General features: G+C 42.9%; 130 protein-coding genes, 1 riboswitch and 1 other annotated feature (1 of these 132 only partly in view). Of the genes, 16 read left to right on the forward strand and 114 right to left on the reverse strand.

Annotation, left to right across the window (positions count from 1 at the left end; all coding sequences use genetic code 11):
- From ACSBOP_RS13770 to ACSBOP_RS13920, 31 genes are all read right to left on the reverse strand, one after another.
- Positions 1-529 carry the 5' portion of a UbiX family flavin prenyltransferase gene (locus ACSBOP_RS13770; protein ID WP_442601105.1) on the reverse strand. It extends 104 nt beyond the left edge of the window, so only the first 529 of its 633 coding nucleotides appear in the window; it begins with the start codon at positions 527-529; its stop codon lies off the left edge, out of view.
- Position 530: 1 nt separating this feature from the next.
- Positions 531-1,400, reverse strand: coding sequence for a UbiA-like polyprenyltransferase (locus ACSBOP_RS13775; protein WP_442601106.1), 870 nt, complete (start codon positions 1,398-1,400; stop codon positions 531-533).
- A gap of 7 nt (positions 1,401-1,407) precedes the next feature.
- Complete coding sequence (locus tag ACSBOP_RS13780) at positions 1,408-2,130, reverse strand: demethylmenaquinone methyltransferase (RefSeq protein ID WP_442601107.1); 723 nt, start codon at positions 2,128-2,130, stop codon at positions 1,408-1,410.
- A 10-nt stretch (positions 2,131-2,140) separates the two neighbouring features.
- Entirely contained in the window at positions 2,141-3,004 is an 864-nt protein-coding gene (locus tag ACSBOP_RS13785) for a heptaprenyl diphosphate synthase component 1 (protein ID WP_442601108.1), read from the reverse strand.
- 83 nt (positions 3,005-3,087) lie between these two features.
- Positions 3,088-3,594, reverse strand: coding sequence for a hypothetical protein (locus tag ACSBOP_RS13790; protein ID WP_442601109.1), 507 nt, complete (start codon positions 3,592-3,594; stop codon positions 3,088-3,090).
- Positions 3,595-3,673: 79 nt separating this feature from the next.
- The gene (gene mtrB / locus ACSBOP_RS13795; protein ID WP_442601110.1) at positions 3,674-3,892 is read right to left on the reverse strand and encodes a trp RNA-binding attenuation protein MtrB; all 219 of its coding nucleotides are present in this window, start codon (positions 3,890-3,892) and stop codon (positions 3,674-3,676) included.
- 92 nt (positions 3,893-3,984) lie between these two features.
- Complete coding sequence (locus ACSBOP_RS13800; protein WP_442604476.1) at positions 3,985-5,526, reverse strand: flotillin family protein; 1,542 nt, start codon at positions 5,524-5,526, stop codon at positions 3,985-3,987.
- A 27-nt stretch (positions 5,527-5,553) separates the two neighbouring features.
- Positions 5,554-6,081 carry a protease gene (locus ACSBOP_RS13805; RefSeq protein ID WP_442601111.1) on the reverse strand — a complete coding sequence of 176 codons (528 nt, stop codon included), beginning with the start codon at positions 6,079-6,081 and terminating at the stop codon, positions 5,554-5,556.
- Positions 6,082-6,211: 130 nt separating this feature from the next.
- Positions 6,212-6,484 carry an HU family DNA-binding protein gene (locus ACSBOP_RS13810; RefSeq protein ID WP_258206473.1) on the reverse strand — a complete coding sequence of 91 codons (273 nt, stop codon included), beginning with the start codon at positions 6,482-6,484 and terminating at the stop codon, positions 6,212-6,214.
- Positions 6,485-6,760: 276 nt separating this feature from the next.
- Positions 6,761-8,239, reverse strand: a complete 1,479-nt coding sequence (spoIVA, locus tag ACSBOP_RS13815) for a stage IV sporulation protein A (RefSeq protein ID WP_442601112.1) — start codon at positions 8,237-8,239, stop codon at positions 6,761-6,763.
- Between the two features lie 320 nt (positions 8,240-8,559).
- On the reverse strand, positions 8,560-9,309 hold the full coding sequence (locus ACSBOP_RS13820; RefSeq protein WP_442601113.1) for a hypothetical protein: 750 nt from the start codon (positions 9,307-9,309) through the stop codon (positions 8,560-8,562).
- A 25-nt stretch (positions 9,310-9,334) separates the two neighbouring features.
- The gene (locus ACSBOP_RS13825) at positions 9,335-9,688 is read right to left on the reverse strand and encodes a 2Fe-2S iron-sulfur cluster-binding protein (protein ID WP_442601114.1); all 354 of its coding nucleotides are present in this window, start codon (positions 9,686-9,688) and stop codon (positions 9,335-9,337) included.
- 12 nt (positions 9,689-9,700) lie between these two features.
- Positions 9,701-10,336, reverse strand: a complete 636-nt coding sequence (locus tag ACSBOP_RS13830; RefSeq protein ID WP_442601115.1) for a hypothetical protein — start codon at positions 10,334-10,336, stop codon at positions 9,701-9,703.
- Positions 10,336-10,629 (reverse strand): 2Fe-2S iron-sulfur cluster-binding protein, encoded by a 294-nt coding sequence (locus ACSBOP_RS13835; RefSeq protein WP_442601116.1) that lies wholly within the window; start codon positions 10,627-10,629, stop codon positions 10,336-10,338. The genes ACSBOP_RS13830 and ACSBOP_RS13835 overlap by 1 nt, the downstream gene beginning before the upstream one ends.
- A 128-nt stretch (positions 10,630-10,757) precedes the next feature.
- On the reverse strand, positions 10,758-11,042 hold the full coding sequence (locus ACSBOP_RS13840; protein ID WP_442601117.1) for a stage VI sporulation protein F: 285 nt from the start codon (positions 11,040-11,042) through the stop codon (positions 10,758-10,760).
- A gap of 79 nt (positions 11,043-11,121) precedes the next feature.
- Complete coding sequence (locus tag ACSBOP_RS13845; protein WP_442601118.1) at positions 11,122-12,162, reverse strand: NAD(P)H-dependent glycerol-3-phosphate dehydrogenase; 1,041 nt, start codon at positions 12,160-12,162, stop codon at positions 11,122-11,124.
- 23 nt (positions 12,163-12,185) lie between these two features.
- Complete coding sequence (gene plsY / locus ACSBOP_RS13850; protein WP_442601119.1) at positions 12,186-12,779, reverse strand: glycerol-3-phosphate 1-O-acyltransferase PlsY; 594 nt, start codon at positions 12,777-12,779, stop codon at positions 12,186-12,188.
- A 12-nt stretch (positions 12,780-12,791) separates the two neighbouring features.
- Positions 12,792-14,114, reverse strand: coding sequence for a ribosome biogenesis GTPase Der (gene der, locus ACSBOP_RS13855; protein WP_442601120.1), 1,323 nt, complete (start codon positions 14,112-14,114; stop codon positions 12,792-12,794).
- Between the two features lie 223 nt (positions 14,115-14,337).
- The gene (locus ACSBOP_RS13860; RefSeq protein WP_442601121.1) at positions 14,338-14,517 is read right to left on the reverse strand and encodes a capping complex subunit for YIEGIA; all 180 of its coding nucleotides are present in this window, start codon (positions 14,515-14,517) and stop codon (positions 14,338-14,340) included.
- A complete protein-coding gene (locus ACSBOP_RS13865) occupies positions 14,518-15,420 on the reverse strand; it encodes a YIEGIA family protein (RefSeq protein ID WP_442601122.1) in 903 nt (300 codons plus the stop codon).
- Positions 15,417-16,043, reverse strand: a complete 627-nt coding sequence (locus ACSBOP_RS13870; protein ID WP_442601123.1) for a YphA family membrane protein — start codon at positions 16,041-16,043, stop codon at positions 15,417-15,419. The genes ACSBOP_RS13865 and ACSBOP_RS13870 overlap by 4 nt, the downstream gene beginning before the upstream one ends.
- 79 nt (positions 16,044-16,122) lie before the next feature.
- Entirely contained in the window at positions 16,123-17,172 is a 1,050-nt protein-coding gene (gene fni, locus ACSBOP_RS13875; RefSeq protein WP_442601124.1) for a type 2 isopentenyl-diphosphate Delta-isomerase, read from the reverse strand.
- 24 nt (positions 17,173-17,196) lie between these two features.
- Positions 17,197-18,441 (reverse strand): 30S ribosomal protein S1, encoded by a 1,245-nt coding sequence (gene rpsA / locus ACSBOP_RS13880; RefSeq protein WP_442601125.1) that lies wholly within the window; start codon positions 18,439-18,441, stop codon positions 17,197-17,199.
- A 118-nt stretch (positions 18,442-18,559) separates the two neighbouring features.
- Positions 18,560-19,129, reverse strand: a complete 570-nt coding sequence (locus tag ACSBOP_RS13885) for a lysophospholipid acyltransferase family protein (RefSeq protein WP_442601126.1) — start codon at positions 19,127-19,129, stop codon at positions 18,560-18,562.
- Positions 19,130-19,813 carry a (d)CMP kinase gene (cmk, locus tag ACSBOP_RS13890; RefSeq protein ID WP_442601127.1) on the reverse strand — a complete coding sequence of 228 codons (684 nt, stop codon included), beginning with the start codon at positions 19,811-19,813 and terminating at the stop codon, positions 19,130-19,132.
- Between the two features lie 164 nt (positions 19,814-19,977).
- Positions 19,978-20,184, reverse strand: coding sequence for a hypothetical protein (locus tag ACSBOP_RS13895; protein ID WP_442601128.1), 207 nt, complete (start codon positions 20,182-20,184; stop codon positions 19,978-19,980).
- 89 nt (positions 20,185-20,273) lie between these two features.
- Entirely contained in the window at positions 20,274-21,644 is a 1,371-nt protein-coding gene (ypeB, locus tag ACSBOP_RS13900) for a germination protein YpeB (protein WP_442601129.1), read from the reverse strand.
- A gap of 101 nt (positions 21,645-21,745) precedes the next feature.
- Positions 21,746-21,901, reverse strand: a complete 156-nt coding sequence (locus ACSBOP_RS13905; protein WP_442601130.1) for a hypothetical protein — start codon at positions 21,899-21,901, stop codon at positions 21,746-21,748.
- 45 nt (positions 21,902-21,946) lie between these two features.
- The gene (gene prsW / locus ACSBOP_RS13910) at positions 21,947-22,645 is read right to left on the reverse strand and encodes a glutamic-type intramembrane protease PrsW (protein WP_442601131.1); all 699 of its coding nucleotides are present in this window, start codon (positions 22,643-22,645) and stop codon (positions 21,947-21,949) included.
- 98 nt (positions 22,646-22,743) lie between these two features.
- On the reverse strand, positions 22,744-23,361 hold the full coding sequence (locus ACSBOP_RS13915; protein WP_442601132.1) for a genetic competence negative regulator: 618 nt from the start codon (positions 23,359-23,361) through the stop codon (positions 22,744-22,746).
- Positions 23,362-23,572: 211 nt separating this feature from the next.
- Positions 23,573-23,920, reverse strand: coding sequence for a hypothetical protein (locus ACSBOP_RS13920; RefSeq protein WP_442601133.1), 348 nt, complete (start codon positions 23,918-23,920; stop codon positions 23,573-23,575).
- A 171-nt stretch (positions 23,921-24,091) separates the two neighbouring features.
- Between ACSBOP_RS13920 and ACSBOP_RS13925 the strand changes: the two genes are divergently transcribed.
- Positions 24,092-24,934 (forward strand): polysaccharide deacetylase family protein, encoded by an 843-nt coding sequence (locus ACSBOP_RS13925; protein WP_442601134.1) that lies wholly within the window; start codon positions 24,092-24,094, stop codon positions 24,932-24,934.
- A 2-nt stretch (positions 24,935-24,936) separates the two neighbouring features.
- Here the strand turns inward: ACSBOP_RS13925 and ACSBOP_RS13930 are convergent, their stop codons facing one another.
- Positions 24,937-25,134 carry a hypothetical protein gene (locus ACSBOP_RS13930; protein WP_442601135.1) on the reverse strand — a complete coding sequence of 66 codons (198 nt, stop codon included), beginning with the start codon at positions 25,132-25,134 and terminating at the stop codon, positions 24,937-24,939.
- 2 nt (positions 25,135-25,136) lie between these two features.
- Positions 25,137-25,730, reverse strand: a complete 594-nt coding sequence (locus tag ACSBOP_RS13935) for a CPBP family intramembrane glutamic endopeptidase (protein WP_442601136.1) — start codon at positions 25,728-25,730, stop codon at positions 25,137-25,139.
- An 84-nt stretch (positions 25,731-25,814) separates the two neighbouring features.
- Here ACSBOP_RS13935 and ACSBOP_RS13940 point away from each other — a divergent pair, with 84 nt between their 5' ends.
- Positions 25,815-26,726: a hypothetical protein gene (locus ACSBOP_RS13940; RefSeq protein WP_442601137.1), complete on the forward strand. Its 912-nt coding sequence runs from the start codon at positions 25,815-25,817 to the stop codon at positions 26,724-26,726.
- A 131-nt stretch (positions 26,727-26,857) separates the two neighbouring features.
- Positions 26,858-27,076 (forward strand) — a binding site (T-box leader).
- Positions 27,077-27,153: 77 nt separating this feature from the next.
- Positions 27,154-28,734, forward strand: a complete 1,581-nt coding sequence (gene serA / locus ACSBOP_RS13945) for a phosphoglycerate dehydrogenase (RefSeq protein ID WP_442601138.1) — start codon at positions 27,154-27,156, stop codon at positions 28,732-28,734.
- 102 nt (positions 28,735-28,836) lie between these two features.
- On the opposite strand, the gene ACSBOP_RS13950 is transcribed toward serA, so the two are convergent.
- From ACSBOP_RS13950 to ACSBOP_RS13995, 10 genes are all read right to left on the reverse strand, one after another.
- The gene (locus ACSBOP_RS13950; RefSeq protein ID WP_442601139.1) at positions 28,837-30,687 is read right to left on the reverse strand and encodes an ATP-binding protein; all 1,851 of its coding nucleotides are present in this window, start codon (positions 30,685-30,687) and stop codon (positions 28,837-28,839) included.
- Position 30,688: 1 nt separating this feature from the next.
- Positions 30,689-31,402, reverse strand: a complete 714-nt coding sequence (locus ACSBOP_RS13955; RefSeq protein ID WP_442601140.1) for a response regulator transcription factor — start codon at positions 31,400-31,402, stop codon at positions 30,689-30,691.
- A 30-nt stretch (positions 31,403-31,432) separates the two neighbouring features.
- Positions 31,433-32,689 (reverse strand): c-type cytochrome biogenesis protein CcsB, encoded by a 1,257-nt coding sequence (ccsB, locus tag ACSBOP_RS13960; protein ID WP_442601141.1) that lies wholly within the window; start codon positions 32,687-32,689, stop codon positions 31,433-31,435.
- Entirely contained in the window at positions 32,686-34,368 is a 1,683-nt protein-coding gene (resB, locus tag ACSBOP_RS13965; RefSeq protein WP_442601142.1) for a cytochrome c biogenesis protein ResB, read from the reverse strand. Before resB ends, ccsB begins: the two co-directional genes overlap by 4 nt.
- Before the next feature lie 5 nt (positions 34,369-34,373).
- Positions 34,374-34,907 carry a redoxin domain-containing protein gene (locus ACSBOP_RS13970; protein WP_442601143.1) on the reverse strand — a complete coding sequence of 178 codons (534 nt, stop codon included), beginning with the start codon at positions 34,905-34,907 and terminating at the stop codon, positions 34,374-34,376.
- Positions 34,908-34,997: 90 nt separating this feature from the next.
- A complete protein-coding gene (locus tag ACSBOP_RS13975; protein ID WP_442601144.1) occupies positions 34,998-35,729 on the reverse strand; it encodes a pseudouridine synthase in 732 nt (243 codons plus the stop codon).
- An 18-nt stretch (positions 35,730-35,747) separates the two neighbouring features.
- Positions 35,748-36,086: a hypothetical protein gene (locus tag ACSBOP_RS13980; protein ID WP_442601145.1), complete on the reverse strand. Its 339-nt coding sequence runs from the start codon at positions 36,084-36,086 to the stop codon at positions 35,748-35,750.
- A 90-nt stretch (positions 36,087-36,176) separates the two neighbouring features.
- Entirely contained in the window at positions 36,177-36,713 is a 537-nt protein-coding gene (locus ACSBOP_RS13985; protein ID WP_442601146.1) for a spore maturation protein, read from the reverse strand.
- Positions 36,714-36,720: 7 nt separating this feature from the next.
- Positions 36,721-37,320 carry a nucleoside recognition domain-containing protein gene (locus ACSBOP_RS13990; protein WP_442601147.1) on the reverse strand — a complete coding sequence of 200 codons (600 nt, stop codon included), beginning with the start codon at positions 37,318-37,320 and terminating at the stop codon, positions 36,721-36,723.
- Positions 37,321-37,348: 28 nt separating this feature from the next.
- Entirely contained in the window at positions 37,349-38,530 is a 1,182-nt protein-coding gene (locus tag ACSBOP_RS13995; RefSeq protein WP_442601148.1) for a D-alanyl-D-alanine carboxypeptidase family protein, read from the reverse strand.
- A gap of 238 nt (positions 38,531-38,768) precedes the next feature.
- Between ACSBOP_RS13995 and ACSBOP_RS14000 the strand changes: the two genes are divergently transcribed.
- Positions 38,769-40,079, forward strand: a complete 1,311-nt coding sequence (locus ACSBOP_RS14000) for an ArsB/NhaD family transporter (RefSeq protein WP_442601149.1) — start codon at positions 38,769-38,771, stop codon at positions 40,077-40,079.
- Between the two features lie 67 nt (positions 40,080-40,146).
- Here the strand turns inward: ACSBOP_RS14000 and ytfJ are convergent, their stop codons facing one another.
- The 28 genes from ytfJ to ACSBOP_RS14140 form a co-directional block, all read right to left on the reverse strand.
- Positions 40,147-40,599, reverse strand: a complete 453-nt coding sequence (gene ytfJ, locus ACSBOP_RS14005) for a GerW family sporulation protein (protein WP_442601150.1) — start codon at positions 40,597-40,599, stop codon at positions 40,147-40,149.
- A 97-nt stretch (positions 40,600-40,696) separates the two neighbouring features.
- A complete protein-coding gene (locus ACSBOP_RS14010) occupies positions 40,697-41,398 on the reverse strand; it encodes a DUF2953 domain-containing protein (RefSeq protein WP_442601151.1) in 702 nt (233 codons plus the stop codon).
- Between the two features lie 83 nt (positions 41,399-41,481).
- Positions 41,482-42,099 carry an SMC-Scp complex subunit ScpB gene (scpB, locus tag ACSBOP_RS14015; RefSeq protein ID WP_442601152.1) on the reverse strand — a complete coding sequence of 206 codons (618 nt, stop codon included), beginning with the start codon at positions 42,097-42,099 and terminating at the stop codon, positions 41,482-41,484.
- Positions 42,068-42,850 (reverse strand): segregation and condensation protein A, encoded by a 783-nt coding sequence (locus tag ACSBOP_RS14020; protein WP_442601153.1) that lies wholly within the window; start codon positions 42,848-42,850, stop codon positions 42,068-42,070. Before ACSBOP_RS14020 ends, scpB begins: the two co-directional genes overlap by 32 nt.
- 30 nt (positions 42,851-42,880) lie before the next feature.
- On the reverse strand, positions 42,881-43,399 hold the full coding sequence (locus ACSBOP_RS14025; RefSeq protein ID WP_442601154.1) for a hypothetical protein: 519 nt from the start codon (positions 43,397-43,399) through the stop codon (positions 42,881-42,883).
- A 143-nt stretch (positions 43,400-43,542) separates the two neighbouring features.
- Positions 43,543-44,013, reverse strand: coding sequence for a 6,7-dimethyl-8-ribityllumazine synthase (gene ribH / locus ACSBOP_RS14030; protein WP_442601155.1), 471 nt, complete (start codon positions 44,011-44,013; stop codon positions 43,543-43,545).
- A 20-nt stretch (positions 44,014-44,033) separates the two neighbouring features.
- On the reverse strand, positions 44,034-45,248 hold the full coding sequence (locus ACSBOP_RS14035; RefSeq protein ID WP_442601156.1) for a bifunctional 3,4-dihydroxy-2-butanone-4-phosphate synthase/GTP cyclohydrolase II: 1,215 nt from the start codon (positions 45,246-45,248) through the stop codon (positions 44,034-44,036).
- 18 nt (positions 45,249-45,266) lie between these two features.
- Entirely contained in the window at positions 45,267-45,953 is a 687-nt protein-coding gene (gene ribE, locus ACSBOP_RS14040; RefSeq protein ID WP_442601157.1) for a riboflavin synthase, read from the reverse strand.
- Between the two features lie 3 nt (positions 45,954-45,956).
- Complete coding sequence (gene ribD / locus ACSBOP_RS14045) at positions 45,957-47,102, reverse strand: bifunctional diaminohydroxyphosphoribosylaminopyrimidine deaminase/5-amino-6-(5-phosphoribosylamino)uracil reductase RibD (protein WP_442601158.1); 1,146 nt, start codon at positions 47,100-47,102, stop codon at positions 45,957-45,959.
- A gap of 245 nt (positions 47,103-47,347) precedes the next feature.
- A riboswitch (FMN riboswitch) is annotated at positions 47,348-47,520 on the reverse strand.
- Between the two features lie 138 nt (positions 47,521-47,658).
- On the reverse strand, positions 47,659-48,090 hold the full coding sequence (locus ACSBOP_RS14050; protein ID WP_442601159.1) for a peptidylprolyl isomerase: 432 nt from the start codon (positions 48,088-48,090) through the stop codon (positions 47,659-47,661).
- Positions 48,091-48,144: 54 nt separating this feature from the next.
- The gene (locus ACSBOP_RS14055) at positions 48,145-49,026 is read right to left on the reverse strand and encodes a GNAT family N-acetyltransferase (protein WP_442601160.1); all 882 of its coding nucleotides are present in this window, start codon (positions 49,024-49,026) and stop codon (positions 48,145-48,147) included.
- A gap of 50 nt (positions 49,027-49,076) precedes the next feature.
- Positions 49,077-50,075, reverse strand: coding sequence for a lipoate--protein ligase (locus ACSBOP_RS14060; RefSeq protein WP_442601161.1), 999 nt, complete (start codon positions 50,073-50,075; stop codon positions 49,077-49,079).
- A 117-nt stretch (positions 50,076-50,192) separates the two neighbouring features.
- A complete protein-coding gene (lysA, locus tag ACSBOP_RS14065) occupies positions 50,193-51,524 on the reverse strand; it encodes a diaminopimelate decarboxylase (RefSeq protein ID WP_442601162.1) in 1,332 nt (443 codons plus the stop codon).
- A gap of 116 nt (positions 51,525-51,640) precedes the next feature.
- Positions 51,641-53,188, reverse strand: a complete 1,548-nt coding sequence (locus tag ACSBOP_RS14070) for a spore germination protein (RefSeq protein WP_442601163.1) — start codon at positions 53,186-53,188, stop codon at positions 51,641-51,643.
- Between the two features lie 11 nt (positions 53,189-53,199).
- On the reverse strand, positions 53,200-53,619 hold the full coding sequence (locus tag ACSBOP_RS14075; protein ID WP_442601164.1) for a stage V sporulation protein AB: 420 nt from the start codon (positions 53,617-53,619) through the stop codon (positions 53,200-53,202).
- Positions 53,616-54,248 carry a stage V sporulation protein AA gene (locus tag ACSBOP_RS14080; RefSeq protein ID WP_442601165.1) on the reverse strand — a complete coding sequence of 211 codons (633 nt, stop codon included), beginning with the start codon at positions 54,246-54,248 and terminating at the stop codon, positions 53,616-53,618. Before ACSBOP_RS14080 ends, ACSBOP_RS14075 begins: the two co-directional genes overlap by 4 nt.
- 101 nt (positions 54,249-54,349) lie before the next feature.
- The gene (sigF, locus tag ACSBOP_RS14085) at positions 54,350-55,105 is read right to left on the reverse strand and encodes an RNA polymerase sporulation sigma factor SigF (protein WP_442601166.1); all 756 of its coding nucleotides are present in this window, start codon (positions 55,103-55,105) and stop codon (positions 54,350-54,352) included.
- 11 nt (positions 55,106-55,116) lie between these two features.
- Positions 55,117-55,566: an anti-sigma F factor gene (gene spoIIAB, locus ACSBOP_RS14090; RefSeq protein ID WP_442601167.1), complete on the reverse strand. Its 450-nt coding sequence runs from the start codon at positions 55,564-55,566 to the stop codon at positions 55,117-55,119.
- The gene (spoIIAA, locus tag ACSBOP_RS14095) at positions 55,563-55,916 is read right to left on the reverse strand and encodes an anti-sigma F factor antagonist (protein WP_442601168.1); all 354 of its coding nucleotides are present in this window, start codon (positions 55,914-55,916) and stop codon (positions 55,563-55,565) included. The genes spoIIAB and spoIIAA overlap by 4 nt, the downstream gene beginning before the upstream one ends.
- A 132-nt stretch (positions 55,917-56,048) precedes the next feature.
- Positions 56,049-57,185, reverse strand: coding sequence for a D-alanyl-D-alanine carboxypeptidase family protein (locus ACSBOP_RS14100; protein ID WP_442604477.1), 1,137 nt, complete (start codon positions 57,183-57,185; stop codon positions 56,049-56,051).
- 245 nt (positions 57,186-57,430) lie between these two features.
- Complete coding sequence (locus tag ACSBOP_RS14105; RefSeq protein ID WP_442601169.1) at positions 57,431-58,765, reverse strand: pyrimidine-nucleoside phosphorylase; 1,335 nt, start codon at positions 58,763-58,765, stop codon at positions 57,431-57,433.
- 114 nt (positions 58,766-58,879) lie between these two features.
- Positions 58,880-59,263, reverse strand: a complete 384-nt coding sequence (locus ACSBOP_RS14110) for a cupredoxin domain-containing protein (RefSeq protein WP_442601170.1) — start codon at positions 59,261-59,263, stop codon at positions 58,880-58,882.
- Between the two features lie 137 nt (positions 59,264-59,400).
- Entirely contained in the window at positions 59,401-59,811 is a 411-nt protein-coding gene (locus tag ACSBOP_RS14115; protein WP_442601171.1) for a PaaI family thioesterase, read from the reverse strand.
- A gap of 100 nt (positions 59,812-59,911) precedes the next feature.
- On the reverse strand, positions 59,912-61,585 hold the full coding sequence (locus tag ACSBOP_RS14120; protein WP_442601172.1) for an AMP-binding protein: 1,674 nt from the start codon (positions 61,583-61,585) through the stop codon (positions 59,912-59,914).
- Positions 61,586-61,624: 39 nt separating this feature from the next.
- Complete coding sequence (locus tag ACSBOP_RS14125; protein WP_442601173.1) at positions 61,625-63,403, reverse strand: acyl-CoA dehydrogenase family protein; 1,779 nt, start codon at positions 63,401-63,403, stop codon at positions 61,625-61,627.
- Between the two features lie 58 nt (positions 63,404-63,461).
- Positions 63,462-64,646: an acetyl-CoA C-acyltransferase gene (locus ACSBOP_RS14130; RefSeq protein ID WP_442601174.1), complete on the reverse strand. Its 1,185-nt coding sequence runs from the start codon at positions 64,644-64,646 to the stop codon at positions 63,462-63,464.
- A 41-nt stretch (positions 64,647-64,687) separates the two neighbouring features.
- Positions 64,688-67,084 (reverse strand): 3-hydroxyacyl-CoA dehydrogenase NAD-binding domain-containing protein, encoded by a 2,397-nt coding sequence (locus ACSBOP_RS14135; RefSeq protein ID WP_442601175.1) that lies wholly within the window; start codon positions 67,082-67,084, stop codon positions 64,688-64,690.
- Positions 67,085-67,119: 35 nt separating this feature from the next.
- Positions 67,120-69,267 (reverse strand): (Fe-S)-binding protein, encoded by a 2,148-nt coding sequence (locus ACSBOP_RS14140; RefSeq protein WP_442601176.1) that lies wholly within the window; start codon positions 69,265-69,267, stop codon positions 67,120-67,122.
- 229 nt (positions 69,268-69,496) lie between these two features.
- Here ACSBOP_RS14140 and ACSBOP_RS14145 point away from each other — a divergent pair, with 229 nt between their 5' ends.
- From ACSBOP_RS14145 to ACSBOP_RS14155, 3 genes are read left to right on the forward strand one after another with little or no spacing between them, the layout of a single operon-like run.
- Complete coding sequence (locus ACSBOP_RS14145) at positions 69,497-70,087, forward strand: TetR/AcrR family transcriptional regulator (RefSeq protein ID WP_442601177.1); 591 nt, start codon at positions 69,497-69,499, stop codon at positions 70,085-70,087.
- A 29-nt stretch (positions 70,088-70,116) separates the two neighbouring features.
- Positions 70,117-70,878 carry an electron transfer flavoprotein subunit beta/FixA family protein gene (locus ACSBOP_RS14150; protein ID WP_442601178.1) on the forward strand — a complete coding sequence of 254 codons (762 nt, stop codon included), beginning with the start codon at positions 70,117-70,119 and terminating at the stop codon, positions 70,876-70,878.
- Positions 70,879-70,896: 18 nt separating this feature from the next.
- A complete protein-coding gene (locus tag ACSBOP_RS14155) occupies positions 70,897-71,868 on the forward strand; it encodes an electron transfer flavoprotein subunit alpha/FixB family protein (RefSeq protein ID WP_442601179.1) in 972 nt (323 codons plus the stop codon).
- 197 nt (positions 71,869-72,065) lie between these two features.
- Here the strand turns inward: ACSBOP_RS14155 and ACSBOP_RS14160 are convergent, their stop codons facing one another.
- From ACSBOP_RS14160 to ACSBOP_RS14200, 9 genes are all read right to left on the reverse strand, one after another.
- On the reverse strand, positions 72,066-72,902 hold the full coding sequence (locus tag ACSBOP_RS14160) for a purine-nucleoside phosphorylase (protein ID WP_442601180.1): 837 nt from the start codon (positions 72,900-72,902) through the stop codon (positions 72,066-72,068).
- A gap of 35 nt (positions 72,903-72,937) precedes the next feature.
- Positions 72,938-74,110 (reverse strand): phosphopentomutase, encoded by a 1,173-nt coding sequence (gene deoB / locus ACSBOP_RS14165; protein WP_442601181.1) that lies wholly within the window; start codon positions 74,108-74,110, stop codon positions 72,938-72,940.
- Between the two features lie 137 nt (positions 74,111-74,247).
- Positions 74,248-75,144 carry a site-specific tyrosine recombinase XerD gene (xerD, locus tag ACSBOP_RS14170; RefSeq protein WP_442601182.1) on the reverse strand — a complete coding sequence of 299 codons (897 nt, stop codon included), beginning with the start codon at positions 75,142-75,144 and terminating at the stop codon, positions 74,248-74,250.
- 49 nt (positions 75,145-75,193) lie between these two features.
- Complete coding sequence (locus ACSBOP_RS14175) at positions 75,194-75,427, reverse strand: DUF4227 family protein (protein ID WP_442601183.1); 234 nt, start codon at positions 75,425-75,427, stop codon at positions 75,194-75,196.
- 117 nt (positions 75,428-75,544) lie between these two features.
- Positions 75,545-76,666: an alanine dehydrogenase gene (gene ald / locus ACSBOP_RS14180; RefSeq protein WP_442601184.1), complete on the reverse strand. Its 1,122-nt coding sequence runs from the start codon at positions 76,664-76,666 to the stop codon at positions 75,545-75,547.
- Between the two features lie 102 nt (positions 76,667-76,768).
- Positions 76,769-77,263, reverse strand: a complete 495-nt coding sequence (fur, locus tag ACSBOP_RS14185; protein ID WP_442601185.1) for a ferric iron uptake transcriptional regulator — start codon at positions 77,261-77,263, stop codon at positions 76,769-76,771.
- A gap of 111 nt (positions 77,264-77,374) precedes the next feature.
- Complete coding sequence (gene spoIIM / locus ACSBOP_RS14190; RefSeq protein ID WP_442601186.1) at positions 77,375-78,010, reverse strand: stage II sporulation protein M; 636 nt, start codon at positions 78,008-78,010, stop codon at positions 77,375-77,377.
- A 72-nt stretch (positions 78,011-78,082) separates the two neighbouring features.
- Positions 78,083-79,270 carry an endonuclease Q family protein gene (locus ACSBOP_RS14195; protein WP_442601187.1) on the reverse strand — a complete coding sequence of 396 codons (1,188 nt, stop codon included), beginning with the start codon at positions 79,268-79,270 and terminating at the stop codon, positions 78,083-78,085.
- A 1-nt stretch (position 79,271) separates the two neighbouring features.
- On the reverse strand, positions 79,272-79,832 hold the full coding sequence (locus ACSBOP_RS14200) for an NUDIX hydrolase (protein WP_442601188.1): 561 nt from the start codon (positions 79,830-79,832) through the stop codon (positions 79,272-79,274).
- A gap of 97 nt (positions 79,833-79,929) precedes the next feature.
- On the opposite strand from ACSBOP_RS14200, the gene ACSBOP_RS14205 reads away from it, so the two are divergent.
- Positions 79,930-80,112, forward strand: a complete 183-nt coding sequence (locus ACSBOP_RS14205; protein WP_442601189.1) for a hypothetical protein — start codon at positions 79,930-79,932, stop codon at positions 80,110-80,112.
- Positions 80,113-80,191: 79 nt separating this feature from the next.
- Here ACSBOP_RS14205 and ACSBOP_RS14210 read toward each other — a convergent pair whose 3' ends face one another.
- Positions 80,192-81,328 carry a M20/M25/M40 family metallo-hydrolase gene (locus tag ACSBOP_RS14210; protein ID WP_442601190.1) on the reverse strand — a complete coding sequence of 379 codons (1,137 nt, stop codon included), beginning with the start codon at positions 81,326-81,328 and terminating at the stop codon, positions 80,192-80,194.
- 111 nt (positions 81,329-81,439) lie between these two features.
- Between ACSBOP_RS14210 and prli42 the strand changes: the two genes are divergently transcribed.
- Entirely contained in the window at positions 81,440-81,523 is an 84-nt protein-coding gene (gene prli42, locus ACSBOP_RS14215; protein ID WP_442604478.1) for a stressosome-associated protein Prli42, read from the forward strand.
- On the opposite strand, the gene ACSBOP_RS14220 is transcribed toward prli42, so the two are convergent.
- From ACSBOP_RS14220 to lpdA, 4 genes are all read right to left on the reverse strand, one after another.
- Complete coding sequence (locus ACSBOP_RS14220) at positions 81,520-82,884, reverse strand: dihydrolipoamide acetyltransferase family protein (RefSeq protein ID WP_442601191.1); 1,365 nt, start codon at positions 82,882-82,884, stop codon at positions 81,520-81,522. The two genes, prli42 and ACSBOP_RS14220, sit on opposite strands and share 4 nt — an antisense overlap.
- Before the next feature lie 78 nt (positions 82,885-82,962).
- On the reverse strand, positions 82,963-83,943 hold the full coding sequence (locus tag ACSBOP_RS14225) for an alpha-ketoacid dehydrogenase subunit beta (RefSeq protein ID WP_442601192.1): 981 nt from the start codon (positions 83,941-83,943) through the stop codon (positions 82,963-82,965).
- Between the two features lie 2 nt (positions 83,944-83,945).
- A complete protein-coding gene (locus ACSBOP_RS14230) occupies positions 83,946-84,956 on the reverse strand; it encodes a thiamine pyrophosphate-dependent dehydrogenase E1 component subunit alpha (protein ID WP_442601193.1) in 1,011 nt (336 codons plus the stop codon).
- A gap of 109 nt (positions 84,957-85,065) precedes the next feature.
- Positions 85,066-86,493, reverse strand: coding sequence for a dihydrolipoyl dehydrogenase (gene lpdA, locus ACSBOP_RS14235; protein ID WP_442601194.1), 1,428 nt, complete (start codon positions 86,491-86,493; stop codon positions 85,066-85,068).
- Positions 86,494-86,714: 221 nt separating this feature from the next.
- Between lpdA and ACSBOP_RS14240 the strand changes: the two genes are divergently transcribed.
- Positions 86,715-86,978, forward strand: coding sequence for a DUF2627 domain-containing protein (locus ACSBOP_RS14240; protein ID WP_442601195.1), 264 nt, complete (start codon positions 86,715-86,717; stop codon positions 86,976-86,978).
- Between the two features lie 173 nt (positions 86,979-87,151).
- Positions 87,152-87,421 (forward strand): hypothetical protein, encoded by a 270-nt coding sequence (locus tag ACSBOP_RS14245; RefSeq protein WP_442601196.1) that lies wholly within the window; start codon positions 87,152-87,154, stop codon positions 87,419-87,421.
- 77 nt (positions 87,422-87,498) lie between these two features.
- Here the strand turns inward: ACSBOP_RS14245 and ACSBOP_RS14250 are convergent, their stop codons facing one another.
- Positions 87,499-88,281 carry an ABC transporter ATP-binding protein gene (locus ACSBOP_RS14250; RefSeq protein WP_442601197.1) on the reverse strand — a complete coding sequence of 261 codons (783 nt, stop codon included), beginning with the start codon at positions 88,279-88,281 and terminating at the stop codon, positions 87,499-87,501.
- A gap of 341 nt (positions 88,282-88,622) precedes the next feature.
- On the opposite strand from ACSBOP_RS14250, the gene pgsA reads away from it, so the two are divergent.
- The 4 genes from pgsA (at position 88,623) to ACSBOP_RS14270 (ending at position 90,937) form a co-directional block, all read left to right on the forward strand.
- Complete coding sequence (gene pgsA, locus ACSBOP_RS14255; protein WP_442601198.1) at positions 88,623-89,159, forward strand: CDP-diacylglycerol--glycerol-3-phosphate 3-phosphatidyltransferase; 537 nt, start codon at positions 88,623-88,625, stop codon at positions 89,157-89,159.
- A 55-nt stretch (positions 89,160-89,214) separates the two neighbouring features.
- Positions 89,215-89,841, forward strand: coding sequence for an NUDIX hydrolase (locus ACSBOP_RS14260; RefSeq protein ID WP_442601199.1), 627 nt, complete (start codon positions 89,215-89,217; stop codon positions 89,839-89,841).
- A gap of 66 nt (positions 89,842-89,907) precedes the next feature.
- Positions 89,908-90,693 carry a methyltransferase domain-containing protein gene (locus tag ACSBOP_RS14265; protein ID WP_442604479.1) on the forward strand — a complete coding sequence of 262 codons (786 nt, stop codon included), beginning with the start codon at positions 89,908-89,910 and terminating at the stop codon, positions 90,691-90,693.
- 37 nt (positions 90,694-90,730) lie between these two features.
- Complete coding sequence (locus tag ACSBOP_RS14270) at positions 90,731-90,937, forward strand: hypothetical protein (protein ID WP_442601200.1); 207 nt, start codon at positions 90,731-90,733, stop codon at positions 90,935-90,937.
- 91 nt (positions 90,938-91,028) lie between these two features.
- On the opposite strand, the gene ACSBOP_RS14275 is transcribed toward ACSBOP_RS14270, so the two are convergent.
- Positions 91,029-91,436 (reverse strand): hypothetical protein, encoded by a 408-nt coding sequence (locus ACSBOP_RS14275; RefSeq protein ID WP_442601201.1) that lies wholly within the window; start codon positions 91,434-91,436, stop codon positions 91,029-91,031.
- Positions 91,437-91,911: 475 nt separating this feature from the next.
- On the reverse strand, positions 91,912-92,646 hold the full coding sequence (locus ACSBOP_RS14280; RefSeq protein WP_442601202.1) for an NERD domain-containing protein: 735 nt from the start codon (positions 92,644-92,646) through the stop codon (positions 91,912-91,914).
- A 159-nt stretch (positions 92,647-92,805) separates the two neighbouring features.
- Between ACSBOP_RS14280 and ACSBOP_RS14285 the strand changes: the two genes are divergently transcribed.
- Positions 92,806-93,393, forward strand: a complete 588-nt coding sequence (locus ACSBOP_RS14285; RefSeq protein WP_442601203.1) for a hypothetical protein — start codon at positions 92,806-92,808, stop codon at positions 93,391-93,393.
- A gap of 246 nt (positions 93,394-93,639) precedes the next feature.
- On the opposite strand, the gene spo0A is transcribed toward ACSBOP_RS14285, so the two are convergent.
- The 26 genes from spo0A to ACSBOP_RS14415 form a co-directional block, all read right to left on the reverse strand.
- On the reverse strand, positions 93,640-94,437 hold the full coding sequence (spo0A, locus tag ACSBOP_RS14290) for a sporulation transcription factor Spo0A (protein ID WP_442601204.1): 798 nt from the start codon (positions 94,435-94,437) through the stop codon (positions 93,640-93,642).
- 193 nt (positions 94,438-94,630) lie between these two features.
- Complete coding sequence (gene spoIVB, locus ACSBOP_RS14295; protein ID WP_442601205.1) at positions 94,631-95,959, reverse strand: SpoIVB peptidase; 1,329 nt, start codon at positions 95,957-95,959, stop codon at positions 94,631-94,633.
- Positions 95,960-96,088: 129 nt separating this feature from the next.
- Complete coding sequence (gene recN / locus ACSBOP_RS14300) at positions 96,089-97,816, reverse strand: DNA repair protein RecN (protein WP_442601206.1); 1,728 nt, start codon at positions 97,814-97,816, stop codon at positions 96,089-96,091.
- 59 nt (positions 97,817-97,875) lie between these two features.
- Complete coding sequence (ahrC, locus tag ACSBOP_RS14305; protein ID WP_442601207.1) at positions 97,876-98,325, reverse strand: transcriptional regulator AhrC/ArgR; 450 nt, start codon at positions 98,323-98,325, stop codon at positions 97,876-97,878.
- Positions 98,322-98,786: a hypothetical protein gene (locus ACSBOP_RS14310; RefSeq protein ID WP_442601208.1), complete on the reverse strand. Its 465-nt coding sequence runs from the start codon at positions 98,784-98,786 to the stop codon at positions 98,322-98,324. The genes ahrC and ACSBOP_RS14310 overlap by 4 nt, the downstream gene beginning before the upstream one ends.
- 66 nt (positions 98,787-98,852) lie before the next feature.
- Entirely contained in the window at positions 98,853-99,677 is an 825-nt protein-coding gene (locus ACSBOP_RS14315; RefSeq protein ID WP_442601209.1) for a TlyA family RNA methyltransferase, read from the reverse strand.
- Positions 99,674-101,584 carry a 1-deoxy-D-xylulose-5-phosphate synthase gene (gene dxs, locus ACSBOP_RS14320; protein WP_442601210.1) on the reverse strand — a complete coding sequence of 637 codons (1,911 nt, stop codon included), beginning with the start codon at positions 101,582-101,584 and terminating at the stop codon, positions 99,674-99,676. Before dxs ends, ACSBOP_RS14315 begins: the two co-directional genes overlap by 4 nt.
- 106 nt (positions 101,585-101,690) lie before the next feature.
- The gene (locus tag ACSBOP_RS14325) at positions 101,691-102,587 is read right to left on the reverse strand and encodes a polyprenyl synthetase family protein (protein ID WP_442604480.1); all 897 of its coding nucleotides are present in this window, start codon (positions 102,585-102,587) and stop codon (positions 101,691-101,693) included.
- Between the two features lie 23 nt (positions 102,588-102,610).
- On the reverse strand, positions 102,611-102,859 hold the full coding sequence (gene xseB / locus ACSBOP_RS14330; RefSeq protein ID WP_442601211.1) for an exodeoxyribonuclease VII small subunit: 249 nt from the start codon (positions 102,857-102,859) through the stop codon (positions 102,611-102,613).
- Positions 102,852-104,210 (reverse strand): exodeoxyribonuclease VII large subunit, encoded by a 1,359-nt coding sequence (gene xseA / locus ACSBOP_RS14335; protein WP_442601212.1) that lies wholly within the window; start codon positions 104,208-104,210, stop codon positions 102,852-102,854. Before xseA ends, xseB begins: the two co-directional genes overlap by 8 nt.
- A gap of 12 nt (positions 104,211-104,222) precedes the next feature.
- Entirely contained in the window at positions 104,223-105,080 is an 858-nt protein-coding gene (gene folD, locus ACSBOP_RS14340) for a bifunctional methylenetetrahydrofolate dehydrogenase/methenyltetrahydrofolate cyclohydrolase FolD (RefSeq protein WP_442601213.1), read from the reverse strand.
- Positions 105,081-105,116: 36 nt separating this feature from the next.
- Positions 105,117-105,572, reverse strand: coding sequence for a transcription antitermination factor NusB (gene nusB, locus ACSBOP_RS14345; protein ID WP_442601214.1), 456 nt, complete (start codon positions 105,570-105,572; stop codon positions 105,117-105,119).
- 124 nt (positions 105,573-105,696) lie between these two features.
- On the reverse strand, positions 105,697-105,921 hold the full coding sequence (locus ACSBOP_RS14350; protein WP_442601215.1) for a DUF2273 domain-containing protein: 225 nt from the start codon (positions 105,919-105,921) through the stop codon (positions 105,697-105,699).
- An 11-nt stretch (positions 105,922-105,932) separates the two neighbouring features.
- Positions 105,933-106,490, reverse strand: a complete 558-nt coding sequence (gene amaP / locus ACSBOP_RS14355) for an alkaline shock response membrane anchor protein AmaP (RefSeq protein ID WP_442601216.1) — start codon at positions 106,488-106,490, stop codon at positions 105,933-105,935.
- Positions 106,491-106,573: 83 nt separating this feature from the next.
- The gene (locus ACSBOP_RS14360) at positions 106,574-106,984 is read right to left on the reverse strand and encodes an Asp23/Gls24 family envelope stress response protein (protein WP_442601217.1); all 411 of its coding nucleotides are present in this window, start codon (positions 106,982-106,984) and stop codon (positions 106,574-106,576) included.
- A 98-nt stretch (positions 106,985-107,082) separates the two neighbouring features.
- Positions 107,083-108,441, reverse strand: coding sequence for an acetyl-CoA carboxylase biotin carboxylase subunit (gene accC, locus ACSBOP_RS14365; protein WP_442601218.1), 1,359 nt, complete (start codon positions 108,439-108,441; stop codon positions 107,083-107,085).
- Between the two features lie 14 nt (positions 108,442-108,455).
- Positions 108,456-108,941 (reverse strand): acetyl-CoA carboxylase biotin carboxyl carrier protein, encoded by a 486-nt coding sequence (accB, locus tag ACSBOP_RS14370; RefSeq protein WP_442601219.1) that lies wholly within the window; start codon positions 108,939-108,941, stop codon positions 108,456-108,458.
- A gap of 162 nt (positions 108,942-109,103) precedes the next feature.
- Positions 109,104-110,015, reverse strand: a complete 912-nt coding sequence (locus ACSBOP_RS14375; protein WP_442601220.1) for a SpoIIIAH-like family protein — start codon at positions 110,013-110,015, stop codon at positions 109,104-109,106.
- Positions 110,016-110,043: 28 nt separating this feature from the next.
- Positions 110,044-110,682, reverse strand: a complete 639-nt coding sequence (spoIIIAG, locus tag ACSBOP_RS14380; RefSeq protein ID WP_442601221.1) for a stage III sporulation protein AG — start codon at positions 110,680-110,682, stop codon at positions 110,044-110,046.
- Positions 110,683-110,730: 48 nt separating this feature from the next.
- Positions 110,731-111,447: a stage III sporulation protein AF gene (gene spoIIIAF, locus ACSBOP_RS14385; RefSeq protein WP_442601222.1), complete on the reverse strand. Its 717-nt coding sequence runs from the start codon at positions 111,445-111,447 to the stop codon at positions 110,731-110,733.
- 15 nt (positions 111,448-111,462) lie between these two features.
- A complete protein-coding gene (spoIIIAE, locus tag ACSBOP_RS14390) occupies positions 111,463-112,662 on the reverse strand; it encodes a stage III sporulation protein AE (RefSeq protein WP_442601223.1) in 1,200 nt (399 codons plus the stop codon).
- A 49-nt stretch (positions 112,663-112,711) separates the two neighbouring features.
- Positions 112,712-113,101 carry a stage III sporulation protein AD gene (spoIIIAD, locus tag ACSBOP_RS14395; protein WP_442601224.1) on the reverse strand — a complete coding sequence of 130 codons (390 nt, stop codon included), beginning with the start codon at positions 113,099-113,101 and terminating at the stop codon, positions 112,712-112,714.
- Positions 113,102-113,114: 13 nt separating this feature from the next.
- Positions 113,115-113,318, reverse strand: coding sequence for a stage III sporulation protein AC (gene spoIIIAC, locus ACSBOP_RS14400; protein ID WP_258206587.1), 204 nt, complete (start codon positions 113,316-113,318; stop codon positions 113,115-113,117).
- 13 nt (positions 113,319-113,331) lie between these two features.
- Entirely contained in the window at positions 113,332-113,850 is a 519-nt protein-coding gene (gene spoIIIAB, locus ACSBOP_RS14405) for a stage III sporulation protein SpoIIIAB (protein WP_442604481.1), read from the reverse strand.
- Entirely contained in the window at positions 113,850-114,860 is a 1,011-nt protein-coding gene (gene spoIIIAA / locus ACSBOP_RS14410) for a stage III sporulation protein AA (protein ID WP_442601225.1), read from the reverse strand. Before spoIIIAA ends, spoIIIAB begins: the two co-directional genes overlap by 1 nt.
- A gap of 70 nt (positions 114,861-114,930) precedes the next feature.
- Complete coding sequence (locus ACSBOP_RS14415) at positions 114,931-115,197, reverse strand: YqhV family protein (protein ID WP_442601226.1); 267 nt, start codon at positions 115,195-115,197, stop codon at positions 114,931-114,933.
- Between the last annotated feature and the right edge of the window lie 146 nt (positions 115,198-115,343).

Here is a 115,343-nt window from a genome sequence, read left to right on the forward strand (position 1 = left end):
CTACTAGAAAATCAACAATATCATCCAGACTCCTCGGCATATGATAAAATGCTGGCATCGCCGGAATGATGCTAACTCCCATTTTAGCAAGCGTCAACATGTTTTCCAGATGAATGGCATGAAGCGGCGTCTCTCTCGGTACCAAAATAAGACGACGGCCTTCCTTCAGCATGACATCCGCTGTTCGCTCCAATAAATTATCTGATGCACCCCGTGAAATACCTGACAATGTCCCCATCGAACAAGGCATGACAACAAGCCCTTCTGTACGAAAAGAACCTGACGCAATGCTAGCACCAATATCAGCAATAGGATGATATTCATACGAGTTGCCATACCTCAAAAAGTGCGCATCTAGTGCTTCTTTACGCTGCGAAGTCATCCAACCCAGTTCTTCTCGTAATACGCGCCAACCTGCTTCTGTAATCACAATGTGAACGGGGATATCACGTTTTAAGAGTTCTTCACAAAGTCGAATTCCGTATACAGACCCACTTGCACCTGTAATTCCAACTACCCATCCTCGCATATTATCCCACCCATAAGATATCAATAAATGTAAACACGAATACAACACAACTAAGAACACCATTCATTGTAAAAAATGCTGTATTCAGCTTTGACAAATCATTTGGTGAAACAAGACGATGTTCATAGAATAAAATCAAGTATGAAATAACAAGACCGACCAAGTACCAAATACTCAGTGATGTCATAAAGAATAAACATAATAATCCAACAGCGGTTAAAGCATGAAATACTCGTGCAATCATTAACGATGTGGCAATCCCAAAACGGCTCGGAATGGAATGAAGTCCTGCCTTACGATCGTAGTCGATATCTTGACAAGCATAGATAATATCGAAACCTGCTGTCCAAAGGGCAATTGAAAAATAAAAAATGAGTGATGTTCCGGTAATGTGCCCTGTAATTGCAACCCATCCCCCCATTGGGGCCATTGCAATCGTAAGACCGAGAATGATGTGGCACAACCATGTAAAGCGCTTCGTATAGGAATAAAACACTAAGAAAAACACAGCAATTGGCAAAAGCTTCATCGACAAAGCGTTTAAGTGCGATGTTGCCCAGAAAAGCAATACAAATGAAATGACAATAAAAAACAGAGCTTCCTTGGAGGAAATAAGTCCTGCTGGAATCGCTCTGCCCGCTGTCCGCGGATTCTTTTTGTCGATCACACGGTCAACCACCCGATTGACTCCCATTGCTGCTGTGCGGGCACCTACCATAGCAAGTGTTACCCAACCGATTTGTGCCCAACTAGGCAAATGTCCATTTAATACAACTGAACCCAAAATGGCCCCCATAAAAGCAAAAGGTAGGGCAAAAACCGTGTGTTCAAATTTAATCATTTCTAAAAACACTTTTATTTTGTTCCACATATGGACATTACACTCCTGAACCTGTTTTCCGTTTCGTGCCGATATGCAGGGCTGCGATACCACCTGTAAGCGGATAAGCTTGTACTTCCTGCAAACCAATTTCACGATAAATCGTTGCTAGCTGCTGGTGGTCTGGGAAGCTCACTAAGGATTCGGGTAACCAGCTGTATTGTTTATAACTCTTCGCAATTAACTTACCTAGCAGCGGTAGTATTTTACGGAAATAAAAATAATAAATCCCTTTAAACGGCTGCCAAGTAGGTTTTGATAACTCTAAACATACAACTTGACCACCTGGCTTAACAACACGCTTCATCTCACGAAGCACTTGCTCTAAATCTGGTACATTGCGAAGCCCAAACCCAATCGTCGCATAATCAAATGAATTGTCTTCGAAAGGAAGGCTCATCGCATTACCTTGAACAAGTTCAATTTGCCTGTCCAGCCCAGAAGTAAACACTTTCTGTCTACCAACCTCAAGCATTTTTTCTGAAAAATCAAGACCTACGATATTACCCGTTCCACTAGCATTCGCTAGAGCAAGTGTCCAATCGCAAGTTCCACAGCATAAATCAATCGCCGTATCTCCCGGTTGTACGTCCATCTTCTTCATCGTAAATTTACGCCAAGCTTTATGCCTTCTGAAACTTAGAATGTCATTCATTAGGTCGTATTTCGGCGCAATGGTTTCAAATACGGAATGAACAAATTTTTCTTTCTTAGTCGTCATCTTCTTCTCCTCATATCTCTTCACAAGCAAGTGGCTTCGTAACGATGCGCTGAAAAGGCTCACAGATGTGAATTAATTCACTTTTTAAAATCTCTGAATCAATTTCATTCACCCTGGATAATAAGGCTTGTAAAGTTGATTCGAGCATTTCACGAATGCGTGATAACAAATTATATTTGTGTACAATCACACGCAGCTTCGTGTAGTCAATTTCATCCATCTGTACGCACTTGCGCTCATCCCTTGAGCCATGCTGAATAATGTACCAAAAACCCCAACAATCGCGATAATCATCGATCGACTCTTGCTTATATAGCTCTTGAAGCAGCACTTCGCAACGAGTCACCAATTCTAAAATTTCTGACCACGAACGTCTGTACTTCTCATCAATCATTGCTTCAAAGCAATTGAAAAGATGCATTTTAAGCTGGACCAGTAATTCTATGTATTCCTCTGATTTCAGCTTTAAGCCTTTCATCTTCATATAGAGGCTTACTTTCAAACGATTAACTTCACAAATGGCAGCAGATAATTTGGCGATCATGTCAATCTGTCCGACATCAGATAAAATCTGATAAAATCTCGCTGAATACAGATCTCCTGCAAGCACTTTTAACTGCCTGTTACGTGCTGCTTTCTTTTCTTTATTGTCATTGGATACAGACACAAGATCATGCGTATCCATCCCCATTTGCAGAAGAGTAGCCACTAATGTGTATAGCTCTCCGCTTGTATTAGATGTTTCCGCCTTGGGAAGAAACGCATACAGCAGACGCGTCCGAAACTCTGGAAAATCGGGTAGGTCCATATGCTGCTGTATCATGTCATGTTCTGTATATTGTTTTGCTATCTCGGGTATCCGATAACCACTCATGGAAAGCCTCCGTACCTTTTTGCCTATTGTGCCAGTTTCAAGCATCTTCACGATTATATCACAACCTGACTTGCCTCGCACAATTATTGTTCAGGATTTCTTTGGAACCATTTATCTGTGTATTTTATTTGAAATTTTTTATCCATTATTTGCCTTATGGTGTTTCCATTTGCATTTTGCAATTGACTTGGCAAGCTTTTTCCCCCCTCTCGATCCATATCAATCGCAAGTAATAGCCCCCTTTCTTTTGCAGAATCAAGTACGCGAATAAACAATTCGTTCAAATTAGACGAATGTTGAATTGCACTTTGGTTTATTCGGGCTAAATCCCGAAAAACAATGGAAGGATCTGCCGTCCTTGGCAGCAGCAAATCAAGAGACAGACTCGAATGATGCAGCTCAACGGATGTAATTCGAGTTTGCAATGGCATAGATGCAATTAAATCTACGACATTGCTCTCATCAACTGCGCGAATAACTTGCCGATCCCCATCGCTACTTGCTTGCAGCATCCAAGCCAAGCTAAACACAAATAGATGTGTCGCTATTATAATCATAAGTATGGAATATAGCTTTGCTTTTTTATTCATTGAATTGGCACCCCTTCGAAAAGGCTTATACACCATTTTACAATGAAAAAAAGCAGGCTATGCCTGCTTTACAGAATTATTAATCCGTTTCGATCATGCCAAATTTGGTATATACCGTTGCTTTCCCTCTTACTTTAACAGCAGAAGTGTGCTCCGTAAATTGAGCGATCATCACTTCCCCTTTATCTAACTTCTCCGTATGATGAAAACGTGTATCATGTCCACGAGTCAAACCAATGACATGCACGCCGCCCTCTTTGGCTTTAATCACAAAATAATCACCTTGGTTGTTCTCCATTCAAAGAGCCTCCTAAATCTTATGTATCGTTGGATTGAGACATCGATGATTTAATGATGCTAGAAAGCGATTAGAAAGTCAACTGCGTACAATTATTCTTCTTCTATAACCTTGGCAGCAGCAATAGCGGGAACTGCAATGTCCGGTACGATTTTGGGTTCAGATGGTTTACTACGTCCTTGAGTGAAACCTTGGATTAATGCTTCAATATCTAATCCTGACACATTCTTCAACATATCTGGTGCTGTTGCCATTAACTCTGTCACATATTTGCTCACTTTTGTTGCACCGCCACCTGCACTACCTGTGTCCACAACAGTCAACTTCTCAATATTCGCCATTGGCGCAGCGATTTTACCCGCTAAATCTGGTAGCATTTTCACAACAATGTCCAAGATCGCAGCTTCACCAAACTTCGTGAAAGCTTCAGCAAGCTTCTCTTTTGCTTCTGCCTCAGCTAAACCGCGCAATCGAATAACATCTGCTTCTGCAGTTCCTTTTGCTCGCTCCGCATCCGCTACTGCTAAACCTTCTAAACGTTTTTGTGCAGCCAAAGCTTTCGCTTCTGCTTCAATTCGATATTGATCAGCATCTGCTTCTGCCATTTGTTTTGCCTTATCCGCTTCTGCTGCTTGAACCACAGAGTAACGATCCGCATCCGCTTTTTTCTTTACCTCTGCATCGTACTGCTTCTCACGTCTTAATATTTCTTTAGCTTCCAAATCAATTTCACGTTCTTTGCGAACGATTTCAACTTTCATCTGTTCTTCAACTACCGTCTGTTTAGCGCGAGCTTCTTGAATGTAATAGGCTTGATCCGCTTCAGCCTTTGCTGTATCTTGATCCTTTTTAAAAGCAGCAACCTTTAATTCTTTCTCCATCGCCGCTTCAGCAATGTTCGTATCACGCAATAACTCAGCTTTCTGACCTTGCTCTTCTGCACTTGCTTTTTGGATTCGCGCATCCCGCATCGCTTCTGCTTCTGCAATCTCGGCATCTCGTTTGACTGCTGCGATTCTTGGTTTACCTAAAGCATCTAAGTATCCGTTCTTATCACGTAAATCTTTGATCGTAAAAGATACAATTTGAAGTCCCATCTTACGCAAATCGATAGCAGATACTTCTTGAACTTTCTGTGCAAACACATCCCGATTTTTATAAATTTCCTCCACTGTCATGCTACCAAGAATCGCCCTCAAGTGTCCTTCCAATACTTCTTGTGCTTCACCACGCAGTTCATCATCACTTTTGCCTAAGAACTGTTCCGTTGCCGTAGCTACATCTTCAATGGAGCCCCCCACTTTAATAATGGCTACACCATTTGCTAGAACCGGAACACCTTGCTCGGTGTATACCTCTGGCGTTGCAATGTCAAGCTTGTGTGAAAGAAGTGAGATACGTTGAGATTGTTGAAAAACAGGCAGTAAGAAAGCACCGCCGCCGCGAACAATTTTGAGTCTGCGACCAGTTTCGTCTGTCATTACATTTTTCCTGCCTAAGAGCGAGCCTGTGATAATCATCGCTTGATCAGGACCCACTGTTTTATAGCGAGCCCAAAATGCGAGACCTAAAATGACAAATACGGCCACCACCAAAATCGGAATTGTTAAATAATTATCAATAATTTCAGTCAAGGACACTGTACTACCTCCTTATTATATTTATAGATTGATCTCGCTTACCGCGAAGTCGCGACCACGCATTTCAACGATCACAACCTTATTACCCTGCTTAATCAACTGCCCTTCAAAGCTTATGGCTGGATAGTTCGTATAACCTGAGATTGTTTTAACAATAATTTCACCGTAGCCTGTTGCTGGAATAGGAACTGATACTTCTGCTATTTTCCCAACCAAATCCAATGTCGAATGCCCAATCGAGTTCTCTGCCTTCGACATTTTCTTCACATAGCCAAAATAGACCAGTATAGAAATTAGAATCGCAAGTAAAATGGATAGAACTCCAACTAATGGTTCCTGTAACGCCGTATATTTGGTTATGATCACACCTGCAGCCCCCAAGCAAGTGAGTCCACCGATCGAGACGACTGGCTGCAAATAATCCAAGTGATCCACATGAAAAGTTTGAGACAAGCTATCCAACCAATGACCAATTATTTCTCCCAAAATTAAGGTTACTACAGCAAAAATGACACCGAGCAGGAGACAGTTCCAATAAACGAGTAACAAGTCGTTCACTCCCTTCTACTCTATTCTAATCCATATTGTGGGAATAAAGATAGACAAAAACAAAAATAGAAATAAAAAACCGTGCGGGATACCCGACACGGTTTTGTGTGCATACGTATGTAAGAGCGGATTATTGAATACCGTCTTTTAATGCTTTCCCTGGTTTGAAAGCTGGGATTTTGCTAGCTGGAATTTCAATTTCCTTACCTGTTTGAGGGTTACGGCCCTTACGTGCAGAGCGTTCGCGAACCTCAAAGTTTCCAAAACCAACAAGTTGAACCTTGTCACCGTTTTGTAGTGCTTCGGAAATTGCTTCAAACACAGCATCAACCGCTTTCGTCACGTCTTTCTTGGAGAGCTCAGAAATTTCGGCTACTTTTGTAATCAATTCGGATTTATTCATGCAATTCACCTCCCCCTAAGAGTTGTTATAGCTTTTACTCCCTGTTTTCACCGTTTCCATGAAAAATATACATCAGGATAAAAAGAATAAATTCATAGTAATACACCCATCCGCCAATTTCAAGGGCTTATGTTCGTATTTTATGAAAAAAAGGCAAGAAATAGTAAGAAAGTCATGCGTCTTTTGTAGGCTTGACTTACGCTATATAAGCATCTTTGCACAGAAAAAGACTGCCCTTCAGGTCATATTAGACCTTTAAGGCAGCCCTTTAGCACCTTATAGAATGATTGCGATCAATCCGCCCGACCCTTCGTTAATAATGCGTCCTAACGTCTCCTGGAGCTTGTAACGAGCGTTATCAGGCATCATAGCTAACTTGCCTTGAATGCCTTCACGCACAATCGAGTGCAGCGACCGGCCAAAAATATCAGACTCCCATATTTTAAGCGGATTATCTTCAAAGTCTTGCATCAAGTACCGAACAAGCTCTTCGCTCTGCTTCTCTGTTCCAATAATTGGAGAGAATTCTGACTCGACATCAACACGAATCATATGGATCGAAGGCGCAGTTGCCTTCAAGCGAACACCAAACCTCGCACCTTGCCGAATCAATTCCGGCTCATCAAGTGCCATCTCAGCAAGCGTTGGTGGAGCAATACCATAACCCGTCGTCTTCACCATCTCAAGTGCTTCAGCAAATTGATCATACTCACGCTTAGCATGTGTGAACTCTTGCATCAATTGCAGCAGATGATCTTTTCCACGTATCTCTACCCCGACGACTTCCATCAGGATTTTATCATACAATTCATCTGGCGCATAAAGATCAATTTCCGCAACACCCTGCCCCATGTTCATGCCAGCTAGAGCAGCTCTATCAATAAACTCATATTGATTAAAGTGTGCGACGACTCTGTCTACATCCCTCAGACGGCGAATATCCTGTACAGTTTCACGCACAGATTCTTCAAAGTGAGTGCGCAACCAGTGTCTATCATTAAGTACCATCACCCAGCTAGGTAAGTTCACATTAACTTCATGTACGGGGAATTCATAAAGCACTTCACGAAGTACACCGATCATTTCATCCTCACTTGCTGTGGCTACACTCATCGTGACAACTGGAATATCATATTTCGATTGCAACTCTGCACGGAGCTCCTGTGCATGTTCATTTTGCGGCTTAAGTGAGTTTACAATGACGATAAATGGCTTACCGACTTCTTTTAACTCCGCAATCACTCTTTCCTCAGCGAGCACATACGAAGAGCGTGGAATGTCCGAAATGGTTCCATCCGTCGTAACAACTACACCGAGTGTTGAATGTTCTTGAATGACTTTACGTGTACCAATTTCTGCAGCTTCTTGGAACGGAATTGGCTCATCGAACCAAGGTGTCGAGATCATACGAGGACCATTTTCATCCTCATAGCCTTTAGCTCCTTCCACTGCATAACCGACGCAATCAACCAATCTTACATTCACATTCAAGCCTTCTGCAACTGCAAGTTGAACCGCATTATTAGGCACAAATTTAGGTTCAGTTGTCATAATCGTGCGTCCTGCTGCGCTTTGTGGCAGTTCATCTGTCGCCCTTACACGTTCTGTTTCTGTCTGGATGTTCGGCAATACGACAGATTCCATGAAGCGTTTAATAAAGGTTGATTTCCCCGTCCGGACCGCTCCAACGACCCCCAGGTAAATATCCCCTCCCGTTCGCTCTGCAATGTCCTTAAAGATATCCACTTTTTCCAATTGAGATCCCCTCCTACAGGTTGTTAAATGAAGCAAGTGCCACATGACGTTTCAATCCATATTTTCCTTGTGATCCGTATGCGACAACCTCGTACATTCCTTGGACTAGTAGAATTATATGTATGATTGGTAGGAATATGATGATATTTTAAAAACTATTTTTTGGAGTTATGTAATTAGAACCCCTTTAGCAATATATGTGGCTTCTCCAAACTTATTCATGGAGAAACGACCCCATTATCCTCACATGAAGGCAACCAAAAAAACCTTTTTCGCACACATCATGTGCAAAAAAGGCTCTCTAATGGGCTTATTTTCAATCAAGGAATATTTTTCACACTTGGTGTTGGTTCGTTGTTGATCCAATAATAAGGCAATGATTGATTAGGTACAAAAGGAGAATGCATGACGAGCAGCTCTCTTAAATCAACATTCGGCTGAACACTCTTTTGTAAACCCTGTTTTTCAATCATTGTCATCAAGTCAAAAGCATAGTTAATTGACACCACGCCTGACTCTTCAATAACATAAGAAAGAGGCTGCTGACGGTTGTAAGTCGATTTGAGCTTAGGTTTATCACGTTCACCTAGCTTACTCCAATCAAGCTGATAAACGCCTGTTGTGATCGCTTCACCCTTTGGTAAAGCTCCACCATGCTTCGACTGATACGTCTGCACTTGCCGCTGAACATCAATTACACTTTGATAGGAAGCTAAATCAACCAACTTTACTTCAGGTTTGGTCTCTACATTCACAAGAACATACATGAAGTTTCCTCCACCCTCATACGAATTCGTCGGAGGTTTAGAAATTAAGCCTCTATCTTGCATTCTTTTAAAATCAATTTTGTATTTTTCATACAAAGGTGTATCCATCTCACTATTTTTAATAGGGAGCATTCCACCTGTCTTTTGACGGTACTGATCAATTCCGCCTTGCACAACACTGATATATTCGGTTGGATTTCCTTGATTCTCCATCCGTTTTTCTTGTGGATAAAAGCATCCTGTTAGCATGGAGGCAATGATGACCATCAATAGGGTCATAGCTCCGATTCGAATCTGTTTCATTCGTACGTTCACCTTCTATCTATGTTCAAAATAATTCGTCTTCTTCTCCCGCTCGTTCGAGTTGTCTGCGTACAGCCGCCTTAAGAGGATCTTCCGGCACACTTACAACAACAGAACCTCTCACCTTAGCTTGGCATGACAAACGATAGCCTTCTTGAATTGAACTACCGAGTTTCAGACGTTCATTTTGATTCGGCTCCATCACACCATTTGCTGTCTCTTCTTGTACATGAACCTTGCACATTAAGCACGCAGCCTTACCTCCACAACGGGTACGGATATGCACTTTGGCTTTTCGTGAAGCATCGAGCAGCGTCGTTCCTGGACGTACTTGAGCTCTCTTGTTATCCGGTAAAAATGTAACTTCATACGTAGTCATGGTTAATTACCTCTATCCTCGCTTTTGGTAAAACAATTCCAACCCTAATAAACGCTCAATATCAGCAATCACTTCTTCACTCCACGTCCCTCGCGCAAGAAGCTGCTCCAACATAGGTTTGTGAATCGCCAGGTTTTGAATCATACTACTCGCAATCACCTCAAACCGATCGGAGCGTCTACGTAACAGATTAAAGAGAAGCTCATGAGATAGTGGCATAAGATGGATCGTCCTACCCTCAAGTACACAACTAGAGGTTTCATTGTCTAATAATAATTGCACGTCTACTTGATATACCGAGTTCCGTGCGCGGACACAAAATCCACCAACAAGTTCAATGCTAACCCCACTCATTTCATAATGACTTAGCAACGAATAATAAATGTCAGTCTGACTTTCGCATAAGGAATCAATTGCATACGCTTGTAATGACCGACTAATCTCATGTGTATAAGGTAGATCGGTGTAATAGTCCAGATCCCTTGGAGAAGCCTGTAAAGGCACCCCTTGTAAAAGCAAGCCTGCACTACCTCCTAGAAGCAGCGGATACTGCGTAAAGGAAGCATGAACCTGAGCTATAGTTACAATCGCCCGCCGCATGGAATCAGATAACGAGATCAACTCTTGCACTTGGTTCATCTTATTCATTAAAAGTAGGGCTTATATTGTACAGAGGCACTCCCTGAGCCTTGTACAACTGCTTGGCAAGCCAAGCGATAACCCGCCTCCAATTCTTCCGGCTCAAGCCGATCGTACTCTGCATTTGTTATCGGCTCTAATTGATCCATGCCCTCAATTACCTGACAACGGCATTTCGCACAGGTACCTTTACGACAATTAAATTTCCAATCCATATTATGTTGTTGGGCTAATTCTAATAGTGTTCGTCCTACTTCTGGCTCCACTTCTTTTTGTACAGATCTTGTCATTAAAGTAATCATGTAAAAGTCCTCCAGTTGTTCAAGGCTACCCTTAATTATAGCATTCAGCTCTGCCCTTAGGAAACCAGCATACAAAACAAAAAGCATAGGCTAGACGCCTATGCCGATAGTAGTCATACAATATTCAATTATTTCTTATTGAGTAGTGCCCCCATCAACTGAGTCATACTCGTTCCATCCATGTTACTGGACTTTACGGCATGAATAATATCTTTCACAGTCGATTCCTCAACCTTCACATTCACAAGTGATGCAACCTGTTTAATTAACTCGCGCAGCTGCGCTTCACTCTGTGTTGTCGAGGCAGTTACACCGCTTGCTAGCTTCTGAATATCTTTTTCGGAAATGTTCTTCCCGGTTTTTTGATTAACTGTACTTAGAACATCCTTCGATGTATTATTTTTCTTAGGCATATCGCCGCCTCCTCTATCCAAATCCACAATGGGACCTTTATAAAGGTATTGTATGACGGAGAGATGTGACAAGTGTGGGCTAAGTCAGCAGACCATGATTATCTAAAGCTACTTCTTCAATCTCATGTGTCCGTACACGTCCCATTAAGGCTTCTACAGCAAGTTTAGGCGACTTTCCCTCGAATAGTACTTTATAGAGTTCTGCCGTTATTGGCATATTCACTCCATAGCGCTCCGCAATATCATGCGTAATTCGAGTCGTGCGTACGCCTTCAACAACCATGCCAATATTCACAAGTACATTTTCCAATGACATTCCTTGTGCAAGTAATGACCCTGCTCTCCAGTTACGGCTGTGTTGGCTTGTACAGGTTGCAATTAAGTCACCAACTCCTGCAAGACCTGCAAAAGTCAGTGGGTTAGCCCCCATAGCTACACCGAGTCGTGCGATTTCAGCAATTCCGCGTGTCATGAGTGCTGCCCTTGCATTATCACCAAACCCAAGGCCATCCGAAAGGCCCGCACCAAGACCAATAATATTCTTAAGTGCACCACCCAGTTCCACCCCTAACACATCAGGGTTCGTATAGACGCGGAACGATTTGTTGATAAATAAATCCTGCGCAGCTTCGGCAGCCGTCAAGTCTTTTGCAGCAACGACAACAGTCGTCGGACTACAGCGAATCACTTCTTCGGCATGACTAGGACCTGACAAAACAACAATCCGTTCTGGATCATATGCTGGAATTTCAGCTGCAATGACCTGCGTCATCGTATGTAAGGTTCCCGCTTCAAAACCTTTGGTAGCATGAATGATTAGGGCGTCTGATTTTAAGAATGGGCGAATCGCAGATGCGACCTCCCTCATTCCGCTCGAAGGCACAACCATGACGATCGCCTCAGCATCCGTTACGGCTTCCTCTAAAGAATTCGTTGCTACAATTCGATTAGATAGCGTTATACCTGGTAAAAATCTCGAATTCTGATGATTCTCATTTATTTCCTTCACTTGTGCTTCGTTTCTCGACCAAAGCATAACGGAGTTTTCATTCTCTGCTAGTACCGAAGCCAGAGCAGTACCCCATGAACCTGCAACAAGTACGCTTACTTTCCTCGACATATCTGATAATCCTCCTCCACAAGCTACTGTTTAGAGCCGATCTTGTGTTCCTTACCTTTTACCAGCTTTACAATGTTGCTGCGGTGTCGTACAAATGCAAATACACCAATGATAATGCTTCCCCAGAATATTTCAGGTGGCCTGCCCATTAACCAAATAACGAAAGGTAAAAGTGCTGTAAACACAAGCGAGCCAAGTGAAACATAACGAGTAACAACAATGGAAAGAATCGCAATAACACCAGAAATCAGCGCGGGTAAGAAACAGAGCGTGACCATGACTCCAATCGTAGTGGCAATGCCCTTACCGCCGCGAAAGCCGAAGAATATCGGCCAATTGTGCCCGATAATCGAAGCAAGTCCACATAATACAGCTACCCACATCACATCTGGGGATACCCATTTACCAATCGTAACAGCAATAACCGCCTTGACGACGTCAAGCACGAGTACGAGTATTGCAGGTCCTTTTCCAAGAACCCGCAATGTATTCGTTGCTCCGGCATTACCCGAACCATGCTTGCGAATGTCGATACCTTTAAACAGCTTGGCAATAATAAAGCTAAAGCTAACTGAACCTAGTAAATAACTGACGACAATCGCGATCACACTCTGCAAAGAAACACTCTCCTATTCATCAGAGGATTTTTTGCGCGTAAAGATACGCAGCGGTGTGCCTTCAAAACCGAAAGCTGCACGAATTTTATTTTCCAAATAACGTTCATACGAGAAATGCATCAACTCCGGATCGTTCACAAACAGCACGAATGCCGGCGGTCTAACCGCCACTTGTGTCGCATAGTTAATTCGCATTCTTCTTCCCTTATCTGTCGGCGGTGAGTTAAGTGCGACAGCATCCGAAATCACATCATTAAGAACATGCGTCTGGATACGAATTGCATGCTGTTCAGCTACTTGATTAACAAGTGGTAACAAGCGATTCAATCGCTGCGTTGTTTTCGCTGATACGAATAAGATCGGTGCATATGTCATGAACAAGAAGTGGTCACGAATTTTTTGTGTGAAATGCTGAAGAGTTTTTTCGTCCTTCTCCACCGCATCCCACTTATTCACTACAAATACTGCAGCTTTCCCTGCTTCGTGTGCATATCCTGCAATATGCTTATCCTGCTCGATGATGCCTTCCTCGCCATTAATGACAATTAGGATCACATCGGCACGCTCAATGGCTTTCATTGCGCGCATAACCGAATATTTCTCCATATTTTCATACACTTTGCCACGCTTACGCATACCAGCTGTATCGATGATTACATATTTTTGGTCATCTTTTTCAAAAGGCGTATCAATCGCATCTCGCGTAGTACCAGCTACATTCGAGACAATTACGCGCTCTTCTCCAAGAATCGCATTGACTAGTGAAGATTTACCCACATTCGGACGACCGATTAATGCAACTTTGATCACTTCGTCCCCATACTCATCCTCTACATCCTCTGGGAAGTGATTAGCGCATGCTTCCAATAAATCACCAATCCCGATTCCATGAGAACCTGAGATAGCAATCGGATCTCCAAAACCAAGCGCATAGAACTCAAAAATCTCATCTTGGCGCTTTAGGTTATCTACTTTGTTCACCGCTAGTACAACAGGTTTTCCTGAACGATAAAGGATTTGAGCTATTTCTTCATCAGATGAGGTTAATCCTGCTTTTGCATCCGCCATAAATACAATGACATCTGCTTCTTCAATTGCAAGTTCCGCCTGCATACGAACGGATCTTAATATTTCATTTTCACCTTCAATTTCAATTCCACCTGTATCGATAACGCTGTATTCACGGTTAAGCCATTCTCCGATTCCATACAAACGATCCCGAGTAACCCCGGGCATATCTTCAACAATGGCTAGCCGATCGCCGATCATCCGATTAAAAACCGTGGATTTTCCAACGTTCGGACGCCCTACGATTGCGATAATAGGTCTGGCCATTCGTTTTCAACTCCTTTATACTTTCTATCCATTATGTAAATTCCAAGGAGAAACGATTCCATCGTCCTGACAAGGCCGGATTCGTTTCTTCAGGTGCTCATAGAATTTATTAGCTAGATGATATAAATTCTATTCCACAAAAAAATTCACAATTATCATCATATCAAAAAAGAAGGCACTTGGCTAATTTTTTGCCGTAATCCGAGATAATAGGTGTAATTTACTAATGCCGCACTAATATCATCGTACCATTTTGTAAATCATGCGCCATCGCATCCATAATCTTTTCCAAATGAAAGGCTGTTTGCTGCAGTTGCTCTTCATCTGACACATGGAAGATCGGCGCACCACCAGCAACTTGATCACGATATAAAGTAACAACAGCCAGAATTATTCCCGTCATTTAACCCTTCCTCCTCGCAGCTGATTCCGTTGGCATTCGAACTGCACTTTCCAGCATTGGTACACGTAATGCAGCAGCAAGTGCCTTATCTGGAGCATAATCTTGCGGTAAGATGAGGACACCGAGCGTTCCATCATCCTTGTCCAACTTCGCAATCGGCACCAATGATGGGTCCCCGGAATCTCGGTATACGCCTAAAATCGTTGAAATATCAAACAAGATCGCTTGTCTTTGACCTAAATTAGCTAGAGTTGCCCGGCAATTAATATTTTTCGGCTTAAAGAGTAGACCAATTCCGTGCTTACGAATGATCTCCTGAGAATCTTTCAATCCCACATTCATCATAAAGATGGATCCTACATAAACATTAGGTCCCTCTACCCTAACCTCACCGATCGAAACTTCGGCTACATCCGAAAGGCTTCGCCCCTTTTTCAACCAATTTGAAATGATTAACGACAAGAGCCCTGCCCCTATTCCTGCATACCAGTGCCAGAGAATCGAGAAAAACGTAGTCACGAACGCTGTTAAAATAACAAGATAGTTCCGCCCTTCAAAAACCATCGCAATACCTTCAATGTAGGTTGTACCACGTGTAACTAACTCCATCTTATCCATCTGAAGTAAACTTTGTCGCTCCATATTGCGAACATCACGAAACTGCTGTGCAGCTAGAGATAGAAATGTAATCGCGGTGTAATCCTTATTGAGCAGAGATGGAACTGCAACTGCACCTAGACCTGCGGCAATAACGCCGAGGGCAATGTGAATGATTTTTCCATGTGGATATGTCGGATACTGCCGATAATCCGTGCGCAGCATCGTCAATCGTGAGGTGATGCCGAACATTACACCAAGCACGATACCCGATGTATAATTCTCTAAAAATAACCAATTCATCATTTAGTCCCTCGACTTTTTAGAGTTGAAATACGGTTCGTGACTGACTTTATCCCGAATAAAAGTGAATTCAACAGTATCGAAGCAAATCTTGCCGTTAACAACGCCAACCACCATGTATCTTGGAATATTGGAGAACCTAAAAAAATCGATATCTCATGACGATGCAAGTAGTGATGTCCCACATCTCCAAGCAGCATGCCAATTGCAACACTCACCATCTGGGTCATGTGACCTCTTCGCATTAACACAGCAAGAAGGGCTACGCCGATTGCCGCGTCCCATCTTGCATTGGAAATGATAAAGATAGGATCACTTGCAAATAGCTCTAGAAGTAGCGTATATACACTACCTAACAGCACACCAGACACGATGATATACGCTTGTTGCAACTTGGACTCACCTCGTAGACACGCATATAAACAGAGTGTCATGCCCACAATCATACTTCCATTGATTTCAACTTGTCTGATTTGAAAAGTAAACTGTGACCCAACAAACCATAAAATAAAAAAAAGAAGTATTTCTTTGTGCGATACATGACGCAGAAATACTTCTTTCCATCCACTCGCCAGCATGATAAGCGTAATGGAGATAAGAATGAGCGATAGGTATCCTGGATTCATTTAATACCACCTAATAAGACCATATTTCTGCTTCAAGCAGAGTTTGATCTTAGTATGACAATAAATCCAAGTTTTACTCCTATTCCCTTCTCATCGCATATTCAGTTATGGATATTCCTCGAGCACGGCACCACTCAGCCGTTTCCCCGCCAATAACAATGGGCACACGACCTAGCTGCTCAACTGTTGTAGCTCCCAGTGCTGTCATGAGCAATATAACTCCATCATGTAATTCGTCTATATAAGTATGTAAAGCATCTATTCCGCCATCTTGCAGCACGCGAAGAAAAGTCCCTGCTATACCGACTGCTGAAGCACCTGCAGTCAGTACCTTCACAAGCTCATGTGCCTCTGAAATACCACCAGATGCCATAACAGCCCCTCTCGGAAATACAGACAAACCTTCTAATAAAGCAATGCTCGTCTTGCTTCCCCAGTCATTGAGCCAATCTAGTGGAATCGCCCGGCGTGCGTTCTCAATCTTTGCAAAATTTGTACCACCCGTTCCCCCTACATCGATCGCCTTCACACCGATTTGTTTGAGTTTGAGTGCCCCTTCATGCATAATGCCAAAGCCTACTTCTTTTACAATGACCGGAACTCCTACATGCTCCACAATTTGTGCAATCCGATCTAACATGCCACTGAAGTCGCGATCACCTTCTGGCATAATGAGCTCCTGCATAACATTCAGATGAATTTGAAGCGCATTGGCTTCAATCATATCCACAGCCATGCGAGCTTGTTCAACCGTTGCTTCACTACCTAGATTTGCAATTACAATACCATCCGGATTCATTTTACGAACGACTTGGTAAGAAGAACGAACATCCTTATCTTTGATAGCTGCCATTTGGGAACCAACTGCCATTGCCAGTCCCTTCTCTTGTGCAACAATTGCTAATTCTCGGTTAATTTTTTCCGTTTCTTGTGAACCACCTGTCATCGCATTAATAACAATCGGCGAACTCAATTTGAGCTCGCCGATTGTTGTATGAAGCTCTATTTGCTTCATAGATGTATCAGGTAGACAGTTATGCACAAGACGGAAATCCGCTAATCCCTGCTGTCCAGATTGGCCCAGCCGCAGCGCATGAAGCACGTGCTCCATTTTCCTAGAAGCGCGCATAGACGGGTCTCCTTTTACCTTCTATTATTGTTTGAACTTGGAAAGTAAATCGCCAAAACGATCACCAAGCGTTGTAGTCATTGCTTGTTTGTTCAAGGAAACATTCTCGTTATTTTCGATATCTTTCAAGTTTGCATTATTCACTTTGTCGCCTCTAGGAGCACGTTCTGCTCTTTCTGGCTTCGCTTCTACTGCTGGAGCTTCTTCTGTTTCTTTAATGGACAAGGAAACACGCTTTTCAGCAACGTTTAGATCAAGAATTTTCACTTGAACTTCTTGACCTTCAGAAAGAACCTCATGTGGTGTACCGATATGACGGTGTGCGATTTGTGAAATGTGAACAAGACCTTCAACACCAGGAGCGATTTCAACGAAAGCGCCAAATGCAGCAAGACGTTTTACAGTACCTGTTACAACATCACCAATGTTAAATTGATTCTCAGCATTGTCCCAAGGACCTGCTTGAGTTGCTTTGATGGAAAGAGAAATTTTGTCTTTCTCTGGCTCAACTTTCAATACTTGTACTTTCACTTTGTCGCCTTCTTTAACAACTTCAGACGGGTGAGCAACGTGATTCCAAGCCATTTCGGAAATATGAACAAGTCCATCAATTCCACCGATATCAATAAATGCTCCGAATTGAGTCAAGCGTTGTACAGTACCTTCGAATACTTGACCAGCTTGAATGCTTTCAATGATTTCTTTTTTCTTCACTTCGTATTCTTCATCCAAAACATCTTTTTGGGAAAGAATCACTTTATTCTTCTCACGATCGATTTCTTTCACTCTTAGGCGAAGGGAACGACCTTTGTAATCGGAGAAATCTTCAACGAAGTGACGCTCAACCATTGAAGCTGGTACGAATCCACGTACACCGATATCAACCACTAAACCGCCTTTTACAACTTCAGCAACTTTAGCTTCGATAACTGTCTTCTCTTCTAATTGTGTATTTAATGTTTCCCAAGCTTTTTCACTGTCAATCGCACGCTTGGAAAGTGTTAATTCTTCTTTTGCATCGTTGATGCCGATCACTTTCACTTGTACTTCTTGACCGATTTCAACTGCTTGTGCAGCTGAATCGATACCTACGGAAGAAAGCTCTTTTAATGGAATAATACCGTCGTATTTGTAACCGACATCCACTAATGCTTGATTGTCCTCAACCTTTACGATTTTACCCGTAACGATATCACCCTTCTTAAGTACGGATGCCTGGGACATCGCCAATTCAGCTTCTGTTTGTTGTACATTCAATTCTTCTGACATTGATTAACCCTCCTAAGAGTTTCGCGGATTTGTTCCTAAATATTTATATCGTAAAACACGAGTTGAATCTGGTGGTTTTCATAGGATTGTCATGATAAGTATCATTCCCAATTCATTACTATTTAGCCGCCAACTCGCGAATCGAAACCATAATCTTCTCCGTCGCATTTTCCAAATCTTCGGATGTCGCTTCGGCAAATTCACTTAAATCAACAGGTTTTCCATATTTTACTCGCATAGGTCTAAAAAGCTTATACTCACCAATGATTGCAGCAGGAACAACAACCGCACCTGATTTAATCGCAAACATTGCAGCACCTTTCTTCCCCATGCCCCCTGTATTATTACGTGTTCCTTCGGGGAAAATCCCCATCACATTCCCTTCTTTAAGAAGGTTAATGGAATGACGAATGGATTCTTTACTTACCCCACCACGCTTAACTGGAAATGCACCTAAATTACGAATAATAAGACCTAATACAGGAACATCAAACAATTCAGCTTTCGCCATAAAATGAACTTTACGTTTAATCGGTACGCCGACAACAGGTGGATCAAGTAAAGAGATGTGGTTCGAGCATAACAGCACTGGGCCTTCACTTGGAACGTTATGTAGTCCCTCTGTTTTCATGCGATACATCACTGCGAATATCATGATAAGCAGCCTTCTAACGAAACGATAAAACATCTAACTAATCCCCCCTAGCACACGGCTGCGACACAAATCTAAAATGTGATCAACCACATGCGCTATCGTCATGTTCGTACTATCGAGCAGCACAGCATCTTGTGCACGAACAAGCGGCGAAATTTCTCGATTCTCGTCGATATGATCCCGTCTGGCGATGTCTTGTTCTAATTCCGCTAGTGTAAGTTCTGGGCGAGCTGTTTGAAGCTCAGCAAATCTGCGTTCAGCCCTTTTTTTCACAGAGGCAGTAAGGAAAACTTTCATTTCAGCGTCTGGCAGCACATGTGTACCAATATCTCGACCATCCATGACGATTCCCTTCTCGGCAGCCATTTGTTTCTGCTTCTCAACAAGAAGTTTTCTTACTTCACCAATACTTGCAATGTAAGAAACAAATTTCGTAACAGCGTCGCTGCGGATATCACTTGTGACGTCTTGTCCATCTACATAGACAAGTTGTCCATTTTCACCGGGCTTAAGCGAGATGTCCATACCTTGTGCAGTTTGGATGATTTCTTCAGTTTGTTCAATCTTAAACCCTTTCTGAAGTACCTTCCATGTAACTGCTCGATACATCGCTCCAGTGTCCACATAAATAAATCCAAGCTGATTGGCAACAAGTCTGGCAATTGTACTTTTACCAGCACCCGCAGGTCCGTCAATAGCGATATTAAAGCGTCTCAATTCTCGGCAACCTCCTACAACAACCTTACCTGCTGAAACAACATTGTTTTAGAACGAATGAGTTTCTTAAGCTTTCGAACAAAAAAGCAGGCTCAGCCTGCTAACGAACAAGATTATACCATACTTACCGCATCCATGCAAAAAGACTCCACGTTCATTTCTGCTTATTCCGTAAATTGTTGAGGCATTTTTTGTTCCCGTATATACGGCACACCTTCTAATGAATCCACAGTTGTTAGGAGAGATCTTAACCCTGGAAGCTGCAATAAACTTTGAGAAACGAGGAGCGCTATTCCCAGCCCAATTGCGATACGAATCAGTAAACGATCTATTCTTGAATTTAAAAGTTCATGCCGCTTCATCTGCCTCATTCCTGCCTTCTCTTCGTTAGTTTAAAAAGATCGTTCTTATAAAGCTGCTTGTGTGCAGCAAATATAAGAACGATCTCATGGGAAAATTATTACTTGCTTGCCCCTTGATCTTTTTCTTCTAATGACTCAACCTTCTCTTTATTACCGCTATTGGAGTTAATAAAGACCCGATACTGTGTTTTATTCATCGTGCCGGAGAACTCATAACAAAGCACTTCATCGCGAACGTCGTTTTGGATAACAGCTAAGCGCTCCCGATTGACCTTCATCTTTGGACTTAGACTCTTACGTGCTTGCTGTAAGCTGATTGTTGGTGATTTAATATCGCGTTTTTTATTGATGTTATATACATAGTCAGATGCTTGAAGCCCTGTAATATCGCCGTTATCCAGAGCAACTCGGATGACAAGCTTTTCAGGGTAGATAATAACATCATCTTGAACAGTAGCGAATGTTAGATTGACTACATTTTGATAATCATCATAAGAGACGTTCGTCATATTCTTGTAATCATGCTTATCTAGAAAGCCTTTCGCTACCTCGATCGCTTGATTGATGTTCATTTTAGCAGGACCTACTGCACGTGGATTTAAATAGAAAATGGGGTGTCCGCCTTTTTTTGTGAAATCCATTTGATTCGTACTCTTACCATCTGAACTTGTAATATTAGCGGAAAAAGATTGATATTCGGAGCCTTGCTTACCATTTTCCACAACTTTCACTGCAGATGGATCTACAGCCCAGAATTCTGCTGCCTTTTTACTTATATCTGCTGCTGTCACATCAGCATCCGTCAGTTTCGATTTATCATTTTTCATATGAATGTTTACAATGGAAGGGTCCCACTCGACATCTTTATACTCACTAACCTGTTTCTCCATCGTCTGAAAACCGTCTAAGATCAAGTTATCTTGCGGTCCTTTATCTTTGGACAAGGCCATTTCAACATCTGCCCAGCTTACGCCTTTAGCAATAACTTTATCCTGCATGCCACGAAGCATATCCGAAATTTCAGTGGAATGGTTGTATAAGGAGTGAAGCATTTCAGATTCTTTGTCCGTCAGCGGCTTCTCCGAAAAATTACGAACACCTGCGCGGTATGAAAAGTTCGCTAAATTTGCTAAGAATGCATCTGTTTTGTTAAACTCAAGTCCCATTAATGGCAGTTGTGTCACCTCGTTACGAGCTTCATTAGTAATCCCCCAAATGTTAACAAGCCCTTTACGATACGTATCTGTTGATGTGGAATTCAACGCAAGTGTATTCCCCAATTCCGTATGTAACCTGTCAACATGATAAGACAAGTTATGGAAGGAACGCTGGTAGTTATTTTCTGCCTTTACCATCACTTTATTCATCACTTTATTTCGCTTTTGAACTTCGTTATACCCCCATACTGCCGTGATGATAAGTGCAATCGTTACAATCGGAAACATAATCGAGCTAATTTTTCTGTACATGTTGCAAAATCTCCTTTCGCTTGACCCTCATTTATCGCTAGTCTCTGCTAAGGAATTAACAATTATGCACAAAAAAGAGGATTGCCTCTAAGCAACCCTCTTCATTCCATTTTTTCAATATCAAGCTCATGCTCATTTTCACAAATACATTGTTTAAATCCCGTTTCAATGCGTCCACGATCTTGTCTGCCTCTTAGAATAAATCTTTCGCCGCATTTTTTACAATGGATAGCCACTTTGACACGCCCTCTATACATCCGAATCCCCCTGCGCGCATATTTTTACACACAGTATAGACAGTTTCAACCTGTTTTAACCTCTTCATCACCTTTCAAAACACGAAGCGGCGAGTGGTCATTAGCCCGCTCCACCTTCCACATCGTGCGTACCCATAGGAAAATCATCAAAGGAATCATAAACCAGAGCCAATATGTCTTGGACATCATCATAATGTAATCAAACAATCCATGCCAAAATACTGGAAAGAGTAAGGACATAAACATATATCTGCGCTGTTTTTCCGGATTAAACTTCGCTTTACCCAGATAATAGCCCATAAATACGCCAAATAAAGCATGACCCGAAACAGGCAGCAAAGCCCTGATCAGGAGTGCAGAAAAGGTAAATGTATTGAGTAACGCATACATGATATTTTCTAACGTTGCAAAACCTAGGCTCACCGCTGTCGCGTACACAATGCCATCATACGGCTCATCGAATTGCCCATGTCGATAAATGACGTGATAGAGCAAGAACCATTTTAAAAACTCCTCAATCCCACCTGAGTAGCCAAAAGCAAATACAATGGCATTGTCACGTCCGAATTCATCCATAAAAACATTTTGAAGCATCATAGATGGGATGACGAGCAAGGCCCCTAGAATAAATACTTTCATCACGATGCGGATCGGTTCCGTCTCATATCGGTCTTTTAGATAAAAATACGCAAGTAAAGATAATCCAGGGGCAATTGCTGCCATTAATACGGCAAGAATATTCAATTCATGTAGCCCCCTTATTCATATCTATATAAAAAATAGAAACAAGCATATTCCATCTACAGGGATGCTTGTTTGATTGTCAGTATTCACTTATTCCCTTACGTTTTCTTAAAATGTTGAGTCAACACTTCTATAGCATGATCAGCAACAACCGTTGTACCATATTCTTGAACAACCGCCTGAGTAACTGAAGTAGCCTCGCCATATTCTGACAAGATGGCAATCAATGTGCTGTATTTCTCTTCATCCAGATTCACATCTTCAAATTGAAGCATCCATCTGTCCTTATACTTATAAAGTGAACCACCAGAACTTAGCATAGGTTCAATTAATTGGATAGCCCCAAGTACATCTTCAAAATCACGGAAAGCATACGAAATCAGGTCGCTTTGCTCCAGCATGACTTCCATTTCATAGACTTCATCAGCTTCTCCTTCATCATACACATCGTCATGCCGATCCTGATGAAAGTTTAACTTACCAGACGTAACAATAACGACCATTCCCTGCGCAGGTAACGAGAATACTTCAACAGCAAGTGGACCTGAGGGATCAAAACCAAGCTCCGTATATGCTTGATCCATCATTTCCATGAACAGGGCACGAAGTTTCATCGATTCTTTGAGCATATCGTCTTTAGGAATGCCTCGTTCTGATAAATCGTCAAACGTAAGGAAAATCCGAATCTTGTCCTGACTTAAACGCTCCATCTTCATGACAGGATTCCCCCCTTTGTAATGACACCCTTCTTTAGTATAAAATATGAAATCCGAATTCAAAAGGTGTGTACGTAGGATTCAGCTTGTACCCTCGTTTTCTTATCCAATATGTTACCACGATTTTGGGTTCAATGCACGTAAAAAAACATAGCTTGCCTAGGATCGGCAAGCTATGTTTCTTCGTACTTTCAAGTCTTCTTGACCCTTTTCAATGCTGAGTGGAAGACGAACTACTCTTCATGATTTCGCTGACAACTTTTTTCAGCTGCGGGTCTTTGGAGATCATATCCTTGACCTTACGAAACCCTTCCATCTCGGTTTGTGTCTGCGCACCTTGCGAATGCTCTTGTGACTGGGACTGTTGACCACCTGTTTGCTGGCTTTGACCTTCATGTGATGTATTAGTGTTCTTCCCTTGTCCTTGACCACCCATATCCTTGAGTGAGTCACTGACACCGCCCATTATCGATCTCAATTGATTTCGTGTTTTAGGCTTACAGCACATGACAATTGCAGCACCTACCATCGCACCGGCGATAAATGATCCTAATCGCATGTTCGATCCCTCCATTAAGCAAGATGTTGAGACAACTTTATTGTGCGTCAACTCCGCGTCCACCATGCACCTGAAGATCAGGGAAAACAGAGGATTTTTGGCATGTATATGTGCTACAATATGTAACGATAAAATAAATAAACTATTTAATAAAGACAGGAGATTCACTTAATGAACAAAGGGTTAGTAACAATCTTAACATTAACGCTTTTATTAACTGCTTGCGGTAAAAATGAAGCACAAACAGCTGCTTCGCCTAGTCCAGCTCCAACTGTAAATGTTGCAACACCAACTCCATCGGCGGCGCCCACCTCTCCTGCATCTTCACCAGCAGCAACAACAAAGCCGATAATTAATCAGGAGCAGTCAATTCCAAAAACTTATCACATGAACAAAAATTATGACATTGTGCCTAATGACCCGTCAGGCAATAAGAAAGTTGTCCTGCTTACCATTGATGATGGTCCGAAAGAAAAGGACATGATTGATAAAATGATTGATACTTTAGATAAACATAAAGCGAAAGCCATCTTTTTCATGAATGGTTATCGCATTAAACAGCATCCTGAGTTATTAAAGCTCATTTATGACCGCGGTCAAATAATTGGCAATCACTCGTGGGATCACATTGAACTTAACAAACAAACCAACGCCAAGATCGAGCAGCAAGTTGGTGATGTGCAAACCATTATGAAAGATACGATTGGTGTCTCGCCTCAATTTTTCCGCGCGCCATTTGGGGCAGGTAATGATTTCCTCAAAGAAACAGTGAAGAAAAATGGCATGCTGTACATGACGTGGTCAAATGGCTCCAAAGACTGGGAGATGACAAATAAGAAAAACAATCCAGAAGAAGTCATCACCAATGTCATGAACCAACTGCACGCTGGATCGAACATTTTGATGCATGAACTCCCTTGGACTGTAGAAGCATTCGATAAATTACTGACTACGCTAAAAGAAAAAGGATATGATTTCGTCGATCCTCGTTCCATCGAGCTTGAGATGAGATAGAGTTAGGTGTATTTGATCCCCCAAATGGTTAGACCAATGACTAAAAGCACGAACAAACCAACCAAAATACGATAGAAAATGACAGTCCATTTACCTTTCTCTGAAGGATGCACTTGCTTTCTTGGGGGTAAAAAGTGGCTGTCATTTTCGTTTTCATTTTCAATTACTAATTCTGTATCAAACTCTCTTTGTTGTTCCATATTTATTCCTCCTTGCTATAGCGGATGATGCATCCCATGATAAAATCGACTAAGAAGTGCGCTAAGATAGGAGTCCACAATGTTCCCGTAGTTTCATACATCCAACCCAGTCCATACGAAATACAAAATACCATGCCTGTCATGAGCCAATGTTGTAAATATCGTACATGAATAAAAGCAAAAATGATACTCGTCCAATACGGTCCAATCATACCGCCAATCGCACCTCGAAACAATATTTCCTCACAAATGGCAACTATGAGCGAAATAACGGCGATATGCCACAGCGGTCTTTTACCGAATAATCGTTTATTCATGCCCCCGTCATCCAATAGATCCTTGGGTGCAAATCGGGAAACCGTGAAATCAAATACTAGAACCGCCGCAGCAAATCCTACACCCCACAACCCTATTTTCCAACCCATCTGAAATGAAAACATGGCCTGCCAGTTTGGTTTTGAAAAAAGTAATAGAATGACGCCTATTAGGAGAACTATGAATTGTGTAACGTACAAATTAATCAACAATAGACGATCATCCAAGTCGCTTAATGAAGGTGATTTCACCCTCCATTTTTCAAAATCTAGCTTTTTCATACCCACTCTTCCCCCGCTTATTGTTCTCTTCCCATTTCCAACATTTTCACCTATACTTATGGCAATTACATAACAAGGAGAACGATGATGGAAAAACAATTAACCCGCACCGATTATTTAATCGCTACATTGACTATTTTTATGCTAGTTTGTGTGCTTGGTGCCTTTTTTATTGGTTTCAAAATAGGCAAAGAACGTACAGACAAACAATGGCAACATGCTGCCTCACAAGAAGTAAAAGCGAATGAGCAAACTGGTTCATACGATCAACAGAGTTTAGCAATTTTCTATCATTCTATTTATATACCTTATAAAAACTTTCAAATCAAATGGTTTCAAGCGCAAGATAATCTAGAAAGAAATTCTCAGACCGTAAATAGTGCGAGTGCCATTAAAGAATTAGCGAATCTAGCAGGAAGCTTGAGCAAGGAACTGCAAGCTAATACAATGCCAGAAAACTCTCCATTACTAGGTCAAGCGAGTAATAGCTATCTGACAAGCCTTCAAACGTTTAATAAAGGACTTCAATCCTTTATTTCAAAAGCAAATGCAATGCCGGGTAGTGAGCTCATTCATGCTATGGATGTAGATGCACAGCTTCAAGAAGCGAAGAAAAGCGCCTTATCTGCACAAAAAGATTACTATTCGTCCATCGTGAAATGGCAGCAAACGGAAAACTCGGCTATCAAGCCGCTTGATTCTAATAAAAAAATTAGCTTTGATGAATGGAACAATACTTCGATTCATGTTAAGAATGAATACGTTTCATCTTTGATGCTTCAAGCCGGCAGCTTCACTGAATACCTACCTCATGATGTAACCGCTCGTATCGATGAGTTATTGGCTAAGGGAGAAATGAAAAGCTTGGGCATATCAGATATACCAGCAGCCATTCAATTATTGAATGGAACGAGCGCTGTTCGCACAGACTATTTTGCGAAACAGAAAATGAGATATAAACAAGAAGAACTGCCTAACCTGCCCTTTTTTCAATAAGCTTAGGATACCTTTATTATTTCGTACGAGTCAAGATAAGGTCATTGAAGCAATTTTGTCATAATTGTGACTACACTTTTTGTCTATTGACACTTTTTAGCACCCCATGATACATTGTTAAAAATATTTATACAAAAGCGTTGATGGAGCCAAGCAAAAGAAACGTTCTCAGAGAGCCGATGGATGGTGTGAATCGGTAACAATCTTAGGCGGAGCACTCCGGAGCACTGCATTGAAAGCATTTGCTAGTAGATGTAGTCGGTTAGAACTCGTTATCGTTCTCTTAAGGCTCGCATAACCATGCACAGCGAATTAGGGTGGCACCACGGAGATAAACTCTCGTCCCTTTATACGGTATACGTATGAAGGTCGAGAGTTTTTTTTATTTTTGTAGACAAAAAAACAATTTTTTCGAGGGGGAAACCATATGTTTAAAGTGTTAGTATCCGATCCAATCAGTGACTTAGGTATCCAGAAGCTGTATGATGCAGAAGATGTAGAAGTTGTGAAACAATCTGGTTTATCTGAAGATGAGCTTGTAGCCATTATCGATCAATTCGATGCTTTGCTTGTTCGTTCACAAACGAAAGTAACCGAGAAAATCATGCAAGCCGGTACAAATCTTAAAGTCATTGGCCGTGCTGGTGTTGGTGTCGACAACATTGATCTAGATGCTGCGACTAGACGCGGTATCGTTGTCATTAATGCGCCAGATGGAAATACAATCGCTACATGTGAACATACTTTCGCCATGTTGATGGCTGTAGCCCGCTCGATCCCACAAGCTTATAAAAAGACAGTTGGCGGTGAATGGGATCGCAAATTCGTAGGTGTAGAGCTTCGCAATAAGGTGCTTGGTGTAGTCGGTATGGGACGCATTGGCTCTGAAGTGGCTAAACGTGCGAAAGCATTCGGCATGAACGTTCTCGGCTACGATCCATTCCTCACAGAAGAACGCGCTGACAAACTCGGTGTGAAGCTATGCACAGTCGATGAAATCGCTAGTCAAGCTGACTTTATTACGGTGCATACACCACTTACAAAAGAAACTCGCCATATTATTAGCACACCACAATTCGCTCTCATGAAGCAGGGTGTCCGCATTATTAACTGTGCCCGCGGTGGAATCATTGATGAAATCGCGCTAGTTGACGCAATTGATAAAGGTATTGTTGCTGGGGCTGCATTCGATGTTTTTGAACAAGAGCCTCCTGCAGCAGATCATCCTTTTCTAAGTAATCCAAAAATCATTGTAACCCCACACCTTGGTGCTTCGACAATTGAAGCGCAAGAAAATGTTGCGATTGACGTCTCTGAGGAAGTCCTGCACATTCTTCGGGAACAACCATTTAAGAATGCAGTCAATATGCCGCAAGTTCCAAGCAATGTGTTCAATAAATTACAGCCATACTTTAACCTAGGTGAAAAGATTGGCCGTATTCTGGGTCAAATTACAATTGGCGCAGTAAGTGAAATTGTTGTTAATTATGCTGGAGACCTCGTGGATGTAGACACAGCTCCATTAACGCGTAACATCGTAATGGGCGTATTTGCAAACAAACTTGAAGGTGTTAACATCGTCAATGCTATGCATCTAGCTAAAACCCGTGAAGTGAATATTATCGTGAATACATCGTATACGACTTCCACCTTCACAAACCTAGTAACGGTAACTCTTCGTACAAAGAAAGAGCAAAAAACATTAGCTGGTACACTGCTTAGCAGCTTTGGTCAACGTATTGTTCAAATTGATCAATACCCTGTTGATTTCACTCCAGAAGGTAACATCATGCTCATCTCGCACAACGATAAGCCAGGTATGATCGGACGCGTAGGTACACTTCTTGGGGACAACCAAATCAATATTGCGACCATGCAAGTAGGACGTCAAGAAATCGGCGGATCTGCGATCATGCTACTCACGATTGATAAGGCAGCAGGTAATGAAGTGATTAAAATTCTTGAAGAATTGCCGGAAATTGTAAATGTACGCGAAATGACCGTATAACTGTTTCACGAACAACAAGATTAATATCATTCATTCAACAAAAAAAGGCGTTTCCCGCTATAAACTCTCGGGAAACGCCTTTTCCTTGTTGTCGAAAAACTCCTAATTCATGTGCTTCTTAAAGGGAAGGAATATCGAAAAAGTTGTTCCATGACCCACTGTACTCGTAACACTCACGTCACCTTTATGTGCATCAATAATATTTTTTACTATTGCAAGCCCTAAGCCGGTCCCACCGACAGATGCACGAGTACGCGCTTTGTCTGCTTTGTAAAACCGTTCAAAGATAAATGGTAAGTCCGCGGCAGGAATTCCCTGACCTTGGTCTATGATGTGAATCATGAGTCCATCACGTCCTCCTTGATTCATTTCTTGACCTTGGATGATAATTTCTGCGTCCTTCGGTGTATAACGGATTGCATTGTCTAACAAATTCGTCAGCACTTGTTCCAAACGATCTTCATCTGCATGATCGAGCACTAGTGGCGACTCCGCTAATTCATAACGTAAATTAATACCTTTATCCTTAGCAAGCGCAGAGAACTTCCGATAAATCCGTCGTACAAGCATATGAAGATCTAATTCACGGAAGTTCATTTTGAGATGACCCGACTCCATGCCTGCTAAATCTAACAAATCATGAACCAATCTACCCATTCGAAGCGACTCATCATGAATGACCTGTGCCAATTCTCTTCGTTCTTCTGGTGTTCCCGCAATGTCATCAAGTAAAGCTTCACTATATCCTTGCAGCATCGAAAGTGGTGTCCGTAACTCATGAGAGACGTTCGCGACAAAATCTTTACGGAATCGATCCAATCGAAACTCTTCTGTTACATCACGGAGTACAGCTACCGCACCGCGCACCCCATCTTGAGCATACAGTGGGGTCATCACAATCGACCACACACCATTATGAACGTGGATTTTGCTTGTCGTCTCTTTTCCATTAGCGACTACATAATCAAATAAAGGCTGCAGTGGCTCAGGTATGACTTCGACTTGCTCCCCATCCGAGCCATCCTGCTCTTTCTGTAATTCGATATCCCAGTGTATACTGCTCCACTCTCGAATAATTTTGAATCCTTGTGGATTGGTCAGAATAATATTTCCATCCGCATTAAACGTAATGACGGAGTCTGTCATCGAACGTAGCACGGAGGCAAGGTGCTCTTTTTCATGACTATGCGCTTTAATCGTCTCTTCCAGTTCTTCGCCCATATGGTTGAACGTTTGCGCAAGCTCGCCAATTTCATCGGTGGATACAATCGGAACGCGAGTCGCGTACTGTCCCATCGTGATTTGATTTGCTGCTTTTTTGAGCTGAAGTAGAGGACGTGTAATCCGATAAAATAAAAAGAATGCGAACACAGTCGTTAACAAAAATCCAACAATCGATACGACTACAAACAGGCGAATCACATAAGTTTGAGTTGCATCCAGTCCTTGAATGGACTGATATAAGAGTGTGGCGCCAATGACAGTTGTCTTATCCTTTGCATACAGCGGTACAGCAACTGCTGCAAACTGATTATGCGGACTAACAGGAGTTCGACTATGGACAAATTTACTATTATCTACTCGATTACCTGCAAACACGGTCGCAAAATCTTGATTTGAAAAGAAATCACTTGGCCGATACTGTGTCTCTTGGTTATTCGTTCGATCAATCCAAAGGTTGTCCATATTCTTCGATACAATAAACATATGAGCGTCATGAAAACCTAAAATTTCATTTGCCATTTGATAATACGACGTATCACCCAAATGTTCCGACGTTTCTGCTGACATTTGATTGGCTAGTTTTGTTAAGGAATCCGTTTGATTCTTCATTTGTGAGAAGTAATTCTCAATGTATGGAATAAGAAACGAACCCAGAGTGATAAGGATGATAGCGACTAATCCAATAATTGTAAGCCATAGCTTACCTACAACACTTCTTAGTAAGAACACGTCACTTAGGAACCTCTAGCTTGTATCCAACGCCCCAAACTGTTGTAATCATGGATGCTGCTTCAGGTGACACTTTGTTAAGCTTCTCACGTAGGCGCTTTACATGCGTATCAACTGTACGAAGATCGCCAAAGAATTCATAATTCCATACATCCTTCAGTAATTCCTCACGCGAGAACACTTTATCTGGAGAAATCGCCAAATAGTGAAGAAGTTCATACTCCTTAGGCGTAAGCGCAACCTCTTGCCCTCCTGCTGTGACCCGATGAGCATCATGCTCGATCACAAGCTGTGAGAAAACAATATTGTTGCTCGAATACGTTTCTTTTGCTAAAAATGCTGTCGCCGATGAGCGACGTAAAATCGCTTTCACACGATAGATGACTTCACGAGGAGAAAATGGTTTCACAACATAGTCATCTGCGCCTACTTCAAACCCTTGAACTCGATTTGTCTCTTCACCTTTTGCTGTCAACATAATAACTGGTGTCGATTTCACTTGTCGTAGTCGGGAACATACTTCTATTCCATCAATACCTGGCATCATCACGTCAAGCATAATAAGATCATAGTCCGTTTGCGTCGCCATCTCTAGCGCGCTTTCTCCGTCCTCTGCCTCTTCGATCGTGTAGCCTTCTTTTTCTAAATACATGCGAAGCAAACGGCGGATTCTTTCTTCATCATCAACAACAAGGATACTTAATTTCATGTCCATGTGAGATCACATTCCTTTCCTTCCGTACGATTAAACCCCCGCATAGGAGTGCAAGCCAGCAATTACAAGATTAACTCCCACAAGTGTAAACATTACGACGATAAAACCTATTACCGCAAGCCATGAAGAGCGCTTACCAATCCAACCCTTCGATAGACGGAAATGAAGAACAACCGCATAAAATAGCCATGTGATGAGTGCCCATACTTCCTTCGGGTCCCAGCTCCAAAACTTACCCCATGCCTCTTGTGCCCAAATCATTGCAAAAATTAATGCCCCAAGTGTAAATATCGGGTACCCAATTGCGATCGCACGGTATGAAATCTCATCTAAATCTTCCGGATCCATACCCTGCAATAATGGGGATATCGCTTCACTAAGTGGCTTACGCACTAGTAATCGAAGAACCCCATACAGCAATAATCCCACAACAACTGACCAAATCATCGTATTGAACTTACGACCTGCGTTAGCGCCTTTCATCCAGCTTGGTGCTTCAATCAAAGGCTCATTCATGCCTAAGAATGGCTGCATTTCGATTATTTTACCGTCATGTGGACCAATAATTGGCGGCAATACGTATACGGTTTGCACCGTTTGCAGCTTATCTTGAATCGTTTCTTCTGCAGAGAATTTAGCTTTATAACCAGATGCATTAAACGTAAATGTGAGCGCAATAAACGCTATTAACATAATTATAACAAACAAGGTAAACTCAACGCCACGCTGCTCACGTTTTTCATTTTTCAACTTACCTTTGAAATTAATGGTACGTAGTAAATGCATAAGCCCTGCAGCAAATCCAACTGCGAAGAAAGCTTCTCCTGCCGCAGCGAATGTAACGTGAATGTTCAACCAATAACTTTTCAGTGAAGGAACTAATGGTTGTATTTCAGTTGGAAATACGGAAGCATATGCTATGATGATAAAACCAATTGGCATTGCAAAAATACCAAGGACAGGCGATCTGTATATCAAATAAACGATAAGGAATGCTAGGACGATCATCATGCCAAGGAAGGACATGAATTCAAATAAATTACTCGTCGGGATATGCCCTGCCTCCACCCAGCGGGCGAAGAAAAATACAAGATGTGCGATAAAACCGATAACAGAAATAATGTACCCTGCCCATCCCCAACGCTTCACATGCGCAGCAGCTTCCTCTTGCGTTCGATTACGAGTCCACTTTTTCCCAAGGATCGCGAGTACGAACACCGTAAAACCTGCTAAATAAACAAAGAATGCTATCAATAATGCCGTAGAACTGAGTGATGCCGTATTCAAGACTTATCCCCTCCCTGATCAAGTGACTTTGGATCCACTTGTATCCCTGCTTTATCTAAAACTGCAGCAATTTCTTTCCGAATGCCAAACCAATTCTTATTTGTATGTCCACCTAGTGCGAGTATTCCGTCATCAATTCGAATCCATATCCGGCGATGCTGCCAGTAGAAGCCCATAATTAAACCAAGCATTCCGATGATGGATCCAACCCAAATAAATGGAAGTCCACGATCCTCACGAACATTCAAAAATGAATTGTACTGTGCAATCTGCACATCTGCCATCGTTCCAACAGCAAGTTCAATTTTATTTGCTAGAGCACTGTTAATATCATTCTGCCGGAAAGTAGATTTATCAATTTGACGCGGGAAATACATATAAGGCTCACCACCAGCAGCAAGTCCCGGACCTTCAATCTGATAAATAAAAGCAGGTACTTTCGGTTCATTTGAAGCTGTCGCTGGCTGCCCCGTTGTTGGATCGAGAATAAATTCCGGATAATAATTACGCAGTTTCAGCGTATAATCTCCGATTTTTACAGTCTCTGGCGGATTTTTCATCGGTAGCTCGAAGGATCCAATTTCTTGACCTGTAACTTTATTAATCAGTTTTGGCTTAACCGAGATTAAAAGAGGCTCCGGCAAATCCCGATATCCATTCTGATAGATCATAATGCCGTCATAGATGAGCGGTTTATTCACTTCGATGTTATAATGATCAATTTGCTCCAAAATAGGTTCTTTACCGGGTTGATCACAATCTGCTGTGCAGCGATACAGAACGGCTTGAGTCTCGAATTTTTTAGGGACAAGCTTGTTACGTTCCTTAAATTCCTTCGACATCTCGTTTTCATCGTAAACTTCCATCGTAAATTTTTCATTTTTAATATAATAAGGCGTGCCTTCAATTTGCTTCGTTTGACCTTCCAACAAGTTCATATAAACGTCCATATGCCACCCAGGCAGCAGACGCATAAGCGCAGCAAGTAAAAAGATAATTAAACCAATATGTAGCACATATGGACCCCAACGTGAGAAACGATACTTTTCCGCTAAAAGAGCTGTACCATCACGATGGATGCGATAATTTTTCTTACGAAGAAGAACCGCTACCTGATTCACCCACTCTTCCTCATTTACCGATTCAGGTAGTTTACCTTCATAGGAAGCCTTTTGACGTAAAATAAAGCGCAAATGCTTTCGGATCTGTTGTTTGGATAGTGCCCGATAAAGAGGCAGCACCCGATCTAATGAGCAAATAATTAAAGAGAGCCCAATCATGAAAAGTAATGTAATGAACCACCATGTCTCATAGGTATGAGATAACCCAAGTGCATAGTAGATTTCTCCACCAAACCCATAGGTCTCTTTATAGTAAACCGAGGGATCAATGCCGAAAAATGTGTTTTCCTGCGGCAATATCGTACCGAGAATAGAGGATAACAATGTCGCAAGAATTAAGTAAATAGCAATTTTAACTGAGGAAAAGAAATTCCAAACCCGATCCAAAATGGTCGGGTTTTGTTTTTGAGAGCGGCGGGCAACGCCATCATATCTCATTTCCAAACTCTCTAAACTATCGGAATGTTCTTCTTCAAATAGCGGTTTTCCGCAGGACTCACACAATACGGTCCCCAGATGATTCTGGTGACCGCACTCACATTTCGTATTCTGTATCATGTTCTTTATCCTCCCTGCACAATCTGAGAGAGCATCCGATCGATATAAGGTTCATCCATTTCACCGACTCGAATCTCTTTGATTTTCCCATCTGATCCAATGAAAAATGTCGTCGGATAATCCTTGACCCCGTATTGTTTGCGGATCACGTCTTTCTCATCGTGCAAAGAAAATAAGTTTAAATTTAATTGGTCCAAAAACTGCTGCGCCGTAATACGGCTGTTATCCATATTGACGCCAACAACTAGGACACCCTTGTCTTTCCATTTGTCCTGTTGATGTTGAAGAGCAGGCATTTCTGCCCTACATGGCGGACAGAAAGTACCCCAGAAATTCATGATGATGACTTTCCCTTTTTGTATATCTGAAAACTGATAGTTCTTCCCATCAAGGCCCTGTAAATTAAAATCAATTGCCTTTTCGCCAACCTTAGGAGGTTTAACTGTCTCTGACTTTAGATTCGTAAAAACAGTGAACGCTCCAATCGTAAGCACAAGCCCAAAAATAAGCAACTGAACCCACTTTTTATTTTTTCCCATAGTTAAATCTCCTACGCTTAATAACTTTACCTTTTATTATAACGAAGAGCTTTGCGACATTAGTCGATCATTTTTGAATTTTATGTGTCCTTAACTAGGGCGTAAAGCCTCATCCAACAGCTCTTTCACTTCATCGGCACCTAGGTGACGATACTTGCCTCTAGGCAATCCTGAAAGTGTCATCGAGCCAAATTGAACACGCTTTAGTTTTACTAACGGGAACGATACCGCATCGAACATACGGCGCACTTGGCGATTACGTCCTTCAAAAATTGTAATGGAAATGACGCTTTCCTTCTTATCGGTATCTACGTCTGCATATTCCACGATTGCTGGAGCTGTCATTCCATCTTCAAGTTCCACTCCTGCTCTTAACTTGTCCAAAATAGATCCGTGAGGAACTCCTTTTACTGTAGCATGATAAGTCTTCGGCACGTGATGCTTGGGATGTGTAAGTAGATGTGCGAATTCCCCATCATTCGTAAGTAATAGTAAACCCTCCGTATCATAGTCAAGTCGACCTACTGGATATACTCGCTCCGTAATGCCTTTTAAATAATCCGTTACGACTCTACGACCACCAGGGTCATTTGCAGATGTAATAACGCCTTTTGGTTTATTGAGCATCACATATATTTTGTTCTCACCTGCTATTCGTTTACCATCAACCGTGATCAAATCTACAGCTGGGTCCACTTTAACTCCAAGCGTCGTGACGGTTTCCTCATTTACCTGAACACGACCTGCCAAAATAATTTCTTCACATTTTCTCCGCGAAGCAATACCTGCTGCTGCAAGTACCTTCTGTAATCTTTCTTCCATGTCGAAATTCACCTCATGCTAATGATAACCATCCTTTGCGGAAATCACAAGCTGACTCCATGGAAAATAACCCCCTGGGCATGTTTGACAGTGGGAATACACATTTTCTTCTGTTAATTGAAAAATAGAAAGCAGTCTTAACAGCAGTTTATGTGCCATAAAAAGCTGTTCTCGCTGCTGAGGGCTCTTTTCTTGAAAACCAGTAAAATCTCCTTCAATGCATAAATGAACATACTGCGAATCAGCTGCTTCTGGCAAAGAAATAATCACACCTGTACTCAGTACCATGTAATCATAGCCCTTGCCGTTAATGGAGGGACATGCGGAATGATGTATGATAATTCCTAAACACTGCAAGGAGAATCACCTCGAATGTAGTGGCTTCTAGTTGATGCCTCATGCAGTATATGATTCATTCCTCCATTAGGTTAAGAAAAACAATCGAGGTTAAGAACTGAAAACAAGTAGACATACAATAATTGACGCAATAAAACCTACCAAGTCTGAGATTAAACCCACTTTAAGGGCATAGCTTGTCCGCCGAATCCCAATTGCGCCAAAATAGACTGTAATCACATACAGTGTCGTGTCTGTACTCCCCTGAACCGTTGCAGCAATCCGCCCAATTAAGGAATCAGGTCCAAATTGTGCGATCAAATCTGTCGTAAAAGCGAGCGATCCCGCTCCTGTAATCGGTCGTAAGAACGCAAGTGGCAATACTTCGCTCGGTACGCCAAGAGTATCAAAAAGTGGCTTTATGAAACCTAAAATTAAATCCATGGCTCCAGAAGCACGAAACACAGAAATCGCAACCATCATGCCTACGAGATGAGGAATAATTTTGATCGCTGTATCAAAGCCATCTTTTGCACCTTCCACAAATGATTCATAAACAGGAACTTTGCGATAAGCTGCAAAAAGTGGAATAAACACGACCATTGCCGGAATAGCCCATGCAGAAATTAGTGATATAAATCCGAACATTTTGCAATCACCCTTTCGATGTCGGGTTTAAACGATGTCTATGTCGATACCAGCGATCAACAATGATAGCTGCAGCTGTAGAAACCAAAGTTGCTAGCAGTGTTGTCCCCACAATTTCAGCAGGATTCAGTGAATTGTAATTCATCCGAATCGCAATTAGTGTGGTTGGAATTAACGTGACTGACGAGGTGTTGAGAGCAAGTAAGGTGCACATCGCTGGAGAGGCTAGTTCTTTATCCCCGTTCAATTTCTGCAGCTCTTGCATGGCTTTAATTCCCATCGGTGTCGCTGCATTACCAAGCCCAAATATATTCGCACTCATGTTCGACATGATATAGCCAATAGCTGGATGATTACTCGGAACCGAAGGGAATAAGAACCGCACAAGGGGCTTAAGCCAGGCAGATAGCTTCCGCAAAATACCAGCATCCTCTGCGATTCGCATAATCCCTAACCAAAACACCAGAATCGAGATGAGCCCGAAACAAACCGTTACACCGCTTTTTGCCCCTTCAAATACTGCCTGAGTCGCCGCTTCTACATTTCCCTGCACCGCGGCTACCGCAAATCCAGCAACGATGAAAAATAACCAGATCCAATTGACCATTGTCTCACCACCATTTAGCTTGATCGATTTAGAATAAAGTAACTAACGCATGAATGACGGATTTCCACATCAGAATGAATCGCTGTAGTTTTGTAATATGTACTTCGGTTGGCTTAAATCCCATTGTTTCTTGTGCATCTATGGCGAGATAGGGAGAATTGGGCTCATATAAGAAGACATTTGCTCCGATTTCTTTTCCATTTAATTGGAACTGAAGTAACCCTTTGCGTCCAAGTTGTTCGTCCGTAGAACCAATTGGATACTTCACAATGGTTTGGGTTACTTTTGATCGCTCATTAGCATGTAGTGGATATAAGAATGATCGTCCTGCTACCCAACCTGTAGATTCAATCGCATCTCCTTTATGGATGAGTTCCACAAGCGAAAATTGTTTAAATCCATAGTTAAGCAGCTTCGTATGGTCCAACCAATCATCGGAGTCATTAAGTGTGACTACAGCTAGTTGCTGGCCACCTCGGGTCGCAGACGAGATTAAACAACGACGAGCAAGCTTTGTAAATCCCGTCTTCACTCCGTCTGCCCCTTCATAGAAAGATAACATCCTGTTCTTGTTTAGCCATAAGTAGTTCCCACCATCATTCGGGTTAGGAACTCGCGCTTCTTTTGTTTTCACAATTTCTTGAAATGTTGGATTGTGTAGGGCATAGGCTGTTAATTTAGCCATATCTGAAGCTGTGGCTTTATTGCCTCCAAATTCATCAAGACCCGTTGGGTTCGTGAAAATAGATTGACTCATACCCAGCATTTGCGCTTTCTCATTCATCATGTAGACAAAACCTTCCACACTGCCTCCAATATGTTCTGCGACCGCAGTCGCGGCATCATTGCCTGAACGCAGCATCATGCCTTGCAGCAACTGATGCAAGCTAATAACCTGTCCCACCTTTAAATAAAGAGCAGAACCTTCCTTACCGGCTGCTCTTGAACTGATCGTAACCGCACTGCTTAAATTCCCACTTTCTATCGCAATAATCGCTGTCATTATCTTGGTTAATGAGGCAATTAGCATTGGCTTGTCTGCATTATGTGCATATAAAATACGTCCTGAAGTCACATCAATAAGGGCTGCTCCTTTGGCATGATCAAGAATAACTGATTCTTCAGCCATCACCCATTTACCTGGAATAAGAGTAACAAGACAAATACACATAGCGAGCAACATCAACCACTTTATTTTGAATGAACGCACGCGGGTTTCCTCCTACCAATTCAGTCCTTTTGCATGTATATGCTTATCCCACAATGAAATATGTCCAGCATCTTGAACAAACTCTTTTTTAAAAAAATGTTCTACCTGTATTTACATCCGCTACAAAAATAGCTATAATTTTTAATTAAACGAATATGGGGAACATAATGGAGGAGCCAGTCACACAAGGCTCCTCTTTTCTTTATTTTCAAGTTCCCGTAAAAGGAGAGTGGTACATATGGATCAAACATGGATAGCACTAATTATTTTTCTAATATCCTATGCCATAATTATCTCAGAAAAAGTTAACCGCGCGGTCATCGCTCTTTGTGGAGCAGGATTGATGATCATTCTAGGCCTACTCGACATTCACAAAGTATTTACCCAATACATCGAGTGGAACACAATCGTACTCTTAATTGGCATGATGATTTTAGTCAGCATCGCCAACAAGACTGGTATTTTTCAATATGTGGCCATTAAAGCAGCCAAGTTTTGCAAAGGTAACCCGATTCAAATCTTAGTCATGATGTCTATCCTTACTGCAATCGGATCTGCTTTTCTCGATAATGTAACTACGGTTCTGCTTGTTGTGCCTGTCACGTTATCCATTACGCGCATTCTTGGCGTGAACCCGGTTCCATATCTGATTTCAGAAATTATTGCCTCTAATATTGGTGGCACAGCGACGCTCATTGGTGATCCTCCGAATATCATGATTGGATCTGCGAACACGCACTTAACTTTCAATTCATTCCTACTCAACCTTGGCCCTATTGCTGTCATTATTATGGGTGTGACGACAACGATGTTGTATTTCATCTATCGCAAGCAGCTTAAGCCGAATCCAGCCAAACAAGCGGATCTAATGAAATTGAATGAAAATGACAACATTAAGAACCGTCCATTAATGATCAAATCGCTAATCATTCTAGGGATTACGATGCTTGGATTCGTCCTGCATTCCGTCATTCATGTTGAAGCTTCTGTTGTCGCCTTATTTGGAGCTTCCTTGCTTATGCTCTTCGGACTTAAAACCGAACATGAGGTGGAAGAAGCACTTCATTCGGTCGAGTGGGTTACAATCTTCTTCTTTGGCGGACTATTCGTGCTCGTAGGCGGTTTGCAAGAGGTTGGTATTATTAGCAGTATGGCTGAGAAAATCTTAGCCATTACAAACGGCGATATTGGATCATCATCCCTGCTCATTCTATGGGTATCCGGAATCGCTTCTGCGACGATTGATAACATTCCATTTGTAGCAACAATGATCCCGCTCATCAAAGATATGGCCGTTAATTTAGGGTTAGACGCCGCGTCACAACAAATTAATGTGTTATGGTGGTCACTTGCACTTGGTGCTTGCCTTGGGGGGAATGGAACGATTATCGGGGCATCTGCGAACGTCATCGTCGCAGGTATGGCTTCCAAAGAAGGCAAAGGATTCTCCTACTTTGAATTTTTGAAAATAGGAGCACCCATCACAATCGTTTCGTTAATCCTTGCAAATGTGTACATTTACTTTAGATACATTATCTTCTTACCGTAATATCCATCATTAGAGCATAATAAAAAGCGCCTAATCGCATAGGCGCTTTTTAGCTTTAGTATTGTTTTTAAGAATTGGACGAACTGGAGGATGAATCACCGCTGTTTGACATCATTTGCTGAACTCTATCGATGATCATCGGTGTTGTGTCAATGATTCGCTCTAAGATATGCGTATTGCGTTCGAGTGATAATACATTGACGCCATTTTTTCCTACAACTAAAAAAGCAATCGGAGTGATCGATATACCGCCGCCGCTTCCGCCGCCAAACGGATACTCATTTCCGCTTCCACCTTGCTGTTTCTGATTCGAATTGCCTCCTGATCCTTGATCCTCTTCGGAATAAGGTACAAATTCAGAACCACCAGCAGCAAAACCAAATCCGATTTTGGAAATCGGCATAATGACGGAGCCATCCGGTGTTTCTACAGGATCGCCAACAATGGTATTCACGTCCACCATGGCTTTAATGTTCTCCATTGCGGTCTTCATCAGACCTTGAATTGGGTGTTCAGACATCCCTAATACCTCCTTAATGCGTATAGATTAACGTATTCGTTCAGTTATTAGCATGTCCTAACTTAACCTGACTATGTGTAAGCGATCCGAAATAAAGCTAAGCAACAGCCTTCTTCCGTTTTCTAAACATCCTTTGCCACGTTCGAAGCCCACCCTTACTTTGTTTAAGCCGTACCTTCAATCTCCTGCGTGCAAGAAATAAATAAAAGATTCGTGTCTTCAAAGTAACAAGGATCTCTGTTGAATACGTGGTCTGATTGTATTGTGGATTGACAGATAGCTTTGGCGGACTCTGCAATTGAATATAACGAAATACCCAACCTAACAACGAAGTTTTTACAGCCCATAATACACCGACCGCCATAGCCGTATTCGGCGCATCACCGATCCCAATTCGTGAATCCCATTGAAAATAACTACACTTAATTGTAGAAAGTGTTTGTATCAGCCATCTGTTCAAATCACGTGTTTGCTGTAAGATCATTCTCGTATTATGAATACTTCGTGATAGTCCTCTACGAGTGATAGACGTTTTTTTCTTACCAACAGTCTTATGCGAATTCGCATTCACTTCCTTACTTTTCACCTTTATACCTTGACTCATATTCATAAAATCTACAATCGGTACTTCAAACCGATGTCGGATAAGTCCAAAAAGAGCTTTAAACTCAAATGTGAAGGAGTCATTATTCTTCACTCTCCTTATATGCATCTTGCCTTCAACATAAGTGCAAGAAAGTACGAACAAGAGCAGGCAAAGCCCGATTAAAATTCCAATGATCCACAACAGCCATCCCATTATGGCATGATCCCCCTCTATACAAAAACTCCGACAATGAAGAGTTCTTCACTATCGGAGTTAGTATAGCTTGCAGGAACGATTTACATTCCTTTTCTTTCATTTTCCAATTGTTCAAAAGTAATCTGGTCCGATTCAAGCTTGTCGAACAACATTCTCGATTCTGCTTTCAAATCCAGTTCTCCTTGAAGGGCAGAGGTATCAGGCAATTCTTTTAATGAATTTATTCCAAAATATTCCAAAAACTGCTTCGAGGTCCCGTACAGAATCGGTCTCCCAATTGCATCCGCTCTTCCTACTTCACAAATTAAACCCTTACCTACAAGGGTATGTAAAGGCCGCTCTGATTTTACCCCACGAATCTCCTCCACATCGATTCGCGTAATAGGCTGCTTATAAGCGACAATTGCTAATGTTTCAAGTGCAGCTTGCGATAATGTAGACCGTGAAGGGCTTTGTGCTAAACGTTCAAAATAAGGTGCATGATCAGGCAATGTCGTCAATTGATAGGCACCTGCAACTTCCGCAATTCGAACACCCCTGCGTTCTCTCGTTAAATCCCGCTGTAAATCTTTAATCAGTTGTCCAGATAAGTGATTATCGATCTCAAGTACTTCTGCAATCGATTTGATATCCAATCCTTCATCTCCCGCTGCGAACAGCAGGCCTTCAATAATTGATTTCATCTCCCGTGAATTCAATTTTAACTTCCTCCTCTCGTGCTTCAATCACAATTTCCTCGAATAAGTTGTGCTGATAACAAGAGATTACTTTGCGCTTCATTAGCTCAAGCATAGCCAGAAAAGTAACAATAATCTCCTCGCGTGTCAATTCATAATCAAATAACTTGGAGAACAGCACCTTTCCTCGCTTGATTTGAAGCATTTGCATAATTTCCGCCATGCGATCCTTTACCGAAACTTCATCTCGACGAATTTTCGCAACAGTCGTACGCGAAACCAACTTACGAAGGGAGCGGCGAAAAGCTAGAAGCAAGTCATTAATGTCCAATCCTTCAACTGGATTCTCCTGTGTAGGGGTTAAAAAAGGCGTTAAATCTTCTGGCTCACGCGTAAATACTAAGCTTCGATCAACCTCTTTTTCACGCAATAAGTCAGCAATCGCCTTGTATTTACGATATTCTAGAAGCTTCTGAACAAGTTCTGCACGCGGGTCCCAATCTTCATCTTCATATGGCTCCATATCTAGCTCCACAACGGGTGGTTTCGGGAGCAGCATCTTACTCTTAATCGACAGCAAGGTTGCGGCCATAACAAGGAACTCGCTTGTCACTTCTAGCTCAAATTCCTCCATCGCCTTTACATATTCCAGATATTGATCTGTAATCTCTTTAATCGGGATATTATAAACATCCACCTCAGCCTTATCAATTAAATGCAATAGCAAATCAAGGGGACCTTCAAAAACGTCCAGCTTATACAGTACCTTCAATCGGGCTCCCCCTTACAAATAATATCGAATTTATAATAAAGTAGATATCCATCCATCAACAGCCAAGTATACACGGCTCCACAAGTTCTGTCCAAACGGAGTTACCAGAATCGCGATTGTTAAGAACAGTCCAAGCATCGTCCATGCATTTTTCTTCGGCGATGTAGATGCATCCGACTCCTGCATACTCAATTTTCCGAAAAATGCTTGCACAATATACCAACCATCAAGCGGATATAAAGGCAATAAATGAATAATAGCATATAAAATATTGACTATAACACTATACTGGAGAAATCCTAAAAGTAAAAGTGATAATGACGATTCTCCACTAAAACCTGCTAATACAACAAAATAAAGCCACCAACAGATCAGACCCAGCAACAAATTAGCTAAGGGTGCAGATAAGCTTGTGAGCACGACTCGCAGGCGTGAATGATTTGTAAAATTAGCCGCTCGAACTTGTACGGGCTTCGTCCAACCATATGGCCCGAATAGAACCATCAAGAGTCCAAGTGGCGCAATATGCGCGGCTGGATTCAGCGTCATTCTACCTTGCTCCCGTGCAGTTCGGTCGCCAAGTAAACTTGCTGTAAGCGCGTGCACAAAATCATGAAAGGAGGCTGCCACCAAAAAGGCGAGCAGCCGAAACAGTAGAGAATCTACTGCTAAATAAGAAAGAATCCCACTCATCATATCGTGAATTGTTTACTGAGGTTCGCCATTTCGATTGCAGCGGATGCTGCCTCCCAGCCCTTGTTGCCAGCTTTCGTTCCTGCACGTTCGATCGCTTGCTCAATAGAATCCGTTGTTAGTACACCGAAGATTGTGGGTACACCCGTCTGCATATTAATACTTGCCACACCTTTGGCTACTTCACTACATACATAGTCAAAATGCGGAGTTGAACCACGAATAACAGTACCTAGTGTAATCACCGCATCATATTTACCGCTTTGCGCCATTTTTTGAGCGATTAATGGAATCTCGAATGCACCTGGTACCCATGCAACTGAAATTTCATCTTCTTGAACACCGTGACGCTTCAGTGCATCTAATGCGCCGCCTAGTAACTTAGATGTAATAAACTCATTAAATCTGCCTACAACAATACCGTATTTTAACCCTTGGGATACTAAGTTTCCTTCATAAATTTTCGTCATGTGTAATCTCTCCTTTAGGATTAATCTTTAAATGAAAGCATATGACCAAGCTTCTGTTTCTTCGTCCGCAAATATTTACGGTTATCTTCATTCTCTTCCATCTGAATAGCAACACGCTCTGTTACTTCAAGACCGTGACCTTCCAGGCCTTTAATCTTGCGTGGATTATTAGTCATCAGACGCATTTTACGTACACCAAGATCTTTCAGAATTTGAGCACCGATACCATAATTACGAAGATCAGCAGGGAATCCCAGCTTATTATTCGCCTCAACCGTATCGAATCCCTGCTCTTGAAGCGCATAAGCTTTCAATTTGTTAATCAGACCAATACCGCGGCCTTCTTGACGCATATAGAGCAGCACGCCACAACCTGCATCATCAATTTGCTTCAATGCTGCTGCAAGCTGTGGACCACAGTCACATCGGTGAGAGTGGAACACGTCGCCTGTTAAACACTCCGAATGCACACGAACCAGCGTGGGTACATGACTGTCGATGTCCCCTTTGACGAGAGCAACATGCTCTTTATCATCAACCTGATTCGTATAAGCTACAGCTCGGAATGTTCCAAAGTCTGTTGGCAGTTGAATTTCAATCTCCCGATGAATCAAGTTCTCTTGCAGTTTGCGATACTCGATCATCGCTTGAATGGTGATGATTTTCAGATCATGCTTCTCACTAATCTTCATCAGATCAGGAACACGCGCCATTGTCCCGTCTTCTTTAATGACTTCACAAATGACTGCTGATGGATAAGAACCGCACATCCGAGCTAGATCAACAGCTGCCTCTGTGTGACCTGCGCGCTGCAAGACGCCGCCTTTCTTTGCCACTAACGGGAAAACATGACCTGGTCTGCGGAAATCACTACCTTGTGTCTGATCCGCTATTAACGCTTGAATCGTCTCTGAGCGCTCATGTGCAGAAATACCTGTCGTTGTGTTCATGTGATCAATTGAGACCGTGAAGGCGGTACCATGATTATCTGTGTTCTGTGCAACCATTGGCGGCAAATCTAATTCAAGCGCACGTTCTTCGGTGATTGGGACACAGACTAATCCGCGACCTTCTGTAATCATAAAATTAATGACTTCCGGTGTTGCTTTATCCGAAAGGGCAATAAAATCCCCCTCATTCTCTCGGTCCTCATCATCCACAACAATGATCACTTTCCCTAACTTTAAATCTGAGATCGCTTCTTCTATGGTGTTAAACTTATCCTGATTTGTCATTCGATACCCCACCCTTCGTTATTTAAACCCGTGTTCCGCTAAAAAGCTTTCCGTTAAGCTGCCTTGCGAACGAGATTGTCCAATAGCGGTTGAATTGGGATTATCGCCTTTAAAAAACAGTAAGCGCTCGACATATTTTCCGAGAATATCGCATTCCATGTTAATCGTGTCACCCGCTTGCTTGGTCTGCAAGGCGGTCTGAGCCAGTGTGTGCGGAATGATCGACACAGAAAAGGTGTTGTCTGTCGCATCCACTAGTGTCAGTGAAATACCGTCTACTGTGATCGAACCACCACGAAGCAAATATTTCATCACGTCCGTTCGTTCGGGTTGAAAACGAAATACGACAGCATTCTCTTCCGGTGTTCGTGAAATTAAACTTGCCGTACAATCCACATGACCTTGAACGATATGCCCACCGAAACGTCCAGTCGCTGCCATTGCGCGCTCCATGTTAACCTTCATTCCAGGACGCAGTAAGGACAAATTCGTCTTGCGGTACGTCTCTGGCATCACATCTACCATGAAAGAGGATGAATCGTAAGCGATGACAGTTAGACATACACCATTGACTGCAATGGAGTCCCCAAGTTTTATATCACCAAGTACACCCTGTATCGACGAACGAAGAGTCAGTACCATCGCTTGACCGCTTCGCTCGACGCGCAGCATCGTTCCTACTTCTTCCACAATCCCCGTAAACATCGACTATTTCACCTCCCCTGATTGAGAAAATGGAGCATGCGAGTTCTCCGTGTAACGAGGATAACCGGATAGGCAAAAATCCTCCCCGAACTGCTCCACTTTAAGGCGCTCCAAACGCAGCGCATCCTGCATCCGCTCATATCCACGGAAAGTGAAGTTTGCAGGCGCAGTATCGCCGCCAATGATGATGGGTGCATAGAACAGCACCATCTTATCAATGAGGCGCGCTTCCAGCATCGCGCCGTTCAGCCCTCCGCCTCCTTCCAAGAGGATGGAGGCGATGTCCCGCTTGCCCAGCTCACGCAGGGCAAGGGAGAGATCCACATGCGCGCCATCGCCGCATGTGATCACCTCTACGCCGAGCGCTTCCAGCTCGGCGCGACGCTCTGCTGACGCACCTGCGGTCGTCAGCACGAGGGTGCGCTGCATGGCTTGGCCCTGCAGCGCCTTTGCCGACGGCGGCGTGCTAAGCGCGCCGTCGACGAGCACGCGTACCGGCTGCAGCGCCGGTACGGACAATCTTGCGCTGAGCGACGGATCGTCAGCGCGAACCGTTCCCGCGCCAACCATGATCGCGCCATGCTGATGGCGCAGCATGTGCACGTAGGCGCGTGCAGCCTCGCCGGTGATCCACTTGGAATCACCGGTTTTAGAGGCGATCCGGCCGTCTAGTGTGGCGGCCGTCTTCAATGTCACCCATGGCATGCCAGTGACAATAAATTTGTTGAACACTTCATTAAGCTGCGCTGCTTCCTCTGCGAGCAAACCTGCTCTCACTTCAATACCCGCTTCACGCAAACGCTGAATACCAGTACCTGCTACGCGTGGGTTAGGATCAACACTCGCGACAACAACTCGCTTAATACCACGATCAATAAGTGCATGGCTGCATGGTGGCGTTTTTCCATAGTGTGAACAAGGCTCTAACGTCACATACGCTGTACTCCCAGCAGCCTCATTACCCGCCATCTGTAACGCATGAATCTCAGCATGAGCCTCACCCCTGCGAAGATGAGCGCCCATTCCGACAATACGTCCATCCTTAACAAGCACACAACCCACAACTGGATTAATTCCCGTCTGACCTTGTGCACTGCCTGCAAGCTGAAGCGCCAGACGCATATAATACTCATCACTTAGAATGTCCATGTTAGCACCTCCATTCACATGAAAAATAGCAGGGGAACGATTTCACCTTTACAAAACGGAGGCGTTTCTGGAAGTCACGCTTGCAAAGCAACACAAAAAGCCCCGTTAAGCGAACGGGGCGGATTCACTGTTAATATTTTTAAAAACGGCAAACAAAGGCAGACATCCACTAGGGATTACGCCTTACATGTGAAAAAAAGCGCATAGAAATGCCATTGCTTTTTCACCGCTTTGTTACCGTATTTATTCCCCTTCTCCCATCCAGACTATACTGTCGGTTCCGGAATTTCACCGGATCAACCGCTTGATCTTTAGAAAATAATTATCTAGTGATCAGCGGGTCACGGACTTTGCTTGTAAATAACACCTACCAAGCATCACCGCCGGTCGGGAATTTCACCCGGCCCCGAAGGTTCATAAATGTATGATCTCCCCTGCATTCTAACATCGAGGCATACAAAAAGCAAGGAAGCTTGTTACTGTCCCAAAAGCCGATAAAGCCAAAAAAGCCCTGAGCCGCAAATACAGCAACTCAGAGCTTAAATGATGATCGAACTTAAACTTCTTCGATAACAATCGATTCGATTACGTCGCGACCTTTGAATGTATCTACAATTTCCATGCCCTTTGTTACCTTACCAAACACGGTATGTTGACCGTCTAAGTGTGGTTGTGCTTCGTAACAAATGTAGAATTGGCTTCCGCCTGTATTGCGGCCAGCATGTGCCATTGCAAGAGTTCCACGCTCATGTTTGTTTGGATTGATTTCACAGTTGATTGTGTAGCCAGGACCACCAGCACCCGTACCATTTGGGCAGCCGCCTTGTGCTACGAATCCAGGAATAACACGGTGGAAGTTCAGACCGTTATAGAAACCTTGGTTTACTAATTTCTCGAAATTTGCAACTGTATTGGGAGCATCCTTTTCAAAAAGCTCGATAAGAACCTCTCCGCCGTCTTTCATTGTCACTTTTGCTTGTTTAGTCATTATGTGATTCACTCCTTATGTATAATTGGGATGAGTTCATTTTACACGATTCTATCAAGCTGTACAAATCGCATAGTAATCAATGCTTCTTACATGAACAAACCCGCACGATTCATATAACCCTAGTGCCCCTAAATTCGTTACCGCAACCTCAAGTGCAGCAAATGGTTTACCTAATTCCTGCTGGCCATATGCAATCGTTTGTTTCAAAATGTTACGACCATGCCCTTGCCCACGCCATACTTTATTCACACCAAATCCGAATATAAATATGGACTGCTCTTTTTCCATAATACCGATCTTAGCAATAGGCTGACCTGCAAGTTCAGCGATAAATGTCTTATCTTGCTTGCTTTCTAATGATCGATCTACATACTCAGCTGCATCCTCATAAGACATATCGAATGCCTCCATATTGAGCTCTATCACAGTCTCTCGATCCTCTGGGAGTCGGGCTAATCTTAACGTTGTTTGTACTGATCTCGGGATTAACACTTCCTCAGCATCATTACGTTCCATATAATGCTCGGAGAATGAATACTCGCCAGATGTTGAATCGACAAAAGCTTTTCCTGTATCCGAATTTCCTGGGCAAATTAAGAGCACCTTGCTGTATTTCCTTTGGATCGACTCTTGCATGGCCATCTCTAACAATTTTGTAAAAATACCTTGACGGCGATAATCCGGGTGCACCATGCCGCTAACTTCCACTTCGACCGTTCCAAAGCTATATAAACCAAGAAAACCGACTATTTTCCCATCCATCATGCATACAAAATCATTCACAACATTGCCAGGTCGTTCTCTGAGCATGCTCCAGTTTAATTTCAATGTCACTTCATCATGAGCCTTACATACTTGCATCAAAGCCTCTACCTGATTCAATTCCTCAGTTGTTAATTGCGTGCGACCATGTCCATCGTACAATAATACCAAACACCCAACCCCTTTTTACGAATATTCAACCAAATTATACCACAAGTCCATTAGCGCAAGAACATTAGATCCACAAAATCATCACGTGTAATGGCTCCAAAATAGCTTGGAATCGCAACATCCGCAAGCACTTCACGAACTTCCATTTCTTCATAACGCACACCGCGAAGCTTATCTTCAATTTCAGCCACATCATTCACACCGAAGAAGTCGCCGTAAATTTTTATCTCATCCATTCGTCCTTCGACGACGTCCATACGTACATCAATAATCCCTACTGGGAAACGCTTCATGTTCTGGATATTGCTCTTTGGTGATCGTCCATAATTCCAATCCCAATTCTGATAACGTTCAGCAGAAATTTCATGAATTTTCGCCCAATCTGCTTCTGTAAGCTCATATTGCGGTACTTGATCCGGTTCCATACCAAAAATTTGACGAAGCAGTTCTTCTTTAAACTGCTGAATCGTGATCTTCTCCTTCAAAAATTCAGAGATATTCCCCACACGAGAGCGGATCGACTTAGTGCCTTTAGATTGGATTTTTGCCGCATTGACCTTGAGTGCAGATACAACATGCTCAATCTCCGAATCGAACAGCAATGTGCCGTGACTGAACATACGTCCTTTGGTAATAAACTGCGCATTACCGGATATTTTACGCTCTCCGACTTGAATATCATTACGTCCAGTAAGTTCACATTCCACACCTAACTCATTTAGCGCCTTCACAACAGGTTCTGTGAACTTCTTAAAGTTATGGAACGATTGTCCGTCATCCTTTGTCAGAAAGCTAAAGTTCAAATTACCCAAGTCATGATAAACCGCACCACCGCCAGAGAGTCTACGCACAACCTTGATCCCCTGTTCTTTGACATATTCCGCGTTGATTTCTTCGATGGTATTCTGATTTTTCCCGATAATAATCGAAGGCTCATTTATATAAAATAGTAAATAACTATCATCCATCTGTAAGTGTTTCAATACAAACTCTTCAATCGCAAGATTAATTCTTGGATCTGTAATTCCTTGATTGTCGATAAATAGCATAATTCTTCCCTCCATATTACCCATAGAATGAATAAGTTGGGCGATATAAGTTTTATATCATAAAAAAAGGACCTTTACAAAGGTCCTTTCTTATCGAAGATCACATTCCAACTAATCTTATACAGTTGCACTAAGTCCCTTCATGCGTTGTGGCACAAGATCGTTCCCCACAATATTGTCGAACGTTTCTCTTTGAACAACAACATCTACATGTCCATCTTTTACGAATACGACAGCCGGACGGCGAATTCGATTATAGTTGCTTGCCATAGAGTAGTTATAAGCACCTGTCGAAGCGACAGCTAGAATGTCACCACTCTCTACTTTGGGTAAGTTCACGTTCCAGATCAACATATCGCCGCTCTCGCAGCATTTACCTGCAATAGACACAACTTCAGCATTTGATTCAAGCGCACGATTCGCAAGCATTGCTTCGTATTCGGCCTCATATAGCGCTGGACGCGGATTGTCTGTCATCCCGCCATCAACAGCTACATATTTACGTACACCTGGAATGTCTTTAAACGTACCTACTGTATACAAAGTCGTACCAGAATCCCCTACGATCGAGCGGCCTGGCTCAATCCAAATCTCAGGAAATGGGTAATTATAATTTGAAAAGTTAGTTTTTACAGAGTCAACAATTGCAGCAACGTATTGACCTGCAGGCAGCGGTGTATCCCCTTCTACATAGCGGATGCCGAAGCCTCCCCCTAAATTAATCACTTGGAATGTAACCTTGTATCTATCACGCATTTCTGCTGCGAAACCTGTCACTTTATCGATCGCGACTTGGAAACCATCAATCTCAAAAATTTGAGAACCTATATGTGAATGCACACCTAGGAGTTCGATATTGGGTAAAGATGCAGCTTCCTCTACGGCTTGTGCTGCAGCCCCATTTCCTAAATCAAAACCGAATTTGGAGTCAATTTGTCCCGTTGTAATGTATTCATGGGTATGTGCCTCAACACCTGGTGTGAGCCGCAGCAATACGTTAACAACTTGACCCTTCTCCATCGCAATTGCGTTAAGCACGTGCAATTCCACAAAATTATCTACGACAAAACAGCCAATTTTCGCATCAATCGCCATTTCAATTTCTTGTGGCGTTTTGTTATTTCCGTGAAAATGAATACGATCTACTGGAAATCCTGCTTGCAAAGCGGTATACAATTCGCCGTCCGATACGACGTCAAGTGATAGACCTTCTTCATGTATAAGTCTGCACATGGCCATCGTACAGAATGCTTTACTTGCATATGCAACTTGGAATTTCAATCCGGAAGTGCGGAAAGCTTGAGTGAATTCTTGACAACGCTGACGAATAAGCGCCTCATCCATGACATACAAGGGTGTTCCGAACTTTGCTGCAAGTTCTGTTGCATCTACCCCTCCAACTTCTAGATGTCCTTGACTATTAATTTTGCTTGTCCCATGCAAGTACATATACGATTCCTCTCTCTCCCCAGACAACAGCCCGTTTTCCCCAACACTGCACTGTTTAAATTACTACTAAAATTATCACAGTTACGACAGTGTTACAATACACCAAACGCCAAAACCTAATTTGGATTTTCTTCAGGTTGACGACTGTTGTCAATGGATCTTGTAAGCGAGGGTCTCTTCTTGTCACTTGTGACACGCAACCGAACAATAATCGCAAGCATTCCCTTGGCATTAAATGGGATGAACGGCCACATATACGGCGAATTATAGGATCGCTGTAAGCACAAGATGACGAGCCATAACGTACATACGACGATAAAACCAGGTGCACCCATAATGGCGGCTACGATTAAAAAAATGAGCCTTGATATTCGATTGGCTAAACTAAGTTCATAGCTTGGCGTAGCGAACAGTCCAATGGAAGAAACTGCTAAATATAGAATTACTTCGTTAACAAATAAACCTGTCTTCACGGCAATGTCACCTACGAGAATGGCTGCGACGAGGCCCATCGCAATAGCAAGTGGTGAAGGCGTATGAACAGATGCCATCCTCATGAGATCTAGCCCCAGCTCAGCAATTAGGAATTGCGCCAGAATGGGCAGCTCCCCCGTCTTGTGAGGGCCTAAGAAATCAAGCCCAGGCGGCTTCATCTCAGGATGAACCACAACAATCAAATACCACAAAGGCAGCAGAAAGAGTGACATGACGATCCCAATAAAACGCACCCATCGTAAATATGTACCTACGACAGGCGTTTCCCTAAACTCTTCCGCGTGTTGGACATGGTGAAAGAAGGTCGTAGGCATGATCATCACACTGGGCGATGTATCGACGAATATAGCAACATGTCCTTCAAGGATATGAGAAGCGATCACATCTGGACGCTCAGAGTACCGAACTAATGGATACGGACTCCATCCACTTTTTTCTATTATCGCTTCTTCGAGCTGCTTCTCTGCAAGTGGCAGGCCATCAAGTTCAACTTCATTAATTTTCTTCTTGATATTCTCGATCAAATTCGGTTGAGCAATATCATTAATATAGGAAATACAAATGTCTGTGCTCGTTCGCTTGCCCACCTGCATCATTTCCGTCATTAACCCAGGGTCACGAATACGTCTACGAACAAGTGTCACGTTTGTCAACAACGTTTCCACAAACCCATCTCTAGCCCCGCGAACAACCCGCTCTAACTCGGGCTCCTCTGTAGAACGCACAGGGAAGGCCTTCGCATCTATAACCAATGCCTCTTGGGATTGGTCAAAGAAAAGTGCGGTTGCCCCTGCGAGCACTTTACCAACGACCTCAGTCATCGATTGATAGGTCTGAACTTGAATATGGGCAACCAACTGTTCCGAGAAAGTATGTACAATATTGTCTTGTACCCGGTCTACATCTAAATACGTTAAGCGAGATATGATCTCTGTCAAGACAGTGTCTTTAGCAAAGCCGTTAATATAAAATAAGGCTGTCTTCTGTCCCCCAAACGTCATTTCGCGATAACACACATCAAAACTTTTATTTAAACCCACTTTATTTTCCAGTTCTTTTTCTACATCTTCCAAAGTGACTGGAATCTTATCCTGATCTGCGTTGCCACCTTTGGTCGCAGGCTTCTTAGGGTATACCATCTTTAGCAGCCTCCTTATCCAAATATTCATCTACATCCTCCTTAGAACACAAGCCATTCCAATAACGAACCAAACACTTTACCAAGTATCATCGCCATGAGTAACCAGATCATATAGGAATCAAGCCCAATTCGCTTCGCTAAAATCGGAAGCACGTTAATAACTTCAGTAAGTGCTCCTGCCAACATCCCTACAAAACAGCCTGAGAATAACCCGATGACTGCTGTGCTAAATACCGGTAATGTAAAGATCACACCTTCAAAATCTAAAATTGTAAAAAGAAGAGAACCGAATACGACCGCCTCCTCATAGCGCCGAATACAAGAAAAAGATTTACTTACCTGCATCAAACGTGGAATGATATCAAGCACAACGAGAAACGCGACCATACCACTTCCGACGGCAATTCCCCCTGCCAAACCAATGAAGCCAGATAGGAACATTCCGAGCCCTAGTGTCATTCAGACTCCCTTCTCTCGTGGATTCTATGGTATTCCTCCGTTATGACATATTGATTCACATTCTCTTGATAGTTGTACATCTCAAGTTCCAATGGACTGGGTTCTTCATTAAACCTTTTTTTGAAAATATGATTGAAAAAGATCATCATCCCCACCCCAATTCCAATGGAATACGGAATTTGTAGAACAAGCGGGTGATTCTCTTTTTTCCCGGTCAGCATCTCATAGATCCGCTGATGTACAGCAAGCATGCTCACGTCCGCGTGAAAGTTCATAATGGTAAGACCTGCACCAATAAAGAGCAGCAGCCATACGAGTATGATCAGGGTTAAGCGTGCTTTTACAGGTCCATTTGCAATCTCAAGTAAAGCATGTGGTTCTCCAAAATGTTCAATTTGAATGTGGGGAATCTCGTCCTTTATTTTCTGAATAATCATCATCATATCGATGAGTACCCGGTTACCATCACTTCGTGAAGGTTTGTAAATGATGAGCTCCTTTAACTTTTGCTCCTGTTCGGGGCTTGCAATCATCTGAGCAATATCCCCAAGACGAATGGTTTTACCGCGGGCGATTTGGACTCTTCGACGCAGGCGAATATATAGAATAGGAATCGATTCACGCTTCATATTGAATATCCCCCCTTTACCTAATAACAAGTCGCAAACCATCTAATCCTTGCGTTAGTGTTATCCAAACAATTCCTTTACATACGCAAAAAACCAAATCGCTATTGAGCGATCTGGTTTTTGATAAGCTGAAGTATTTTCTTTTCCAATCTAGACACTTGTACTTGGGATATCCCAAGCCTGGTAGCAACCTCTGATTGGGTCTGATCTCGATAATAACGAAGATAGACGATGAGCTGCTCCCGCTCTGACAATCCTTCGATTGCTTCATTTAGCGCCAAGCGCTCGAACCATTTTTCCTGCGTATCATCCGCAATTTGATCCATCAAGGTGATGGGATCACCATCATTTTCGAATACTGTTTCATGAATCGAAGACAGCGGCTTGTTCGCTTCCTGAGCGAATACAACCTCTTCAGGCGTAATACCAAGATGATCTCCAACCTCTTTAATGGTAGGAAGCCGACCTAGTTCACGTAACAATTCATCCTTCGTTTTACGAACCTTATTGGCTAGTTCCTTAAGAGATCGGCTTACCTTTAACGTCCCATCATCTCGTAAAAACCGCTGTATCTCCCCAATGATCATAGGTACAGCATAAGTTGAAAACTTCACTTCATAGGATAGATCAAATTTATCCACCGATTTCAATAGCCCAATGCAACCGATTTGGAATAAATCTTCCGCTTCGTATCCCCGGTTTAGAAACCGCTGTACGACAGACCAGACGAGTCTAATGTTACAGCTCACCAGCGTCTCTCTCGACACTTGATCTCCCGATTGGCTGAGCGCGATCAGTCTTTTGACTTCTCCATCATCCAAATAGCGGTGAGAACCATGCTTCAAATCGACTTCCATAGACCAATCTCCTAATTGTACAAAGCTTTATTGGAGGCGATCCGCTTCATCATCGTAATCTTGGTGCCACTGCCGATCTTGCTTTCAACGTTCACTTTGTCCATGAAATTTTCCATAATGGTAAAGCCCATCCCTGATCGTTCCAACTCTGGTTTGGACGTATACAGCGGCTGCCTTGCTTCCTCTAAATCCCCTATACCAATGCCGAAATCTTCAATGATTAATGTAACCATGTCATTTTCAATCTCTGTCGTGATGGAAATAACGCCATGACTATGATTATCATAACCATGAATAATGCAGTTGGTTACTGCCTCTGAGACAACTGTCTTCAGATCCGTAAGTTCGTTCATGTTCGGATCAAGTTGAGCTACGAAAGCACCAACTGCTACCCTTGCAAAGGATTCATTCTCAGACTTGGAAGCAAATTGAACGTTCATAAAGTTACGAGTTTCACTCATAGGGCAACCTCCAAGCTTGAGAGCGCAGCTCTCTCATTATCTTGAATGGTCACAATTTTAAATAAGCCTGAAAGCTCGAACAATCGATACACAGCAGGATTCGTATCGCAGACAACCATTTTCCCACCGCTTGCTGTAATTTGCTTGTAACGACCTAGAATGACACCTAATCCTGAACTGTCCATAAAGGACAAATCCTTCAAACTAAGAACTAGATGTTTGACATCGCCTTTTGTGATTGCCTCTTCCATCCGAGATTTAACAGCACTCGCCGTATGATGATCAAGCTCGCCTTTGAGCCGAACGATTAATGCCCTTCGGTTTTGTTCAAATTCGATTTGCAAACTCATTATGTTCACTCCTTCCAAGGATGAACAATGAATTCTACGAAAAGCAGAACAATTCCTGCCCTCTTACAAAACTAGAAGAAATGCGCTAAAAACTGTCAAACATCACTATTTTTCGCTGCATAAATCGATCCATTATCCTACTTGAAAAACAGAAGAAATTGTACGCTTGAAAAGTGTCCACCAACTTGCTTTAGCAACAGGAACAGGTGAGTGAAGCGGGTACTCCGATATGATGTTCTCGCCGTTACGCACGACTAACTTTCCGATGGTCTGACCTGCAGCAATTGGTGCTTTAATTCCTGTTTCCAGCTGAAGCTCATGGTGAATGCCATCTATGGACTCACCCTTCTTCATTAAAACCGAGTAAGGACGATCTGCAACCAGCGGTACCGATCTCACTTGGCCTTTAGAGACTGTAAAACTGCCAAGTACATCGCCTTTTTGAAAAATAGGGTGGTTCATATACTGAGCAAATGCGAAGTCAAACATCTTGGTGACTTCTGCATTGCGTGTCTTCGTATTCGGTTCACCTAACACAACAGCAATAATGCGCATATTACCACGCTTGGCTGTGCCAGAGAGACAAAACTTCGCTTCTGCTGTAAATCCTGTTTTCAAACCATCTGCACCAGAGTAGAAACGAACAAGCTTATTCGTATTTACAAGCCAGAATGGTTTCTTAGAATCCTTGCGCAAATAGTCTTGATAGGCGCTTGTAAACTGGGTAATCTCAGGATGCTTGAGCAGCTCTCGGGACATAATCGCAATATCTTGTGCAGATGTAAAATGCTTATCAGCAGGAAGCCCATTACAGTTCATAAAATGCGTATTCTTCATGCCGAGCTGTGATGCTCGTTCATTCATCATTTGAACAAAATGCTCTTCAGAACCCGCCAATTTCTCAGCCATTGCAACGGATGCATCATTTCCTGATGCCATCGCGATGCCTTTGAGCATATCATGAACGATCATTTCCTCACCTGGTTGTAAGAAAATTTGTGAGCCGCCCATCGATGCTGCATATTCACTCGTTCTTACTTTGTCATTCATCGATATTTTGCCGGAATCAATCGCTTCCATCACCAGCAGCATGGTCATAACTTTCGTGATTGATGCTGGCGGAAGTTTCTCATCCTTATTTTTTTCAAACATGATTGTGCCTGTATCGGCATCCATAAGCACAGCAGAGCGCGCATTCGGTGTCAAATCCAATGACTGATCTTTTTTCTCCTCGGCTGCAAAAGCCGCACTCGTAAGTACAATCATCATGACGAGCTGAAGACAAGTCAGGCAACATAACCATTTTTTTAACACGCTAACAACCCCTTCACAAATGTTGACAGGTATGTAGACCTCTTCTACTCCATTTCTTGATAATCAGTGTTCACCATTTGAAAGGGAATTATACTAAAATATGTATGATTTGCTTCGTGCAGAAACCCAAAAAAAAAGCTTGGACAAGCCTTATCGGTGTTACCGATAGAACTTGTTCAAGCTTTGTATACTACAGGTTTCTAGAGTCTTTCTACACCATGCTTAGTCACTACCGCATAGATCAGTTGTGGCTTCTGCGGAACTGTTTCTGTGAGCCCATAAGCCTCTAGCACGCGCTTATGTACCTCCGCGACCGCTGCATCATCACTTGCTTCGCCAACATGCAGCTCAGCCAGCACATCACCAGCCTCCACGCGGTCAGCAGCTTTCTTGCGCAGGAGAACACCCACTCCAAGGTCGATACTCGACTCCTTGGTTGCGCGCCCTGCGCCCAACATCATCGCCGCCACACCGATAGCCTCTGCGGCAATCGAACCCACGTAGCCCGCACTAGGCGCAGCTACAGGCACAACGCGTGCTGCTTGCGGAAGTCGCTCTGGCGTATCCACTACTGAGGCGTCTCCCCCTTGTGCCGCCAAAAAGCTCTTGAACTTCGCTAGCGCATCACCGCTCGTCATAAGCGCAGCAAGCTTATCGCGTGCTGCTTCAACCGAATCTGCAGCTCCGCCTAGTCGCAGCATATGCGAGCCGAGCACCAGGCACAGCTCAGCAAGATCCTCCGGACCATGTCCTCGCAAGGTATCAATCGCTTCGATTACCTCAAGCGAGTTACCGACAGCCAAGCCAAGCGGCTCCTCCATTCCAGTAATCACAGCTACTGTCTCACGTCCGACATGCTCACCGATCTCCACCATCGCTTGCGCAAGAACGATAGAATCTTCAAGATCCTTCATAAACGCACCATCGCCTGTTTTCACATCCAGAACAATCGCATCCGCACCAGATGCAATTTTCTTACTCATAATCGAAGAAGCAATGAGAGGGATCGAATCCACAGTTGCCGTTACATCACGCAGAGCATACAGCTTCTTATCGGCAGGTGTGATGTTACCCGTCTGGGAAATAACCGCAACCCCAACATCATTAACTTGCCCAATGAATTGCTCCTTCGTGAGCTCCACCGAGAATCCAGGAACTGCCTCTAACTTATCAATCGTTCCTCCTGTGTGTCCAAGTCCACGACCTGACATCTTCGCTACAGGTACACCCGCCGCTGCAACAAGAGGTGCAAGTACCAAAGTAGTAGTGTCACCCACACCACCAGTTGAATGCTTATCCACCTTAATACCCGTAATCGAACTAAGATCAACTTGCTCACCTGAGTTCACCATAGCCATTGTTAGATCAGCCGTTTCACGAGCTGTCATCCCTTGAAAATATATCGCCATCGCAAACGCCGCCATCTGATAATCAGGCAGTTGACCTCGTGAGTAAGCATCCACCATAAAATTAATTTCTTCTGTTAACAATTCAGCACCATCACGCTTTTTTTGAATCACATCGACCGCTCTCATATTCTTCACTTCCTCTACAAATATGTACATCGATCCTTAGAATTTATCATTCAACAATATAAACTCTATCTCACGACAAAAAGGGAGCCTTAGCTCCCTTTTAGTATAAACCATTTATTCCGTTACCACTAATTTTGAAATCATTTTGTCATGTCCAACACCGCACATAAGTGCACAATGAAGCTCATACTCACCCGGTTTATCAAAAGTAACTTCTTGAGAAGGGTTTTCTTTGTCCAATTTTACGTTTAAATTTTTAATTTCGATTGCGTGTAAGCCTTCTTTGTTGCTGAATACAACCTTCAGCTTTTCGCCTTTTTTCACCTTATACTCAGCTTGGTCAAATTGGAAGTTCGAAGCAACAATCTTTAATGTGCTGCCAGCGTCTTTCTTCTCCTGCTCAGCTGCAGCTTGGCGGTCAGAAATATTTTGATACAAGACACTGCCGCCCAATACAATTGCCACGACAAGTAAAATAGACATCAACCATTTGTACATCGATAATCCCCCCGAAATGTTGTCATCCTCTATTGTACATAAGATTGCACGAAACCCCATATGTTTCCTTGTCAAAAAAACGAAAAATTTGTGACAATATTAATTGAAATTTTTGTGTATTCACCAAACAAGCAATTTTAAATAATCCGAAAAGAGCCTGTCCCCATCGCACCTAATTGACCTTGCTCATTCATGACCGTGCCGTAAGTCGTGATGGACCTGCGTGATTGGTGGACGATTTCTGCTGTGACAATGAGTTTCCCCTCTGACATCGGGGCAACAAAGTGCATATTCAAATTAGCTGTCACTGACTTATCTTCAGGTCTTGCAAGGATAACTGCGAGTCCCATCGCATTATCCATAAGTGACGAGAGAACGCCTCCATGCACAATACCAATAATATTTAAATGGTGTGGCTGTGCTTCCAAGCTAATTTTTACGATACCCTGATCCAAACTTTCTATCTTGCATCCTAGGAAACCCCAAAATGTACGCTCTGCAAGCTCATAAATCTGCTGCAAATATGCATCGTGATCGAATGAGTTCATGATCTTCGCACCCTCCTACCTAATATCTCCTTATTTAAATAACAATACCCCACAAGAGCGAATCGTTGCGGGGCCGTTCGTTCTAACTTTTACTAACTAATTACATCGCTTTCTCTTCTTCTTCAAGCAATTTGCGACGCAATACTTTACCTACCATCGTCATCGGCAGTGAATCACGGAATTCGAACTTACGAGGCACTTTAAAAGCTGCTAGACGTTCTCTGCACCACTCATTAAGCTCCTCCTGCGTCACCGTTTCTCCTTCTTTTAAGACAATGAAAGCTTTCACAGTCTCGCCCCTATACTCATCAGGAACACCAACTGCTACTGCCTCTTTCACTTTGGGATGCTCAAAGAGCACTTCTTCCACTTCTCTTGGATAAATATTGAACCCACCTGCTATAATCAAGTCTTTTTTACGATCCACGATTGTAAAATATCCTTCCTCATCCATTGTTGCCATATCTCCCGTATATAGCCATCCATCACGAAGTGCTTGTCTGGACTCCTCCTCCCGATTCCAATAGCCCTTCATCACCTGTGGACCTTTTACAATCAATTCACCAATCTCACCAATCGGCATTTCTTCCCCTGTTAGAGGATCAACAATCTTTGCCAGTGTATCAGCAAGAGGAATCCCAATTGTGCCATTCTTTCGATAATCCCAAACATTATTGGCATGTGTCACGGGAGATGCTTCTGTGAGCCCGTAACCTTCAATTAATGAGCCGCCGCTGATTTGTTCAAATCGCTCCTGCACCTCATGAGGAAGTGCTGCCGCCCCACTGACACAAACCTGTATCGACGAGAGATCATATTGTTGGACTTTAGGATGATTCATGAGCGCAATATACATCGTTGGGGCACCTGGGAAAACCGTTACCTTTAACTTCGTAATCGCTTTCAGAACAGCTTCTGGTTCAAATTTAGGAAGCAATACCATCATTCCTCCTAAAAGCACTGCCTGATTCATCATAACTGTCATCCCGAATACGTGAAAGATCGGAAGCGCACCTAAGAACACTTCCTTCCCTTCCCGGATCTTGTAACACCATTTCATGAGCTGTATTGTATTGGCAACGATATTCAGATGTGTTAATTGAACACCCTTGGATAAACCCGTCGTCCCCCCTGTATATTGCAGCAGCGCAAGATCGTTCTCTGCATCCAACTCTAAATAAATAGGTGCATTCGAAGACTCAGCTATATGCTTCTTAAAGGAACTTACAACGTCACTGTATTGAACCGTCAGATCCAAACCATCCTTCTTCGCCTTAATCGGATACAACCTATTAAGCGGAAAAGGTAAGTAATCTTTGATCGAGGTTACGATCACATGATCGAGATCTGTATTGTGACGGACTTTCATTACCTTACGATACAAAAGATCAAGTGTGACCACTACTTTGGCACCAGCATCTATCATTTGATGTTCTAATTCACGTTCGGTATACATCGGATTCGTCTGTACGACAGTTGCACCGATGAGAAGTGCTCCATAATAAGCGATAACAGCTTGCGGACAGTTCGGCAGCATGATAGCTACGCGATCTCCTTTATTAACGCCAAGATCTTGAAGGGCATGAGCGAAGCGATAACATTTATCAAGGAGTTTCCCGTATTTCATGCGTTTGCCCATAAAATAAATGGCATCTAGGTGAGGGGATCTTTTAGCCGTCTCGATGAGAAAATGCGCGACATTTCTTTTCGGATACTCGTAGGTGGGAGAGACTTCGGCAGGGTAATGCCGAAGCCATGGTTTTTCCACGTTCATCCAAGATCATCCCTTTCAATCGAGTCAGACAGCCGGCTCTTATACTACATATGCCTCGGATTGAATCACACGAGCAGCAATTTGCCGTTTAATCGTAATTGTATCGATTGGATTTGTACGAGTGAGTTTCTTCAGAATAGATAGTTGTGTTCGCAGTACATCCCCAGATTCCATCGTTGCCAGCGTTTCTTTAGCAAAATGCTCAATTTTCGCAAAAGCATCATGTGTGAACACTTGGGTCATTAGGACCGCATTAGCTGCCTTTTCCTCCCCTTGCTTACCCATCATTTTGAGTGTACGTAAGTAAGCACTCTCCACTGCAAAAATTTGGATCATAATATCTGCCAAATGACTAAGCACTTCTTGTTGTTTTTCCAGATTCATCCCATATTTCTGTACAGCGAATCCACCTACCATTAAGAATATTTTCTTTGCCATCGCTAGCATATGTGCTTCTTGCTCAAGTGCGCCATCACCAGTGACTTGAGGAACGGGTTGCATCAACTCGCCTTGCAATGCTTGAGCTTTTTGCAGCAAAGGAAGTTCCCCTTTCATTGCCTTTTTCAGCAATGTACCTGGAATGAGCAGACGGTTGATTTCATTCGTCCCTTCAAAGATTCGATTGATCCGTGAATCCCTGTAGATACGTTCCACTTTATATTCTTGAATAAATCCGTATCCGCCATGAATTTGCACCGCCTCATCGGCTACAAAATCAAGCACTTCCGATCCAAATACTTTATTGATTGAGCATTCGAGCGCATACTCTGCAATACATTTCACTGCTTTTTGACTGGCATCTGGACTTGTGTAGTCCAAATCTTTCAGACTGTCTTCTATTAATCCTGCTGTGCGATACACGACGCTTTCCGTTACATAAGTTTGCACATTCATATCTGCAAGCTTGTTTCCAATGAGTGGGAACTTAGATAGCGATTGACCGAACTGTGTACGTGTATTCGCATACTGAGCTGCAATTCCAATCGTTTCTTTGGCAGCACCTAGACATCCAACTGCAAGCTTGTATCTTCCAATATTCAAAATATTAAATGCAATATGGTGCCCTTTTCCTTGACCAAAAAGCAGGTTTTCAGCTGGTACTTTCATATCTTCAAAAAATAACGGACGTGTCGAGGAGCCTTTAATGCCCATCTTCTTCTCTTCAGGTCCAATAACTAAACCTGGTGTGTCCTTGTCAACAATGAAAGCACTGAAATCTGTACCATTAATTTTGGCGTAAACGATAAAGATGTCTGCAAATCCTGCGTTCGTAATAAATTGCTTGGAACCGTTAATCACATAATACTGACCATCTTCAGATAACACAGCTGTTGTCTTGGCACTAAGCGCATCTGATCCTGAAGTCGGCTCAGTCAAGCAGTATGCAGCAAGCTTTGCGCCAGAGGCTAAATCAGGGAGGTATTTGGCTTTCTGTTCAGGTGTGCCAAAATAAACAATTGGCAGTGTCCCTATTCCCGTATGTGCACCAAGAGAAAGTGCGAACGAGGAAGCTTTCGCTAACGATTCGCTAATAACCGTCGAACTAATCTTATCCAGACCAAGTCCTCCGTACTGTTCAGGAACATCTGCACCTAACAACCCTAGATCGGCTGCTTGACGCAGTAACTTTACTGTCAGATCATAATCCAGATGCTCAAGCTGCTCATCATGAGGGGTAATTTCGTTATCAACGAAATCAAGCGTCGTCTGCGCAATCATTCTATGCTCTTCCGTAAAATCCTCAGGTGTTGTTACGGACTCTGGGCCTAAATCTGTAATGACAAAGCTGCCACCTACAATTTTAGTATCAACAGACATCGTTATTCCTCCCTAATATACGAATATGATGGTGCACGCCTTAATAAGCCTAATTTCCTTACGCTCCATAAACTTCAAACACCCCTGCAGCTCCCATTCCACCACCAATACACATGGACACAACCCCAATACCACCCCCACGGCGTCTTAATTCATGCACAAGAGTCGCTGTCAGCTTCGTACCGGTACAGCCAAGTGGATGACCGAGAGCAATTGCACCACCGTTAACATTAACTTTTTCCTCATCAATCCCGAGCTCTTTCACGATGTGCAGACATTGAGAAGCAAATGCTTCGTTAATCTCAAAAATATCCACTTGATCCAGTGTAACTCCTGCTTGTTTGAGTGCTTTAGGGATCGCTTCAACTGGACCAACGCCCATAATGTCAGGATCAACCCCTGCCACAACAAATGAACGAAATACAGCTAATGGTTTAAGTCCCAGCGAATCGGCTTTCTCTCGACTCATCAGTACAGCTGCTGCAGCCCCATCACTCATTTGCGAGGCATTTCCAGCTGTCACCGAACCACCCAATGTGAAAGCAGGCTTCAAAGTTCCTAACACTTCTTGGGTCGTCCCAGCACGTACACCTTCATCCGTTTCATAGACAACACTTTTCTCCCACAGCTTCCCGTTGTCATCTACACCCCTTGTATGCGTGTGAACCGGAACTATTTCTTCTTTAAATTTGCCTTCTGCAATCGCAGCAGCGGCCTTACGGTGACTGGATGCGGCGAAGCGGTCTTGTTCTGCACGACTAATTCCAAAGCGATTCGCTACATTTTCAGCCGTATGACCCATTCCAATATAGACCTCCGGCATATCCTCCACAATTCGAGGGTGTGGTGATAGCTTAAAGCCTGCCATTGGCACATGGCTCATGCTCTCTACACCACCCGCTATCACTACGTCTACTGCGCCTACCATGATACGTTCTGCTGCAAATGCTATCGATTGCAACCCCGATGAACAAAACCGATTAATTGTAAGTGCAGGAACCGTCGTCGGAAATCCCGCATACAGCGACATGATACGTGCAAAGTTCAAGCCCTGCTCACCTTCAGGCATCGCACATCCAATGATGACATCTTCCACATCTTCCTTGCGTAATCCTGGAGTCCGCTCAATGACTTCCTCCAGTACCACCTTGCCCAAATCCTCTGCACGAGTCTGCGCTAAGCTTCCCTTTTTGCTTTTGCCAACGGCGGTTCGTGCGATTGATACAATGACAGCTTCCCTCATCGTTCATCCACCTCTCTATGAAAATGACTAACGTGACATTCCTAATTACGAAGCGGTTTACCTGTTGTCAGCATGTGCTGCATCCGTTGTTGTGTCTTTAATTCACCACAGAGACTAAGGAACGCTTCACGTTCTAAATCCAGCAAATATTGCTCGGTGACATAGGAGCCTGCTGGAACATTACCCCCTGCTAGCACATGAGCAAGTTTATCTGCAATTAACTGATCATGATCGCTGATATAACCGCCCTGACGCATGGAGTAAGCACCTAATTGCATAACCGCCTTACCTGCATCCCCAACAACACGAATCTTCTCTTCTTTCGGATGCACATAACCAGCTTGATCCATCCGAAGAACAGCTTGCTTCGCTTCATAAATCCGATAATCTTGATTCATTATGACCGTATCCGCAGAACGCATATAGCCTAGGCGCTTCGCATCATAACCACTTGTCGACACCTTTGCCATTCCGACTGTTTCAAACGCATGATTGATAAGGGGTTGTAAATCTGCATCTACATTCGGCAATTGATCACTTGCCATTCTGGCAAGCTCTTTAAGCCCCCCACCAGCTGGAACTAAGCCAACAGCCGCTTCCACAAGTCCGAAGTATGTCTCTGCTGAGAACACAATCTGATCTGCAGGCAAGCAAGCTTCTACGCCTCCACCAAGAGCCATACGATGCGGAGCAGCAACGACTGGTTTATCCAGCCCTTTAAGCTTCATCATCGAGTTCTGGAACAATGCAATGATGTTATCGACTTCATCCCACTCTTCATCTTGAATTTCCATGAGCAGCAACATTAAATTGGCACCAACACAGAAGTTTTTGCCTTCATTCGCTATGACAAGGCCTCGATAATTACGGCGTACTTCATCAACGCTTTTCTGAATCATCGTCAAGATGTCCCCGCCAATCGCATTATTAAGTGATTGGAATTGTAGACATACCACATCGTCCCCGACATCAATTAAATTTGCCCCACTATTGGAGAGAACAATCTTATTCTGCAGCTTCAATTGGTTTAGCGAGATCACTTCTTGCTGGGACTCAACGCCCTTATACTCACCACGCGATACATAGAAAACCCTACCCTCTTCTTGCTTATAGAAGCCTGTATGGCCCGCTTCAAGCCATGCTTTTACCCAATCTGGCACCGCAGCGCCTTCTTCTTCCATACGCTTCACAGAACGTGCAAGCCCGATTGCATCCCATAATTCAAATGGTCCTAAATCCCAGTTGAAGCCCCATTTCATGGCATTGTCGATTTCCACAATCGAATCTGCTACTTCACCTACTTTTTCTGCTGCATACAGCAGAACGGGCTTTAATAAATTCCATGCAAGATCGGAATACCGATCCGGCGTACTGAGTAGTGCTTTGATTTTTCCAGCAGCACCTTTGGCTTGTTTAGAAGCTTCAAGTGAGGCAGAATTCACTTTTTGACTTAAGGCGTATTCCATCGTCTGCAAGTTCAGTGCATGAATTTCCTTGCCTGATGCACTTTTTATTTTCTTATAAAAACCTTGCCCGTTCTTTTCACCTGTCCAACCACGCGCTACCATATCGCGCACAATAGCTGGAATTTCAAAAATGTTACGTTCCTCGGCATCAGCCACGTTATCACACACATTCTGTGCCACATGAATGAATGTATCAATGCCCACAAGATCAAATGTCCGGAATGTTGCGCTCTTCGGTCTACCCAAAGCCGGACCTGTAACCGCATCCACTTCTTCAACGGTGTAACCTTTCTCAAGCATCTCACGTAAAGTTACCATCATGCCGTAAGTACCAATACGATTGGCAATAAAGTTTGGTGTATCTTTGGCAATAACGACACCTTTACCCAGTTGTTTTTCACAGAAACGTGTCATATAGGACACTACTTCTGGGTCAGTCATTGCACCTGGTATGATCTCAAGCAGTTTCATATAACGAGGCGGATTAAAGAAATGCGTACCAAGGAAATGACGTTTAAAATCATCACTGCGATCTTCTACCATCTCATTGATGGAAATACCCGATGTATTGGAACTGACAATCGTACCCGGCTTCCATACCGACTCAATACGTTCGAGCAAGCTCTTCTTTACATCCAGACGTTCAACGACAACCTCGATGATCCAATCTACTTTTGATAATTGAGACAAATGATCTTCAATATTTCCCGGTGTAATTCGATTTGCAAATTCCACACTGACCAAAGGCGCTGGATTTACTTTCTTTAATTTTGCAATGGCTTGAGTCGCAAGTCGATTACGCACCTTAGAATGATCAAGCGATAGACCTGCTTTTTCCTCCTCAGGCAAAAGGTTTGTCGGCACGATATCAAGCAGCAGAGTCGGAATTCCGCTCCCTACCAAATGTGCTGCGATTGTTGCTCCCATTACGCCAGAACCGATAACTGCTGCACTACGAATCGTTGTTGGCATTCGTATAACCTCCTTCACTTGGATAAGGGTATTCATTAGGAATTTGAGCCAAATACGGAAGCTTCGAGCAGTTCAGCAATATCTTTAGCTCTCACTGTCTCTTCTACTTCTTTAAGTTTTGTGCCATCTTCAAGCATCGTTAGACAATAGGGACAAGCTGAACTGATTACAGTTGGGTTGACTTGCAGCGCCTGCTCTGTTCGAGCCAAATTTACACGCTTGCCTGCTGTCTCCTCCATCCACATCATTCCCCCGCCCGCACCGCAGCACATCCCATTTGAACGGGAGCGTTCCATCTCCAGAAGCGCTACACCTGGTATCGCCCGCAATACATTGCGTGGGGTATCATACATATTGTTGTATCGCCCTAAATAACAAGAGTCATGGTACGTAATTCGCTCCTGTAAGGCGTGCTGAGGACGTAGTTTCCCTGCTTTAATCAGCGATTCGAGTAGTTGTGTATGATGAAATACTTCAGCTTCAAGCCCAAACTCTGGATATTCGTTCTTAAACGTATTAAATGTATGTGGACAAGTCGTGACGAGCTTCTTGATGTTATATTTTTGAAAAATGCTGATGTTCTCCATACAAAGCTGCTGGAACAGCATTTCATTCCCCATACGACGTGGTGTATCCCCCGAATTCTTCTCCTCATTGCCAAGAATGGCGAAGTTTACTCCCGCTTCGATCATTAGTCGAATAAAAGATTTTGTAATTTTCCGACTTCTATTGTCATATGAACCCATTGAACCTACAAAGTATACATATTCAAAATCAGGATTTTCTTTCACGGTTGGAATACACAACTCACCGTTTGGATCAATCTCCTGCACCCATTTCGCACGGTCATTGCGACTAATGCCCCATGGATTACCCTGACGTTCAATATTCTGGAGCGCTCGCTGCCCATCATGCGGCATACTGCCCTGCATCAAGACAAGGTGCCTGCGAAGATCGATGATTTTATCCACATGCTCATTGCTCACTGGACATTGATCCTCACAGTTACGACAAGTCGTACAGGACCATATTTCATCCTCAGTCATTACATCACCAATAAGTTCCATATCGGCAGGCTGCTGATTACCAAGAGCCCAGGATGCCTTCTGTGCATGTAGTGTTGGCTCAATATTCGTAACCGCAACCTCTTCCCATGCATGGAGTTGATCTGACATAAATTCCATACGATGTGCACCATTACCATGGCCAAATACAAATGCAGGCGCCCAAGGCGATTTGGACGTAATGGCCGCTCCTTTTTCCGTCAGATGATCCCTGAGCTTCACAATGAGATGCATCGGTGACAGAATCTTGCCCGTACTTGAGGCTGGACATACGCTCGTACATCTGCCGCATTCCACACAGGCATATAGATCAAGCATTTGTTTTTGAGTAAAATCTTCAATTCGACCGACACCGAAGGACTCTGCTGTTTCATCCTCTAAATCAAGCTTGCGCAGTCGACCTACCGGCTCTGTGCGGCGAAGTAGAATATTAAGTGGAGCTGTGATGAGATGAAAGTGCTTGGATTGCGGCACATAGACTAGAAAGGAGAGTAAGATTAATAAGTGTGCCCACCATGCGACGTAGAAGCCTATGTTTGCACCAGTTGAGGATAATTCTGAGAAGACAACAGCTAGAAGGGAAGAAATAGGAGCAAGTGCTGAAGAAGGCAATCCCTCTCGAGCTCGATCAAAGCCTAAGCTTAGTAAGACAGATAACATCAGGAATAGAATAAAAAAGATAACAATACTCGGCTTCCAGCCTCGTTTTAATCGTGCAAGCTTTTCACCATAACGCCTATATGCGGCATATCCCATCGCTAGCAGGATAAGTACAATCGTTACTTCCTGAACCATACCGAAGATCTCATATCCAGGCACAGGCAGTCCATGACCGCCTAATCCTTTAATAATTAGATCCAGTGCTCCGAGCTGTAAAATAATGAATCCATAAAAGATAACAATGTGCATAATGCCGCTCTTGCGATCTTTCAGCAGCTTCGTTTGCCCAAATACCTGAATAACAAATGTCCGAAGTCGTGCCGGAATTTCCTTAGATAATCCACTCGGCTTACCAAGCTTGATATACAAGTAACGATGATATACAACCCTCACGAACAAATACACGCCGAAGCCCGTCACCGCAAGAAACAAGGCGAATTGAACAATAGGCCAGAGCATCTGGCATCCCCTCTTTCTCTTATAATGAATAAAGCGCTTTCAGTGCTTGTATAAAAAAAGCATCGTTCATTTTATATGTATCTATACAATGAATAATGCTTGCAAGAAAGCTGTCCGAAAATACAGAAAATTTCGTTGACATCGGTTAGCAGTCTATTTTATGATGGATTCAAGAAAATGAATGAGTATTCATTCACTAATAATTGTATTTTAACACCGGGGTGATTCCATGACAAGTAGCAAAAAGAAAGAAAAATACGATCTCATACTCGACGCCGCTCTAAAAGTATTTGCCGAGCATGGTTTCCATCGCGCTCAGGTCGCCAAAATTGCACGTGAAGCTGGTGTTGCTGACGGAACGATTTATCTTTATTTTAAACGCAAAGAAGACATTCTCATCTGTTTATTTCGCGAACAGCTTGGCAAGCTCCTTCAACTCGCGAATGAAGCGATACGTGATATTTCGGATGTCAAAACAGCTCTTCGCACCATATGTGAAATTCACTATACGCACTTAGAAAGTAACCTCGATCTCGCCTTTGTAACCCAGATCGAACTTAGACAAAGCTCACTTGAGCTTCGCAAAGAAATAGGAATCGCATATAAGCCATACATTAAATTAGTGGAAGATTTATTAAACCGAGGTATTGCGCAAAATGTCTTCCGCCCTGATATGAATGTAAAACTCGTGCGTTTACTCATCTTAGGAGCCATTGATGAAGTGGTTACTTCGTGGCTGATTGCAGGTCAAAAGTATTCACTTGCTGCCCAAGTCGATGGAACTGTTGATTTTTTCCTAAAGGGCATTGAGAGTTCGTAGCTGTACCATTTTTGAAGGGAGCGATAACGATGGACATTATCGTACTGCTGAAACAGACATTTGACACCGAGGAGAAAATTATTATTCAGGATGGGATAATCACAGAGGATGGCATAAAATTTATTATTAATCCTTATGATGAATATGCAGTTGAACAAGCCATTCAACTTCGAGATGAGCATGGCGGTAAAGTAACCGTTGTCTCTGTAGGTCCAGATCGCACCGCTGAAGCACTTCGCACTGCACTTGCAATGGGCGCCGATGAAGCTGTACTCATTACGGATAATAGGATTAGTGCAGATGGTCATGTGGTATCACAAGTACTCGCTTCATTCATTGCAAAAGAATCATTCGATCTGATATTGGCTGGGAACTTCTCCGTCGATCAAGGAGCAGGCCAAGTTGCAATTCGTTTAGCGAAGTTGTTGAACATCCCTCATGCCGCTTCTGTCACAAAACTTGAAATTAAAGATCAGATCGCTCACGTCCATCGGGATGCGGAAGGAGACTTAGAAGTGCTTGAACTGCCTCTTCCAGCGCTTTTCACAGCACAGCAGGGCTTAAATGAACCTCGTTATCCTTCCTTGCCTGGCATCATGAAAGCGAAGAAAAAGCCCTTCCGTCAATTAAATCTTGATGATTTAGGCCTATCGCCCATTCCATCTGCAACAAAGAGATTGGATCTGTCACTTCCTCCTGCAAGGCAAGCCGGTACGATCCTCAAAGGCGAACTGATTAATCAAGTTTCTGAACTGATTCATCTTCTTCGTCATGAATCAAAAGTGATTTAATAATTTGGAGGTGCTCAAATGGCAAAAACAATTCTCGTCGTTGCGGAAGCACGCGCAGGCAAACTGCGCCAGGTTTCCTTTGAGGCACTAGGTGCAGCATCATCTTGCATTGAGGCAGGCGATACGATCACTGCACTCTTAATTGGCTCTCAAATAGAAACACTTGCAAGTGAACTTGCTGCATATGGCGCCAACCAAATCATCGTAATCGATCATACCGATCTTGAACAATATCGCCCAGATGCTTACGTTGCAGCCGTGCAACAAGCTATCGAGCAAATTAAGCCCGAACTGATTATTCTTGGACACACCGCAATTGGTCGTGATCTTGCACCTTTAATCGCTGCATCATTATCAGCGGGTCAGCTCTCAGATGTTGTGGCTATTGAGAAAATAACGGATGATCTCGTATTCACTCGCCCGCTATATGCTGGCAAAGTATTTGAACGCGTCTCATTCGCTAGCACCCCATGTGTACTCACCATTCGCCCGAATAACATTCCACCTTTATCCCAAGATTCAAGCTTGCAAGCTGAGGTTATCAACTTACCTTATACCGTCCCTACCCTTCATACAATCATCCGTGACGTCGTAAAGAAAGCATCTGGAGCAATCGACCTATCCGAAGCAAAAATCGTTATCTCTGGCGGCCGTGGTGTGAAGAGCGCAGATGGCTTTAAGCCGCTCGAAGAACTTGCGAGCCTGCTAAATGGTGCAGTAGGCGCTTCTCGTGGCGCTTGTGATGCCGGCTATTGCGACTATGGCATGCAGATCGGTCAGACTGGTAAAGTCGTCACACCTGAAATTTACATTGCTTGCGGGATTAGCGGAGCGATTCAACACCTTGCAGGCATGAGCGGCTCACGCGTTATTATTGCGATCAACAAAGACCCTGAAGCACCGATCTTCAAAGTTGCGGATTATGGCATTGTTGGCGACTTATTCGAGGTCGTTCCACTGCTAACTGAAGAATTCAGAAAGGTGCTCTAAAACGAAGCTCCTGGCAAAGCCCCCAATCCGTTAAAGACTGGGGGCTTTAGTCTGACTCATCCTCACAGTTCGATGCAAACTACTATTTCCTCTCACTTGCATATAGAAAAAAATGATTTTAATAAGAAACACAAAAAAGGTATAACGCAAAGGCTTTCCAGCCAAGCGTCATACCTTTATCGTCACGATCACTTTATCTATAGTTCTTCCACAATACCAAGAACCAAGTTCAAGAACTTCGCTTTTACAAGCTCTGTGGTTTCCATTACTTCAGCATGGGAAAGTGGTTGATCCAAGATACCCGCAGCCATGTTGGATATGCAAGAGAAGCCAAGAACTTCTATGCCCGCATGTCTAGCCACGATGACTTCAGGTACAGTTGACATACCAACAGCGTCAGCGCCAATTGTACGCATCATGCGAATTTCTGCTGGTGTCTCATAAGTTGGGCCTAGTAAGCCCGCATATACACCTTCACGTAAGCTGAAGTTTTGTTTCGCTGCTACGCTGTGTGCAAGTGCACGAAGACGTTTCGAGTAGGCTTCCGACATGTCAGGGAAACGAACCCCAAGCTCATTATCGTTAGGTCCAATAAGCGGGTTACGGAACATCATGTTGATATGATCAGAGATGACCATGAGATCACCAACCTCAAAGCCCATATTCACACCACCAGCGGCGTTTGTCACGATCAAGGTTTGAACGCCAAGTTCTTTCATCACACGTACAGGGAAAGAAACTGTCTCAGCACCATAACCTTCATACGGGTGGAAACGGCCTTTCATAATGATAACTTGCTTACCTTTAATTTCGCCAATCACTAATTCACCAGCATGTCCTTCTACTGTAGACACTGGGAAGTGTGGAATTTTGTCGTAGCTTACAGTAGTTGGGTTCTCTACTAAGTCCGCAAGTATGCCTAGTCCTGATCCCAAAATCATCCCGATTGTCGGTCTCACACCTGCTTGTGTGTTAATGTAAGCTGCTGCCTCACGAATTTCTGCTAAACCTTTATGAGCTGTTTGACTTGCCATTTCAATCTCTCCCTATTCCTTAAAAATCAATTATATTATTTCATTTCATTCAAGAAACTCGTACCAAGTCCTGTTGAAGATACTTTAAAGTTCTCGGCAATTGTCGCACCAAGGTCAGCGAAAGTAGCTCGAACACCAAGGGAACCAGACGACTTAAAGGATGGGCTCCAAGCAAGTACAGGCACATATTCTCTTGTATGGTCTGTACCCGCATGAATAGGATCATTCCCATGGTCCGCAGTAAGAAGTAACAGATCATTTTCCCCAATGCGCTCCATGAGTTCAGGTAGACGCGCATCAAATTCTTCCAATGCTTTACCATAACCAATCGGATCACGACGATGACCGAATAGAGCATCGAAATCAACTAAATTTGTGAAGGACATTCCTTTAAAGTCCCGCCCCATAACATCAATCGTCTTCTGGATGCCATCTGCATTACTTTTCGTATGAATCGCCTCTGTAATCCCCTCGCCGGAGTAAATATCGTTGATTTTACCGATTGCGATCACTTCATTGCCACCATCATGCACATGATTCATTACAGTTGCAGCAGGTGGTTTTACAGCGTAGTCATGACGATTTGGTGTACGCTTGAATGCACCAGGCTGCCCGATATAAGGTCTTGCAATAACACGACCACAAGCAAATTCTTCACCCAGTGTTAATTCTCTTGCTATTTCACATGCACGGTACAATTCTTCAAGAGGAATAATTTCCTCATGAGCAGCAAGCTGGAACACGCTGTCTGCCGATGTATACACAATCCATGCGCCTGTTTTCATTTGTTCTTCGCCAAGCTCATCCAAGATTTCAGTTCCAGATGCAGGCTTATTCCCAATGACTTTACGTCCTGTTTTTTCTTCAAAAAGATCAATTAATTTTTTAGGGAAGCCTTCTGGATAAACGTCAAATGGAATTTTAACTTCAAGACCCATTAGTTCCCAGTGTCCTGTCATCGTATCTTTACCTACAGAAATTTCTTCCATTTTACCAAAATAACCTTGTGTCTGCTCGACTGGTCCCACGCCACGAAGAGGAGCAATGTTACCTAGTCCGAGCTTTGCCATATTCGGCAATTTTAGATCCATTTGTTCTGCAATATGACCAAGTGTATGAGAACCTGCGTCACCAAATTTGGGTGCATCCGGCTGTTCGCCAATGCCAACACTATCCAGTACGACTAAGCAAACTCGATTAAAGTTCATAAAGTACCTCCAGTATAAATCTTTTTACACCTTATTATCTCACTATCAACTATTCTTTGCAAAAACACAGCTTTCCTCATTTACCAATATATTCTCCTCAACATATTGAAAGGCCTGTTCCGAGTTGGAACAAGCCTTTATGTATGTGCCCGCGGATGCGTGCGATCATAAACTTCTCTCATCTTCGACTTGGTTACATTTACATAAATTTGAGTCGATGAAATGTCCAGATGCCCAAGCATCTCCTGAACAGACCTTAAGTCAGCCCCATTCTCAAGCAGATGATACGCAAAGGAATGTCGGAGTGTATGCGGCGTAATTTCGCTTTGAATTTGGGCGGATTTTGCATAACCTTTAATAATCTTCCAAAAGCCTTGCCTAGTCAAACGTGTACCTAAATGCCCAAAAAATAAAGCCTTATCCGGTTTTTCGGATTTAATTAATTGCGGTCGGATCTCTTTCAAATATGTATGTAGCCGTTCTTGCGCAAGACGTGTAAGTGGGATAATACGCTCCCGGTCTCCTTTTCCAATACACCTAATAGCTCCCATTGAAAGGTGAAGGTCATCCACATTAAGTGAGATCAGTTCGGACACACGCATCCCTGTTGCATACAGAATTTCCAGCATCGCACTATCTCGATATCCACTCGGTAAACTCAAATCTGGCGCATTCAGCAGCAATTCCACTTCCCCTACCGATAGTACTTGTGGGGCTTTCTTAACAGGTTTGGGCAACTCGATCTGAAAAGTAGGATCACGCTCCAAACCGTGATGTTCGATTAAAAATTGATACAAGGCACGCACCGATACCATCATCCGCAGCAAAGTGGAAGGAGCTTTCTTCTGCTTACGCAGCTCTCGCATAAATCCAGCGATATGCGTTCGTGTTGCGCCTGAGAAAGAATCAACAAACTGAAGCTCAAGATACTCCTTATATTGACGGAGATCACGCTCATAAGATTGCAACGTATTCGCTGCCAACGTTCGATGTGTACTCAAATGGTGTATGAATGAAGAAATATGCTGTTGCACAATTCATTCCCCCTATTCCAACCACAGTCGGACCCACTTCACATCATCGTTATCCTCCGTACCAATAAAACAGCCTTAATCGTTCCGACATTGAATCGCTTTCTTGAAGAACGCCACGATGTTGGAACACCTTTACTGAATTACCGCTTGGATGCCGATACTTGTCCAAAGGCTCGATCCAACCTGATATGATTGTCATCACATGATACAGTAAATAGGTTAGAAAAACAAACATCACAATAAACTTCGCACGTCCAATCCACTTCCGAATCGAGAATATCATAGGCAAGTCCCTCCTACGATTGTTGTATGATGCGAAAGCTAGGAATATGTCCCAGTGTAACAAAAAGAACAGCACTTTTGTGCTGCTCTCTAAATGTATGAACTAATTTGTATTCATTTACCCTTGTAATGCATCGGATAGACGAACATATGGCATGTCCATTGCCTCTGCTACCGCATTGTAAGTCACATGACCATTATATGTATTCACACCAAGACTCAGTGGACCATTCTCTTGAATTGCGCGCAGTACACCTTTACCTGCAATTTCAAGTGCATAAGGTAATGTTGCATTTGTCAATGCAAATGTCGATGTACGTGGAACTGCACCCGGCATGTTTGCAACAGCGTAATGCACCACATCGTGAAGAACATACGTCGGATTGTTATGTGTTGTAACACGATCAACCGTTTCAATTGTTCCACCTTGATCTACTGCTACATCGACAATGACAGAACCTGGCTTCATCGTCTTCACCATGGCTTCTGTTACAAGCTTCGGAGCTCTTGCACCTGGGATTAGAACTGCACCAATTAGGAGGTCCGCTTTTTGAACAGCAGAAGCAATATTATAAGGATTAGACATGACTGTCTGTACTCTTCCACCAAAAATATCATCGATATAACGCATCCGATCCACGCTGCGCTCTAATATCGTTACACTAGCACCTAGACCGACTGCCATCTTCGCTGCATTCGTTCCAACAATACCACCGCCTAAGATCACAACATCCGCTGGTGCTACACCAGGAACGCCACCAAGAAGCACACCGCTTCCGCCGTAATATTTTTCTAAAAATTGTGCCCCTACCTGAACACTCATACGACCTGCTACTTCACTCATCGGTGTAAGCAGTGGTAATCCGCCATTTGGCAATTGGATTGTCTCATAGGCAATACCCGTTACTTTTTGACGCACAAGATGTTCAGCTAAATCTCCAGCTGCCGCTAAGTGCAAGTATGTAAATAGAATCAAGTCCGGACGGAAAAATCCGTACTCCTCAGGCAAAGGTTCTTTCACCTTCATGACCATCTCTGCTCCGCCCCAAACTTCTTCAGCAGTAGCGAATAGCTCAGCACCTTCTGCAACATAATCTGCATCTGTAAATCCACTACCAATACCAGCGCCTTGTTCAACTAAAACTCGATGTCCTGCTGCACGCATCATACCTGCTCCACCAGGTGTTAATGCCACTCGATTCTCGTTGTTCTTAATTTCTTTGGGTACTCCTATGATCATATCTAAGCCTCCTAGAATTTATCAGACTTATTTACTATACTCTGAATTTACAGTAATTCTCAATGTATTTTTAAAAATAAATAATAAAAAACCTTCCTTGGATTAAGTCACCGTGGAAGGCTTTTCGGAATCATGGTTTGAAGGATCTTCTTGTTTAGCCTTGTTTGAACAACGACTGCAAATACCTTGGAAATCCAATCGGTGATCAAGCACTTGAAATTGGAATTCAATCAGTAAACGCTCTTCAAGCGGAGTCAGCCAATCATCTTTTATTTCATCAACAGACCCGCACTGTACACAAATCAAATGATGGTGATGATGGTGACTGCTATCGCCACGTAAGTCATAACGGGCTACGCCATCGCCAAAGTTCATTTTTTCTAAAACATGTAATTCACTTAATAATTCTAATGTCCGATAAACAGTCGCAAGTCCAATTTCTGGCGCTTTATCTCGTACAAGCATGAACACATCTTCAGCACTGAGATGATCCGCTTCGTTCTCAAGCAGCACACGAACCGTTGCCTCGCGCTGCGGAGTCAGCTTATAACCTTGAGATTGCAGCTGCTGCTTAATCTGCTCAATTCTTGCTTCCATACTCCGCCTCCTTAGTAGCGGCTAATGCTATAACATCGCTAATTTCATTATAGAAGGTGCATCCTGCGAAAGTCAAACATTTGCTACAGATTAAGTCGAAGGCACCATTTTTTACAATGAATTTAGCATCGGCGTTACCCATCGCATGAGATAGGGTGAGACAAAGCCTTCATATAAAGAAACAAATGTAACAATGAGACAGCTTATAACGGCAACTGAACTAAACTTCACAAGCGGTTGCATCATATTGCCTCTACTATTCAAAAATCGATTCTTCACTAGGTACATGGCAAAAGATATGGCAGACACAGAGCATACAATCAGCATAGGTACAACAACGATATTTTGCGGAGCCACAGATACAAGAGCAAATAAGATGCCTTTCCATGACATTTGGCCAGCCAGGTAACCAACCGTAAACCCGATCATGACTCCTTTTAGAAAATCGAGAATCAAGAGCAACGGAACACCAATAATCGATAAACCAAATAACCAAATAAGAAGGATCCACTTCAAATGCATCATAAGTACAGAAATAAACACATTATTACTCTCTAAGTTAAGGCTGCCATCATTTATGGAGTTAAAAAACGAAGATAGGTACTGCATCATCTCTTGCTTTTGTTCCAATGACAGTGCGTTAACCGTTACCGTACCAAATACAATCCCCATGACAAAAAGAACACAAACGAAAATATAGAGTGACATATGTTCCTTCATATAGGACTTCCAAGTCGTACCCTTCATTCCGATTCACCCCCATCACGCTGATCTTCTTAGACAAGCTTATGAGAGAGAACTGGAATGTATGTGTCCATTTTATGTGTCTTTCATCGACTTTTGAATCTTCCCGTACGTGCCGCCACCGCCTGCATTCACTTCAAGTTTACCCGCTCTGGCCTGTACGATATATTCCGCAAGCTCTTCACCCACGACCCTAGTCAGCTCATCCCCTGAAACCCGATGAAGGACGTTCATCTCTGTGCCAAAATGATCAAGCAGTAGCTCCAGCTTCTTAGGTCCTAAACCCGGTAGAAACTCTAGCGGTACTTGATAATGATACTCGGGGCGATATAGCGGTGCATAAGATTCTGGTCGATCTCTAATCTCCATGATCCGATCCATCACACCCCGAATGATTTTACGGCTGCCACAGTCCGTGCATTTTTCCACCGACCAATCAGGATCATCCAAGATCGACTGGCAATTGCCACAGTATGTCCGATGATATTTACCAAGCCGTGGATTAAGCCCGTAATTACCAACTACACCACGACCATCATGGCGCTGAAGCGCTAGACGCAGCTCGGAGAATGAAGGCTCCTTCATTGCAATCTCATTGTATTCCCGACCAATTTTGGCTAATGAATGGGCATCTGAATTCGTTAGGAAAGTATAAGAATCCAGTTCACTTATGTAACCCGCCATCGTAGAATCTGCACTGAGACCAAGTTCTACTGCTGCAATGCCATTCGGATCAAGTAATTGTGACATATGATTCGTACAAGCTCCATACAGCCCTTTATGAGGCGTGAAAATGTGTGCAGGAATCATGATTCCTCCTCTACTTAACACTTCCTCCTGTAGACGGGCAGCAGTGACGTAAATGCGCTGTGAGCTGAGTTCAATATTTTTCAGGTGCTGACGCATCCACGCTGTAAAATGTTGCATCGTCGCTAAATCGGGGAAATAGGTAAGCAGATGTGCTGCCTTCAATCCCGGATCACGCACTTCAATTTCACTACCTAGGATGATCGTCGTATCCTGATAACGAATGCCTCCGCCTGGTATCTCCTGCATATCCCCACTTTCCAAGTAACCGATTATTTCTTGCTGCACAGAAGGGGAATGGCAATCGATAATCCCAATCATCTCAATCCCTTTACGTGCAGATGCTTCATGGGCGATATTATGAAATGTTAAGCTACTGGAGCCACTAATTTTAACAGCTTGTTCTTGCTCTGTACGTCCAATATGAATGTGTAAGTCTGCAAAAATAGATCTCATCTTATTGGAACGATCCTGTTAGTTGATAAACCTGCCAAGCGTATACAGCTGTAATCGTCTTCGCATCCGAAATTCGTCCTTCACGGATATATTGCTTTGCCTGCTCTAGCGTTATGGCCTCACAATCAACGAACTCATCCTCATCTAAATTCACCGTGCCTTCCGATAACTGATCAGCCACATACAAATGCAAGATCTCATCCGCGAAACCAGGTGATGTGTAAAAGGAACTTAGATACTTGACCGAATCCGCCACATAACCTGTCTCCTCCTGCAATTCACGAATAGCCGCTGCGTGTGGCTCTTCACCTGGATCAAGCTTACCCGCTGGAATTTCAACCTGATTCTTCTCAAGCGGCTTACGGTACTGCTCCACAACAATCATCTTATTATCATGAATCGCAAGTACCGCAACCGCGCCGGGATGCTTTACAATCTCACGCTTTGCTATTTCGCCATTAGGCAGACGAACATCATCTACTTGTAAGGAAATAATTTTCCCTGTAAAAATCTTTTCTGTATGGATCGTAACCTCTTCAAATTTGTTTGACGGTTTTGTCATATTAATAACCTCTTTTCAAAAATAAGGATAACTTTCCGAGAAGCTGCATACATCTTTATTATAACAAAGTTAGTTCTAGAGATGAGGGGAACCTTTTATGAAAACGTATATGAATGAGACAAGCCTTCGGATTGTTGGTAAAAGTTGGGAAGTACGCCATCGCTTACGCAGTTTACTGATTGAAAGCCCCCCTACCCAAACCGTTGCAGAGTACCTAACTAAACGTGCTAAAGCCACTGGAAATGGTAGCAGATCACCACGAAGTGATTCTTCTTTATAAAGATAAAACGCACCTGCGGTAAATTTGAACTTGTTTAAAGTTCTCTTACCGACAGGTGCGTTTTTATTAGAACAAGCATTTACTTCTTAAGAAGTGTAGCTTCTTTAACAATCTCTACAACAACTTCCGTCACTTTGACAAGGTCAGAAATGGCAATACTTTCATTCGTAGTATGAATTTCTTGGTAACCAACCGAAAGGTTAATTGTAGGGATACCCATACCGTTAAAGATATTCGCATCGCTACCTCCACCTGAGTGGAATGTGCTCGGCTCACAGCCAACATTACGAAGTGCGCGCATTGTTAATTGTACAACAGGCGCGGAATCATCATGCATGAATGCAGGGTATGCAACAGATGAATTAAATTCACAACGTGCACCATTTTCCTCAGCTGCAGCTTCACTTGCAACACGCATAGCTTCAACCTGAGCAGTCAATTTATGTTGAACAATGGATCTTGCTTCTGCTTTGATCGAAACAAAGTCACATACAACGTTCAAAGGACCTGCGCCAGAGAATGATCCAATGTTAGCCGTTGTTTCATTATCAATTCGACCTAGTGGCATGCGTGCAACAGCCTTTGACGCCACTTGAATCGCGGAAATCCCTTTTTCAGGACTCACACCAGCATGAGCTGTTTTTCCGTAGAAGTTGATGTTCACTTCAGCACGGGAAGGTGCAGCAACTGCAATCGCACCGATATCACCGTTAGAATCCAGTGCAAAACCATATTCGGCGTCGATAGATTTCGCATCCATTGCACGCGCACCGATTAGACCCAATTCTTCACCCACTGTAATCACGAACTGAATTTGTCCATGAGGGATGTTATTTTCTTTCAATACACGTAGCGCTTCGAACATCGCTGCTAAGCCTGCTTTGTCATCTGCACCTAAAATTGTTGTACCATCCGAACGGATAACACCATCTTCACCGATTTGAGGCTTAATGCCTTGACCTGGTGCTACTGTGTCCATATGGGACGTAAAGAAGATCGATGGAGTGCCTGCTGCATCATCAGTTGCCGGTAATGTGCATACTAGGTTACCTGAACCATGACCTGTCTGAGCTGCTGTGTCATCTTCAACTACAGTTAACCCAAGTGCAGTGAATTTCTCTTTTAACACTTTACTGATATTGCTTTCGTTCTTGGATTCACTGTCAATTTGTACCAATTCTACGAATTCTTGTACTAAACGATCCTGATTGATCATAAAAACTTTCCTCCAATGCTCGAGATGTCTTACAATAGTATACATGATCTTAGCCTAAATTTTCTATTAATCATTAAGGAGTTGTTATACATGAAACAAAAGCGTCAAAAAATGTGGTTTAAAATTGTCGTCTACATCATGCTTATCAGCATGCTGTTGTCCACCATCATTTTATCAATGCAACTGGTATTCTAGTACAGGGAAGTTTCTGTATTGAAACTCTCCAGGTTCTCTTTGACTCTCTGTAAGAAACGACCGCAGATTACACCATCCAGAATGCGATGATCCAAGGACAAGCAGAGATTCACCATTGAACGTACAGCAATCATATCTTGAATGACGACTGGCTTCTTCACAATCGATTCGAACGTAATAATCGCTGCTTGCGGGTAGTTGATAATAGGTTGCGATAGAATCGATCCGAAGGAGCCTGTGTTATTAATCGTGAATGTTCCACCTTGCATGTCGCTAAGCGAAAGTTTCCCGGCACGCGCCTTTTTCGTTAATTCATCAATCTCACGCGCAAGACCCGCGATATTTTTCTGATCCGCTTTTTTAATAACCGGCGTGGACACCGAATCCTCCGTACCAACCGCAAGTGATAAATTAATGTCGCGCTTCACGATAATTTTATCCGCACCCCACATGGAGTTCATGATTGGATAGTCCTTAATTGCACCCACAACCGCTTTAAGTAAGAATGCGAGGTAAGTTAAATTCACGCCTTCTTTACGCATGAACTCGTCTTTCACTTTATTACGTAATACAACGAGGTTAGTCACATCGACTTCGATCATGGTCCAAGCATGCGGAATTTCCGAAACGGACTGTCTCATACGAGAGGCAATCGTATTTCGAATCGGCGTTACATCAATGACATACTCGCCGCGCCCTTCAATTGCATGTCCTTCGACTTCAATATTCGGAAGTGGTGGATATTGAGACAGGTGAATACCTGTTGAACGTACATCTGTTTGTACCACGTTTTGTTGTAGTGGCTGAATCACTGGCGGACTCACTGCCGGTGCAGTTGGCGTTGGTGCAACACTTCTTCCCGCTCCACCATTTGCAACGAATTGTTCCACGTCTTTACGTGTAATTCTGCCGCCAATACCTGTTCCAACTACCAAGTTCAAATCGACATGGTGCTCAGCTGCAAGCTTTTGTACCGCAGGCGAGTAACGGTGTCGCATACTTTGGTCCCCCGCTAGTTCTAAAGGCGCAGCCCCTCCAACAGGTGATCCAGAAACGGCATTACAAGTAGTCACGGAATGGGAGCTTGTTGACTCCACTGTTCCCTCGACGATTTCTTCCGTCTCTACGATACAAATCGCTTGTCCAACAGCTGCTGTATCCCCATCTGGAACGAGAATCTGAACGAGCTTACCTGTCACAGGAGAAGGCATCTCGGTATTGACTTTATCCGTGAACAATTCACAAATGACATCGTACTGCTCAACATGATCTCCCGGTTGCTTAAGCCACTTTCCAATTTGTGCAGACACTAATGTTTCTGCCAAATGCGGAACTGTAACTTCGATCAGCTTTTTACTCATTTTCGAACCTCCAAACGTATGCCAGTCGTCCCTGTCCCTCGCGGCGAGGCGGAGGCATATCGATTAATCATCACTTTTTTAGAATAATGCCAACTTACGCATTGCATCTTTTAATTTATCTACGTTTAACATGAAGAATTTCTCCATAGGAGGATTCATACCCACAGCTGGAACATCAGGTCCACAAACACGCATGATAGGTGCATCCAGATCAAACATAAGCTCTTCACTAATGATTGCCGCAACTTCTGCGCCGACCCCGCCAGTCTTGTTGTCCTCATGTGTAATCAGTACTTTACCCGTCTTAGCTGCTGCTTCAAGAATGGCTTCACGATCAAGCGGTTGAATGGTCCGCAGATCAAGAATATGCACAGAAATCCCCTCTTTAGCAAGCTCTTCAGCAGCTTGAAGCGCGTAATGAATAGGCAGACCATAACCAATAACCGTCACGTCTGTACCTTCACGCTTCACATCTGCCTTGCCAATCGGAACAATATAATCCTCATCAGGAACATCGCCAGATAGAGCAAGGTACGCTTTTTTATGTTCAAAATAAAGAACCGGATCTGCATCTCGAATCGCCGCTTTCATTAAACCTTTTGCATCATACGGATTCGATGGTGCCACAATCTTAAGACCAGGCGTACCGAAGAAAACAGACTCCGGGCACTGGGAGTGATAAAGTCCTCCGCCTCCTGTTGCACCATAAGGTGCACGAATAACGATAGGACAATCCCAATCATTGTTCGAACGGTAACGGATTCTAGCCGCTTCACTTAAGATTTGGTTCGTTGCAGGAAAAATAAAGTCAGCAAACTGAATTTCCGCAACTGGACGCATGCCATGCATCGCTGCACCAATCGCTACCCCAACAATTGCCGATTCTGCCAGAGGTGTATCCAAGATACGATCTTCTCCGAACTCATCACGCAAGTCTTTGGTTGCATTATTTACGCCACCTTTACCAACGTCCTCGCCCAGTACGAACACATTGTCATCGCGTTGCATTTCCTCTTTCATTGCGGAGCGGATCGCTTCCAAATAAGTAATCACTGCCATGACTATACCTCCTCCCGATCGCCGTAAACATATTTCATTGTGTCTTCTGGAAGTGGATATGGTGCTTTATCTGCATAATTCGTTGCGTCATTTAGAATTTGCTTGCATTCTTCAGAGAAGCTTGCCTCCTGCTCTTCACTCCATAAACCGCATTCCATTAAGTACGCTTTAAATTTAGGTACACCATCTTTTCCACGATTCTCTTCTACCTCTTCTTTTGTTCGATATAACAAGTCATTATCGGCCGTGGAATGAGGAGATATACGATACATAACCGCTTCAACCAGTGTAGGTCCTTCACCGCGAAGTGCACGTTCATGTGCTTCTTTCACGACACGGTATACTTCAAGCGGGTCATTCCCATCCACACTAACACCTGGGAAACCATAACCTAAAGCGCGGTCCGCAATTTTCCCGCCTACTTGCTTATGATAAGGAATGGAGATGGCATACTGGTTATTTTCACACATGAAAATGACTGGTAACTTGTGTACACCTGCGAAATTACAACCCTCATGGAAATCACCTTGGTTACTTGAGCCTTCGCCAAAAGTAACGAAAGATACCGCACCTTCATTCTTCATTTTGGATGCCAATGCAAATCCTACTGCATGAGGCACTTGTGTTGTAACTGGCGATGATCCCGTGACAATTCTAAGTTTACGGTGACCAAAATGCCCTGGCATTTGACGCCCCCCTGAGTTCGGGTCTTCTGCTTTAGCAAATACAGACAACATGAGTTCTTTCATTGTCATCCCTACGGACAATACGAAAGCATAATCACGGTAATACGGTAAGAAGTAATCTTTATCGCGATTCATCGCAAATGCAGCACCTACTTGTGCTGCTTCTTGACCGATACCTGAAACGTGAAACGCGATTTTACCTGCACGTTGCAGAAGTAAAGAGCGTTCATCAAACTTACGAGCTAACAACATGTATTTATACATTTCCACTGCTTGTTCATCGGATAATCCAAGCGAACGATGTTTGGTCAATTGACCGATAGACATGGGCAATCCCTCCCAAATAGAAATAGATATGACTTTTTATCACCTGGTACTAAGACTTGGCTTTATAAGTATATTATAATCCAGAAACTTCATGAATACAATTCATGACCTAGATTCCGATTGCTTGTCCGTCAACAGCCATCATGGCCTCACCAAGTGCCTCAGAAAGCGTCGGATGCGGATGAATCATCGCTCCTACTTCCCAAGGTGTTGCATTCAACCACTCTGCAAGTGCAGCCTCGCCAATTAGCTCAGTTGCATGAGGCCCAATCATATGAACACCTAAGATGTCATTTGAATCTTTATCTGCGATTACTTTTACAAAACCATCGGTTTCACCATACACATATGCCTTACCCGCTCCTACAAACGGGAATTTACCAACTTTAATATTTCGTGATTGCTCACGTGCTTGCTTCTCCGTCCATCCAATTGAAGCTATCTCTGGACGTGTGTATGTGCATTTCGCCACTCTATGCGGCTCGACTAAATGCGCCTCTTTCCCGCAAATATGATCCACAGCAGCAATCCCTTCGTGACCTGCGACATGTGCAAGTTGAAGACCGCCAATCACATCACCTACGGCATAAATGTGCGGTTCTGCAGTTTGCAAGAACTCATTCACAACAATCGCGCCACGATCTACTTTTACAGCTGTGTTTTCTAAACCAAATCCTTCGATATTTGGCTTGCGTCCTACGGAGACTAGCACTTTTTCAGCCTGCAAAGTGACTTTTTCAGCGCCTTGCTCGGCTTGTAAAGTAACCGTCTTATCTCCTTTTTGCAACGATTCTGGAAGTACTTTAGCACTTGTAACTACTTTCACGCCACGCTTCACTAATAAGCGCTGCAATTCACGTGAAATATCTTCATCTTCTGCTGCAACAAGACGATTCTCATATTCCACAATTGTTACTTCAACACCAAAGTCATTTAATAGTGATGCCCACTCGACCCCAATCACGCCACCGCCAACGATCAACATCGATGCTGGCAACTCATGCAATGTCATGGCCTCATCACTTGTTAAGACGTATTCACCATCTGGTTCGAGACCAGGTAAGGTACGTGGACTAGATCCCGTTGCAATAATAAGCTGCTGAGGAGCCAGAATCTCAATTTCACCATCTGGCAGCTCAACAGACACATCTCCAGTACGTGGTGAGAATATCGAGGCACCCATAATGCGGCCATTACCGCTATATACGTCAATCTTATTTTTGCGCATAAGCAATTGAACCCCTTGGTGAAGCTGGTTCACAATGCTGGTCTTACGTGCCTGTACTTTATCAAAATGCAGCTTCACGCCCTCAGTCATAATGCCGTATCGCTCACTGTCTTTTATCGTTGCAAAAACTTCCGCTGAACGTAAAAAAGCCTTGCTCGGAATACACCCTGCATGAAGGCATGTCCCGCCAAGCTTGTCCTTTTCCACAATTGCCACTTTCTTTCCTTGCTGTGCCGCCCGAATCGCTGCTGTATAACCACCAATCCCGCCGCCTAAAACCACGACATCATAAGGTTTGTTACTACTCATTCGATCAACCTCCTTGTAATTTCGATCTGATCTATGGGAACCAGTCCATGTGTATTAATTATGTATATTTTCGTACTTCTAGTTCTATTGTACTCTTTTTTCCCCTTATAAATATAGTCCAAAGTTCAACCAAATAGACAGTACTGCGAATAGGCGGTATGATAGAGATACTCAAAATAACACTGAAATTTATGTCAAATCTGACGTATCAAGGAGCACTTATGAAACTTACTTTTACACGTATTGTGGCGATTATTCTGCTGGTTGTTCCGGGCATTGCTGCTGCTTACGGCTTTCTAGCCATGAAGGATGCATTCTTCGCGATCTTTGAACCCAATATAGGTCATATGCTTTGGGGCAAGTTCTTTGTTGGAATACTGTTATTTGCTGCCGGAGTCGCTTTTATTGGCGGCTGGACTTTCTTCCGTGATCGTAAACGCAACTATGTTGCACCACGATTCAAAGCCAAACGCAAGCAACCCTAATTGCCTTTAGTGTATCCATGACTAGGATTTCAAATCCCAGCTTAGTCTCTCTGAAATAAACAATAGCGGACTTCCAGTTGAATCAAAACGTCTTCATCTATATAATATACACATGTACGCTTTCCGAAGTGAGTAAAAGGACGGGTCACCGCCCGAGGAGGATAACAAAATCTATGGCATACCAACCACAAGTTGTTGAAGCTACTAAAGTAAGTGACAATCCGAAAAACGGATTATTCGAAATCACAGTTGTTCTTAAAGATCGTAATCATTGCCGCGTGTTCTTCGAGCGCGATGAAGTAACAGGTGCTCCAAGAGCTACAGACATCAACCGTCTATACAAAGAGCCTTGCTACATTTGCAAAAAGGACTTCCTTTGCGATTGCATGGATAGCTACCTAGACACAATTGGTGTTCAAGCCTTAGCTATGGTGGGCATGTAATTCGAATACGAAAAGAACCGTCATTTTCACGAAATGTGAGGATGGCGGTTCTTTTTTGTATATATTACCAATCCAAATCAAGAAATAACTTTCAACCAGGCCCGATCATATCGCCACTCTACCTCGACAGGTGCTCGGAAGAAGTCCGTTAAATTTCCACTTGTAAGGACATCTGTCGTTAGACCGGAACGATATACTTCCCCTTCTCGAATGAGTAGCGTCTTTGTAAAATCGGATGTTATCTCTTCAATATGGTGTGTTACATAAATTAAATTCGGTGCATCCTTTTGTTGGATTAGATCATGAATACTTGCTAGCAGTTGTTCGCGAGAGAATACATCTAATCCGTTACATGGCTCATCCAAGATCAGTAGACGCGGTGAAGCCATCAAGGCTCTAGCAATTAATAGCTTCTGCTTCTCCCCCTGCGAGCAGGTTTGATACTGACGATCAACTAAATGGCCTACTCGTAATTTTTCCATGAGGGCCAGCGCCTGCTCCATATCGTCTTCTGTTGGATTCTCATAAAGTCCAATTGTAGCGAACTTCCCACTTAATACGATCTGCTGCGTCTTGTCTGACATGTAGAGTCGCTCCTGTAGTGACGAACTTACCCAACCGATACTTTTCCGAAGTTCACGCAAATCAACCGTGCCAAACCGATCACCGAACACACTAACCTGCCCTTCTGTTGGCCACATATATCCATTGATCATATTGAGGAGTGTCGTCTTTCCAGATCCATTCAAGCCAAGTATAGCCCAATGCTCTCCGGCCTCCACTTGCCAGTTGATCTGTTTCAATAACAGTTTTTGATCTCGTCTCCACGATACATTTTGTACGTCAACAACTAGACTCATACCGCTCCCCCTTACTCTCATATTGCGATTTTATTGCAATTTCTTCTCTTATTCTGCTATGCTTTGTTTCCTACCACTTAGAGCGCAGGAGATCTTATTCATCATGATAAATATTTTCAGAGAATTGAGCAATAAGGATGCAGATGAGCGATCAACCCGAATTTTTATGCATAAGCTACTTCGGGTCATTCAGCATGAAAACGAACAATACCGTCATAATGATGAATGCATGCGACCTCAGACAAAACCGAAATGGAAATAGTCGAATGTCAAAAAAGGGTATGCGCTATAAGTATGGAATACTATCAATACGCCAACCCACATATAACCAGGAGGTATCCATGAACTTAGCTAATAAAATCACATTAATCCGAATCAGTCTCATTCCGCTGTTCATGTATTGCTTCACTCCTTATCCAACAATCGCTATCGTGATCTTCTTACTTGCTTCGGCAACCGATAAACTTGACGGTTACATTGCACGTAAATACAACCAGGTAACGAATCTTGGAAAACTACTAGATCCATTGGCAGACAAAATTTTAATTTCTGTAGCCCTCATAATGCTCGTTGAGGTTCATCAAGTCTCATCTTGGGCTGCTTTTATCATCATTGGACGTGAAATCCTGATTACTGGTATTCGAATGCTTGCATCTGCCAAGGGGGTAGCTCTTCAAGCAGACAATTGGGGTAAAATTAAACTCGTCCTTCAGGTAGCAGCGATTGCGGGCGTCATGATCGGGCATGATCTATTTCCAATAATCCTCGATTATTATTTGGACAGTGCTTTGATGCTACTTGCAGTTGGACTAACCTTGTATTCGGGTTACAATTACATTAAAAACAATTATGAATTACTCGGCTTATCCTACGAATAGAATTTAGAACTTTACGAACAGTCACCACTTAGTCAGGAGGCCTTATTTTCCCATCATGAGTAAAAAAGAATATCTCGATACGTTCACAGAAAATATGGAATTTCTTGCAGTCCGCAGCCGTGATGAGGTACACCGTCTTGGCTTATGGCATCAAACTTTTCATTGTTGGTTATTACAGCAAGATGAGAATAGGAACTATATTCTTTTTCAAAAAAGATGTGCTCGCAAAAAGGACTACCCCGGCTATTTGGACATCACCGCAGCCGGACACTTAGAAGCTGGCGAAGATCCACTTGACGGCATTCGGGAAATACGTGAAGAGTTAGGTATCGATATCGAACAAAAAGACTTGATCCCAATCGGTGTTGTACCCTGTCTTCTGCGAGCGGAACATTTCATTGATAATGAGTTTGGACATGTATATTTGGTCGATTATTCTGGCCGCAATGAACCATTTATTTTGCAAAAAGATGAAGTCGAATCAATCCTGCGCATCGAATTTGATCAATTCCGATCTCTTCTAAACGGAACTTGTCATCACATAATCGGATACGATTTTACAGATGGAGTCGAAAAACAAGAAGTTTCACTTACGATGACAGACTTTCTCCCACATACAGAATCTTATTATGCGAGTATAGAGCATCATATGGATGCCTTTTTCAAAAGTCATAAAAGTTGACACGTCAAAATATTTAAATCATTATTAGGGAAATACCCTAATATAGAGAGAGGTTTTCTTTTGCAAATCGAGCATACCGAACATAATCAACATGCGTGGAATCAAGGGACATATCAAGCGTGGATTAACCGCTTTGGCACCCCACAAGAATCAGCTAGTAAAATCAAACAAAATCCAATTGCGCGACTTGGCTCGCTTTCTAAGTACCTTGGCGATGTTCAAGGCGCAAATATTATAAATTTAATGGGTTCACACGGAATCAAAGGCGTTGCCCTTGCACATCTCGGCGCTCATGTCACCATTGCCGATTTTTCAGAAGGGAATGCGAAGTATGCCAATGAGTTGGCTGTGGCAGCAGGAGTCTCTCTCCGATATATCGTGACAGATGTACTTGATATGCCAGAGGATGAATTGACGAATTCGTACGACTACGTCTTCTTGGAACTTGGTATTCTGCATTATTTCACTGACTTACTGCCACTGTTTCAAGTTATTTCGAAGTTATTAAAAGTTGGCGGGCGGTTGATCCTGCAGGATTTTCACCCAGTGTCTACGAAGCTGATTAGCTCGAAGGGAACGACGGCTAACATTCGGAAGCATAAAGTAACCGGCAATTACTTTGATACATCGATTGAAGAAACCGATATTTCGTTCTATAAGTTTTTACCAGAAGAGTATCGTGATCAAGCCCAGAAAGTGCGCCTGCGCAAATGGACACTTGGTGAGATCGTAACGGCTGTTGCCAGTAGCGGATTGTTTATACGTATTCTGGAGGAAGAAGCGAACAGCTCCTCAGAGGTTTTTGATAAAGAGATTCCCAAGACGTTTGTTCTTGTTTCGGAAAAAATATAAAATATAGCCAGTAGCCCTCTTCAATGTTGAAGGGGGTTTGTTTGTCGAGAAGCTTGTGAGTGGGACGGTGGGTCGACTTGATGTTCTACAGCTAGACTCCATTTGTGCCAATATGCCTCACAATCACACTGTATCAAGACGGATCGCAGAAAAAATTGGGATGCAGTTAGAGGCGGAGTTCGTAAATAAGCGCAATCGAGATATTCTCACTAACTTATATCGGAAAAATAGAAAAGCAACCTAGGAATTTTCATTCTTCGGTTGCTTGTTTTATCCTATTAGTGACTGAATCGACCAGTATGTTTTCAAGTAAGGGCTTTGGGTTTTCACCTAGCTTAATCTCTTATTTTTACTGAAACACTCTTCAAAGTATCAATGATAAGTAGTGTTGATGCAATAACTGTAACAACAAAGCCTGTTACAATAAAACCGACACCCCGAATACCAATAATAATATAGTTGTAAGCATCCCCACCAACTATGTGTCCAAATTTGCTACCACTACTAAATATATCATCTGATTTATAATCTCCATAATGAAACATTACAATAAAACCTACTATAATTAATATAATTGACATAAGGTAAAGTAAAATGGACGCTGATTTCAATGATGTACTGCTTGTACTCCCACTTTCATTCACACTTCTATGTACTGGTTCTACGACCCGAGAACTACGTGATTCAGGATCGTTTATTGATTCTTTCTCGCTATCCAGAATTGCATCAAGTTCTGAAGTCATTAATTAGATCCTCTCTTTCTCTGCGCTTTTAGAAATGAAATCAGAAAATTAATTAAAGTCAACACCCATACAAGATTTATATAAGAGGAGTAGTATGAGTAATCACCTAGCACTAACTCATCGTATAACACTTTGAACTTGTGTACTTCATAATTTAGTACGATACTATAAGTATAACTAATCAATAGACCAATGGATCCTAATAAAAAAATGAATGTAGCAGTTTTTAATTTCATTCAAATCCTCCTAATAATATTTTGGACCAACATATGTACAAGAAACTTCATAATCTTACCTAATATTTGCCATTATAGTCAATCTCATAATTTTCTGTATTTAAAGTTTCTAATAAAAAATACCACTTTTTTACCAGATTTTATGTGTGTCTGATATCTGGACTTTTTATCTACCAGACATTCATATACTTGTTTCTTATCTTTTGAAAAATGCTCCAATTTCTTTCATCTACTCAGTATTACTTCACAACAAACCTACACTTCGGGAAATTCACACAACCCTTAAACCTTCCATACTTACCACTGCGCTCAACCAATTTCCCATCACACTTTGGACATTCATCCTTGGCAATCTTGTTCGCATTCTCTGCCATTTCATTCTTTAAAGCTGTAACATGTTCTTTCTTAGCGGTTTTGTCCTTCAAACTTGATTCATTAATAGCTTCCACGATATGCTGCACATCATCTTTATTAAGAAGCTTTTCCTTGTATTTATTAATCGTCTTTAGCAATTTCACTGTATATATGACCTCAGATGAAGTTACAGTTACCTTCAAATCTGCTCTAACACTAAACGAAACGATTGAAAAGAATGGTAGTTCATCAAATTTACTTAATACCGCTTCCAGCGCTTTTATATGCCCATAATTTTGTCTGATTGGGTTATAAAACTTTTCCTTTCTCTTGTATATGACTTGAGTCCAATATTGTTGATCTTCATTGCCTAAAATCCAGCCACGATAGTTTTTTGTTTCAATAACGAAAATTCCATATGGCGAGACAACAACATGATCAATTTGGGTTGTCTTTCCGCTTGATGATGGAATGACAAGATCGTTAAGAATAAAATACTTCTCCTTGTCTAGCTTGTTCAGTTGGTACGACACTGATTTCTCGCCAATGACACCTTTTATTTTTGGAGAACTTAAAATCACGATAATAGCAACCATCACTAGCAAGTAAACGTAAAGCATCTAATCACTCCTGATCTGATTGAATAGTAAAATTATACCACGACCTTCGCATTAGAGCGGAGGAATATGTTCTTTTTTGTAGAAGTCTAATATCGACATTGGAATATAGAGGAAAATAATAATTACTAACCAATTGATCAAAGAGGAGCAAACTCCAACATGAAATTTATAAACCTTCTGACTATATCAGTTGCACTTACCCTATCTCTTACAGCATGTGCAACTCCCAATAATTCCACTACCATTCAAAGCGAAAAGGCACTTATTCAACCCACTTCTCAATCTACAACAGTAGTTCAATCAAGTCCAAATGTTGATAACAAAACAGAAAATAGTCAAACTACTGATACTTCTAAGCAATCAACAGCAAAGTCTACAACAACCCCCACAAAAGAGGAAACGTTAACCCCAACAGCAAACACTTCTCCTGTAAAAGAAACACCAAAGACTGTTTTGAAAACTGAGCAAGAAGATACAGCTAAAATCATCAGCGTTACTTCTCCTGCGGCACGTAATTCAACCGCAACTTTAAAAGCTAAAGTCGCACCAAATGCTACAGCTTCAATCGTAGTCCATTATAAAAGCGGGGCAAGTAAAGCCGCTGGATTAGAATCAAAGAAAGCTGATTCTAACGGAAATGTAAGTTGGTTTTGGCATGTTGGAGGAAATACTACGTTAGGAAACTGGAAAATTACCGTTTCATCTGGCAATTCAAGTGCAGAAACCTCCTTTGAAGTTGTTCATTAAGAGTAAAATCCCCAAATACGTATGAGCAGTTGGGGATTCATTATTTTTACCAAAGTTTTGTTCATAAAAAATACCACTCCTTCATTGGTTTTGGAGAACCAATAAATAAGTGGTATCAGTTGGTTTGCTATTCAGAAGTTTATCGGTATGAACACGGCACTTTCGGATATTTACCGCCAAAAATGTTTTGGCTGGATTCCGTTTCCAACTCCCGAAATCCTTTACTACGCAATCATTCTAACTCTCTCAGCTCACTTTATGCTCAATCCGCAGCTTATCTGCAACCATCGCGATGAACTCCGAGTTCGTCGGTTTCGACTTTGAAATATTGATCGTGTAACCAAAAATAAAGCTGATGCTGTCGATGTTGCCCCGTGTCCAAGCGACTTCGATGGCATGCCGAATGGCACGTTCGACGCGGGATGGAGTTGTTTTATATTTTTCTGCGATTGCAGGATATAGTGTTTTTGTAATCGCACCAAGAATCTCAATATTGTTGTATACCATCGTAATGGCTTCACGCAAATATTGATACCCCTTAATATGCGCAGGTACGCCAATTTCATGAATAATGGATGTAATATTCGCATCCAAATTCTTCGTTTTTGGAAGTGGTACAACATTCGCCTTTGTCATCGGCATGGTTGAAGTAATCACGCTGGTATGTGTGACGAGCTGGCGAATACGACTTGTAAGTACGTCCATATCAAAAGGTTTCAGTATGTAATAGGAAGCGCCGAGCTGGACCGCTTTTTGCGTAATTGTCTCTTGTCCAAATGCTGTGAGCATAATAATTTGAGGTTGAACAGACAGGTTCATTTCGCGCAGCTTTTCTAAAACACCAAGTCCGTCTAGATGTGGCATGATGATATCTAATATGAGAACGTCGGGTACTTCACGGTGATTCTCGATAAATCTTAGAACTTCATTCCCATTATAAGCAACACCGACAACCTCCATATCTTCTTGATGTGAAATGAACTCCGATAATAAATGCGTAAATTCGCGATTATCATCGGCAAGCATTACTGATATTTTTCTCAACGTCATGTCCTCCTCTTTCTCTACAGCAAAAATGTAATTTTTTTCCTCTTTATAAAGTTATTCGACAAGCCTTATCAAACTCCTTCTGTCGAATAATTTTTCTTTTCTTTTTTTGAAAAATATTTTATAATTTAATATTTATCTCCTAAATTCATCACTCTTCGACAAATAAATCAAAAAAACAAACTGAAGGCTAGCTTGCCTTCAGTTCGCTCATTGCTGTTTTTTGCATAATCCCACTATCCTGAAGCATCCACTCGATGAAACACCCGTAACCTGAGGTTGGATCATTTACGAAAACATGTGTAACTGCACCAATCACTTTACCATTTTGAATGATTGGAGAACCACTCATTCCTTGTACGATCCCACCTGTCTTCTCAAGCAGCTTTGGATCGGTCACCTTGATTACAAGTCCTTTAGTTGCCGGATAATCTTGACGAGTTACGTGAACAATTTGAATATCAAACTTTTCAACCTTCTGGCCATTTAGAACCGTATAAATTTGTGCTGGGCCTTCTTTCACTTCTTCAGCAAATGCAACAGGTAATGCATCATTGCGGAATTGATGACCAGGTGCTTCCTGCATTTTACCGAATATCCCAAATGGTGTATTCTTCTCAATCGTTCCTAACACTCGACTATCTTTTGTAAATTGTGAATGTTTCTCACCGGGTTCGCCGTTACGACTCTTCGCTATGGATGTAACGTTAGAATCCACGATTTGACCTTCTCCGACTACAATCGGAGTTTGTGTATCCATATCTGTAATTACATGCCCCAAAGCGCCGTATACGCCATGCTGAGGAGAGTAGAACGTTAACGTTCCAATACCTGCCGCTGAATCGCGGATATAAAGCCCTAATCGATAAGATTTATCCACGGTGTCGTATGCAGGTGTCAATGCGACATGAAATGTTTGATCCCCACGCCGAATCGTAAGATCGAGTGCTTTCTTACTCGAACCTGCTTGATTTACAATATCTGATACTTTCGATACATCATTCGATTTCTCACCATTAATGTGTGTAATAATGTCACCCGTCTGAATCTTCGACTCTTCTCCTGGCGAAACTTTTCGTTCTTGATCCAACGCAACAAGATGATGACCTACAACTAGGATACCTACTGATTTAATCTTGACGCCAATTGTCTGTCCGCCTGGAATCACTTTAATGTCTGGCACGACACTCACTTTAACGGTCTTTAGTGGAATCGTACCGAATAGCTTAAGCTTCATCTCCGTCTGACCTTGCTGTGTCGGTGTTAAAGAAAGCGGTTCTTTCAAATCGACTTGAAATGAGTGCTGGGCAATTCCATTAACTTTAAGGATGTCAGGATTTGATACAGTGACTTTTGCTGTGACGGGCATCGTCAATTGAAGCTCTTTACCTTGTCCACTAAACAACCGAAGTTCATCCGGAAATGAAGCAAAACTTTGGAATGGCGTAGAACTGGCGACGATACATACGAAGCAAACGAGCAGTAGACCGATCAGTCTTTTTTTCAGGCTGGCTCTCAACGTAAATCACGCTCCTAGGGCTTCCTTTGCAGACAACCTCTTTCTTGTAAGGAAAGGGCGTCAATTGCGTACCTATAAGTTAACCCCAGACAACCTGTTTTATAACTGAAAAAGATGCCTGCGGCATCTTTAAATTCTAGATTTCTTTTCATTTGCCAACACAAGCATTTCTTGAGAATGATGAAGTGTTGTTTCTGTTACAGCAGCACCACCAAGCATTCTGGCTAGCTCTTCAATTCGTCCAGATTGGTCTAGATCTGCAACTTGAGTATAAGTTCGTTCATTATCAATCACTTTACGAATGAATAAATGAACATCTGCCATTGAAGCAACCTGAGGTAAATGTGTAATGGAGAACACTTGACATGATCCCGATAACTGCGACATTTTCTCTGCGATGGCTTGTGCCGCGCGTCCACTGACACCTGTATCGACTTCATCAAACACGAGAACAGGAATACGATCAATTCGTGCAAAGATCGTCTTCATGGCAAGCATGATACGAGATAACTCGCCTCCAGAGGCGATCTTGGCAAGTCCTCGTAAGGGTTCTCCCGGATTAGGAGCCATCATAAACTCTACCTGATCGATACCTTCTCGATTAAACTTTACGAAGCGACCTGCACATTCAATTCCATCTTGATCATCCACAAGATCAATTTGAACCGAAAATTGTGTTCTTTCCATATGAAGATCACGAAGTTCCGATTCAATATCACGTGCCAGTGACCCTGCAGCCTCTTTACGTCTAGCTGACAATTCAAGCGCTGCCTCGGCTAAGATTATGCCTTGTTGATCCAACTGTTTTTGCAGTTCTTCATTACGAGCGTCTTTATGTTCAAGGGTACTTAATTCTTGTTGAATCGTCTGGTAATGCGTTAAAATCTCTGCTACATCACTGCCGTATTTCTTGCGCAAGGAGGAGATTACATCCAATCTTAGCTCAATCTCGTCCAACCTGCTGGGATTAAACTCAATGCCTTCACGGTAATCCCTTAACTGATAAGCAGCATCTTCTAATTGATAATAAGCACTTTGCAGTTGCTCTAACAAAGGTTGCAACGCTGTTGTGTCATACGAAACAATATCTTGAATGCGATTCATTGCCTTGTTAACGGCGTCAAGTCCACTACCTGAGCTGTAAATTAGATCATAAGAATCTGAAACGTTGCTCATTAACTTCTCAGCGTAGGTTAGTTTTCGTCGCTCTTCCAACAAAGATACATCTTCGCCAATTTTTAATTTAGCAGCTGCGATTTCATCCATTTGAAAACGATACAAGTCTATACGTTGAAGGGTTTGCATCGAATCATCTTGAAGCGCTTTCATTTCTTTCTTCAGCCCGATATACACATCATAAGCTGCCTGATATGCTCTCTTAGCAGGTCCAAGTTTATCTCCGTCATAAGCATCCAAGGAATGAATATGTTCTTCTACTTTAAGCAAAGACTGATGTTCGTGCTGTCCGTGAATATTAACCAGACATTCGCCTACTTCTCTAAGCATCGTCAAATTAACTAATTGGCCGTTAATTCGTGCCGTACTTTTACCTGTCAATGTAATTTCGCGGCGAATAAGCAAGCCCTCATCTAATGAAGCATCAATTCCTAATTTCTGAAGCACCGCCCAGACCGGATGATCCTGTTCGACTTCAAATAAGCCTTCAATCTCAGCTTTTGTACTGCCATAACGAATCCACTCTGCAGAACCTCTGCCTCCGACAATCAGACTCAAGGCATCGATAATGATTGATTTACCCGCCCCAGTTTCCCCAGTTAACACATGAAAACCTGACTTACAGATTACATGTACATGTTCAATAACCGCTAAATTGCGGATCGATAGCTCCGTCAACATTCAGCACGATGCCTCCCCTTTTGCCACTTAAGTAAGTATACTCAGTTAAAATTCTCCGTTTAAGCAAGTAAGGCTAAAATCTGATTCACCACATTCTCACTTTGCTGATCTGTTCGACACACAAGAAGAATGGTATCATCTCCACCAATCGTTCCCATGACTTCATTCCATTCCATGCTATCAATCAATGCACAGATCGTATTACCAGTACCCGGTAAACACTTGAGCACAACTAAATTACCGGTATAATCAATTTGAATAAAATGATCACTAAGTGCGCGTTTCAGCCGCTGTAGCGGATTATAGCGTTGATCGGCTGGCATCGAATATTTATAACGACCATCATCCATAGGCACTTTTATTAAATGCAGTTCTTTAATATCACGCGAAACTGTAGCTTGCGTTACATGAAAACCTGCACCGCGCAGTGATTCAACCAACTCATCCTGCGTTTCAATTTCACCATTTGTAATGATCTCTCTAATTTTCACATGTCGTTGACCTTTCAAAGCTGCACCTCGATTTGAAACGATATTTTTTTTATTTTTTGTTGATACATATCTACATATAAAATTCCAGCTGCTTCCGGATAGAGCAATTGATAAGGTAAAAGTGCGTCACGTAGTGAACTGCCTGTCCATTCCATAGGTTTGCGTTCTCGTGCCAGCTTAACCAGATAGTAACGATCTTGCTTCTTCACAAAATAATCGATATACAATCGGCTTTGCAAGGGTTCTTCAATTTCTCCGAGTTCAATCACAATTGGAATTCTCGTCTTTGCTGCGATGACATCAAAACCTGCCCCTTCCAAAAGCTCAACCGCTTCATCTTGGGGTATTTCATCGCTGAATGGGATCGTAAGCTTTCCTTTCGGGGGTTCGAGCCAACTGCGTATCCGCAGTGTTATCCATGCGACACAAATCGTAACAAGGAGAAGAACGATTACCATGTCACTTTTTTGCATGCTCATCACCTCGTCTTCCTTATTCGAGGATTTCCAGTAAAACCCTCTTTTTAAGGAAGAAAAAGATCAGCTCTACCCTTGTAATTTACGCGACGCTTCTACGGTATCATGAATCAACTTTTCCAGATCACCTTGGAAAATATCTGGATGCTCTGGGTCACAAGTCCAATAGGCTAGAAATTCCACATTGCCTTCTCCGCCTGTAATCGGTGAGTATGTTAAACCAATTAAATGGAAATCACTATCTTTCGCATAGCCGAGCACGTTAGTAAGTACTTCTCGATGAACAACAGGCTCGCGAACAATACCGGATTTACCTACTTTCTCTCTTCCCGCTTCAAATTGCGGTTTAATGAGCGCGGCTACATGCCCTTCCATAGGTAGCAATGCCCGAAGTGGGGGTAATATAATCCGCAAGGAAATAAATGAAACATCGATACTTGCGAATGTCGCCTGCGGACCGACTAAATCTGCCGGCTGTGTATAACGGAAGTTCGTTCTTTCCATCACATGTACTCGCGGATCATTACGCAGGGACCAATCCAATTGGTTATAACCTACATCGATAGCATAAACATGAGCCGCGCCATTTTGCAGGGCACAATCCGTAAATCCACCTGTCGAAGCACCAATATCGAGCATCACTGCTTCTTTCAGGTCGATTTTAAATTCCTTTATTGCTTTCTCTAATTTCAATCCACCGCGCGAAACATAAGGATGAACAGCACCCTTTACACGTATTGTTGCCGTGCGTAGGATTTTTGTACCCGCTTTATCTACGGGTTCCTCATCTACGAAAATAAGGCCAGCCATAATGGCGGCCTTGGCTTTTTCTCTACTTTCATAATACCCCTGTTCGATCAGGAGCACATCTAATCGCTCTTTTAATACCGTCATGCTTGTTGTACGCTCCTATACTCGCTTAAGTTTGTGCGGTTTGTGACCATTTTACGGACAGCAGATGTTAAATCTTCCACGGTTAGACCTACTTCTTTCCGCTGTTCTTTCACTGATCCGTGCTCAATGAAATAATCTGGAACGCCCATATGATGAATGTGTAAGCCAAACACTTGCTGCTCCGTATAATATTCACTCACTGCAGAACCAAACCCACCTGCGATTGCGCCTTCTTCCATTGTTACAATCGGGATATGTTCTTTAGCAATCGAATTTAGCATTAGTTTATCAAGTGGCTTAATGAAGCGAGCGTTGACAACTCTCAGATGCGTTCCTTCTTCACCTAAAACCTTTGCCGCTTCTTCTGCGATTTGTACCATCGGACCTACAGCAAGTACAACTGCATCTTTACCTGTTGTTGTTACTTCCCAAGATCCAATTGGGATCGTTTGAAGATCATCATTTATATCTACACCCACACCAGCAATTCGTGGATAACGTACTGCAATTGGTCCATCGTTATATTCAGCTGCTGTTTTGAGCATATGGCGAAGCTCATTCTCATCTTTTGGCATCATCAATACCATATTCGGTAACTGACGCAAGAAACCAATATCATAAACACCCTGATGCGTTTCACCGTCTGGTCCTACAAAACCAGCACGATCAATCGCAAATATGACATTCAAATTCGGTCTGCAAATATCATGCACCACTTGATCGTAAGCACGCTGCAAGAACGTGGAATAAACAGCGAATATCGGTTTCATTCCTTCGCTTGCTAGTCCTGCACACAATGTAGCAGCATGTTGCTCAGCTATACCGACATCAATCATTCGTGTTGGGAATTGCTTTGCAAACTTCAGTAAACCTGATCCTGCTGGCATCGCTGGGGTAACCGCAAGAAGTCGATCGTCTTGCTTAGCCAATTCAATTAAAGTGTTACCAAAAACTTCTGTGTAAAATGGTGGTCCTGCTGATTTTAACACTTCACCAGATTCAATTTTGTAAGGTGAAATACCATGCCAAGTCAATGAATCCGCCTCAGCAGGAGAATAACCGCGTCCCTTCTTCGTCACCACATGAACAAGAACAGGGCCGTTCACTTTATCTGCACCTCGAAGTGTTTCCATTAACAGAGGTAAGTTGTGTCCGTCGATTGGACCAATGTAATTAAATCCAAGCTCTTCGAACCAAACACCAGAGACGACCAAGTACTTTAAGCTGTCTTTGAGCTTTTCCATACCTTTAGCAATTGAACCGCCGATAGCGGGAATTTTCTTAAGTAAGTTTTCCACTTCATCTTTCGCCTTTTGATAATGGCGATCGGAACGAATTTTATTTAAATAATTATGAATCGCTCCCACGTTCGGAGCAATCGACATCTCATTATCGTTTAAAATGACAATCATTTTTTTCTTTTCATGACCAATATGGTTCATGGCTTCTAGCGCCATACCACCTGTCATTGCACCATCTCCAATGATGGCAACGACACGATTATCTTCACCTTTCAAATCACGAGCCATTACCATGCCCATTGCTGCTGAAAGTGAAGTAGAAGAGTGACCTGCTTCCCAGACGTCATGCTCGCTCTCTGCACGCTTAATAAAGCCGCACATCCCTTTATATTTACGAAGGGTGTCGAATTGATCTTTACGACCAGTCAAAATTTTGTGCACATAGGATTGATGCCCAACATCAAAGATAAACTTATCTTTAGGAGAATCAAACACAGTATGTAATGCCATTGTAAGTTCTACTACACCTAGGTTTGGAGCGAGGTGTCCACCTGTAATGGAAAGCTTCTCTATGAGAAATTGCCTAATTTCGTTAGCCAGTTGTTCCATCTCTTCAATCGAGAGTGTTCGCAAATCCTCAGGCTTATTGATCCGTTCGAGTAGCACGGTTTTTCCTCGCTTTCCATGATTGGATGATATATTTTCTAATATTGCCCCGGCAATAATGCTCATTATACCATACATTTGTTCGGGTTAATATGACAAGGGTAGATTAATGATCACGTTTCATCAAATAATCAGCAAGCTGCAGCAAGCGATTTGTATGTGGAATCGTTGACTTTATTAGTGCTGACTTTCCTTGCTCAGTCAGCTCATTGACCTTCTGCATCGAAGCTTCAAGACCAATAAAGTAGGGGTATGTCACTTTAGCTAATTTCTCATCACTACGTGTGGATTTACCGAGCTTTGTTGCATCACCTGTCAAATCAAGAATATCGTCCTGAATTTGGAAAGCAAGTCCAATACATGTCCCAAATTCGGTCAGTGCTTCCAATTGATCTTCAGATGCCCCAGCAATTCGTGCACCTGCACGAAGGGAGAAGACAATTAGATCACTTGTTTTACGTAAATGAATGTACTCCAGCTCTTCCAGCTTCGTTAAACCCTGCTCCCCAAGTAAGTCTGCCGCTTGTCCGCCTACCATCCCAGGTGCTCCGGCATATTGCGACAGTTCTTCCACGATATGAAGAATTTGCAATGGATCCACGCCAGAAGCACGTGCAGATTGCACAACAGCGTAAAAGGCCTGTGTAATAAGCGCATCACCTGCCAAAATCGCCATGCCTTCGCCAAACACCTTATGATTGGTTAATCTTCCCCTACGATAGTCATCATTATCCATAGCTGGTAAATCATCGTGGATTAAGGAGTATGTATGGATCATTTCAATGCCACAAGCAGTCGGCAATGCCGCACGCATTGCCCCTCCTAGCGCCTCTGCAGCAGCAAGCACTAGAATGGGGCGAAGACGTTTGCCACCGGCCATTAAAGAATAGCTAATCGACTCACGCAGCACATCAGGCATTTTCCACTCAGCAGGCATACTTGTTTGAAGAGCATCCTCTACGATTTTCACATGATCTGCGATGTATTGTTCGATTGTGATCATATCCGTATTCACCTAGACACCCCTTACTCTTCTACACTAGGTTGAAAAGGTTTTCGAGTCAGTCCCGCTTCTTCTTCAACCAGCATCTCAATTTTCCGTTCTACCTGCTCCAGCTTTTGGCCGCACATACGAGAGAGGAGCATACCTTCTTGATACAGTTCAATGGCTTGCTCTAAAGGTACATCACCAGACTCTAGTCTGGATACGATGCTCTCCAGCTTCTCCATTGCTATCTCAAAGCTTACATCTTGCTTAGATGCTTCGTTACTCATTCTTCTTCTCCTCCATGGACCAAACGTGGCATTGCAACTGCCCGTCCGTCAGTCTAACGTTAACGACATCTCCGATCTGCACCTGCTCGATCGAATTCACAAGGGCTTGCTGGTGTTCATCGTACACCAGCGAATACCCCCGCTGCATCACCTTCAGCGGGGAGAGCGCGTCGAGGCTGCGCAGCCTCGACCCAAACTCTTGCCGCTTGGAATGTACCAAGCGGCTCATGGCCTGCCGAAGCGCGCGTTTAGCCGCTTCGGACTGCTGCCGCGCGGCCAGCATAGCTGCGCGCGGGGAGCGACTTTCCATGCGGCGGTCCAGCCGCATGTGAGCTTCAGCGGCGCGTGCAAGCCGCTGGCGCATCCGCATGGCAAGCTCAGCTGTCATGCGGTCCAGATGCTGCGTCGCAGGCAGCAGCAGCTGGCGCTGCGGGCTCACCAAGTAAGGTGAGCGCCGCAATCTCTCCAGTGCCTCTCTGCGGCGCTGGAGCATTCGCTCAAGCGCTTGATGCAAGCGCTGCTGCTCTCCTGCTAACTGACGTCTAAGCTCAAGCTGATGAGGCACTGCAAGCTCTGCTGCTGCCGTTGGCGTCGCAGCACGCAAATCCGCAACAAAGTCCGCAATCGTAAAATCTGTCTCATGACCGACTGCGGATATGATCGGGATCTGTGAAGCTGCAATACCACGTGCTACAACTTCTTCGTTAAATGCCCACAACTCTTCCAATGAGCCGCCACCACGACCGACAATCATAACATCAACTTCACGAAGCTCATTCATCTTCGCAATTGCCCGTACGATTGACGGTGCTGCTTGTGTTCCTTGTACCAGAACGGGATAGAGCACAACTGGAACCATCGGATATCGACGCTGCAGTGTGATAAGCACATCTCGTACAGCAGCCCCTGTTGGGGATGTTATGACACCAACCGCACGAGGGAACTTCGGAATCGGCTTCTTTCGTTCAAGAGCGAATAATCCCTCAGCTTCAAGCTTACGCTTAAGCTGCTCATAGGCTAAATAGAGCCCACCGACTCCATCAGGTTGCATTTCACGCGCATAGAATTGGTACTGCCCATCTCGTTCATAGACCGAGATGGAACCTCGTACCAACACGCGCATGCCTTCCCGCGGTAAGAAGCTTAGTTTCTGATTAAAGGAAGCAAACATAATGCTTTTCAAACGGGAGTCCGCATCTTTTAAAGTAAAATACATATGACCCGATGAATGCCTTGTAAAGTTAGAAATTTCCCCCTGCAGCCAAACATCCTGCAAGCGGTCATCGCCTTCCAACTTCATTTTGATATATCGATTTAAATCTTTGATCGAAAGAACCTTACGTTCACTCATATAGAACCCACCTTATTGGGTGTTTTGGCTTAAGCGAGCTGCATTCACCGTATTTTGGAGCAGCATCGTAATCGTCATCGGTCCTACGCAACCTGGAACTGGGGTAATTGCACCACTAATTTCTTTAACAGCTTCAAAGTCTACATCGCCGCGCAGCTTACCATCTGTACGGTTCATACCTACGTCAATGACAATTGCACCTGGCTTCACATGTTCAGGACCAATCAAGTTTGCCTTCCCTACAGCAACAACCAATATATCAGCTTGACGCGTAATCTCCGCCATGTCTGGGGTGCGCGAATGAACGATCGAGACGGTAGCGTTCTCTTGCAACAACAACATCGCCATGGGTTTACCCACAATATTAGACCGCCCTACTACGACAGCATGCTTGCCCGAAATTTCAGTACCGATTCGCTTAAGCACTTGAATCACACCTGCTGGCGTACAAGGTTTCATACCTGTTTTCTTACCGATCATAAGATTACCTACATTTATTGGATGGAAGCAATCCACATCTTTATCAGGAGCGATATGGTCAACAACTTCATCCTCATTGATATGTGCAGGTAGAGGGGATTGAACGAGAATGCCATGGATTCGAGCATCACGATTAAAGACGTGAATTAAGCTTACTAATTCATCCTGTGTCGTTTCAGCTGGTAAACGGTGGACTTCAGAATAAATGCCAACTTGTGCACAAGCTTTTTCTTTACCATTCACATAGACATGCGAAGCGGGGTCATCACCTACAATGATAACGACAAGTCCCGGCTCACAGCCTACTGCTGTCAATTCCAAAACCTCTGCCTTAATTTCCTCTCGAATGGTTGCCACGATCTCTTTACCGTTAATGACCTGACCTGCCATCTGTGGTCCCCCCCTCTTATCCCGATAAAATGTGCCTTAGACCTCTAATTTAGCTCGAAGTGTATCAATATCCTTGATCATATGACCCAGTACGCCGTTAACAAACTTCCCGGATTCTTCCGTACCAAAATGCTTCGCAAGTTCGATTGCTTCATTCACGACAACCTTCGGCGGAACATCTTGCGTATACAACATTTCAAATGCAGCTAAGCGCAGTACTTCACGATCAATTCGTGAAAGCCTGTCCATTTGCCAGCCTTTTAAATATCCAGCAAGCATAAAATCGATGTCAGAACGATTACGAAGAGAACCTTCTACCAATTCAAACACATACTGCGGACTTACGTTTTGATCTTGCAGGGCAATACCGCCCTCATTGTCATTTCCCGCTTCTTCCAAAGCTACTTCAATGGCTTCCTTTGGCGTTACCTCAGTCATGCCGATTTGATATAAACTTTGCAACGCAATTTCCCTTGCTACTCTGCGCCTCATATTGATGGTTAGGCCTCCTCATGTTTATAAACCATTGCCTTGCATATCTTATCTTGCACAATGATAATTAGTTTCGATAATACATATCTAATCAGCAAAAAAATCCAAGGAAATACCGAGGATTTTAGCGGAACATTCTCCATTTTTGCGATAGGTAATCCATAATCTGAGAAATCGGTATGATCTCTTCCTTTTGATCTGCTTTTTTGCCAAAATAATAACCTAACAGCACAATAAAAGCAAATATGAGCGCATCCCAAAATCCACATATTAAATAAATAATGCCTACGATAAAGCCTCCAATAAGGCCTATCGTTTTTCCCTTATGTTGCTCCCATAGGTCATTCATTTGCAGTCCTCCTATTCCACCCTACGCGTGGCTGTATTGGACTGCACGGTGTTAGCCACATATACGGATACGGACACAACTGGATAACCGGTAATTTCTTCAATATGCCCTTTAATTGCTTGCTGCAATTCTTGTGTGATTTCAGGAATCGTTCGTTCACCATCTACAAAAGTGCGAACCGTGATTTCAAGTCCAGGTGCAGTTACATGTACACGAACACGTAGATCCTTTACACCACGAACTTTGCTGGCTGCTTTGAGAGATAAATTCTCGATCGTTTCCACAGAAATTCGGAATTCACCATATTCTGTTCGCTCTGAAATCGATGGTGCATCGACTTGTCCTCTGCGTAGAGAAATATACAGTAAGCGAAGGGAGATTAACAATACAACCGCACAAACCGCTAGTACCCAGTAACTCGTCGGCGCATCCGTGTAGACATTCATCAAAAATCGGACTGTAGTTTCCTTCGGAATAAAAGATAAAGCAATACATATTCCAATGATCGATACGGTAAGAATAACAAGACTGTGTATGAACAACAGCAATTTATCGATAATTTTGCCCACGAACGTTTATCCCCTTCCTGTATTTGCGCCAAACCCCCTGACAAACGCAGGGGGTTTCAATGGATTAACGCCTACTGCTTCATTTATTTAACGCGAACAGTTGCTGGCGCTTCAATTTCTGATTTCTCGTTGTCTTTAAACTGAACATCATGAATGTTTACATTGACTTCAACAACATGAAGTCCAGTCATAGATTCAATTGCAGTCTTCACATTGAATTGAATATTCTCTGATACTTCTGGAATTCGATAGCCAAATTCAATAATAATCGAAACATCAATCGCCGTTTCTTTCTGACCTACTTCAACCTTGACACCTTTAGAGAGGTTCTTACGACCGAGTATTTCGGAAATACCATTAGCGAAACCACCGCTCATTCCCGCGACCCCAGGAGTCTCAATTGTAGCAAGACCCGCAATTACTTCAATCACTTCAGGAGCGATTTGAATCGATCCGAGATCCGTTTTCACATAATCCGGTGTAATCGAGTTCATGTACACACCTCACATCTATTTTAGGATAGGCTGTATTAATTAAATACTATACCATTTTCCCATATTTATGACAAACCTACAGAAGCTGCTGGGACGTGTCAAGAGTTCGGATCATTGATATCATGTTCTTCTAAAAACTTGATATCAAAATCACCCTCGATGAATTTTTTATGCTCTAACAATTTCAAGTGGAACGGAATCGTCGTATGCACACCTTCGATCGTAAATTCGTTAAGTGTACGCTTCATCCGAGCAATTGCTTCTTCACGAGTTGCTCCCCAGACGATAAGTTTCGCAATCATCGAATCATAGTAAGGTGGGATCGTGTATCCAGGATAAGCAGCAGAATCCACACGTACGCCATAACCACCTGGTGGCAAGTAGAACTCAATCTGACCTGCAGATGGCATAAAATTGCGTTCCGGATCTTCTGCATTAATCCGACACTCAATAGACCAACCCTCGATCTGAACTTCTTCTTGTTTCATCGAAAGCGGTTCTCCTTCAGCCACTCGAACCATCTCTTTAATGATGTCGACTTTCGTAATCATCTCGGTTACGGGGTGCTCAACTTGAATCCGTGTATTCATTTCCATGAAATAAAATTGATTATCCGGAGCTAACAAGAACTCAAGTGTTCCTGCACCAGAATAGTCAACTGCTTTCGCTGCGCGTACTGCTGCCTCACCCATCAATTTACGAACTTCGGGAGAAAGCGTAGAACATGGAGCCTCTTCAACTAGCTTCTGACGACGACGTTGTACGGAACAATCGCGTTCACCCAAATGAACAACATTGCCGTGCTTATCAGCCAAAATCTGAATCTCAACATGCTTCATACCTGTTAAATATTTTTCCAAATAAACACCGGCATTACCAAATGCATTCTGGGCTTCTTGTTGAGCTGTCGTAATACCTTGAATGAGTGTATCTTCATCCTCAGCAATACGAATACCTCTTCCACCACCGCCTGCAGTTGCTTTAATAATAACCGGATACCCAATTTCCCGAGCCAGTTCAATCGCTTCTTCTAGGCTTTCGATCAAACCGTCCGAACCCGGAATGATCGGCACATTTGCTTCCTTCATCGTTTGTTTCGCCATCGATTTATCGCCCATGCGAATGATAGCCTCTGGAGAAGGACCAATGAATGTAATATTGCAGCGCTCACATATTTCCGCAAAGTCAGCATTTTCTGCTAGAAAACCGTACCCCGGATGAATTGCATCTACACCTGTTAGGGTGGCGACACTCATAATATTTGTAAAGTTTAGATAGCTGTCTTTTGATGACGTAGGTCCTATACAATAGGACTCATCTGCCAATCTTACGTGCAGCGCATCCCGATCTGCTTCAGAATAAACCGCCACCGTTGAAATTCCTAATTCACGGCATGCGCGAATAATTCGAACCGCAATTTCTCCTCGGTTTGCAATAAGTACTTTTTGAAATCTCATTTTACACCCTCCAACTACTCTGGTTTAACGAGAAACAAAGGCTGCCCGTATTCCACCAATTGACCATTCTCAACGAGAATATCCATGATTTCGCCTTTAACTTCAGCTTCGATTGGATTCATAAGTTTCATCGCTTCAAGAATACAAACAATCGTTTTATCGCTAACTTTAGAGCCTACAGACACATATGGCGCTGAGCCTGGTGCTGAAGCTGTATAGAACGTTCCAACCATTGGAGCTACAATCGTATGGTAGCCAAGATCAACAGGTTCTTGCGCCTTTGCAGGTGTCACAGTCTCAGTTGTTGCATGAGTTTGTGGTTCAATTGCAACGGGTTGTTGCGTATACACAGGTGTTGATGTACCTGACACGATGATGGATTCTGTCTTATTGCTTTTACGAATAAATAGGCGAGTGCCTTCATTTGCAATTTCAAGCTCTTGCAAGGAAGTTTGATCCATTAATTTCATAAGCTCTTTAATTTCGCTTAATTTGAACATTTACTTAGGGTCACTCCTTCAAAAATGTTGATTACCGTTATGTCCGATCATGAACAGTGACAGTATGTATGTCTTTAACAGCTTGTTCACTGTGACGATAGTTATTATAGCATAAACCAAAGAAATGGAAAGAGTCCACTTACCGGACCCTTTCCACTTCAATTATTGAAAATATTGTACCCCAGAGATTTTTTCTGGACCAACATTTAGTTCTTTCATCACCATATCAAGGATGGAAACTGCTTGGGTTTTATCCAATTTTGCTGCTTGAACCGTCACTTTCCATTTGCCGCTAACTTGCTCTTGCTCTACTATCACATGGCTGCTGTACTCATTTGACAGCATGTCCTCTATATTTTCTACTTTTGCATTTGTTTCTTGGATTTTTCTAAGTTCATTTTGAGCTTGCCCAACTGCTTCAGGTGTTTGTGCTTTATCCACTGAGATTGCGAGCCACTTTTCAGTTTCTTTGCCACGAGTCACTTCACGGTCGATTAATTTCTTTTGGAAATAATCAGCCCCAGATTGTGCTTGTGTTTGCATTTTTTGGAGAATCTCTTTGTCGCTTAATGTACCTGTTTGCGCAGTTGTTTGCTTAGCATCCGGTGTTTTAGGCGTTGTTTTAGGGTCAGATGGAGTCGTTCCACCGTTGTTGGTTCCACCGTTATTCATTCCACCATTGTTTGTTCCGCCGTTATTCATTCCACCGTTGTTTGTTCCACCGTTATTCATTCCGCCATTGTTTGTTCCACCGTTATTCATTCCACCATTGTTTGTTCCGCCGTTGTTTGTTCCGCCGTTGTTTGTTCCACCGTTATTCGTTCCGCCTTTGTTAATTTCGTTAGGTTTCTGTTCGGACGGTTTGGGTGTTGAAGTCTTCGGGCCAACTGTCTTACCATCGACTGGTGCAGGGTCTTGACTCATATCAATCTTGATCTCACTTGCAGCCGGTTTATCCGTGCCCGCTAGTGTGTCGAGCTTACTTGTATCCTCTGAAATTAAATAATAGGCTGACAGTACTACAAGCAAGCTGAGCATCGATACTAACCAAATCGTTTGTCTTTTTGAATTCATTGTTAAAATTCCTCCTCAAAATTAAAAGTTATTGCTTGCGGGGCAGTACCGAAATGCGATGCGCAGGCACGTCCAAACCGCGTTCAACCGCTTCAAGAATCATTCTTTTTACCGTTAAATCCTCAGCACCACGTGCGACGATAATCACGCCTCTAACCTTTGGTTTTATCGATTTGAGCACAAGTGGATGCTGATTTCCTTCTACTTGGTAAAGAACAACTTCACCCTTACGAGTCACTTGCGAAATGTTACGATTCGCTCCGCCTGCATCTCTTTCATTTGTATTTTCTTGCGAATCTTGATAATTTTTGTCGACAACGATTTCTTCGGTAGATTCAATTTCAACATGTACTTCAACGTCGCCTACACCGACTATTTTTTGTAAAATTTCCTTTAGTCGCTTGGCACTTACTTCTTCCAAATCTCCGAACTTGGAAATCTCTTTACCACTTCCATTTGCGAAGGTTGTTGTGCTTTCATTCGATGGAGAAGCCCGTGGTCCAATAGAAGCAGGCGGAACAGGTGTAACGCTTAAAAACGAGTTCATAATCATTAATGCAGCACCCAGTAGTCCAGCCAAAATTAGCCACAAAAAGGTACGATATCGCTTAGGTCCTGAAGGTCCTCCACCGAACATTTTTTCCAATTTGTTCATCCATTTCGCCAAAGGCTCACCTCCCTCCAAACGGACTTTCATCCTACTTCTTTATCCTGCTTATGATTTCTCAACTTGATTGAGGAATATCACATCAACTTTTTTTGTATCTAGCCCCCAGTTACGTTGCAAAAGTTTTTGGATTGCCACTTCTGCTTCGTGCATGGCAGGTGTTCGTTCATTTGCCCCAACGGCCTGGACCCCATTTGATGATTTTCCAATTTTCACTTTAATTTCCACAGGCTTCACGGATGCGATTGGCTTTTTTAATGAAGCTGTTGGTGTTGGTGTTGGTGAAGGTGCCGCGGATAATGGTTTCAATACGATTGCAACGGACTGTAGATAAGGTTTGCTGTCCCCATCTAATCCAGAAGTGACTTGTACTTTGTCCACATCAAAAGCAACTTCTTTTAAAATCTCCTGTTTGACCGTCTCCGAAATTTCTTGTTCAGCTAACAACTTTGCTTTTGTCGAATTTACTGCACGAAGTCGTTCTGATTCCTGCATGATCGTTTCAACTGAATCCATTCCACTACCTTGTTTTCGAAGATTCCCCGCATTATTTTGCTGCGCTTCAGCTGATGCTAACAGCTTTTCAACGTTCCAATTTTTTGAAAATAATTGGATAACAGGAGTAAGCAGCGTCAGCAAAATAAAAAGGCTAACAACAGTTTTTACATATCGATGCATCTTAGCACTAGGTAGTAATAAATCAATGAACGAGGCGAACAAAATGATGATAATTACGGTCTTCAGCCAGCTATTCAGCCATGCCACTGTTCACCCCTCCCGTTATCGAATCATGACTGCCAAGTTGCCCGCTGTAATCATCATGGTGATAGCAAAGAAGAACATCATCCCCACTACTGCTAATGCGGCAAACACATAGATCATGCTCTTACCAATTGTGGATAAGCAGCTAATCATTGGATTGTCCCCAATGGGCTGCATGATGGCCGCAGACAAGTTGTAAATGATGGCGAGTGTCAAAATTTTAAGTGCAGGGAACAAACACAACATGATGATAATTACAACACCCGATAATCCAATTGCATTCTTTACTAACAGGGAAGCGCCTATAACTGTCTCAGTCGCATCGGAAAACATTCTTCCTACAACGGGGACAAAGTTTCCTGTGATGTACTTTGCTGTTCGGATTGTAATGCCATCTGAAACTGCACCTACGGTTCCTTGTACAGAGATAACACCTAGGAAGATGGTGACGAATACACCTAATGCACCCACCCCGATATTGCGCAATAATTTAGCAAGCTGTGTAACTTTATATTTTTCAGAGATAGAAGAGACGATGTAAAGTACGGCGGAGAAGAAGAGTAAGGGGAAAACGAAGAAGTAAATCATCGTTCCGACCGTATGAATCATAAACACGATAAGCGGATGTAAAACGGCAACAGATGTGACATTGCCCATGGAAGCTAGTAATGTCAACAGCAGCGGTACTACAGCGATCATAAAATCAATCATCGATGTAATTGCATCCTTCGCATATCCAATTGCTGCTGAGAAGGAGTTGACGGCAATAATAATGAGCACTAGATAGGATATAACGAATGCCACTTTACTTACGTTATTTTTTTCAAATGAGCTTTGTAAGGTTTCAAGGATCATTGCAAATACCGCAAGAATAACAATGGTAACCAGCAGTTTCCCGTTAGCAAGCACTTCATGAAAAAAGTAACGCAGCAGCCCTTTAAAGATTCCAGATATGGAGAAGCTTTTACCACTTGTTAAAAGTTCTTGAAAGGTCGGTGATTTCAATTCTGGGAAGTAATTCCCATTTTGCTGCATCAACTTATTCCAATATTGCTCGACGCCTTCTGTACGCAGAAGCTTCACTTGCTCAGTTACAACTGTATCTGCGGGCGTTGCACTTGCATTCACATCGATCGATCCATACAAGATAGATAATAGAAGAACGACGATTCCACAGGAGACAATTTTCGACAAGTGCTTCCATGTACGTTGCAGCATCAAGGTTCAACTCCAAGCTCTCATGTCCATTCCATTTCTATGGGAAGCGTTAAGCCGGGAGCAGCTTAATCACCGTCTCAATGATGACCGTAATAATGGGAATCGCCATGACCATAATGAGTACTTTTCCAGTTAATTCAATCTTAGAAGCGATCGATTCTAGACCTGCATCACGTACAATTTGAGCACCAAATTCAGCGATATACGCAATGCCGATAATTTTGAGAATTGTTTTGAGAAACACCATGTTTACGCCCGATTTTTGTGCTAGATCCTGCAGCACCCCAATGACTGACGATATTTTATCAATGAGAAATAAGAAGATGATAATACCGGTAAAAGTAGCAAGCAGAAAAGCAAAAATCGGTTTTTGTTCCTTGATGATCAGAATGAGGACCGTCACCAACAGACCGAGCCCCACAACTTGAATAATTTCCACCGGTTTCACCTGCTTATTGGAAGAGGAAGATCGTTTTGATTTCTTTGAACAACGTATTGAGCAAGGATACAACCATGAACAGAACGACGACAAATCCGATCAACGTGACCCAATGAGCCATATCTTCTTTCCCCATCTGCTTGAGCACCGTATGCATCATTGCGATAATAATCCCGATGCCGGCGATTTGGAAAATGGTGTTAACATCAACGTTCATTTACGGCACCTCACTAGTACATTAGAATGACGATTAATGCTCCCATTAGAACACCGAGACTGCGCCACATTTTCTCGTATCGTCCTTGTTCATCTCTGGCTCCATCTTCTTCAACTTGAAGTTGACTTATCGCGAGGCGCATATGTTTAACTTGATCCAAGCGGTCTGTCGCACCGAGTGTGCTGCCTAGCTGCAGTAAAATGTCAAGTTCACCACGTTTCATGGACGACCGTCCCCATGCCCGTTTTACTGCTTGTCCCCATATATCACTAGTTGATCTGCCTTCTGACGAATTTAGACCTTCTGCTGCTTCTATCAACATGCTAGACAACGGCTCTGTGAATGATCCTGATGCGTGCCTGAACGCTTCTGGCAACGGTGTAAAGCCATAGGAGATTTCCGTTTCTAACCGCTGAATCATGCCTATAACCTGACGGATTTGCCTCGGTCTGCGTGCATATTGCATGGCTTGATGAAATCCAAAGATGGTTCCAGCTGACAAAATCACCACAGATCCTAACAGCTTTGCAATCATCCGTCATCCGCCTTTCCTAAGCGATAAAAGCGTCCCGATGTTGCCCGATTCCCATGCTCATCAAGCACTTGAATCACCTGCTCATCCCCACGTCTGAAACCGAGAATGACATACCTTGTAAACAGCTTCTCTTCGATCAAGTCGCGAAGTACAGGACGTTTACTCACATCAGATAGACTGCTTCCATGTGCAGTTGCTATGACTCGAATACCTGCATGAAGCGCCTCATACATCGCAGTCGCATCTTCAGGTCGTCCTAACTCATCCACAACAAGGACATCCGGCGAGAGGGAACGAATCATCATCATCATTCCCTCTGCTTTCGGACAACCGTCCATAATATCTGTTCGGGGACCAAGGTCAAATCGCGGAACGCCTTGCACACTCGCCCCAATCTCCGAACGTTCATCGACAACTCCGATTTTAAGTCCAGTTGGTATAAGCTGTGCAAGGGGAGAGATTGTCCATTCCCCGTAAGAGAGACATCTGGCGAGATCACGAAGAAGAGTCGTTTTTCCTTGCTGAGGCGGTGAAATAATGAGTGTATGATAAGGTCTTCCTTCATCTGTATCCAATAAATAAGGAAGCAGCTTAATTCCCGTTCCACGTATTTCACGTGCGATACGGATATTGAAGGAGCTCACATCACGAATTGATTTCACTCTGCCATCTTCCAAAACAGTGCGACCTGCAAGTCCAACACGATGACCACCACTGCAAGTGATATAGCCTCGGCGCAGTTCTTCTTCGAAAGAATACACGGAGTGGTTCGTTAGCAGTTCCAAGAGCATCCGGCAATCTTCTCGCGAAGGTTTGTATGCCTTCTGTGAATCTTTCAATAAGGTAGAATCTTGCGCCACAAACACATATCTCCCCGCACTTAACACCTCAAGCGGCCTATCCTCTCGTATTCGAATCTCTTCTAGTTGTTCTTTCAACTTAATCGGTAGATTCGAGATGATGATTCTAAGAGAGTTCGGTAGAAGAGGTAGAATTGATGTCAACATGCAGCCATACCCCCAGGTTGTCCAGTCTCTTATCTTATTTGTATGCAACCTACAAACAAATATGACTTAATTACTTTTTTAATATGCCAATAAAAAGGCAGCTAACACCTGCAAGTAACCACAACATTTTTGAAATTGATAGTTTCTCTGCAATACCTACTAGACCAATTGTCGTCGTCGTTAAAAGTACCAATGGCCCGACAATCGCAAGTGTCGAATTAACGAGTAGTGCTTTTTCCACTTGCGCCAGTCTTAGCATAATCATCGCCGCTACAATCTCAATACAACCTGATAATACGCGCAGCGAAGCCATGCTCAGGACAATTTTATTCACCACAACAAACTCCCCTTTCCCTCCAGAACCCGTTTTCCTATCCTTATGCATGATGTGTTCTTTTTAGGATACAAGCCCTACACTGTAGCATAGAAATCATGGGCACCACCCCAGTTCCTAATGCATATGATGACTCAGGCTTAACACTA

Source organism: Paenibacillus sp. KN14-4R, assembly GCF_052180255.1.
In the GTDB taxonomy this organism is placed as follows: Bacteria; Bacillota; Bacilli; order Paenibacillales; family NBRC-103111; genus Paenibacillus_AM.

What these genes read in the sequence shown, in the direction of transcription:
- ACSBOP_RS13915 (WP_442601132.1), bottom strand. Translation starts at nt 23,361, where the DNA reads ATGAAGATGGAGCGTTTAAGTCAGGACAAGATTCGGATTTTCCTTACG.
- ACSBOP_RS14225 (WP_442601192.1), bottom strand. Translation starts at nt 83,943, where the DNA reads ATGGCAGTGATTACTTATTTGGAAGCGATCCGCTCCGCAATGAAAGAG.
- lysA (WP_442601162.1), bottom strand. Translation starts at nt 51,524, where the DNA reads ATGTACTTGCATGGGACAAGCAAAATTAATAGTCAAGGACATCTAGAA.
- ACSBOP_RS14070 (WP_442601163.1), bottom strand. Translation starts at nt 53,188, where the DNA reads ATGAATATTTGGATAAGGAGGCTGCTAAAGATGGTATACCCTAAGAAG.
- ACSBOP_RS13975 (WP_442601144.1), bottom strand. Translation starts at nt 35,729, where the DNA reads ATGGAAGAAAGATTACAGAAGGTACTTGCAGCAGCAGGTATTGCTTCG.
- ACSBOP_RS14050 (WP_442601159.1), bottom strand. Translation starts at nt 48,090, where the DNA reads ATGACTAAACAAGCAAAAGTGACAATGAAAGACGGCGGAGAGGTTCTT.
- lpdA (WP_442601194.1), bottom strand. Translation starts at nt 86,493, where the DNA reads ATGAGTAGTAACAAACCTTATGATGTCGTGGTTTTAGGCGGCGGGATT.
- ACSBOP_RS13970 (WP_442601143.1), bottom strand. Translation starts at nt 34,907, where the DNA reads ATGGGAAAAAATAAAAAGTGGGTTCAGTTGCTTATTTTTGGGCTTGTG.
- ACSBOP_RS13860 (WP_442601121.1), bottom strand. Translation starts at nt 14,517, where the DNA reads ATGACGGGAATAATTCTGGCTGTTGTTACTTTATATCGTGATCAAGTT.
- ACSBOP_RS13820 (WP_442601113.1), bottom strand. Translation starts at nt 9,309, where the DNA reads ATGAAACAGATTCGAATCGGAGCTATGACCCTATTGATGGTCATCATT.
- ACSBOP_RS14350 (WP_442601215.1), bottom strand. Translation starts at nt 105,921, where the DNA reads ATGAATGACCTATGGGAGCAACATAAGGGAAAAACGATAGGCCTTATT.
- ACSBOP_RS13930 (WP_442601135.1), bottom strand. Translation starts at nt 25,134, where the DNA reads ATGGAACAACAAAGAGAGTTTGATACAGAATTAGTAATTGAAAATGAA.
- ACSBOP_RS14145 (WP_442601177.1), top strand. Translation starts at nt 69,497, where the DNA reads ATGACAAGTAGCAAAAAGAAAGAAAAATACGATCTCATACTCGACGCC.
- ACSBOP_RS13810 (WP_258206473.1), bottom strand. Translation starts at nt 6,484, where the DNA reads ATGAATAAATCCGAATTGATTACAAAAGTAGCCGAAATTTCTGAGCTC.
- ACSBOP_RS14375 (WP_442601220.1), bottom strand. Translation starts at nt 110,015, where the DNA reads ATGAATTCAAAAAGACAAACGATTTGGTTAGTATCGATGCTCAGCTTG.
- ribH (WP_442601155.1), bottom strand. Translation starts at nt 44,013, where the DNA reads ATGACGAAAATTTATGAAGGAAACTTAGTATCCCAAGGGTTAAAATAC.
- ACSBOP_RS14260 (WP_442601199.1), top strand. Translation starts at nt 89,215, where the DNA reads ATGAGTAAAAAAGAATATCTCGATACGTTCACAGAAAATATGGAATTT.
- ACSBOP_RS14245 (WP_442601196.1), top strand. Translation starts at nt 87,152, where the DNA reads ATGGCATACCAACCACAAGTTGTTGAAGCTACTAAAGTAAGTGACAAT.
- ACSBOP_RS14140 (WP_442601176.1), bottom strand. Translation starts at nt 69,267, where the DNA reads ATGCTCTGGCCTATTGTTCAATTCGCCTTGTTTCTTGCGGTGACGGGC.
- xseA (WP_442601212.1), bottom strand. Translation starts at nt 104,210, where the DNA reads ATGAGTGAACGTAAGGTTCTTTCGATCAAAGATTTAAATCGATATATC.
- ACSBOP_RS13940 (WP_442601137.1), top strand. Translation starts at nt 25,815, where the DNA reads ATGATGGAAAAACAATTAACCCGCACCGATTATTTAATCGCTACATTG.
- ACSBOP_RS14100 (WP_442604477.1), bottom strand. Translation starts at nt 57,185, where the DNA reads ATGATGATTGTACTTACGAGTGCGGCTTTTGCAGCCGAGGAGAAAAAA.
- ACSBOP_RS14220 (WP_442601191.1), bottom strand. Translation starts at nt 82,884, where the DNA reads ATGAGTAAAAAGCTGATCGAAGTTACAGTTCCGCATTTGGCAGAAACA.
- ACSBOP_RS13955 (WP_442601140.1), bottom strand. Translation starts at nt 31,402, where the DNA reads ATGGACATGAAATTAAGTATCCTTGTTGTTGATGATGAAGAAAGAATC.
- ACSBOP_RS14135 (WP_442601175.1), bottom strand. Translation starts at nt 67,084, where the DNA reads ATGCCAACAACGATTCGTAGTGCAGCAGTTATCGGTTCTGGCGTAATG.
- ACSBOP_RS14285 (WP_442601203.1), top strand. Translation starts at nt 92,806, where the DNA reads ATGAAATTTATAAACCTTCTGACTATATCAGTTGCACTTACCCTATCT.
- fni (WP_442601124.1), bottom strand. Translation starts at nt 17,172, where the DNA reads ATGCGCGCTTCTAGGAAAATGGAGCACGTGCTTCATGCGCTGCGGCTG.
- ACSBOP_RS13790 (WP_442601109.1), bottom strand. Translation starts at nt 3,594, where the DNA reads ATGAATAAAAAAGCAAAGCTATATTCCATACTTATGATTATAATAGCG.
- spoIIAA (WP_442601168.1), bottom strand. Translation starts at nt 55,916, where the DNA reads ATGAGTTTGCAAATCGAATTTGAACAAAACCGAAGGGCATTAATCGTT.
- ACSBOP_RS14230 (WP_442601193.1), bottom strand. Translation starts at nt 84,956, where the DNA reads ATGTCTATCGGTCAATTGACCAAACATCGTTCGCTTGGATTATCCGAT.
- ACSBOP_RS14025 (WP_442601154.1), bottom strand. Translation starts at nt 43,399, where the DNA reads ATGACGCTGAATCCAGCCGCGCATATTGCGCCACTTGGACTCTTGATG.
- ribE (WP_442601157.1), bottom strand. Translation starts at nt 45,953, where the DNA reads ATGTTTACGGGGATTGTGGAAGAAGTAGGAACGATGCTGCGCGTCGAG.
- ACSBOP_RS14210 (WP_442601190.1), bottom strand. Translation starts at nt 81,328, where the DNA reads ATGATCAATCAGGATCGTTTAGTACAAGAATTCGTAGAATTGGTACAA.
- ACSBOP_RS14075 (WP_442601164.1), bottom strand. Translation starts at nt 53,619, where the DNA reads ATGACACTAGGGCTCGGAATGTTCCTATCTGGCTTCATTGGTTTGGCA.
- ACSBOP_RS13935 (WP_442601136.1), bottom strand. Translation starts at nt 25,730, where the DNA reads ATGAAAAAGCTAGATTTTGAAAAATGGAGGGTGAAATCACCTTCATTA.
- der (WP_442601120.1), bottom strand. Translation starts at nt 14,114, where the DNA reads ATGGCCAGACCTATTATCGCAATCGTAGGGCGTCCGAACGTTGGAAAA.
- ACSBOP_RS14205 (WP_442601189.1), top strand. Translation starts at nt 79,930, where the DNA reads ATGAAAACGTATATGAATGAGACAAGCCTTCGGATTGTTGGTAAAAGT.
- ypeB (WP_442601129.1), bottom strand. Translation starts at nt 21,644, where the DNA reads ATGTACAGAAAAATTAGCTCGATTATGTTTCCGATTGTAACGATTGCA.
- spoIIIAC (WP_258206587.1), bottom strand. Translation starts at nt 113,318, where the DNA reads ATGAACGTTGATGTTAACACCATTTTCCAAATCGCCGGCATCGGGATT.
- spoIIM (WP_442601186.1), bottom strand. Translation starts at nt 78,010, where the DNA reads ATGAAGGGTACGACTTGGAAGTCCTATATGAAGGAACATATGTCACTC.
- ACSBOP_RS13925 (WP_442601134.1), top strand. Translation starts at nt 24,092, where the DNA reads ATGAACAAAGGGTTAGTAACAATCTTAACATTAACGCTTTTATTAACT.
- ACSBOP_RS14110 (WP_442601170.1), bottom strand. Translation starts at nt 59,263, where the DNA reads ATGTACAAATGGTTGATGTCTATTTTACTTGTCGTGGCAATTGTATTG.
- ACSBOP_RS14155 (WP_442601179.1), top strand. Translation starts at nt 70,897, where the DNA reads ATGGCAAAAACAATTCTCGTCGTTGCGGAAGCACGCGCAGGCAAACTG.
- ACSBOP_RS13865 (WP_442601122.1), bottom strand. Translation starts at nt 15,420, where the DNA reads ATGATGAATTGGTTATTTTTAGAGAATTATACATCGGGTATCGTGCTT.
- ACSBOP_RS13870 (WP_442601123.1), bottom strand. Translation starts at nt 16,043, where the DNA reads ATGAATCCAGGATACCTATCGCTCATTCTTATCTCCATTACGCTTATC.
- ACSBOP_RS13830 (WP_442601115.1), bottom strand. Translation starts at nt 10,336, where the DNA reads ATGAATAAGATGAACCAAGTGCAAGAGTTGATCTCGTTATCTGATTCC.
- spoIIIAA (WP_442601225.1), bottom strand. Translation starts at nt 114,860, where the DNA reads ATGTTGACATCAATTCTACCTCTTCTACCGAACTCTCTTAGAATCATC.
- rpsA (WP_442601125.1), bottom strand. Translation starts at nt 18,441, where the DNA reads ATGTCAGAAGAATTGAATGTACAACAAACAGAAGCTGAATTGGCGATG.
- fur (WP_442601185.1), bottom strand. Translation starts at nt 77,263, where the DNA reads ATGGAAGCAAGAATTGAGCAGATTAAGCAGCAGCTGCAATCTCAAGGT.
- accB (WP_442601219.1), bottom strand. Translation starts at nt 108,941, where the DNA reads ATGTTCAAATTAAGCGAAATTAAAGAGCTTATGAAATTAATGGATCAA.
- ACSBOP_RS14325 (WP_442604480.1), bottom strand. Translation starts at nt 102,587, where the DNA reads ATGATCACAATCGAACAATACATCGCAGATCATGTGAAAATCGTAGAG.
- sigF (WP_442601166.1), bottom strand. Translation starts at nt 55,105, where the DNA reads ATGGAAGTCGATTTGAAGCATGGTTCTCACCGCTATTTGGATGATGGA.
- ACSBOP_RS14115 (WP_442601171.1), bottom strand. Translation starts at nt 59,811, where the DNA reads ATGAACTCATTCGATCACGATGCATATTTGCAGCAGATTTATGAGCTT.
- ACSBOP_RS13825 (WP_442601114.1), bottom strand. Translation starts at nt 9,688, where the DNA reads ATGACTACGTATGAAGTTACATTTTTACCGGATAACAAGAGAGCTCAA.
- ACSBOP_RS13920 (WP_442601133.1), bottom strand. Translation starts at nt 23,920, where the DNA reads ATGCGATTAGGATCATTTATCGCCGGTGCGATGGTAGGTGCTGCAATT.
- ACSBOP_RS14360 (WP_442601217.1), bottom strand. Translation starts at nt 106,984, where the DNA reads ATGAACTCGATTACACCGGATTATGTGAAAACGGATCTCGGATCGATT.
- ACSBOP_RS13895 (WP_442601128.1), bottom strand. Translation starts at nt 20,184, where the DNA reads ATGAGGCAGATGAAGCGGCATGAACTTTTAAATTCAAGAATAGATCGT.
- ACSBOP_RS14120 (WP_442601172.1), bottom strand. Translation starts at nt 61,585, where the DNA reads ATGAACGTGGAAAAACCATGGCTTCGGCATTACCCTGCCGAAGTCTCT.
- resB (WP_442601142.1), bottom strand. Translation starts at nt 34,368, where the DNA reads ATGATACAGAATACGAAATGTGAGTGCGGTCACCAGAATCATCTGGGG.
- xseB (WP_442601211.1), bottom strand. Translation starts at nt 102,859, where the DNA reads ATGAGTAACGAAGCATCTAAGCAAGATGTAAGCTTTGAGATAGCAATG.
- serA (WP_442601138.1), top strand. Translation starts at nt 27,154, where the DNA reads ATGTTTAAAGTGTTAGTATCCGATCCAATCAGTGACTTAGGTATCCAG.
- ACSBOP_RS14310 (WP_442601208.1), bottom strand. Translation starts at nt 98,786, where the DNA reads ATGAGCATGCAAAAAAGTGACATGGTAATCGTTCTTCTCCTTGTTACG.
- nusB (WP_442601214.1), bottom strand. Translation starts at nt 105,572, where the DNA reads ATGAGGCGCAGAGTAGCAAGGGAAATTGCGTTGCAAAGTTTATATCAA.
- ACSBOP_RS13835 (WP_442601116.1), bottom strand. Translation starts at nt 10,629, where the DNA reads ATGATTACTTTAATGACAAGATCTGTACAAAAAGAAGTGGAGCCAGAA.
- ACSBOP_RS13985 (WP_442601146.1), bottom strand. Translation starts at nt 36,713, where the DNA reads ATGTTCGGATTTATATCACTAATTTCTGCATGGGCTATTCCGGCAATG.
- ACSBOP_RS14315 (WP_442601209.1), bottom strand. Translation starts at nt 99,677, where the DNA reads ATGACGGTATTAAAAGAGCGATTAGATGTGCTCCTGATCGAACAGGGG.
- ACSBOP_RS13840 (WP_442601117.1), bottom strand. Translation starts at nt 11,042, where the DNA reads ATGCCTAAGAAAAATAATACATCGAAGGATGTTCTAAGTACAGTTAAT.
- ACSBOP_RS14150 (WP_442601178.1), top strand. Translation starts at nt 70,117, where the DNA reads ATGGACATTATCGTACTGCTGAAACAGACATTTGACACCGAGGAGAAA.
- ACSBOP_RS13905 (WP_442601130.1), bottom strand. Translation starts at nt 21,901, where the DNA reads ATGTATAGAGGGCGTGTCAAAGTGGCTATCCATTGTAAAAAATGCGGC.
- ald (WP_442601184.1), bottom strand. Translation starts at nt 76,666, where the DNA reads ATGATCATAGGAGTACCCAAAGAAATTAAGAACAACGAGAATCGAGTG.
- ACSBOP_RS14195 (WP_442601187.1), bottom strand. Translation starts at nt 79,270, where the DNA reads ATGAGATCTATTTTTGCAGACTTACACATTCATATTGGACGTACAGAG.
- ACSBOP_RS13885 (WP_442601126.1), bottom strand. Translation starts at nt 19,129, where the DNA reads ATGTTTTATCGTTTCGTTAGAAGGCTGCTTATCATGATATTCGCAGTG.
- mtrB (WP_442601110.1), bottom strand. Translation starts at nt 3,892, where the DNA reads ATGGAGAACAACCAAGGTGATTATTTTGTGATTAAAGCCAAAGAGGGC.
- ACSBOP_RS14035 (WP_442601156.1), bottom strand. Translation starts at nt 45,248, where the DNA reads ATGACAAATCAGGATAAGTTTAACACCATAGAAGAAGCGATCTCAGAT.
- ACSBOP_RS13845 (WP_442601118.1), bottom strand. Translation starts at nt 12,162, where the DNA reads ATGTCGAGGAAAGTAAGCGTACTTGTTGCAGGTTCATGGGGTACTGCT.
- ACSBOP_RS14200 (WP_442601188.1), bottom strand. Translation starts at nt 79,832, where the DNA reads ATGACAAAACCGTCAAACAAATTTGAAGAGGTTACGATCCATACAGAA.
- spoIIAB (WP_442601167.1), bottom strand. Translation starts at nt 55,566, where the DNA reads ATGAGTGAAACTCGTAACTTTATGAACGTTCAATTTGCTTCCAAGTCT.
- prli42 (WP_442604478.1), top strand. Translation starts at nt 81,440, where the DNA reads ATGTGGTTTAAAATTGTCGTCTACATCATGCTTATCAGCATGCTGTTG.
- ACSBOP_RS14250 (WP_442601197.1), bottom strand. Translation starts at nt 88,281, where the DNA reads ATGAGTCTAGTTGTTGACGTACAAAATGTATCGTGGAGACGAGATCAA.
- spoIIIAE (WP_442601223.1), bottom strand. Translation starts at nt 112,662, where the DNA reads ATGCTGCAACGTACATGGAAGCACTTGTCGAAAATTGTCTCCTGTGGA.
- ACSBOP_RS13785 (WP_442601108.1), bottom strand. Translation starts at nt 3,004, where the DNA reads ATGAGTGGTTATCGGATACCCGAGATAGCAAAACAATATACAGAACAT.
- ACSBOP_RS13990 (WP_442601147.1), bottom strand. Translation starts at nt 37,320, where the DNA reads ATGGTCAATTGGATCTGGTTATTTTTCATCGTTGCTGGATTTGCGGTA.
- ytfJ (WP_442601150.1), bottom strand. Translation starts at nt 40,599, where the DNA reads ATGTCTGAACACCCAATTCAAGGTCTGATGAAGACCGCAATGGAGAAC.
- ribD (WP_442601158.1), bottom strand. Translation starts at nt 47,102, where the DNA reads ATGGACATTCTAAGTGATGAGTATTATATGCGTCTGGCGCTTCAGCTT.
- ACSBOP_RS14280 (WP_442601202.1), bottom strand. Translation starts at nt 92,646, where the DNA reads ATGCTTTACGTTTACTTGCTAGTGATGGTTGCTATTATCGTGATTTTA.
- ACSBOP_RS13780 (WP_442601107.1), bottom strand. Translation starts at nt 2,130, where the DNA reads ATGACGACTAAGAAAGAAAAATTTGTTCATTCCGTATTTGAAACCATT.
- ACSBOP_RS14275 (WP_442601201.1), bottom strand. Translation starts at nt 91,436, where the DNA reads ATGACTTCAGAACTTGATGCAATTCTGGATAGCGAGAAAGAATCAATA.
- ACSBOP_RS14175 (WP_442601183.1), bottom strand. Translation starts at nt 75,427, where the DNA reads ATGATATTCTCGATTCGGAAGTGGATTGGACGTGCGAAGTTTATTGTG.
- pgsA (WP_442601198.1), top strand. Translation starts at nt 88,623, where the DNA reads ATGAACTTAGCTAATAAAATCACATTAATCCGAATCAGTCTCATTCCG.
- recN (WP_442601206.1), bottom strand. Translation starts at nt 97,816, where the DNA reads ATGTTGACGGAGCTATCGATCCGCAATTTAGCGGTTATTGAACATGTA.
- ACSBOP_RS14130 (WP_442601174.1), bottom strand. Translation starts at nt 64,646, where the DNA reads ATGAGGGAAGCTGTCATTGTATCAATCGCACGAACCGCCGTTGGCAAA.
- ACSBOP_RS14240 (WP_442601195.1), top strand. Translation starts at nt 86,715, where the DNA reads ATGAAACTTACTTTTACACGTATTGTGGCGATTATTCTGCTGGTTGTT.
- ACSBOP_RS14125 (WP_442601173.1), bottom strand. Translation starts at nt 63,403, where the DNA reads ATGTCTGTTGATACTAAAATTGTAGGTGGCAGCTTTGTCATTACAGAT.
- ACSBOP_RS13775 (WP_442601106.1), bottom strand. Translation starts at nt 1,400, where the DNA reads ATGTGGAACAAAATAAAAGTGTTTTTAGAAATGATTAAATTTGAACAC.
- ACSBOP_RS14010 (WP_442601151.1), bottom strand. Translation starts at nt 41,398, where the DNA reads ATGGGATGGCTGTTGTGGATCATTGGAATTTTAATCGGGCTTTGCCTG.
- ACSBOP_RS14000 (WP_442601149.1), top strand. Translation starts at nt 38,769, where the DNA reads ATGGATCAAACATGGATAGCACTAATTATTTTTCTAATATCCTATGCC.
- ACSBOP_RS14080 (WP_442601165.1), bottom strand. Translation starts at nt 54,248, where the DNA reads ATGAAGCGTGAATCGATTCCTATTCTATATATTCGCCTGCGTCGAAGA.
- deoB (WP_442601181.1), bottom strand. Translation starts at nt 74,110, where the DNA reads ATGAACTTTAATCGAGTTTGCTTAGTCGTACTGGATAGTGTTGGCATT.
- ACSBOP_RS14160 (WP_442601180.1), bottom strand. Translation starts at nt 72,902, where the DNA reads ATGGCAAGTCAAACAGCTCATAAAGGTTTAGCAGAAATTCGTGAGGCA.
- accC (WP_442601218.1), bottom strand. Translation starts at nt 108,441, where the DNA reads ATGAGATTTCAAAAAGTACTTATTGCAAACCGAGGAGAAATTGCGGTT.
- ACSBOP_RS14060 (WP_442601161.1), bottom strand. Translation starts at nt 50,075, where the DNA reads ATGCTATTTATCGACAATCAAGGAATTACAGATCCAAGAATTAATCTT.
- ACSBOP_RS14105 (WP_442601169.1), bottom strand. Translation starts at nt 58,765, where the DNA reads ATGAGAGCGGTCGATGTGATTCAAAAAAAGCGTGATGGTGCTGAATTG.
- folD (WP_442601213.1), bottom strand. Translation starts at nt 105,080, where the DNA reads ATGGCAGGTCAGGTCATTAACGGTAAAGAGATCGTGGCAACCATTCGA.